The sequence below is a fragment of the Alteromonas sp. DYW1 genome, from assembly GCF_059752595.1.
In genome coordinates this window covers 1,816,887-1,932,229 of record NZ_CM186038.1, presented here as the reverse complement: position 1 = coordinate 1,932,229, position 115,343 = coordinate 1,816,887, and the positions used below count along the sequence as shown (strand labels likewise).

Sequence of the window (115,343 nt, the reverse complement as noted above, 5' to 3'; positions counted from 1 at the left end):
CAGATACCGTAGGTTTCATGACACTGCTCGTTATTGATATAGGGATTATTCGGGAACTTGCCATCACTGCAAGTATGGGTGTTGCAGTTATTATCTTTACCAATTTATTGTTATTGCCAGTTCTGATGTCATATTTGAAACTGGACGATAATTACAAGCGCAAATTTGCAGGTAAAGAAAATCGCTCGGATCGTTTCTGGAATGCGGTTGCCGCTTGTTCTAAGAAAGGTACCGCTATCGTAATCGTTTTGGTGACTGGCTTGTTGTTTGTACTCGGCTACTTACAATCGCAAAATATGAAAATAGGCGATCTACATGCCGGGGCTCCAGCACTGCATGAATACAGTCGTTACAACCAGGATACCTTTTTAATTACCGACCGCTATGAAATCACGGTTGATTACATTTCGGTGATCGTCGAAACGGTTCCAGAAGCATGTACATCTTACGAAGTGATGAACGCCATAGACGATTTCCAGTGGCGCATGGAAAATGTGCCCGGGGTGCAATCGACGGTATCTTTAGCTTCGGTGGCTAAGATTGTTAACGCTGGTTACAACGAAGGCAATATCAAATGGCAGATCCTGCCTCGTAATCAACAAACACTAGTACAAGCGATTTCTCGCGTACCCACGTCGTCAGGCCTTCTCAATGGTGACTGTTCAGTGATGCCTGTGATTTTATTTATGCAAGATCACAAAGCAGAAACTATCTCTAGAGTGGTTGATGCAGTTAAAGCGTACGGTGCCGAGTTCGAAACTGATACACTCAAGTTTAAATTGGCTTCAGGGCCCGTCGGGGTAATGGCAGCAACTAACGAAGCAGTCGACGCTGCGCAGGACCCAATGATGCTGTATGTTTTCGGCGCGGTCATTTTACTCTGTTTGCTAAGCTTTAAGTCGTTACGCTCGACCTTGTCAGTGGTTATCCCACTCTACGTTGTATCGGTGCTGGCTCAGGCGTTGATGACATTGCTAGAGATTGGATTAACCGTATCTACTTTGCCGGTGATTGCTTTGGGTGTGGGTATTGGTGTTGATTATGGTATTTACATTCTGTCAACGATGAGTGCTCGATTGAAGCAAGGCGCTTCGGTAGAGGATGCTTATTTAGACGCATTAAAGGAGCGGGGAAGTGCGGTACTATTCACCGGTATAACTTTGGCTGTCGGCGTGAGTACATGGGTGTTTTCAGCGCTGAAATTCCAGATGGATATGGGGATTCTATTAACCTTCATGTTTGTCGTTAATATGCTTGGAGCGATAGTCGTATTGCCGGCGATTGCGCGTTTACTTTGGTTTAACCGCAGCAAAAATTGTTAGCCCATTGGTTAGACCAGTAAATTACGCATAAATAAGTACGAAAAGGGCATAATATGCCCTTTTTTATTGCTTAATTTGAATACTTATCTAAAGTGTAAATTAATCGTTAAATTATCGCTTTTCAAAGCGTGGAGATTTAGTGAAAATAGGCGCCTAATGCGTTGTATTTAAACACGATCTCGCGAAAGCGATGACAATAATAAAGGTTAACGAATGACATTCGCCACAAAGCCTCACTCTGTACTCCTCGAAAACGTATACAAAATGATCGACAAAAATGTCGACGCGGCTTTCTCTCAACTAGTTAAACAGTTTGCTCAACGCCTTTACTCAAATATGGCGGCAGACGATTTAGACGATCGCAATGACAGTGACTTGTATGGTGCTGCTTTGAGTCTATGGCATCAATTTGAGCGCTTCGATTCAGCCGAACCTACTATCCGCGTGTTCAATCCCGAGATCGCCAAGCACGGTTGGCGCAGTAGTCACACCATTGTTGAAATCATCGTAAATGATATGCCATTTTTGGTCGACTCGGTGCGCATGGCGTTAAATCGCATGGAAATTTCTGCGCACTTGTTACTGCATAGTCCAATCACCATTAAACGCGATGCCAATAAAAGTGTGGTGGAGTTTCTAGACAATCCTCCAAAACGCAAAACTGCAGGCGTTATTAAACAAACCGTATTCTTAATTGAAATTGATCGGCAAAATTCACAAGCTGCCATTAAGCAGTTAACCAATGAATTGCACTCAGTGGTCGATGAAGTCTCGTTAGCAGTCAACGATTGGCAACCGATGCGCGATCGCTTAGATGCCGTGATCAAGTTAATTGATTCAGACAAAGCAGGTATTGCGAACGCAGATGCTAAGAAACAAGCCCTAACATTCTTAGAATGGCTAGCGGATCATAACTTCACTCTAATGGGTTATCGTTACTATGACGTAAAAGCAATTAAAGGTGACCATCGATGGGTACCCGATAACGCATCAAGTTTAGGTTTGATGAAAAACTCACAAACCGATCGAGATCGGTTAATTTCGAAAATGGCGGCGAGTGCACAAAGAGCTGCTTTGAGTCAAAACCCACTCATTCTTACTAAAACGAATACACGGTCGAGAGTGCATCGCCCTGCGCACATGGATTATGTGGGGATAAAAGAATTTAACGATAAAGGCGATGTTATTGGAGAACACCGCTTTATAGGGTTGTATTCAGCCTCCTTTTACAACAGCAGTGCAACACAAATCCCTGTCCTTAGAGAGAAAATCGAGCGGGTTTGCAGTTTGTCGGGTCTTGAGCCAGGCACTCACGCGTTTAAGGCGTTTGTCAATATCATTGAAACCTATCCGCGCGATGAGATTCTGCAAAGTACCGATGCGGAACTGACCAACATCATCCTCGGTATTTTCCAAATGCAAGAACGCGGTATCACGCGTTTGTTCATGCGTAAGGAAATTTTTGGGCGGTTTATTTCATGCATGGTATTCGTGCCGCGGGAAAAATATAACACTCAGTTACGTAAAGAAACTCAAGCCCTATTAAAACAAGCATTTGGCAGCGAGGAAGACGTAGAATTTACCACGTATTTCTCTGAATCTGTGTATGCCCGCACGCATTACATTGCGCGCGTTAAAGATAACAACGTGGAATACGATGTGAAGGAAATTGAAAATAATATAATCGAGCTAACCAAAACATGGAATGACCGTTTAGCTAACGCTATCGTTTCTGCGCATGGTGAAGCAGCCGGTAAGGCACTTCAGCAGCGCTATGCGAATGCTTTCTCACGCAGCTACACAGAGTCTAACCTACCTAGCGCAGCTCTAGTCGATATAGAGAGACTTGAGTTGTTATCCAATGATAAAAAGCTCGACATGCTGTTTTATCGCCCACAAGAAGAGCCGTCTAACAGTGATGTGGTCAAGTTGAAATTATTCCACAAAGACGAGCCAATCCACTTATCTGATGTCTTACCCATGTTGGAAAATTTTGGATTGCGGGTGATTGACGAAAGTCCATTTAGAGTAACCTGTGCTGAAGGTAACGTGAATTGGATCATGGATTTCAAAATGTTGCACAAGCGTGTGCAAGATTTTGATATGGAAACAGCACAGGCATTATTCCAACACGCATTTTCGCAAGTGTGGAACAATCAGCTTGAAGATGATGGTTTCAACCGCTTGATCCTAGGGGCTAATTTAACCGGTCGCAGCGTAACAATCCTGCGTGCATACGCCAAATACATGAAGCAAATTGGGTCTTCATTCAGCCATGACTATATTGCCAGTACATTAGCGGCATATCCTTTGATTGCTGAAAGTTTAGTTAAATACTTTGAGCAGCAATTTAACCCAGCGATTAAGCGAAATCCGAAGAAATCCGAAGCGATTTTAGAGGACATTGAAAAGCACCTAGACAATGTATCGAACCTGGATGACGACCGAATTATTCGTCGCTATTTAGATTTAATTAAGGCGACTTTACGTACCAACTTCTATCAAAAAGATGCGGCCGGCAAACCCAAGGCTTACGTATCTTTTAAAATGCTTCCAGAGAACATTCCGGATATGCCTTTGCCGTTACCGAAGTTTGAAATCTTCGTGTACTCGCCAGAAGTGGAAGGGGTACATTTGCGTGGTGGTAAAGTAGCGCGTGGCGGCCTGCGGTGGTCGGATCGTCAAGAAGACTTCCGCACTGAAATTTTAGGCTTGGTTAAAGCCCAACAAGTAAAGAATACGGTTATTGTTCCGGTTGGAGCTAAAGGCGGATTCGTATGCAAAAATTTACCTACTGATCAAGGTCGTCAGGCTATTTTTGAAGCAGGACAAGCGTGTTATCGCACCTTTATTCGTAGTCTCTTAGATATAACCGATAACATTGTGGATGGTGCGATTGTGCATCCCAAGGATGTTGTGCGGTTAGACGAAGATGACCCGTATTTGGTTGTTGCAGCAGACAAGGGAACAGCAACATTCTCAGATATTGCCAACGGTATTTCCGAAGAATACGGATTCTGGTTGGGTGATGCATTTGCCTCTGGTGGTAGCATCGGTTACGACCACAAGAAAATGGGAATTACCGCACGCGGGGCTTGGGAATCGGTTAAACGTCACTTCCGAGAAATTGGAATTGATTGTCAAACCACAGATTTCACGTGTATCGGTATTGGTGATATGGCGGGCGACGTGTTTGGTAACGGTATGTTGTTGTCAGAGCACACACGTATTATTGCTGCGTTTAATCACATGCATATTTTCTTCGACCCCGATCCTGATGCAGCAAAAACGTATCAAGAACGGAAGCGTTTATTCGAAAATCCCAGCCTGTCTTGGGATGATTATGACCGTAGCTTGATTTCTAAAGGCGGTGGTATTTTTGAACGTTCCGCCAAATCTATTAAGCTAAGTCCAGAGATGAAGAAGTGGTTAGGTACACGGCAGAATGCGATGCCACCTAATGAGCTTATTCACAACATTCTTAAGATGGAAGTTGATTTACTCTGGAACGGTGGGATCGGAACCTATGTTAAGGGTAGCAAGGAAAGCCACAGCGAAGTTGGCGATCGTGCGAACGACTCCTTGCGCGTCAACGGTAAAGATTTACGCGTTAAGATTGTAGGCGAGGGCGGGAATCTCGGTCTTACCCAACTCGGTCGGGTTGAATTCGCTGGCACTGGCGGTCGTGTTAATACTGACTTTATCGACAACGTTGGTGGTGTTGATTGTTCGGATAACGAAGTCAACATTAAGATCTTGCTCAATGCATTAGTTAATGATGGTGAGCTTACGGTTAAACAGCGCAATAAATTGCTGTATGACATGACCGATGACGTTGCTAACATTGTTATTCAAGACTGTTATCGTCAGACCTTATCAATTTCGATTACCGAGCGCGCTGGTGCAAGTTTGATCAAAGAACAGTTGCGCTTTATTCATGGCCTAGAGCGCGAAGGTTCGTTGAATCGGGAATTAGAGTTTATTCCTAATGATGATGAAGTATCGGATCGTTTAGCTTCTGATCGTGGCTTCACTCGTCCTGAGTTATCGGTGCTAATCGCTTACGGTAAAATGGTGTTAAAAGATGAGTTGAATACACCAGAGATCACCGAGAACCCTTATTATGACCGGTTGTTGCTGAATGCTTTCCCAGCAGTACTGCGCAAGAAATTTGCGAAACAAATGCAGAACCACCCTCTGCGTAGCGAGATCATTGCCACTAAATTGACCAATGAAATTGTTAATGACATGGGGCTGAACTACATGTTCAGGATCCAGGAAGAAACTGGCGCAACAGTGTCTGAGGTTGCGATTGCTTATTCAGTGGTAAAATCTATCTTTGGGATCGGCGATCTGTGGCGCGAAATTGAAGACTTAGACAATCAAGTACCGGCAGATGTGCAGCTAGGTATGTTAGACCAAGCACGGCGCACGATACGCCGCGCTTCACGCTGGTACCTGCGCCATGGTAATCAAGCGTTAGGTATTGAGGACGCAATTGCGCAATACAGTGATGTTTATAGAGACTTACGCGATAATCTTTCTGAATACCTTGTACCAGAGGAATATGCGCAAGTTGAACGCGCTGCTGATAAACTAATCAAGCATGGTGTGCCAGATACAGTAGCACGCTCAGTGGCTAGCTTTAGTAATATGTTCTGCGCGCTAGATCTGGCGCAGATCGCGCAGACAGATAAGCGCGGTAATGCAGTTGCGGCAAAACTGTATTATCAGTTAGGCTCGAAACTGGAGCTGCATTGGTTCCTTGATCAAATTAACAACCAATCAGTGAGTAATCATTGGCAGGCGCTGGCGCGGGCATCCTACCGTGAAGAACTCGATTGGCAACAACGTTCAATTGCGAATTCGTTGTTAATTAATTCGCCTGATGAGAAAAATGCAGAAGTCATTTTGCAGCAATGGATGGATGCCAATAAAGTACTGCTACAACGTTGGTATCACATGATGTCTGAGTTTAAAACCAGCACGACGCATGATTTTGCGAAGTTTTCTGTCGCTTTACGTGAATTGATGCTGTTAAGCGTTAAGGCAAACCATTAAAATAACCCCATTGTGATTAAAACGCCTCGCAATGCGAGGCGTTTTGCTATGAGGATATGAACCACTATGTACGGACTCGTACAAACCGCTTTACTTAATTGCGATCCGGAGAAAGCGCACGACCTAACGATTAACTGGTTAAAATACTCACAATCAAATGTGTTGCGCTGTACCTATGCCCAAGCCGTTAATCCTAAACCTGTATCAGTAATGGGCTTGCAGTTCAAAAACCCAGTGGGTTTGGCTGCAGGCTTAGACAAAAATGGAGAATGCGTGGATGCATTTGGCGCAATGGGATTTGGCTTTGTTGAGGTCGGAACTGTAACGCCCATAGCACAACCGGGTAACGACAAGCCACGATTGTTTAGACTTCCTGAAAAGCACGCGATCATTAATCGTATGGGCTTTAATAATAAAGGTATTGATTATCTTATCGAGCGCGTAAAACGCGCCAAGTACGATGGTATTGTGGGCATTAATATTGGCAAAAATAAGCAAACGCCAGAGGAACAGGCGTTAGATGATTATCTCATATGTCTAAATAAAGCTTATCCCATCGCAGACTATATCACCGTCAACATTTCATCACCGAACACTCCCGGTTTACGTAACCTGCAATATGGTGAGGCGTTGGATCACCTGTTAAGTGGATTAAAGTTGCGTCAGACTGAATTAGCTGAGCAACATGGTCAATACAAACCACTGGTAGTTAAGATTGCCCCGGATCTCACAGACAGTGAAATCCGCGAAATTGCACAAGCGTTATTACGTTCTGGGTTAGACGGCGTAATTGCTACCAATACCACGCTTGAGCGCAAGGCAGTTGAAGGCTTACCTCATGCAGATGAAGCTGGAGGGTTATCCGGTTCAGTGCTAACCGCAAAGAGTTTACACGTAACTCGAGTGTTAGCTGATGCTTTAGAAGGGCGCATGCCAATCATCGGTGTAGGCGGTATTGACAGTCCAGAAGCAGCAAAAGAACGGCTCGCTGCCGGTGCTTCGCTCGTACAGATATACTCAGCGATGATATATCAAGGTCCGAAATTAATTAAAGATGTTATCAATGCACTCTAAACCCAAGTATTCACCGATAGGGCAGTCAGAATTATGACGAATAAGACAAATACGGTGATCCTGACTACCAGCCGTGGTTTGGATGAATTATTAAAGCAAGAAGTCGAAAGTTTATGTCCAGAATTACATGCACGTATAAAACCGGGGCAAGTGATCGTTGAAGCGACCCTAGCGGACGCATATCGCTTATGCTTATGGTCCCGACTCGCCAATCGAGTTATTTGGGTCTTGGCTGAAGGCCCGGCCGATAATGCTGAACAGCTATATGCCACGGCTCAAGATGTGGTATGGAATGCAGAATTTTCAGCTCGAGCTGGATTTTTAATTAATTTCAGTGGCACAAATCGGGCACTCAAAAACAGTCAGTTTGCAGCTCAGCTGGTAAAAGATGCTGTCGTTGATAGTTTTACCGAAGCTGGTTTAGCACGTCCAAATGTCGATAAGATTGCACCAGACTTTATTATTCAAGCGCGGTTGTGGCGCGACAAAGTGGTTATTGGCGTCGATTTATCCGGCGGTAGTTTACATCAACGCGGTTATCGCACTGAGACTGGTGAGGCGCCCCTAAAAGAGCATGTGGCTGCAGCCATTTTGTATCGCTCAGGCTGGGTAAATGAACAGCAATCAACCTTAGTGGATCCCATGTGTGGTTCGGGCACTATCGCGATTGAAGCCGCCTTAATGGCCAGTAATCGAGCGCCTGGGCTAATCCGTCAACGCTGGGGCTTTGCGGCATGGTCGCAACACGACGAGCGCCTCTGGATCTCACTGTTAGAGCATGCTAAGCAGTCTGTGCGCGAACATACGGGCAGAATAATCGCCAATGACAGTCAGCAAGGTCTTATTGCAATTGCCAAAAAGAACGCTAGTCAAGCGGGAGTGTTTGATCTCATTGAGTTTTCGCGTCAAGACGCTACGCAGCTGAAAATTACGCCTCAACAAGCTGGCTATATTGTTGCTAATCCACCCTACGGTGAGCGCCTAAGTGACCTAGCGGAGCTTGTCCCATTATTCAATCGCTGGGGCGATCATTTAAAGGCTAATTATCAAAACTGGCATGTAAGCTTACTCACCTCTGAGCGTGATTTATTGCGCCAACTTAAGCTGCGGGCAAAGCAAGAATACTCGCTGATGAACGGTAAATTAGAATGTAAGCTGGTAAATTTTTACCTTGACGAAGAAAACCTCAAAACGCGCGCCAGCCAGGGTAGTGATGAGTTTGCCAATCGTCTACGTAAAAATATAAAACAGATGCAACGTTTTGCTAAACAAGCAAATACTAATGCTTATCGATTATATGACGCAGACTTGCCAGATTATAATGTGGCGATTGATGTTTATGCTGATTGGATGATCGTACAAGAGTATGCGCCTCCTAAAGATATACCGGCGGAAAAAGCCAAACGTCGGTTAAGTGACATTATCATTCAATTACCGGCATTGACCGGTGTCGATCCGAAGAAGATAGCCTTGAAAGTTCGCAGCCAACAAAAAGGCACGGCGCAATACACCAAGGTGGATTCGCAAGCGAATCGAATAACCGTGCTAGAGCAGGGGGCGCAATTTTATGTTAACCCAACGGATTATCTAGACTGTGGTTTATTCCTGGATCACCGTAAAACACGTTATTTAGTAGGGCAAATGGCTCGTGGCAAAGATGTGCTCAATTTATTTGCCTACACTGGCAGCGTGTCAGTTTATGCCGCGTTAAACGGAGCGCGTAGTGTAACGACAGTCGATATGTCAAAGACCTATCTGCAATGGGCTAAAGATAATTTTCGCTTGAACGGATTAACCGGTGCTTATGAATTTGTACAAGCTGATTGTGTTGAATGGATAGGCCTACACCAGCGTAAATACGATTTGATTTTTATCGATCCACCGTCGTTTTCGAATTCTAAACGTATGCAAACGACATGGGATGTCCAACGTGACCACGTCGCGCTCTTAACTCACGCAGTTAAATGTTTGAATACTAATGGACAGATTATGTTTTCAAATAACCTACGCAGCTTTAAGCTTGATGAAGATGCCCTTAGTAGTTTGGGATTGACGATTGAAAACATCTCTGTCAAGACCATTCCGGAGGATTTCAAACGCAACCCTAAAATTCATCAATGTTGGATTTTATCGCGATGAAACTAACGCTCATGACAGGCCCAGGCTGCCATTTGTGTGACGATGCCTATCGATTATTGAATGCTCTCGACCGCTCTGATTTAGATATTATTAAACAGAATATCCGTGATGATCACGACCTCTATCATCGGTATGCTTTGATGATCCCAGTACTCCGCAGAGAGGACAATCAAAGTGAATTACATTGGCCATTTGAACAGTCTGAATTAGAACAATTTTTAGCATGAGTTTATTACAATTAAAGCAGGCATCAGTGCTGTTTGGCACGCCGCCGTTACTGGATAACGTTGAATTCACTTTGCACGCAAAGGAACGGGTTTGTATCGTTGGACGGAATGGTAGTGGCAAATCTACGTTAATGAAGATTTTGTCTAATGATGTGCAATTAGACGATGGTGTGAGGGTAGTGGATGGGGGCGTGAAAATTGCCCGATTGCCACAAGATCCACCGGAAAGTGTTGAGGTGACTTTATTTGATTATGTTGCCGAAGGCTTAAGTGATGCAGGTGCGGTATTACGGGATTATTTTAAGCAATTACAAGTTGTTAGTGAGTCGCCAACCGAAGCCGCGTTAAATAAATTGCAGCGTTTGCAAGAATCTCTCGAAGCAAAAGATGCATGGCAATTAGAGCAGCAAATTGCCAATGTGTTAACTATGTTAGGGCTGGATGGGGCGCAATCCCTTGCCTCACTTTCAGGAGGATGGCGGCGCAAGGCCGCACTAGCACGCGCATTAGTGGGAGGGCCAGATGTTTTATTACTGGACGAACCAACTAACCACCTAGACATCGAGATGATCCGTTGGTTAGAACAACACCTTAAGGCGTTTAACGGGGCGATCGTGTTTATCAGCCACGATAGAGCGTTTATTCGGAATCTTGCTACCCGGATCGTCGATCTCGACCGTGGTAAGTTAACCAGTTATGACGGAAATTATGCTAATTATTTGGTGAAGAAAGCCGAAGATTTAGAAATTGAAGCCCGTCATCAGGCAGAGTTTGATAAAAAACTCGCCAAAGAGGAAGTGTGGATCAGGCAAGGGATCAAAGCGCGGCGTACCCGCAATGAAGGACGTGTTAGAGCGCTTAAGGCATTGCGTGAAGAATATAAAGCCCGGCGTAAAGTGGTAGGGCAAGCAACCCTGTCGCAAAATATTAGCAATCGTTCGGGTAAACGGGTATTTGAAGCGACCGATTTACATTACAGTATCGAAGGTAAAACCATCGTAAGTAATTTCAGCGTGAATATTCAACGCGGGGATAAAGTCGCGATTATTGGTCCGAATGGTTGTGGCAAGAGCACACTCATAAAGTTATTGATAGGCGAATTACAACCTCAGTCAGGCGCAGTACAACAAGGCGTGAATCTTGAAATCGCTTACTTTGATCAGCACCGAAGCGTGCTAGATCTGGACAAAACTGTTATTGATAGTGTCGGTGATGGTAAGCGGGATCTAATCGTTAACGGTCAACCGCGCCATGTTATGAGCTATTTACAAGACTATTTGTTTGCCCCGGAACGTGCGAATGTTCCTGTACGTGCATTGTCAGGGGGAGAAAAAAATCGACTTGTGCTCGCACGTTTGATGCTCAAGCCGAGTAATGTATTGATCTTAGACGAACCCACCAACGACCTTGATGTAGAGACCTTAGAGCTACTTGAATCATTATTGGTTGAGTATGCTGGTACCCTCCTACTAGTTAGCCACGATCGTGAGTTCGTGGACAATGTTGTTACTAGCAGCCTGTACTTTGCGGGTAACGGCGAAATTGCTGAGTTTGTCGGAGGATATACTGATGTACAAGAGTGGTATGCAAACAACGAAGCTACTGAGAAATCCGCCGGTTCTGCGCATCAGAAAAAAACTGAACTTGATGAAACTAATAAGCCTCAGTCCGGTCATAACGACGGAATTAAACGCGAGACTTCTCCCCAACGCTCGAAAAAGTTATCATACAAAGATCAACGTGAACTCGATGCGTTACCTGCGTTAATTCAGGATTTAGAAGAGCAGCAAGCGCAGTTACAACTACGCATAAATGAGCCCGATTTTTTTAATCAGCCCGCGGAGCAAACAACGCCTGCTCTAGAGCAATTAGCCGAGATTGAGCGGCAATTGGAAGCAGCGTTTGACCGCTGGGATGAACTAGAAAGTGCGCTAGAATAAATTAGAAACAGGACAATTAATGAAGTTATCCAAACTGGCCTTTGCATCCGCATTGGCACTGTCAGTTAGTCTCGCCGAAGCCGCTCAGTATCGTATTGAGCCCTTACCCCTAGATACAGTGGCGGTCAACCATTTCGCTCAGGCAATTACCAATGACGGCAACATGTACGTCACAGTGCGTGATGAGTTTAATCCTCCGGTAGACGTGAGTTTGTTAGATTTTGACAGTGAAACCTTAGTGGCAGCGTTAACCGACCTGGATGCAGCAAAGGCGGGTAATTTTAATACAGAAGATCTGACTACCGTTGTCAATATATTGATCCAAGCTCGCGCCGCAAATAGCGTAGTTTTGCAGCGCCTAGCACAGTACAGAAGTTATCGTACCGATGGTGTTGACAGCGTATTGATCCCGGGATTTGATATTATCACTGACACCTTTAACGATTACACCCAAAGTGCGAATACGATAGTGCGTGACGCTATCGAAGGTGGCATCAGTGTTGGGCGTGGCGTCGGCCCTTACAGTAAACTTGATTACGTTAACGACAGTGGTGATGAAGCAACATTTGTATTAAATGAGCACATCAATCGAGCATTCGCTGACTTTAATGGTGTGACAACGCCATTGTTGTCGCTTGAAACTCGCTTAGGTGGCTACAGTGAAGCCGTTGCCATTAATGATAATCTTCAGGTTGTTGGTTTTGGCGCAACAGCATTGTCAGAGAACTCGGTCTCTTTGATTGAAAGTTGTGCAGATGAAGATACGCGTGGCGATATTCCGGAAGAACTCTGTTTGCGTAACTTACGCGAAAATGGCGGTGGGTTAGCCGACGTATTGCGAAGAGCGGCACAAACCAGAGCCCATGTTTGGCAGTTAAATTCTGCTGGAGAGCTGGTTAATACGACGGCCTATGGGCTGATTTTTGAGCCAGAAGCAGATAACACATTTAACTATGTTAGCCGAGCGTACGACATCAACAATGCTGGCGTAGCGGTGGGTGATTCAATGACAGGGCAGGGTGTGTCAATTACTCGCCCTGGTGCATCGTTTGGACAAGTAGAGGCTGAAATTGTTGCAGTTTCATTCGCTGATGGCGTGATCACAGAGCTGTTGCCCCGAGAAGAAAACCAATTGAGCAGTGCAACTTTAATTAATGATGATTATATCGTTGGCACAGTGACACGTGAGTCTAATGGTGTGTCGCGTGCAACAATGTTTGTCTATGATCTCGCGACGCAAACTGCCGCTTATCCGCGCGGTTTCTTTGCCAGTGCTGGTACAACACCGCGAGCGATCAATAGTAACAATATCATTGTCGGTGAAAGCGAAATTGAAGCATCAGCAGAGCAAGTTCGCGAAAAGAACGCATTTATGTACGATATTGCTAATGACAGTCTGGTTAATTTAAACACATTACTCGAATGCGATAGTCCCTACACCTTAATAGACGCCGTGGACATTAATGATAATAACGAAATTATTGCCAACGCCAGAATTAGGCAGGAAGGTAAGAATATTCGTGGTGAGACCTTTCTCGATGAAAATGGCAATACTGTTATTGAAGACACTGTCTACGCGGTCAAGCTAGTGCCTATTCCGAATGGCCAGATCGATGAATGCCAGCTAATTGAGGAGCCGATAGAACGGCAGGGGGCCAGCAATCAACCAACGGCTTTATTGGCATTATTGGCAATGATATTCTGGCGTCGTAGAAAGATGGTGTAGTGTTTTCATCGCACATTTTAAGGCCGCACAAAGTGCGGCTTTTTACTATCTGCTTTACCACTTTAGCGGTTTATTTCTTATATATCTTGGAGCCTCAAATATAACCATTATTATAACGATTTATTGTAATGAAAAATTCATAAAAGTTTCATCAATTTAACGTTTGTCAAGTAGTAATGCGATGAAATAACCTTGAACCAAATGTCCTGTTCCACTATCTCTAATATGTGGGTGAAATTTAAAATAATGCGACAGTTTCCAACTCAAAGTTTCACCGCACAAATGATCAATTCAACAGAGGTAACTCAATGAAAAGACAAAAAAGAGATAAATTGACACGTGCACATGCTAAAGGGTACCAAGCCGGTATTACTGGCCGTTCGAAAGAGTTATGTCCATTCCAGACCTCAGATGCCAGGTCGCAATGGTTAGGAGGATGGAGAGAGGCCGTTGAGGATAGAAATTTAGGGTTTAGCCGCTAAATCTAATTATCAATTCAGAATTTACAACAAAACCCCGCATTGCGGGGTTTTCTTTTTATCAAAGAATGTTTAAAAGTTGCTGGTGTCCTGAAACAATCCCACTTTTAAGTCTTTAGCAGAGTAGATTTCTCGACCGTCTACTTTAACGATACCGTCTCCCAACCCCATAAAGAGTTTACGTTTAACCACACGCTTCATATCAATGTGATAAGTAACTTTGCTAGCGCTGGGTAATATCTGTCCAGTGAATTTCACTTCACCTACACCCAAAGCCCGACCTTTACCAGGGCCACCGCTCCAGCCGAGGAAAAATCCCACCAATTGCCACATTGCATCGAGACCGAGACAGCCAGGCATTACTGGGTCACCGGGAAAATGGCAGTCAAAGAACCACAGGTCTGGAGTAATATCCAGTTCAGCAATTATTTCACCTTTACCAGCGCTACCGCCATCTTCAGTGATGGACACAATACGGTCCATCATTAACATATTTGGAGCAGGTAACTGGCTATTTCCTGGACCAAATAACTTGCCTTGGCTACAGGCTAAAAGCTCTTCACGGGTAAAACTGTTTTGGTTGGTTAAGGACATAAGTTCTCATTACTTCTATTTAGTTGCGCGTAATTTAGCGAACACTTGTACGCTAAACAACTCTGAACAGTGAATTTTATTCTTTTGTGGTAACGCATAACCTTTTAATATGCAGATTATGCTACACTAATTCAGTGTTAAACAAAGGAGTTTCTCCTTGAGCAAAGCAATGAAAACCAACAAAAAAAAGTCACCTTCTGCAAATGCATTAAAGCAAAAACGGTTTCGCGAGCGACAGAAAGCGCAGGGTAAGAAGCTGGTGCGCGGCTATATTACGCCCCAAGCAATGCATAGCTATAAAGAGATAAGCCAGATTACCCATTGGAGTGACAGTGAAGTGTTATCAAATGCGTTGCGCCTCACTTACGCGGCCTACAAATGTGGGCAAATTGGTTTACTGACTAAATGGTTGAAAGACCACGAGCCAGCAGAAGAATTAAGCGCTAGCGATCAGCCTCCGCTACCACCTGGTCCTAATCAAAACCAAGAGCAACGAGAAGTACAGACGGGCAGTCCCGTGAAGAAAGTATCCTAAATGATGATTAATGGTGTTAAGACAAAGCAATACCTTTACGATATTTAACCTGTTGATTGCAAAAGTTCTACCTCATTGATGGTTTATTCGGAAGACTATGCTGAAGCAATACTCGATTTGCCTCATGTTTAACATCGTCGCGAGTTCTAAACTTCCATAGTCTATCCCGAGCATCACGACCACTGACTTCTGTATCAATAATTGGGTGAGGATAATCTACGCCAAGATTAACTTGATAGAGCCTTTGTTCCATTGGCGTTAACTGCCAAGGTGTGTGGATGAGTGGCGCTGGCACGAGCGTGAGCTCTGGTATCCAAGCGCGGATGAACTCGCCATTGGGATCATGTTCTAATGACTGTTTAACAGGATTATACAAACGAATAGTATTGGTACCAGTGACCCCCGCTTGCATTTGAAATTGTGGATAGTGGATCCCGGGATCAAAATCCAAAAACTGCTGGGCAAGGTGGTGGACGCCAGTTCGCCAGTCCATATTTAGATGGTGAGTCAAAAAACTAACCAACATTGCGCGCATACGAAAGTTTACATAACCCGTGCGGCATAATGCACGCATGCAAGCGTCTACGAGAGGTAATCCCGTATTGCCTGTACACCATGCACGTAAAAATTCATCGTTTGCTTCAGCATAGGGATAGTTTTCATAAGCGCGGTTAACTGGAGCAAACTCCATGCGGCATTCAGATTCAAATTTTTGGATAAAATGGCTGCGCCATTGGATGCGTGACAAAAAGGCACGTTTTACTCCTCTCCATTGGGTAATGGTTTGCGAACGTTGAATTGTTTGATAAACCTGCCGGCTACTAATATTACCCCACGCCAAGTAAGGTGAGAGACGAGAACAAGCGATCCGGGCAAGTGCCGGTTTTGAGATATGTTTTTGATACAATTCACCGCGTTCTTTTAAGAAATCTTTTAACACAGACCATGCACGCTTTTCGCCACCAGGTTGGCGGTTACTATTTGCTTTTATTATCGGGTTAAAAACATCCTCTGCTTTATGTGTTGTAGTGTTAAGAATCGGCGTATTGAGAAATGAGTCGTTACACAGCGGACGAAGATTTACCGGTGTGAGAGCACTGAGATCCGGGTCACAAACCGCTTCGTGCATGAATGCCCGCCAGGCTTTTAACCAATGCCGTCGGTGTGTAAGGCCGCGCACTATTCCGGCATCAGCAACTTCTTGCCAATCGATAAGTTTATCCTGACACCACTTCTTTATGATGCGGTCACGTTGAAAGGTTTTGTTGATTCCTACCTCTTCGTAACTTAATAATAATTGAAAGGCCGTGTTTGCATGTAACACTGAGAGCACATCTTGGGCTTCACCAAGCGCGACTAAAATCTGACTATTAAAGGAAGACAATTGCTCATTGAGATCCTGAATCGATTGCCAAACAAATTGCCAATGGCGACTATCGTAATGCGGATCCTCAAGTAGCAGTGGCTCAAAAATATACAGTAAAATGACAGGGTGATTGTTATTACACGCCATGGCTAGCGGCGCATGGTCACGTAAGCGCAGATCCCGCTTAAACCAAACAATTTGCAGTGGCGTGAGTTTGCTTATCGCCATTGTTGTCGGAACGCTCCATCAGGATCATATTGTTGAGTTTGTTTATCCAGATTAAACTGCCGATGACCACGTGGGTCGCTTCCCACACCTACGAGATATTGCCAGTTCCCCCAGTTACTCGCTACATCATAGTCAATTAGTTCTTGTTCAAAAAAAGCTGCGCCGTAGCGCCAATCCAATGCAAGTTCATGCACAAAGCAGCTTGCGACTAATTGACGACCTCGGTTAGACATGAAACCTGTTGACGTTAATTGACGCATACAGGCATCGACGATTTCGAAGCCTGTTTCTCCTCGTTGCCAGCGCCTAAATTTATCCGGTTCGTGCTGGGTAGACGGCATTCGTTTCTGGATACCAGAAAACTGAAACAAAGCCTGTTGATGTTTGTAGGCCTGCCAATGAAAGAAATCGCGCCAAAGCAGTTCAAAATAAAGCCAATAAGTAGACTGGTTTACGCAAACGTTAGCCTCATAGGATGTTAACTTAGCGTAGACCTGCCGTGGAGATACGCACCCATGTGCCAGCCAGGCAGATAATTTAGATGAAAACTCCCACCCATCTAAACCATTGCGCGTGTCCTTATACGTAGCGATGAGATCCGTCTCGAAAGTGTAATAGGCGAGCTGCTGTTGTGCAGCGCGCTCACCGCCGATGAACTTAGAGTAGTAGGGCGAGTTACCGAGACTCGTTAAAGTCGGCTTGAGTTCAATCTGTTTATAATTTGCTATATAGTGCTGGAACGCAGTTGAAACGGGTGGAAATTTACTCACTCGTGCAACTGCTTCCTTGGGTGTTAGATGCTTCTCTATTTTACGGCGAAATGGTGAGAATACGTCAGGCAGGTCAACTAGCTCAAACGGCAAATCCGTTTGATTAAATAAGCATTCGGCCGTATTCGCTATCAATTGGGCACCGCATTTTCGTGTCAAAGTAGCGAGGTTATTGGTTTGGCTTTGTTCAAACACCCCACAGTGACTAGCCATTCCAACCATGTGCGGTTGATATTCATGAAGCAGTCTTTCGAAAACGTCAACAAAGTTGCCTTGAATTACCCAAAGGTGTTGTGATTGTTCTTTCAATTGATCAGCGAGGTCACATAAACTTTGCAACAAAAAACGCTTACGATTTTGCCCCAAACCGATCAATCCAAATTGATTGGTGGCAAATAAACTGTCTTCTAACAGATAAACCAAAGCGAGCTCGTCAACTTGCTCACACAACACATTGAGAGCAGGATTGTCGCTTAAGCGCAAATCATTACGAAAGATATAAAGTCCTCGTGTTTTGCTCATTACAGCCCCTAACAAAACAAATACACAATCAATAGCAAAATTCACGTTTAATGGATCGAAAAACTTTGCATTAGAGTATGTAACAACAGCAAATAGAACGAATAAGGAAGAAGTATGACGGTTGCAACCACGATCGTATGGTTTCGCCAGGACCTGCGGGTAAAAGATAACCCTGCGCTCACATGGGCCGTTGCGCAAGGTAAGATAGTGCCGGTATATATTATGGACGATGCAACAGAAGATAAACGTTACTTAGGCGCAGCAAGCCAATGGTGGTTACATCATTCATTGGAAAAGCTTGATCAACGTTTAAACCAACACTTAGTGATCCGTCGCGGCGATCCGATTAAGATCTTGCAAGATTTGGTAGCCGAGAGCAACGCACAGGGCGTAGTTTGGAACCGTTGCTATCAGCCTTGGCAACGAACGCGCGATCAAACGCTAAAAAGTGAGCTTAAGGCGGCAGGTATACAAGCAAAAAGTTTTAATGGCGCTTTATTGTGGGAGCCCATGACGATCAGTAAACAGGATGGTGGCGCCTATAAAGTCTTTACCCCTTACTATCGCAAAGGGTGTTTAAACGCAGAATCACCGCGTTACCCACTACCTAGCCCCGAACGGATCACCTACCATGATACCGAATTGGACAGTCTAGCACTGGCTGAACTTAGTTTATTACCAACACTTTCTTGGGCCGATGACTTTTCCCGTCAATGGACACCCGGTGAAGAGGGCGCGGCAACTAAACTACAACGATTCATTAGCGATGCGGCAAAGCAGTATAAATCCGCTAGAGATATTCCGGCGGTTGTTGGGACGTCTCGTCTATCGCCGCACCTGCGGTTTGGTGAGATATCACCGAATCAAGTATGGTACGCCATCCTTGATGAATTTGACGGTCGCGATCAAGAGTCTATCGATACTTATTTATCTGAACTAGGATGGCGCGAGTTCAGTTACTACTTGCTTTACCATTGGCCATCCATAACGCGCAATAACTTCAACCAAAAATTTGATCAATTTCCTTGGCATGATGATACTGAAACTTTGCATGCTTGGCAGCATGGCCAAACGGGCATTCCTATCATAGATGCAGGTATGCGCGAACTATGGCAAACCGGTTACATGCATAATCGTGTGCGTATGGTGGTAGGTTCGTTTCTGGTGAAGAACTTATTGCAAGACTGGCGCAAAGGGGAGGCATGGTTTTGGGATTGCTTAGTTGATGCTGACCTCGCATCTAACACGGCGAGTTGGCAATGGGTGGCTGGATCAGGCGCCGACGCAGCGCCATATTTTAGGATCTTTAACCCAGTATTACAGGGCGAAAAGTTTGATAAGCACGGTGAATACGTTAAAAGGTACTGCCCAGAATTGCGTGACATGCCGAGTAAATATATCCATAAACCCTGGGAAGCGCCGGATAACGTGTTAGCAGAGGCAAAAGTAACACTGGGTAAGGATTACCCTAAACCCATTGTTGACTTGAAAGCGTCACGGCAACGGGCACTTGACGCTTACGAGCACATCAAGGGGTAATGCTATGAGTGTGTTAAGGGTCGTTTTAGGTGACCAGCTATCGATGTCTATGAGTAGTTTACGCGAACTCGATAAATCCGCAGATGCCGTTCTGATAGCCGAAGTTAAAGAAGAAGCAACTTACGTTAAACATCACAAACAGAAAATTGCGTTTTTATTTTCTGCTATGCGGCATTTTGCAGCGGCGTTAGAAAGCGATGGCGTAAATGTTCATTACATCGATTATTTGCATGAACACAATCAAGGCAGTATCAAAGCACAAGTGAAATGGCTGTTAACGCAAGTAAACTTTGACAAAGTCGTTATTGCGCAGCCTGGTGAATATAGACTGCTAGAAGACATTAATACATGGCAGAATGACTTAGGTGTTGAGGTTGAAGTTAGCGAGGATAATCGCTTTTTGATGCCGCAATCGTTCTTTGCCAAATGGGCAGAGGGAAGAAAAGAATTACGTATGGAGTACTTTTACCGCGAAGTTCGTAAGTACACCGGCTATTTAATGGAACAGGGGAAGCCCGCGGGCGGTAAATGGAACTACGACCAACAAAATCGTGAGCCGATGCCCAGCAAAGTAGTCATCCCTCAACGTACTACGTTCTCTCATGATGACATCACCGAAGAAGTCCTTACGCTAGTCAAAAACGAATTCAAGGATCACTTTGGAAGCTTAGATAATTTCGCCTTTGCGGTTACGCGTGACCAGGCTTTGAAAGTGCTTAATACCTTTATTTACGAGCGTTTGCCAAATTTTGGTAAGTACCAAGATGCAATGGTAAGCAATCAGCCATGGTTATTTCACTCACACATTAGTTTTTATCTAAATTGTGGATTATTGCAGGTAAAAGAAGTCATTGAAGCTGCATTGCAGGCCTATCATTCAGGGCAAGCACCGATTAATAGTGTTGAGGGCTTTGTCCGGCAAATTATTGGGTGGCGAGAATATATTCGAGGTTTTTATTGGTACTTCATGCCAGAGCTTTCGCATCGAAATCAGCTTCAAGCGCGTCGCAAACTGCCAGATTTTTATTGGTCTGGCGATACTGATATGCATTGCTTAAAACAATGCATCAATGAAACCAAAGCGAATGCGTATGCGCACCATATTCAACGCTTAATGGTGTTAGGTAACTTTGCTTTAATCGCAGGCATCGATCCTAAGGCGGTTAACGAATGGTATTTGCTGGTATATGCCGATGCCTATGAATGGGTAGAGTTGCCGAATGTTTCCAGTATGATCCTTTACGCGGACGGTGGAAACTTGGCGAGCAAACCCTATGCAGCCAGTGGAAGTTATATCCATAAGATGTCGGACTATTGCAAAGACTGTCACTACAACGTAAAAGAAAAAACCGGTCATCAAGCGTGTCCGTTTAATTATCTGTATTGGGATTTCATTGTGCGTAATAAAGAAAGGCTTGCAGACAATGGCCGCATGGGCATGATTTTTAGCACGCTTGCGAAGATGGATCCGACTGTTGTCGATGCGATGCGCGCAGAAGCAGAATCATTTTTAACTAAATTATCCAATGACGAAAAAGTCTGATTTACCCACAAAGTTGTGTCCGGTCTGTCTGCGCCCGTTTACTTGGCGCAAAAAATGGGAAAAAAATTGGCACGAAGTTAAATATTGCTCAAAACGTTGTGCCGGAAATAAAAATAAAATAACCAATAGATAAATATAAATTCTGGCTTAATTGGGTTGGCATAAAGTGGTATTATCGCCGTTTTATGCCAGAGGTCTAAGTATGTCTACGTTACCACCATGCCCACAATGTCAATCTGAATACACCTATGCGGACCAAGCATTGCTGGTATGCCCTGAGTGCGGCCATGAATGGCAACTCAATGATGCGCAAGACGATGTGCCAAGTCGCAAAGATGCCGTTGGTAATACGCTGTTTGAAGGGGATAACGTTACGTTAATTAAAGACCTGAAAGTTAAAGGTTCGTCCAGTGTCATAAAAATTGGAACTAAAGCTAAAATAAATCGCATCGTCGACGGCGATCATGACATTGACTGCAAAGTCGATGGCATGGGAGCTATGATGTTAAAATCACAATTTGTTAAAAAGGCCTGAGGTTAAACGTCTTCTCTGGCGCATTGGCTATTTCGTGCATACTAATCGCGAAATCAAACAAGCTGTGCTATACCAACGTTTGTATTCTTAGGTAAGTCAGCAAATGTCTACAAGTAAACGCGCAGCGCGAAATTTCCTTGGTCTATTGGTCATTTTTTCGGGAACAATAGTGGGAACGCTTAATGCAACAGAGGTACAGCCATTGCCCCCTGGCTCATACTCTGTTGCGTCGACGAATTTAGAAGTGTCTGAAGAGTTTAAAGAGCTCGATAGCGATATTATTGAGAGCTATCTTACCGGTAAGCACACTTGGTACGGTTCCTCACGCTATGTAACTGACATTTTAAAATATCCAGAAGCCTCGTGGTCGATTAACGTCACAATACCTAACCGTGCCGACTTGTATGGAGCAGATAGCAGCGAGGTAGTATCGATTGCCGCATTCATCACCTTTCCTACAGTAAGTACACTAGCTGCACGTCCGTATCAATTTCCTTATCACGACTCTGCGTATGGTTCATTTACGCATATGTTAGCACCGGGCGAGCAACCTATTTTTGCAGACCAAAACACACGTTATCCGTTAGTTGTATTAGCACACGGTGGAGGTGCGCACGGGATTTATGATATCCGACACGCGAATAGTATCGCCAGTCACGGATATGTTGTTGCGGTAATATTTTATGGTGACAATCGGTTTGCCAGGTTATTTGGAAACAACGATCACATAGAATTTTTGCGCCCCTTATTCACAAAAGCCGTTATAGATTCAATTGCGAATAATCCTGAGTTTAGTAACCATGTTGATACAAATAACGTTGCCGTAAGCGGGCACAGTTACGGTGGATTTACTGCGCTAGCGCTAGCTGGTGCTAATGTCGCGGGGAATTCTGCCTCAGTTAAAGACCCGCGGGTAAAGGCTATTGTAGCAGCGGCACCTTGGACTGGTGGTGAGAACAATGGTGAAAAAGTTTATGCGTTTGGTGAAAATAATAGCAGTTTGCTGAATGTTTCAGTCCCGACATTAGCGTTTTTCGGTAGCAAAGATACGGTAACAACCAAAGAGTCAATTCTACCAGCAATGCAGCTACTATCTGGGCCAAGATATGTCATTGAGCTCGTTGATCAGCCCCATGTATTTGAAGGAGGATCTTGGGAAGATCGGGATAATTGGGAACTTATCTTTTTGAACGCATATCTGCGTGCGGATCCAGAAGCCTTAAAAATGCTGGAAACAGGCACTGAAATGCAAGGTGGTAATATAGATAGACAACATTTCGATTATCAACGCAAGTAGCCTACCATTCATCTCTATAAATCGTACCCAATCCATTTCAAGACACTTATACTTTAGTCGTACTTTTATCAAAGAACTTCAATGTTTCTCAATCCTAATCAATTGTAAAAGATCCAAGTGTAGCGCAGCATTCAACCAATGTTTGGAACGTTTCGAGGAGTAATTCGCTCATTCTACATGCTTGCATTGTCGACAATGAGAGTTTTTTTTAGTGTATAAATCACAAAAATAAGCTAATATTGTCGACAATATTCATTAATTGGTCTTCTGTTCGTGCAACAAGAGCTTGCTGTAACATCGTCTGATAAATTGTTTTATCAATTGCGTAGCGACATTGTCGAAGGTGTGTTAGCTGCTAGTAGTAAACTCAGCGAGGCCGAACTTGCTGCGAACTATCAGGTTAGTCGAGCGGTTGTACGCGAAGCAATAAACCGTTTAGCCGCGTGTCATTTGGTTGAACGTAAAGCAAATGTTGGCGCTCGAATTGTTTCACTTTCAATAGAAGGCTTAATCGAGCTCTATCAAGTGCGCGAAGCTCTCGAAGGAATGGCCGCCCGATTAGCCGCACGCAATATGTCTGAGCTCGAGATACAAGAGCTCATGGGGCTATTAGATAAACACTCAAGCAGTGTCAAAGATGGTCAATCCTATTATCAAGAGGCTGGCGACGTAGACTTTCACTATCGGATAGTGCAGGGCAGCAAGAATCAGCAGTTAATTCAGCTTTTGATCAATGGGATTTATCATCTTGTACGCATGTATCGGGTGCAGTTAGGAATGGCTGGACCTAGGGTTTCTACCGCATTTACAGAGCATCAGCAGATTGTAAATGCGATTCACCATCGTGATGAAGAATTAGCCGAAATGCTAATGCGCAGACACATTCTTTATTCACGCAATAACATTGAATTTAAACTTAAACACAATTAAGGGGCGACTATGAGTCCAGGTAAACGTTTCCGCGAGGCGCTCGCAAATAACCATCCACTCCAGATTGTTGGGACCATAAATGCTTATGCTGCAATGATGGCAGAGCAGATTGGCCATCAAGCCATCTATTTGTCTGGTGGTGGTGTAGCGAATGCATCTTATGGACTGCCTGATTTGGGCATGACATCGTTAAATGATGTGTTGGTTGACGTACAACGTATTACCGCCGCGACAGAATTACCTCTGTTGGTTGATATCGATACGGGGTGGGGCGGTGCATTCAATATTGCGAAGACCATAAAAGATATGCAGAAAGCGGGTGCTGCCGCCGTGCACATGGAAGATCAAGTCGCTCAGAAACGTTGCGGCCATCGCCCTAACAAAGCCATTGTCTCGACAGCAGAAATGGTTGACCGTATCAAAGCCGCTGTGGATGCGCGCACCGATCCAGACTTTTTTATTATGGCGCGTACCGACGCATTTGCCCAAGAAGGCTTAGAAGCAGCAATTGAACGTGCGAAAGCGTATGTAGCGGCGGGGGCCGATGGTATCTTTGCCGAAGCAATTCAGACTGAAGAACACTACCGCGCGTTTGCTGAAGCGCTGGATGTGCCTATTTTGGCGAATATTACTGAGTTTGGCAAAACTGAGCTTTGGAATGCCAAAGAGCTAGGTGAATGGGGTGCTGATATGGTGCTTTATCCGTTAAGTGCATTCAGAGCAATGAATAAAGCTGCAGAAACCGTGTACGAAGCTATTCTAAGGGATGGCGATCAAAAAGCGGTAGTCGATATGATGCAAACACGAATGAAACTCTATGATTACTTAGGCTATCACGATTACGAGCAAAAGCTGGATGCGCTTTTTGCTGACTCAACAAATAATTAACCTTTAACTCGTACCTTATTCGGAGAATTTTAGTAATGGCAAAAGTATTAAGTGGCGCAGGTTTGCGTGGTCAGGTCGCTGGTAAAACTGCGTTATCGACTGTGGGTAAATCAGGCTCAGGACTGACGTATCGTGGGTATGACGTTAAGGATCTTGCAGATAAATGTCAGTTTGAAGAAGTGGCTTATTTAATATTAAAAGGGCACTTACCGACGCAAGCAGAGTTAAATGAATACAAAGCTAACCTAAAATCCATGCGTGGATTACCGCAAGAATTGAAAGATGTGCTTGAGCGGATCCCAGCAGACGCACACCCAATGGATGTATTAAGAACCGGGTGTTCCATGCTTGGAAATTTAGAAATGGAGCACAGTTTTGAGCAACAACAACAGGTAACTGATCGCATGTTAGCTTGTTTCCCAAGCATCATTTGTTACTGGTATCGCTTCTCTCACGATGGCGTGCGCATTGATGTCGAAACTGAAGATGATTCGATTGGCGCGCATTTCTTACATTTACTGCATGGTAAAGCCCCTAGCGCGCTACATGAAAAAGTGATGCATGTTTCATTGATCTTATATGCCGAACACGAATTTAATGCATCAACTTTTACCGCTCGTGTGTGTGCATCGACCTTGTCTGATATGCATAGTTGCGTCACCGGCGCCATCGGTTCATTGCGTGGTCCGCTGCACGGTGGTGCGAATGAAGCTGCAATGGAAATGATTGAGGGTTTCAAATCGCCAGAGCACGCAGAAGAAGAAATGATGGGCATGCTAGCGCGTAAAGAAAAAATCATGGGCTTTGGGCACGCGATTTACTCGGAAAGCGATCCTCGCAACGAAATTATTAAACAATGGTCAGAAAAGCTTGCGGAAGATGTAGGTGACACTGTGCTTTACCCGGTATCCGTGCGCTGTGAAGAAGTGATGTGGCGTGAAAAGAAACTGTTCTGTAATGCTGATTTCTTCCATGCCTCAGCCTATAACTTTATGGGGATCCCAACTAAACTATTCACGCCTATTTTTGTTATGTCGCGCCTAACTGGTTGGGCTGCTCATGTTATGGAACAGCGCGCTGATAACCGTATCATTCGTCCATCAGCCGAATACACAGGTGAAGACTTGCGTCCAGTCGTGCCGATTGAACAACGTGGGTAATACATATGAATCATGACTATAGAAAACCACTGCCTGGTGCTGGTGTAGATTTTTTTGACACCCGTGAGGCGGTCAATGCGATAAAGCCTGGCGCTTATGAAAAGTTGCCATACACATCACGGGTTTTAGCCGAAAATTTGGTCAGACGCTGCGCGCCTGAGCGTTTAACTGCCTCATTAGAGCAAATAATTGAGCGTAAACGTGACCTCGATTTTCCCTGGTTCCCAGCACGAGTTGTTTGCCACGATATTCTCGGTCAAACTGCGCTAGTCGATCTTGCTGGACTACGTGATGCCATCGCGGCGAAAGGTGGCGATCCAGCCAAGGTCAACCCCGTAGTACCCACCCAGTTGGTTGTTGACCATTCGTTAGCGGTCGAACACGCGGGCTATGAAAAAGATGCGTTCGAAAAAAATCGCGCTATCGAAGATCGTCGGAATGAAGATCGTTTCCACTTTATTAACTGGACTAAGACTGCGTTTAAAAACATTGATGTGATCCCACAAGGCAACGGGATCCTGCATCAGATTAACTTAGAGCGCATGTCACCCGTGATCCAGAATCGTGATGGTGTTGCATTTCCTGACACTTTAGTTGGTACCGATAGCCATACTCCGATGGTAGATGCGCTTGGAGTCATCGCATTGGGTGTTGGTGGACTTGAAGCGGAAAGTGTAATGTTGGGTCGAGCATCATACATGCGCTTACCTGATATTGTTGGTGTAGAACTGGTAGGTAAGCCAGCGCCAGGGATCACTGCCACAGATATCGTTTTGGCGTTAACTGAGTTTTTACGTAAAGCCAAAGTGGTTTCTACCTACCTCGAGTTTTTTGGCGAAGGGACTAAACACTTAACCCTTGGCGATCGTGCCACGATTTCTAACATGACGCCAGAATACGGCGCCAGTGCAGCCATGTTCTATATTGATCAGCATACGATTGACTATTTGCGTCTAACGGGGCGTGAAGATGATCAAGTCGCATTGGTAGAGCAATATGCTAAACACACTGGATTATGGGCAGATGATCTTGCAACTGCAGAATATGAACGTGTATTACACTTTGATTTGTCATCAGTGGTTCGTAATATTGCTGGCCCATCAAATCCGCATAGCCGCGTTTCCACAGCCGATCTAAAAGTAAAAGGTATTTCAGCTGCTACTGATGCGCCACAAAATGGTGAAATGCCAGATGGCGCTACGATTATCGCTGCGATCACCAGTTGTACAAATACCAGTAATCCGCGCAATATGATTGCTGCAGGTTTAATTGCACGTAATGCTAATGCCAAAGGATTAACGCGTAAACCATGGGTGAAAACTTCACTCGCGCCAGGCTCGAAGGCGGTGCAATTGTATCTTGAAGAAGCCAATCTGTTGCCCGAATTAGAACAGCTCGGTTTTGGTATAGTGGCTTTTGCCTGTACTTCTTGTAACGGCATGAGCGGCGCGTTGAAACCTGAGGTTGTCGAAGAAATTAAGCGCAGAGATTTATATGCCACCGCAGTACTTTCCGGTAACCGGAATTTTGATGGCCGAATTCATCCCTACGCGAAACAAGCCTTTCTCGCGTCTCCACCGTTAGTTGTGGCTTATGCAATTGCCGGAACGATTCGCTTCGATATTGAAAAAGATGTACTTGGACTTGACCAGAGTGGTAATGAGGTACGTTTAGCAGACATCTGGCCAAGTGATGAAGAAATTGATGCAGTAATCGCACAAAGTGTTAAGCCTGAACAGTTTAGAAAGGTTTATAACCCGATGTTCGACTTGCGAGTTGATTATGGTGAAGACAATGACCCACTCTACGATTGGCGCCCAAAGAGCACCTATATACGTCGTCCCCCCTATTGGGAGGGTGCACTAGCAGGTGAACGTGCATTGGCCAAATTACGCCCGTTGGCAGTCCTGGGTGATAACATCACTACCGACCATTTATCCCCATCAAACGCTATTATGCCTGACAGCGCAGCGGGTGAGTATCTGGCTAAAATGGGTTTACCCGAAGAAGATTTTAACAGTTACGCCACGCACCGTGGTGACCACTTAACTGCTCAACGCGCAACCTTCGCTAACCCGCGTTTGCGCAATGAAATGGTGCGCGATGAAGATGGGCAGGTGATAGAGGGATCGCTTGCACGCGTTGAGCCAGATGGCCAAGTAATGCGCATGTGGGAAGCCATTGAAACCTATATGGAACGTAAACAACCGCTGATTATTATTGCCGGTGCCGATTATGGGCAAGGTTCATCCCGTGATTGGGCGGCAAAGGGAGTGCGTTTAGCCGGGGTTGAAGTCATTGTGGCGGAAGGCTTTGAGCGTATTCACCGCACTAACTTAATCGGTATGGGTGTACTGCCTCTGGAGTTTATCGCAGGCACGGATCGCAACACGCTTGGCATCGACGGCAGTGAAACTTTTGACGTTACAGGTGATATTGCGCCTGGTGCAATGCTCAAATTAACCATTAACCGAGCGAATGGCGAGGTTGTTGTTACTGATGTTAAGTGTCGGTTAGATACCGCTGAAGAAGTCTCTATTTACGAAGCTGGCGGTGTGTTACAGCGTTTCGCCAAGGACTTTTTAGCGGCAGAAGAGGCATAGCAATGAGCAGGCAAATATACCTCCCTCAGCGAGCAATCCCTGCCACGTACATGCGTGGCGGGACTAGCAAAGGGGTGTTTTTTAGTATTGGCGACTTACCGGATTATGCGCAACAGCCGGGGCCAGAGCGTGACGCGTTGCTGTTACGCGTGATCGGAAGTCCAGATCCTTATGCTAAACACACCGACGGTATGGGCGGCGCAACGTCCAGCACCAGTAAAGCTGTACTACTGAGGAAAAGTGATTCTGCAGACCATGATGTTGACTATTTGTTTGGTCAGGTATCGATTGATAAGCCCTTTGTTGATTGGAGCGGTAATTGCGGGAACTTAACCGCTGCTGTGGGCGCATTCGCCATACACAAAGGCATGGTTGACGATCCGCTGATCAAAACTAAGGGTACGGGTATTGTTACTGTCCGTATTTGGCAGGTCAATATTGAGAAAACAATTATTGCACATGTACCAGTAACCAATGGAGAAGTGCAGGAAACGGGCGATTTCGAATTGGATGGCGTCACGTTTCCAGCTGCAGAAATTGTGGTTGAATTTCTCGATCCCGCTGCTGGTGAAGGTGCATTGTTTCCTACCGGAAATGTCATTGATGTGATCAAATCTTCGGTTTATGGCAATGTGCAAGCAACGCTGATTAATGCGGGAATTCCAACAGTGTTTGTTAATGCTGATGCACTTGGATTTACCGGTACTGAGTTACAGTCCGCGATCAACGAAAACCCTGAGTTGTTAGCAAAACTTGAGATCCTGCGTGCAGAAGGTGCACTCGCCATGGGACTGATCAGTGATCTGGTTGAAGCTCAAGCGCGTCAACATACCCCCAAATTAGCCTTTGTGGCGCCAGCAAAAGATTACACAGCATCCAGTGGTAATACTGTTCAATCGAGTGATATCGACGTGAATATTCGAGCGTTGTCCATGGGTAAATTGCATCACGCTATGATGGGGACTGCAGCGGTCGCCATAGGTGCTGCAGCAGCAGTTCCTGGCACCATAGTCAATCTGGCTGCCGGCGGAGTTGGACGCGAAAGCGTTACCTTCGGACATCCTTCTGGCATATTGAAAGTTGGGGCAGCTGCTGAGCAAGTTGCCGATCAATGGACAATAAAGAAAGCGATCATGAGCCGAAGTGCAAGACGTCTGATGGAAGGGGCCGTTTTTATTCCCCAATAAATCAACGTACATTGGGGGCTTTAGGCCCCCTAATCAACGTTTATATTCCCACCAGACGCTTTAAGAAATTCCGCCATGGTTAAGTTCACAATTACATTGATGTGAAACGAAGTTTAGTTATATTTTAATAGTGTTCCATCGTGCATAGTTATTTCACTTAAGATAAATTTCACGATTCTAAAGTCATGTTAGGTGACGAAAAGGGGAGTCAATTGGTCTCGTTAGATGCTCTGGATAAAAAAATACTGCAGTTACTACAATCAGATGCGAGTTTATCGACAGCGGAAATCGCGGACGAGGTAGGCTTAACGACAACACCTTGTTGGCGTCGGATCCAACGCTTACAAGATGCCAAAGTGATTGAACGCAAGGTAACCATTCTCAATCCGGATAAACTAAACTTGGGCCTTACGGTATTTGTGCATATTAAGACCTCGCATCACGATCCGCAATGGCTAAAACAATTCGCTAGTCACACCCAAGCATTTGATGAAGTTGTGGAAATTTACCGTTTAAGTGGGGAATATGATTATATGCTGAAAGTTTTGGTCGCTGATATGCAAGGCTACGACCACTTCTATAAGCGTTTTATTAGCGGTATTTCTCTTACCGATGTAACGTCTAGTTTTGCGATGGAAAAAATCAAAGACAGTACGCAAGTTCCATTACACCATATATGACATGTAACAATTATACCAATGTTCCGATAGGCAATAATGCCAAGGTATATATGCGGTTACCGTTTATGAAAAATTATCAAATCCGATATATCTTTGACCACACTAAGGGCTATCTGATATTTAGTTAGCGGTCGCTAATTTACGTAATCATTAACATTAATATTGCACCTCCTATCATAAACAGGTTCTCACTCAACGATACAAAACCCAAAGGAACATTACTGTTACCACCGACACATGCACAATTGAGTTCGCGTCTATCAATGTATACCGCTTTAACGACAGACAATGCGCCAACAGCGCCAATAAATAAACCGAGTGGCGCAACAATCCAAATTGTGATCCCAACAAACATTCCAAATCCTACGAACGCTTCAAGGAAAGGATACCATTTGGCGTAACGAACACTGCGCATGCCCAATAAATCATAAGTAATAAAAGAGTTAACAAAGCTGTCGACATCACGCAGCTTTTGCAGTGCGAGTAGCACCATTGCAAGCGCGATAAAATGGAGCAGTGTTGTGACTGACAGAATCTCTGTGCTAGTTAAGTACTGGGTACTTAGACTAAGTAGGAGAGCGATAATAAAGATCGCAATCACTGGCACATAGGTTTTACTCTCTTGCGCAGCTGAAGTATTACCAAAGAATTCTTGCAGGGCATCAAACCCTCCGATACGGACACCATCGATGAACGTTTGCGGAGTCGTTTCAACATTATGTAGTGCTTTAAACTGGTTTGCTGCTTCGCGTGTCTCAAGTAGCCTATCATCAACATTAAAACCGTTTCTTTTAAGCAGGTCTTTACTGCGAATACCGTAAGGACAAATGTGGTTAGCGGTATGCATGCGATATAAAATGGCGGTCTTTTCACTCATTGCAGCTCCTTTTTCTAGTGTCTGTAAACATTACTCACGACTGTAAAAAGTACGCAGTTGAGCGTTAACTTATCAGCGTTTCGTATAGGTTTATTTCGTCTGTGTATGATAGAGCAAGAATAATTCCAACCTAACTCACGTGCTTATTTCGGCTTGATGCATGTGCCTTAAGGCAGTTTAGTAGGCTTTGATCCAGAGGTTTTGGTGTTGTTTCTGTGAGAAGTATTCATGCGGGAGCCAGCATGGCGGGATTAAATTTTCCACGTGCTCATCGGTGACTTCGTGTTTTAATTGCTGCAATATTTCCTTGAGCTTTTCCTTGTCTAATTTGGCTAATTTTGTACGTGTTTTGGGGAAATACAAGTTAAGTGCACGTTTAACTGTGAGCGACGGGCCTGAGGATATAAAGGTAAGATTACGAGAGACGACTCTGCATTCAGGCTCATAGAGGTTATCTGGGTACAATCCCGTGACAATTGCGTATTCATAGCGGTCCAACTCTTCTCCATGAGCGGTGGTTGGAATATAGGTAACCCCATAGCCTTGGGGGAAATGCCCTACCATTTTGATAAACAACTCCGCTATAATTTTATTAATAGCACCTTTTTCTGCGAGTTGTTCTATTAACAAACAGGCTTTAGGTAACTCTACCGCTTTGTAATCACGTTTGGTTGATAACACCACAGAGGCGTATATTTGGGGGATTTTGATGATTTCGCCCAATCCATGCCGCGGTTTTAGAATATCTTTCATAACCAGCTTAATAAAGGCAATTGCTTGGCTCTGTATGTGATTAAAATTGTCGCGCTCTTCTCGGCTATTACCCACATATTTATGCATGCCTAAGCCGTGCTCTAAGTAATCTAGCGTATGCTGAAAATTAAGCTTCAGTAGTTCCTTACGCTCTTCAACGGATAACACCCGGTATGGGTCTAACTCGTTATTGACGCCTTTCAAAATTTTTTGTGCAGCAGGGTGCTGCATGCCGATATCTTGAAATAATGCAACGAGCATAATTGGAAAAATAACGGTAGCTAATTGGCCTTGACGGCCTTCATCTTTAAAACGTAAATCACTATCATAATTCGTATTAAGATACTTGTTCTTTACTTGTTTTTGCTGCATCAACGCATCCAGCAAACGAACACTTAAAACCGCTTTGTAACAAGGTTTCATACGCTGATGCAGACCTTGTAAACGTCGTCCCTCACCAGGGGATAGTAACAGTATGCTACCCAAAAATTTGGCGCTCTTTTCAAGCGTTTCATTCAGGTCCTTGCCTTCACTTAACGCCAATATTTTTTCACACACAATCGTTGCGCGCTCTAGACGGGCAAGACGATCTTCCTCTTGTGATGTGAGCTCCTCCTTTAGTGCGCTCTCAGCCTTGTCTAGTTCTTTTTTAACGTTTTCTTGGTCTTTTTTACTCGCCGTTTGCAATGAGTTTTGTTTTTCTGAAACCGTGTTATTTAACGTTGTGATAGTTTCTTTCAGATTGGCCGCTGTTTTAAAATAGACGGCGGCATCCTGCACAAGGCAATCGGCACTTTCAGTCGGACTTTCAACTAATGCGATTAGATCAGTAATTGCGCGGGTGTAACTCGACTCGTGTTGAATTGGCATACAGTTAAGATGTTCTCCAGCAGCGCCATTATTAACCATTCATTACTGAATACCATTGTTGGCGCTGTGCGGTTGTGCGAAAAGCTAAAAAAACAAATAAAACATACCGTTAGGACCGGTAGAAAACCAGTACTTTTGGTTATGGCTAACTATAGTCAATTATAAAATTTATACCGCATGATATTGGTAATTATTCCAGCGGAATGTACTGATTACTGCTTTCTTTCATCACAAAATCAATGATCTCACAACACTCGTCGACGGCGGTGATAGGGAGCATGTGCCCGCGCTTTGGTAAAACTTTGATTGTTGCGTTTGGCACAGTATCGCTGATCATTTTGGTATGTTCATGGCAGTTGAGCACGCGATCCTCTTGCCCGTATAAAACCACTACTGGGCATTGAATTTGCCGGTATTGTTTTATTTGCTTGCGAAGGCTGCGCTGGGCATTGGATAGGTCACCGCTAGCGGCTAAAAACGCATTGGATAACATCGCGAGTGCACCCCCATGCTCGCGGGCAAAGTTTGATGGCGGAGTTTCGGGTTTAAATATAACGTTGACTTGCCGCTGTCCAATCTTTTTGTGGATCAATGGCGAGACAGTTTTTGCCACTACATAACGAAGCAGGGGACTGCGAAAATAAATTTGAGCAGCACGTGAGGGTTTGATAGTCAGTGGTGCGGTGAGAGGACAAATCAGAGCTAAACCTTTGACTTTCTCAGGTGCGTTAATTGCAAGATTGAGTGAGATTGCCCCGCCCATTGAATGGCCCACAAAAATAGCTGGCTCAATGTTTTCCTTTGTCATCCATTCAGCGATCATTGCAGACTGAGTGGTAAACCCTGGATCAGTGCTGTATTTGCGGCCTGAGTGTCCACTTCCAGGGCGATCCAAACAATACACACGGTAGTTTCTCGCCAGCACCGTTTCTAAGCTACGAAAGTTGTGCAAATTTCCAGCTAGACCATGCACAAGGACAACTGCTGGGCCTTCTCCCTTAACCGTCCAATGAATACTGCCACCAGACACTGCGGTAATCTTTCCTGAGCGCGGAAAGTTCTCCAGCAACGTTTTATCGAAACGCCGCGTTGTCACCCAACCGATCAGGAGCGTTAGCGTTAGCAAAACTAAAATGAAGCTAATAATCCACACTAACATGACAAGTTCTCCAAAGTTGCAGAGGCAATTAGCGCCCTAAGATACCGCGTGCCACGACTTCTTTCATGATCTCAGAGCTGCCCGCATAGATGGTTTGCACGCGAGCATCACGATAAAACCGGGAAATCGGATATTCGTCAGTGTAACCATAACCACCAAACAACTGCAGACATTCATTTACCATGCGCAACTGCATTTCGGTAGCTGCCAATTTTAGCATCGCCGCATCAGTAACCGTCATTTCATGTCGTTTGTATTTTTCGGTGTGCTTCTCAAATAATGCGCGACACATTTCTAATTCGGTTTGGCATTCCGCTAACTTAAACCGAGTATTTTGAAATTGGCTGACAGGTTGATTAAATGCTTTACGTTGTGTGACATAGTCAATCGTGAGATCGAGTGCTCCTTGCGCATGACCAATAGCTTGAATGGCGCACCCCAAACGCTCACGTGGTAACTCTTGCATTAAATATACAAAGCCTTTGCCTTCTTCACCTAACAATGCGGTTGCTGGAACTCGCATATTCTCAAAAAACAGTTCTGCGGTATCGCTGCTGTGCTGGCCAATTTTCCTGATGGGATTGCCCGTAGAAAAACCGGGCAGGGAGGTATCAACTAAAAATAATGAAATTCCTTTGGCGCCGGCTTTGCTATCAGTTTTGGCACACACAATAATCATATCGGCCTGATTGCCATTGGTTATAAACGTTTTTGAACCATTCAGAATGTAACTATCACCGTCCTTTACTGCTGTAGTGCGCATATTCGCTACATCACTTCCTGCACCTGGTTCAGTCATTGCGAGTGCGGTTAAAACATCACCTGTTACCATTGATGGTAGCCATCGTTGCTGTTGTTCAACGTTGCCAATGTTTAGTATGTATGGCGCTACGATATTGGCGTGAATATTGTAGCCAGTGGCTAGAGCATGGAGTCCTAACCGACACATTTCTTCTTGGATCATTTGTGCCACATCAAAGCTTGCACCGGCAGCACCAAAATCTTCGGGCATATCAACTAATAAAAGGCCGGCATTGCCCATCGTTTTCCAGACTTCACGAGGGGTCTCATGGGCAGCTTCCCAAGCTTCATAATTAGGTAAAATTTCCTGTTCTAAAAAGCGTAACACCATGTCGCGGAATAAAGTTAATTCCTCATGTTCGCTCATTGCCGGCTCCTCAATAATAGACAACTAATTTTTGGTTATAATACGTTTAGAGCGCAAGGAATGGTTATTGATTGTATTAATAGATAGGAATTAGTAGCAAAAATTTAATCTGACTAACACGATACATTTTGCTTCGCGTGAGCAGAACCGGCAAAAGTGAAAGTGCCCAAAAGCACAAAAAAGTAGTTAATATTGACTTTCTTCGGTACTCTAATGAAGCATGAATGTGGATTCATGCGTCGGTCAGTGTCCAATTAATACTACTGCCCATATTGCTGCTGCGATAACCATGCTAATAGCTACTGCGGCGGAACCCAGATCTTTTGCCAGACCTGATAAAGGGTGAATTTCATCGCTTATCCGATCAACCACAGCCTCGATCGCTGTATTGATCGTTTCAATCAGTATAATGAACAGAATTGAAGCAATAAGCAGTACACGCTCGAGAAGACTAAAGTCCATCCAAAAAACGAATGGAAGAGCACAAATCAATAGCGCGCACTCTTGTCTAAATGCCGCTTCGTTGTTGAGCATCCAACGAATACCCACTGCTGAATTTTTGGCAGCAAGTAAAACGCGCTTTATGCCAGTGGCTTTATCGCTGCTCGTAAACGTTTGTGTGTTGTGATCCATGAGAGGGCAGTTACGTTAGTGCTGGTTGAGTAGAACAAGTCGCAAAAATATCTTGCTGCGCATCATACACCTTACTTTGCACGCCTAACATACCTAAAAGCGTATCAAACAGGTTATCGTGCGAAATATTTTTATGAGCCAGCTGCTTAACGCACGTGCGCTCGAACTCTTCAGCGTTGCTCCAGAACAACATCGGTATCGACGTTTGCTCTTTAGGTGCGAAGGCATAAGGAAACCCGTGCAAGTACATACCGTTTTCTCCTAAGGATTCACCATGGTCGGACACATATAGCAAGCTTGCTTCAATACCAGTTTGTGCGGTGAATGTATCAAGGCGTTTAATTACTTCACTGATGACATAGTCTGTATATGCGATTGTATTGTCGTAGGTGTTGATTAGTGATGCATGATCACAATTTTGAATATCGCTACGAGGGCAGTCGGGTGTATACCGTTTGTGATCTGCTGGGTAGCGTCTGTAATAAGTGGGGCCGTGTGATCCCATTAAATGCAGAGCTATTAGATGCTTGTCATCAATCGAAGCTAAACGGTTATCGAGTTCTTGCAATAATATTTCATCGAAACAGTATTCCCCATCGCACAGTGGATTGGGTGTATCTGGACGGATAAAGGTTGCATCTACTCTATCGCAAACGCCTTTACATCCTCCGTTATTATTATCAATCCACTCAATATCAATACCTGCTGCTTGTGCAATGTCGAGTACATTTTGCTGAGTGCGCGCCTGATGTTTATCGTAATGCTCTCTATCCAAACGAGAGAACATACAGGGTAGTGACAATGCTGTCGCTGTGCCACATGAGCTAGCGTGATTAAACGATACAACCTGTTGCGTTTGGGTAAAAAGGTTGGTGTCTCTTGCGTAACCATTTAAGGAAAAGTTTTGTGCGCGGGCGGTTTCACCGACAATCAGTATCGTCAGTTTCCTATCGTCGGAAGAACTCAATGAAGGCGAAGGATCTAACAGAGTGAAGTGTTCTGCATCTTCTGGCTCTTGTATCTGCTCTCTCACGTACTTAAATGACGCTTCATAGAGTTTAAATGGGATCAAATAGGCGGTAAGCTCACGATGATTTCGACCCACAGACGCGTAATTTACATAGAATATAGCGGCTAATACGAAGGTGACCGCTGAAGCTGTTGCAATCAGCCGAAACCGCGCAAACAGTTCGCTCACCAAAGGTTTGCAAATCAGCTTGGTGCGCGCAATCCACATACTCGGTAGCAGTCCAACCACAAGCATAAAAACGATTGCATGAAGATTCACATACGAAAAGGCCTCGGCAGTGTCTGTTTCTAATCCATTCTGTAACATGCCGCGGTCGAAAATGATGCCGTAATAATGCGTGGCGTAACACATTAGAGTGGATAGTAGGAGAGTAAAGATAATAACGGGTTTAAAAACCCAGCGCACCGAGAAAACCGCATAAAAAACCGTTGTCAAACCCATTAAAACCAAAGGCACTGACAATAGAAATAAGCCATTAAAATCACTGTTTTCACGTACCGCACTGAGTACATGTATGTAAAAGGGAATATTCAACACCAGCGCGATATATGTAGCTGATGCAAGGGTTAATTGGTTTGGTGTAAGTTTCGGCTGAAAAGAAAAGAATCTCGTTTTCATACAGCAATCACCTTCGTAACACTTCTCATAATATTTAACTTAATTATCTGATTACATTAGATAAAGTTGGCTGTGACCTTAACAGCTCTTATCCGCAGCACTTTCATAATAAAAATCCTACGCCTGAAACCTTAAGAGAAGCTTATCGGATCACGGATGGGACAACTATTTCTTCTGTGTTCTACTGAATTGGATTTATGTTAGTTTTGTGGTGCAGAGCATCCAATTAGCCTCTAAGATAAAAAGTAATGGGCTAGGGGGTCGTATCTAACAACTTGCAGTGTGAAGTTCTAAAGGGAGCGGTAAATGCAGAAAACGTGGCGGCTTGTCATAGTGATATCGCTGCAATTACTCATGGGTTGCGCGCCAAATGAAGCGCCTGTTGCCTATGGTACATTGGAGAGAGACCAAGTAAGGCTATTGGCAACGCGCTCGGAAATTATCATCGAAGTAATGGCGCAAAAAGGACAGCATGTTGAGCAAGGGCAGCCACTATTACAATTAGACAGTACTGAACTTGAGTTAAAAGTTGCTCAAGCTAAGCAAGAGCTGGTTCGCGCTGAGTCATGGCTGCAGGAATTAGAGAATGGTGCGAGAACTGAACAAGTGGCGGCGGCACGAGCGCGATTAGAGCAACTTACCGCCGAACGTGAATTAGCTAAAGCGCAACTCGTTCGACAGCAACAGTTGATGGAGCGACAACTCACCAGCAAAGCTGATCTGGATGTTGCGCAAGAACTCTATGCTGCAGCTTCAGCTGCAACTGAGAATGCTAGTCAACAGTTACTTGAACTGCAACACGGCAACAGGCCTGAAGCGATTGCGCAGGCCAAGGCTAGTGTCGAAGCGCAGACTTTGGTCGTTGCACAAGCTGAAAAAGCCCTCGCTGATTTAACTATTATTGCAACTCGCAGTGGTATTTTAGAGGACCTGCCGTACCATTTAGGGGAACGGATACCGCAAGGCAATGTGGCCGCATTAATTGCCGTAAACGATTCACCTTATGCTCGCGTCTATATACCACAGCCATATCTGGCATCGATTACAGTGGGGCAGCAAGTTCAGGTACAAGCCGATGGATTGAAAGGCATGCTGACTGGAACTATCCGGAAAATATCATCTGAGGCTAGCTTTACTCCCTACTATGCATTGCAGCAAAGCGAACGAGCACGATTAGTGTATGTGTCAGAAATTACCCTAATCGATGCTGAGAATTTACCGAGTGGTATGCCGGTTCAAATGGTATTGCCATGACCGATTGGGTGATTGAAACGCAGCAGTTAACACGAAAGTTTGGCGAATACACGGCTGTGGATCATCTCGATTTACGGGTAAAAAAAGGCCAGATATTTGGATTTTTAGGGCCGAATGGTTGTGGTAAGTCGACCTCGATCCGATTGCTTACAGGGCTATTAACGCCAACCAGTGGTGAGGTAAACGTGTTGGGATTAAGCATTCCACAACAGGCGGAAATGCTGCGCAGTAAAGTGGGTTACATGACGCAGAAATTTTCCTTATACGACACTTTATCGGTGCAAGAAAATTTAGATTTTGTTGGTCAAGTATATGGTCTGCCGGGGTCGCAACGGCGTGAGCGAGTGAAAAGCCTATTAACTCAATACCATCTTGCAGATAAACAAAAAGTAAGAGCAAGCGAACTCAGTGGCGGGCAAAAGCAGCGACTGGCGCTGGCGGCCGCTACCATTCATGAACCTTCGTTATTGTTTTTAGATGAGCCAACCTCGGCGGTGGATCCTGAGAATCGGCGGGAGTTTTGGGAAGGCTTATTTGACTTAAGCGATCAGGGCACAACCATTCTTGTCTCTACGCATTACATGGATGAAGCCGAGCGTTGTCATCAGCTTGCCATTCTGGAATTAGGTAAAAAGCGGATTGACGGAGCGCCTCAAATGCTAATGGCCAATCTCAATGGCCGCGTAATCGAATTAAGAGGAGATAAATTACGTAAAGTTAAATCTGAATTACTCAAACGCCACGAAGTATTATCGGTTGCTCAGATTGGACAAACGTTGCGCGTGTTGTTACGGCACTCGATAGAAAACCCAGATTTGTGGCTCGGTAATGATTATGCTTCATTGTCTGCTGAATGCGTTCGTCCTTCCCTCGAAGACGTATTCGTCGCGCATACTGGGAAAGCTTATGCTGAATCTCAGTAGGGTACTGGCGGTTATCGTCAAAGAGCTGCGCCAGTTGTCGCGAGATCGTGTCACCTTTGCCATGATAGTGATGATCCCGTTGATCCAATTGTTGCTTTTTGGTTATGCAATTAATACCGATGTTCGCCATGTACCCACCGGCATCGTGGATTTTAGTCAAACGACCAATGCGCGGATATTGGTTCAAGACTTACAGGCCAGTCAGGCGATACACGTGGTGAGGCAGTACGCGGCATTGCAGCTTGCTGAGCAAGCGGTTACCAGTGGGGAAGTGAATGTCATACTTTATATTCCGCCTGATTTTGAACGACGTTTGGCTAACTGGCGTAAAGGTGAACGTTCAAAGCCCATTGCGCAATGGCTAACGGATGCGTCGGATCCAATGCTGTCTAACACTATCCATGGACTCCAACAACTGCCACTTGATGATACGCAGATGTTGGGCGGTAGTACCACTATTTCACCAATGATTTCTGTAGTGCATTATTTTAACCCTGAGCGTCGCTCAGCCATTAATATTGTGCCGGGTTTGGTGGCGGTGATTTTAACCATGACCATGGTGTTGTTTACATCTGCGGCTATTGTGCGTGAACGCGAACAAGGGAATATGGAGTTTTTGATCAATACGCCAATTAAACCGATCGAATTGATGTTAGGAAAAATCGTGCCTTACCTAGTGATTGGACTGATCCAAACCGTGCTCATTTTGGGCTTAGGGCATGCCATATTTGATGTGCCTTTACCGGCACATTGGCTGTCTTTGTTTGTGGTGACTCTTATGTTTATACTTGCCAGTTTAACCTTGGGCCTACTGATATCAACTCGAGCAACCACACAATTGCAGGCAATGCAGATGACGGTATTCATTCTACTGCCGTCTATTCTGTTGTCCGGTTTTATGTTTCCTTATGTTGCCATGCCTGAACCCGCTCAGTGGTTAGCTGAAATTTTGCCTGCTACTCACTATGTAAGAATGATCCGCGCCGTGGTATTACGGCAAGCGCATTGGAGTGACGTACCAGAAGATCTTATCGCACTTGCAACTTTTACATTGGTAGGCATGCTAATCGCGACTTTGCGCTTTAAGAAGCGACTGGATTAGGATTAATGTCATTAAATAGGACTAGGAAACGTTGACAACGTGTTTGGTATATTTAAAGAAAGTGATTTTTCAATAAAGAGATGAACCTACCTAACACCTAATTGCGCATAATGTATATTATGTTAAATAAAGTATTCTTATAATATGCTTCAAGAACCTAGTAATAGCGGCGCTCTGTTCTCTTTCACTAAAAGTTACTAGTCGCAAAATAACGCTGATTGGTAACAACCCTATTTCTCACCCATTAATCTTTAGTCTACATTTATAGTGTTGATAACTGTTTAGTGTATTCATACGTGTTACGTTTAATAAGTGCGGTCACATTAATCTCATTACTTGCTGTGTTTTCGTCTGAAAACAATCGGTGGCAGATTAATGCGGGTGAAAGTCTTTCTCTTACGACACAAGATACTCATGCAGTTGGTAATGACCTTACGGGCGCAGATCCAGAGGATGTCGATGCGCTAGTATTTGATACCGACATCCTCGCTTTATTATGCGTTATTTACGCCTTTGAATACTGGGTTGATGTAACGCTTGCCCGTCACTTCGTAAAACAAACTATTCGCGGGCCTCCGCTCACTTCTTAAATCTCACGTACCGAGGTGCTAACAGCACTCAATTAGTTAAATTTAAGAGGAATGAAAAATGTCATTATTTACTTTATCAAAATGCGATACTGTGGATGGTTTTTGTTGGCCTGAAGACCACAGCTATTTAACGTTACGTTCACCTGCTCGCTTGTTGCTGACTGACTTTACAGTCCAGCGTCCACTAGTTATTGATGCCAACACGAAGGCGGTTGAAGCTGCGTATTTAATGAAAAAGGCGCATGTCAAAATGCGCTTTGTTGTAGATAATCAACTCAAGTTTGTTGGTGTGGTCACTAGCACAGACTTAAGCCAGCAAAATATTATGCAAAGAGTCGCTGATGGTTTTGATCGACACGATTTACGTGTATCAGACTTTATGAAAAAACGCTCTGAATTAGTCGGTATTGCATTAAGTGAGTTGAATCACTCGTCGGTCAATCGATTGCTTACTAGTTTCAAACGCTACGAAGAGCCCTATATACTCGTGACCAGCGATGAAAATACTAAGTTGAGTGGTATTATTACTTTGCACGATATCGCTAAGCACTTTAGATTGCCTGAGGGTTACGCTGAACCTAGCAGTTTTAATGATTGGTTAGGGTTGTTAAATAGTGATATCGCGCAACCAGAGCGAATAAAAAATTCTGCATGACCATAAGCGGGCGATTTCGCCCGCGTTTTTATAAGTCGATCGTTTCAACGTTATTGGGATAGGTTAAACCCCATTGTTGTCGCAACGTGTCCATCACATGCATAACACGCAATGTACTCTCCTTGGGGACAGAGGAACATTCTGTCAGCCCCTGCTCTATACAAGCTTTGAACTCGCTAATTTCGGCAGTGAAATTTTGCTGGTCAACATACGGCTGTGAAATTGTCTGCGCGTGCTTTCCAATATGAATGTGATAACTCTTCGCGGCTAAAAAGTCAGGAACTTCAATAATACCTTTGCTACCGGTAATAGTTGCATGTGTAGGCGTGTGATTAACGTAGCTCGATGACAAAACAGCATGTTGGTTTGGCGCATACTCCGCAACAATATAATTACTTGCATCAACGCCAGTATCGGAAAACCGTACCTGACTACTTATCTTATTGGGTTTTCTTGCATAAATTAAATCGGCGAAATGCAGAGTATAGATCCCGAGGTCAAGTAGCGCGCCACCGGCAGTATTCGGATCCTGCAATCGATGTGACGACGCCAATTGCCCATTAAATGAAAAGTTAGCATGGATGGCATTAACTTCCCCTATAACGCCCTCTTCTATATGTGCTTTTAACGCATGAATGGCGGGTAAAAAGCGCATCCAGACTGCTTCCACCAAGAGCACGTTGTATTGTTTTGCGATAGCGTAGAGGCTTTCCGCTTGCTTGGCATTTACCGTTAAAGGTTTTTCACAGAGCACCGATTTACCCGCTTTTAAACACTGTGCGACCACCGCATAATGCGTGTTATGAGTGGTCGCTACGTATATAGCTTGCACCATCGGATCTTGAATTAACGTTGCATAATTACCGTAGGCTTGGGATATTTCATACTGCTTGGCGAAGGATTCTGCCCGCTCTTTATCACGTGCAGCACAAGCGACAACGCGAGAATCTGACACTGCTGCATTGCTCGTCATAAACATCTTAGCGATGTGGCCACAACCAATGATCCCCCAGTTTAAACTGTTTCTTAGCATGACTTACTCTTGAAAAAGGGCACATACTGCACCCGCTGGATCTTTAATAATGGCGAACGAACTGTCCCCGTAACTGCGTACGGGGGACAATAATTCACCACCAAGTTCGGTAACACTTTCTAATGCAGTACCAATATCAGCGATGACAAAATAGGGTATCCAGTGTGATGGCATGTCTGCATTACTGCCTTTTTTATGGCAAATACCCGCGATACTTTCATTTGCGGCTTTCATCATATAATCATCATATTCGCCCATTGACAGCGCGTCTGCTTGCCAACCAACAACCCGCGAATAAAAATCTTTAATCGCCGTAGCATCATCAACGGTTAGGTCCAACCATCCCATACGGCCGAGTGTTTTTTTAGTCATACTGAATTGCTTCCTATATGTTCGATACTGGAATTAATCTTTCATCATCGATACTAGTCAGCTGCACCCGCGGCATAAAGGTACTGGCGCTGGCTTCTTCTATATCGATATGATAACGATCAGGGATTTGTCCCTGTAAGAACGCTCCCGGCGCAATAATCGGGTAGATTTGATCGTAGCGTTTAACCGTTTCTTGATTTACCCGTCGGTAAATATGGGTCCGATTTAATTCACTTGGATGCGTATGGCCTGTGGAAGACAACATGTCAGCAACAACGTGCATGGTCTTTTGATGAAACGAAAACACCCTTTCAGCTTTATCCTTAACTACTAAACCTTTCGCTAACTTCGGATCTTGCGTCGCTACCCCGGTTGGGCATTCATTAGTGTTACACGATAAAGACTGCACACAGCCAAGCGCTAGCATCATTCCTCGGGCACTGTTGCAAAGGTCCGCGCCTAACGCTAAATGCTTGATCAGATGAAACCCCGTAATGATCTTGCCTGAGGCAATTACTCGAATGTCTTCCCGCAACCCATAGCCAGTTAATATATCGTCGACAAAAGCTAACGCTTCTTTTAACGGTGTACCAATTGAATTGGAGTATTCTAAAGGCGCTGCTCCTGTGCCCCCTTCTCCGCCATCAACCGTTATAAAATCGGGCTTTATTCCGGTATCGAGCATGGCTTTACAGATTGCGACAAATTCACTGCGACGCCCTACAGCCAATTTAAAACCCACCGGTTTACCGCCAGACAATTCTCGTAACTTGGCGATAAATTCAAGCATCTCTACAGGGGTTTTAAACTCACTGTGGCGGGCTGGACTGTCAACTTGAGTATAAGGTTCTACACCACGAATGTTAGCTATTTCAGGGGTATTCTTGTGCGCAGGCAAGATCCCTCCGTGACCGGGTTTAGCGCCTTGTGATAACTTAATTTCAATCATTTTCACTTGTGGCTTATTCGCATTCTCAGCAAATTGTTCGGGATCGAAAGCACCATCGGCTGCACGACAACCAAAATAACCCGTACCAATTTGCCAAACGATATCACCACCATGTTCCAAGTGATAAGGGCTTAGGCCTCCCTCCCCCGTATTATGCGAAAAACCGCCAGTTGCGGCCCCTTTATTCAAGGCTCGGATAGCATTTTGGCTAAGTGAGCCGAAACTCATTGCCGAGATGTTTAATATACTGGCGGTGTAGGGTTGTTTGCAGTCCTTACCTCCAATCTTTACCCGTGGAGAACAGTCCAACTTTTCAACATCTCGAGCTGAAAGTGAATGCCCGATCCATTCATAACCATCTCGGTACGTGTCGATTTGCGTACCGAAGGGAATGGTCTCACGGCTGCGTTTGGCTCGTTGGTACACAATATTACGAAACATCCGCTCAATGGGTGCCCCGCCGGTATCTGGCTCGATTACATACTGCTGGATGAAAGGACGCATTTTTTCAATTAACCAGCGGAAACGACCAATTAACGGATAATTGCGTAAAATAGAGTGCTTGTGTTGGAAGCGATCATAAAGTGCGATAGCGAGTAATGTAGCCAGAATAACGGTAGCCCAATAAAAAGGGCCCAACCACACGCTAACTATCAAACTAAGCCCCAACAGGGTTAGCAAAATCAATATACTCTGTCGTTCCATCAATCTCTCAGTCTTTTTCGATTTTTTCTATATAGCTTAAAGGTATAGCATCTATTCTCTAGGCTGAGTAGAGTATTGCTGAATTCGTATTGGGATGTTGTAAACGTGAAGCGAAATGTTTTATCTGCCGTAGTGATTGGTAGTGGATTCGGTGGGCAAATAGCTGCTATTCATTTGCTCCGAAATAAGATTACAGACTTTATTATCCTTGAACGACGCAGTTTCACTGGTGGTACATGGAAACAAAACACCTATCCAGGTGCAGCTGTTGATGTGCAGTCAATGCTGTATAGTTTATCTTTCGAGCCCTATGACTGGTCCCGTATGTTTGCTGAGCAAGAAGAACTTGCTGCATATACAGATTATATCTACACCCGCTATCAATTGCAGGATAAAACCCGCTGTTCAAGCAATGTGTCGCAACTTCGCTGGCTCTCTGATCAGTGTGTTTGGGAAGTTACGATTAATGATAACGAGATCTTACATGCGCAATTTGTAATCAATGCATCAGGTCCATTAAGCATGCCTGTAATCCCTCAGCTTAAGGGGCAAGATACATTTTTGGGTCCGGCGTTCCATACCAATGAATGGCAGCACGCCGTTGATTTAAAAAGTAAAAAAGTGGCGATTATAGGTAGTGGTGCTAGTGCTGCTCAAGTCATTCCGGCCATCGTTGATGAAGTTGATTGCTTGTATGTATTTCAACGCACTCCCCATTGGGTTCTTCCGCGCTGGGATTTGATATTCTCGGCATGGCAAAGAAAACTGCTCAAAGTCCGATGGATTTATAAACTGTTACGAACCGTTATTTATTGGCTATTAGAAATCCGGATTTTAGGTTTTAAATACTCTCGAAAAATGCTCGACATTATTGGTAAGCGCCCAGCGTTGAAGCACCTTAGTAAACAAGTGACAGATCCGACATTGCGCGCAAAGTTAACCCCTGATTTCACTATTGGGTGTAAGCGTGTAATTGTATCAAGTACCTATTATCCAGCACTTACGCATCCAAACACACACGTTTTTGATAAGCATAATGGGATCAAAGAAATCACGGCCAATGCTATCAAGACGCTGCAAGGTGAAGAGCTTGAGACTGATGTGATCATTTATGCTACCGGCTTCGATGCGACTGATGGTTTGGTGCCCTATCCCGTTATTGGCGAAGGCGGTAAACTGTTGCAAGAGTTTTGGCACGAATATCCACGTGCTTACCTCGGCACAACCGTGCCCGATTGCCCCAATCTTTTTATAGTCACAGGCCCTAATACTGGTATTGGACACACATCTGCACTTTTCATTATTGAAGCACAAATGAATTATATTTTCAGTGCTATTGAATATGTAAAGCGCCGCGGAGGGCGGAGTATCGCGGTCATCCCTGAGGCCGAAGCGACTTATACTGAAATGATCCATAAAGAAATGGCAAATACGGTTTGGCAAACCGGTGGTTGTCACTCATGGTATAAGAGCATGAGTGGTAAAGTGACAGCGATGTTTCCGGGATTTAGTTTTACTTACCGAAAATTATGTAAACGATTTAGACCTGAGCATCATAAAGTGACCAATTAAGAGTAACGCGTAACCACTCTCACTGACGTTTAAGAATGGGAATGATCAATTAAATCATATGCTTATTTTATTTTTGCTATTTTTACTGCTGACTTTTGTTTATTGGTACACATATCCCCGTTTGGGACAGCTTTTATATCAATGGTCTAATCGTGTTGAAGCTAGACTCTACGGTTTTAAACGTCGTTTAATCGAAGTCGACAATATCACTCATCATGTTTGGGCGTCCGCAGATAGTGCAAAACCCATGTTACTATTAATTCATGGATTCAGTGCTGATCATGCTGTTTGGCTGCGGTTTGCAAAATATTTTACGCATGATTTTTTTGTTGTTATCCCTGATTTAGCCGGTCATGGTGAGACTGGATACTCAATTGAGCAGGATTACAGTATTGATGCACAAGCACAACGAGTGTGTGCGCTGATGAAGCTGCTAAACCATACACAAGCGCACTTGGTGGGAAATTCTATGGGTGGCATGATTGGTGCGCATATAGCGAGTTATTATCCGCAGCACGCGCTCTCGTTAACCGTTATAGATCCTGCCGGAATGGTAACAGCAAAACCAAGTCCCATGGCAGGTATGTTGGCATTGGGCCAGAACCCGTTTTTAATGGACAGTCGGGCGGATTTTCAGCGCTTTTACACAATGGTGATGGCTCGCCCACCCTATTTCCCTCGTGTAGTGCGAGACGCCATTGCCGACAATTACATTACCCGTAAACCTGAGCTGGCCAAGATTTACGCAGACTTTAACCGTGATAATTCACGACTTGCTGCCGCATTACCTAACATAAACTGTCCTAGTCTGATTATTTGGGGTGCTAAGGATGAGCTCATTGATGTCAGTGGCGTTGAACCATGGCAACAAGCACTGAGTTGTAACTGTCATGTGTGGTATGACTTAGGGCATATGCCTATGTTAGAAGCACCTCAGCGAACAGCTTATGCTGTACAGCATCATTTAAACAGGATATAAACTACTGCAATTTCAGTACTAATGGCCGATACCAAGACATCGGGTAAGATTTATTAACGAGTGATCCGGGTGAAGGACGACAAGGTCGATTTGGTTAAACGCTTAATCCGCGCGAATAACTATCGTCAATACGACAAAACACTAGAACAATGCCACGAACTCGGGATCAATATCAATCGAGTCGCGTTGGCACGATTTGCAGACAAGTTAGAACTCATCGATCGCGCAGAAAGAAATAAAGTGAAGCGTGAGCAGGAAGCGCGCACTACTCCCTCTGCTGAGCCCCAATCTGGATCGTCGACGCCACTCGCCACGCGCGATATGACTTATGAACAAGTTAAGCAACGAGAAGCTGAGATAACCTTTGAATTAGGCGCATTGCGTATCAAGGAAAACGCACTACTTATGGAACTGAATGCACTATCTGAAAGGTTAAAAGACAAGCATTAAACAAGCGTTGTCTATTGCAACGATTTCCTTTTTTTACCACAATCTATTTGCCATTTCTTTACTGCCAATTATCAACAAAGGAGCCTCCTGCCCATGGAGTACATCTTGCTACTGTTTGCGTTTATCTGCGGATTGGGCGTCAAACAATTAGGGATACCACCACTAGTGGGTTACTTGGCTGCCGGCTTTATCCTCCATGCTTTGGGATTTCAGAGTAACGCGACGATTGATCAAATTGCTGCGCTTGGCATCACCATAATGTTGTTTACGATTGGCCTTAAACTCAATATGCAGGATCTGGCTAAACGGGAGGTTTGGCTTGGCAGTGTCCTGCATACAGGTCTCTGGATGGCATTGGCTGGTGTAATCATTACTTTATTGTCATATACCAGTTTGCAATATATCGCTGAAATCAAACTCCAAACGACAGCGTTAATCGTTTTTGCATTGAGCTTTTCGAGTACTGTCTGCGTCATGAAGGTGCTCGAAGAAAACGGCGAGAGTAAGACTCGCCATGGCAAAGTGGCGATGGGTATCCTTGTTATGCAGGATATTTTTGCTGTCGTATTCCTTGTGGTTGCAACGGGTAAATTACCAGATATTTGGGCTCTCACACTCGTTATGTTAGTTCCCTTTCGCGGCATCTTTGGCCGTGTTGTTAATGCTTCAGGACACGGTGAATTGCTACCACTGACCGGTTTGATTTTTGCGCTAGGCGGCTATCAATTATTCGAATTGGTAGGCGTTAAGGGGGATTTAGGGGCGCTGGTTTTGGGCTTGTTATTAGCCAGTCATGCCAAATCAGCAGAGATGGCAAAAGCCTTACTTAGCTTCAAAGATCTATTTTTGATCGGTTTTTTCATCAGTATTGGTTTAACCGCCCTGCCATCATTGGATATGTTTCTACTGGCATTGGGCATTGCGCTATTATTACCGCTTAAATACTTATTGTTTTATGGCCTCCTTACCGCTTTACGCTTACGTGCTAGAACCAGTTTTCTGACGGGCTTGGTCATGTCAAATTTTAGTGAATTTGGTCTAATCGTAGCTGCATTGTCGGTTTCACTGGGCCTAATGACTACCGAGTGGTTAGTGATCATCGCGTTAGCGGTCTCGCTCTCTTTTGTGATCACCAGTATCGTCTATCGCTCGGCGCATAGCATTTATGGTCAGTATAATGCCGTGTTAAAGCGCTGGGAGAAGTCACGCCGTTTGCCAGAAGACTTATACCCGGTTATGGATAATGGTAGGTTTTTAATCGTCGGTATGGGGCGTGTAGGAATGGGTGCCTTCTCTTCTTTGTCAAAACTGGTGGGTGATGAGGTCTGGGGTATGGATGCTGACCGCAGCAAAATCCGTAAACTGCAAAAACAGGGACTACAAGTGATTAATGGCGATGGTGAAGATGCAGACCTTTGGGAATGCTTGGATATCAGTAACGTGCAATTGGTTATGTTGGCCCTTCCTTCTATCGAAGATGCCATTAATATTGCCCAACAACTCAAAAGCGTTAACTTTAGCGGAAAAATTGCCGCAATAGCACGTTACGAAGACGAGGTTCCATTGTTGCAACAGAGTGGCGTTGATAAAGTATTTAACTTTTTCAAAGAAGCTGGCCTTGGTTTTGCTGAGGAGAGTCTCGAGTTTGTTGATGCGAAACAGCCATAAAAAATAGCCGTTACAAATAAGAATAGAAGCCTAATTGATAATCGTTATCAATTTGTATCCTTATGTTTTTTAAAGAAAAATGTGAATTTATATCCATTTGAGTCTATACTGTTTGAAATATTCAACCGAGTGGAGACTCTATGCGCGGGGATAGCAAAGTTATTGCGGTTCTAAACGAAGTTTTAACCAGTGAATTAACGTCCATCAATCAATACTTTCTGCATGCACGCATGTACAAAAACTGGGGGCTAAAACGCCTCAACGACGCTGCTTATAAAAAATCCATTAAAGATATGAAACAGGCCGACGAGTTAATCGAACGCATTTTGTTTTTAGAAGGCCTGCCGAATTTACAAAAGCTTGGAAAATTATATATCGGCGAAGAAACGACAGAAATGATGCAATGCGATATGGATTTTGAACTGGAACAAATTCCCGTACTGAAACGTGCGATCGCTCTGTGTGAAGAGAAGCAAGATTATGTAAGTCGCGATATTCTAGAAGAGATACTCGAATATGAAGAAGAGTACGTTGATTGGTTAGAAACTCAGCAATATCAGATAGGTTCACTTGGACTTGAAAACTACCTACAAACTCAAGTGATGGAGGAAGAATAAAATGCAAGGTAAATCTAATGTTATTGCAGGTCTGAATGCCCTACTCGGTTATGAGTTAGCCGCGATGGATCAGTATTTTATTCACTCTCAAATGTATTTAGATTGGGGCCTGAATAAATTATATGAGCGGATCAATCACGAATTTGATGACGAACGCAGCCATGCAACTAAGCTAATAGAGCGGATCCTGTTTCTAGAAGGAACACCCGACATGCAAACGCGGGTTGGTTTTAAAGTTGGTAAAGATGTGCCTGAAATGCTCGAAAGTGATCTACGTGTTGAATATGAGGTGGCAGAAAAGCTTCGTGAGGTGATCGCTTTAGCAGAAAATGAAGAAGACTATGTCACCCGAGATGTTCTATTGACCTTGTTAGATGATACCGAAATGGATCATGCGTATTGGTTAGAACAACAGTTAGGCCTAATTAAACGATTGGGATTACCTAATTATTTGCAGTCGCAAATTTAAGTTTATTGCCTTGTGGAAAACTGGAGCTTAAAAGGCTCCAGACTTCCTTCCACTTCGAGAAACAGTATCCAGTGCATCTCTGCTTGGTTACAGCTGCCTAAAAAAAACACACCAGCAAAAGAGTCTGCTTCGCTTTCATTCGCGATTACTGGCGTTTTACCCATATACATATTGCTGCCTTCGATCCAGGCCCGAGTGACGCTAAATGGTTCATCGGACACTAGGCGAAAAATGATTTCCTCCTCCACTTCGGGCAAGGTAATAAAGGTAAATTCGAATTTTTGTTCGTTATGCGTCCACTGACAAACATTATTCTGAATGATGCAACTTGCAGTAGATGCTATATTTACTTCACTAATGTTCGAGGTTCCTTCACTTGGATCGATGACATTCTTTACAAATATAAATGTCAAAATCAAAAAAGTGATGAAAACCCAAATAGCTGTATGTTTTTGCAGCGACATATAACGATTTTTTAACCTGTTCTTAACGTTTAGCTTGCGTTTATTGACCGAGATCAACGGAAATGTGCTTATGGTATCTTTATGTATTTAAAAGCATTATTATCGCAAGGTCAAAAACCACTTGGTGGCTATAAATAAAGCAAAAACTGCCAAGGACACAGTGAAAACACTTTTTTAAATTGCAGTGGAAGATCCGTCAAATGAGTGAAATCAGCCAAGCACAGCCAGATTACAACTATAAAGTAGTCCGGCAATTTACCGTGATGACAATCATCTGGGGTATCATTGGGATGTCTGTTGGAGTTTTAATCGCGGCGCAATTATTTGCCCCCGCATTGAACTTTGACCTCCCGTGGTTAACCTACTCTCGATTGCGTCCGCTTCACACTAACGCCGTTATTTTCGCCTTCGGTGGGTGTGCTTTGTTCGCCACTTCTTACTATATCGTGCAACGCACGTGTCAGGTAAGACTATTTAGTGACAAGCTCGCAGCCTTCACTTTTTGGGGGTGGCAAGCGGTTATTCTAAGTGCTGTTGTTACCTTGCCGTTAGGTATCACAAGTAGTAAAGAATACGCAGAATTAGAATGGCCAATTGATATATTAATTGCTCTAGTATGGGTTGCCTACATTATCAATTTCTTTGGAACATTGGTGATCAGACGGACTTCACATATTTATGTTGCCAACTGGTTTTTAGGCGCATTTATGTTGACGGTAGCGGTTCTGCATATCGGAAATAGTATGGCGATCCCGCTATCCTTTACCAAGTCTTATTCTCTCTACGCTGGTGCCGTTGATGCCATGATGCAATGGTGGTATGGGCACAACGCGGTTGGGTTCTTCCTTACGGCTGGCTTCTTGGGCATGATGTATTACTTCGTACCGAAGCAAGCAGGCCGTCCAGTCTATAGTTACCGCCTATCAGTGGTTCACTTCTGGGCATTAATTTCGCTCTATATTTGGGCCGGTCCTCACCACTTGCATTACACCGCTTTACCTGATTGGACTCAATCATTGGGTATGGTGATGTCATTGATTCTTTTCGTTCCGTCTTGGGGCGGGATGATTAACGGTATCATGACGCTTTCTGGCGCGTGGCATAAATTGCGTACTGACCCAGTACTGCGCTTCTTGATTGTATCATTGTCATTCTACGGTATGTCGACCTTTGAAGGCCCAATGATGAGTATCAAAACGGTCAATGCATTGTCGCACTACACTGACTGGACAGTCGGTCACGTTCACTCTGGCGCGTTAGGCTGGGTTGCCATGGTGTCTATTGGTTCGATTTATCACTTGATCCCGGTTCTGTTTGGTCAGCGTGGCATGTACTCCACCAAGTTGGTTAACGTGCATTTCTGGTTAACCACTATTGGTGTTGTGTTGTACATCGTAGCAATGTGGATATCAGGGGTACTACAAGGCCTTATGTGGCGTGCAGTAAACGCAGACGGAACATTAACTTACAGTTTTGTTGAGTCACTCGAAGCTTCAAAACCGTTCTATGTTGTGCGTTTCTTGGGGGGGGTATTCATTGTCATAGGGATGCTCATTATGGCTTATAACGCTTACATGACTATTCGTGCCCCTAAAGAAAGCATTGGCCAAGAGCCTGCTAGTCAAGCAGCCTAAGGAGTAAGAAAATGGCTAATCCACATGAGATAATTGAAAAGAACGTAGGACTTTTGACCGTTCTTATATTAGTTGCAATCAGCTTTGGTGCGATGGTGCAAATTACTCCACTAATGTTTCAGCAACAGACCATGGAGCCAGTGACTGGTTTACGCCCGTACACTGCGCTCGAAATGGAAGGTCGCGACATCTACATCCGTGAAGGTTGTTATGGCTGCCATAGTCAGATGATCCGCCCTTTCCGTGCTGAGACAGAGCGCTACGGTCACTATTCCGTTGCAGGTGAATCGGTTTGGGAGCGCCCCTTCCTGTGGGGGTCAAAACGTACAGGGCCAGATCTTGCTCGGGTCGGTGGACGCTACAGCGACGAGTGGCACCGTGTGCACTTGATAAACCCGCGTGACGTTGTTCCTGAATCTAATATGCCTGGTTATCCTTGGTTGCAAGAAAATGTGTTGAGTGGTGACGAAACGGGTAAGAAATTGCAAATCTTCAAGAACTTAGGGGTTCCCTATACTGATGAAGATATTGCTGGCGCAAAAGCGGCTGTTCAGGGTAAGACTGAAATGGAAGCCCTTATTGCATACCTTCAATCGCTTGGCACACATTTGAAATAGTTATGGATCAAGGTGTAATCGGCAGCATATTTACTGTCATCGTATTCGTTTCCTTCATTGGCGTGGTCTTCTGGGCGTTTAGTAGTCGCAATAAGAAGAAATTCGACGAGGCCGCAAACCTAGTGTTTGCCGATGAAGAAAACCACAAGAACACAAAAAATAAGACACAGGAGTCTGAAAACTCATGAGCATGTTTTGGACAATTTGGATTTCGGTAATCACACTGGGTTTAATATTCGGTTGTTACCTGTTATTGCGTTGGTGCCTAGCTAACCACACTGGGGTGCCTGAAGGCGAGAGTATGGGGCACGAGTTTGATGGTATTGAAGAAATCAATAACCCACTACCCAAATGGTGGACCATTCTCTTTTATATCGTCATTGTATGGGGATTAGTTTACTTAGTGCTCTACCCTGGCCTTGGCAGTTATAAAGGTTTACTAGGCTGGACTAGCTCAAATCAAGGCGTATTAACCCTTGAGGAATCAAAGGCAAAGCAACAAGCAGCCATTGAAAATAATGCGCTTGTTCAATATGACCGCGAAATCAAATTTGCTAGCGAGCGTTTCGATCCAATCTTTGCGGAATACGCTAAGGTACCCGTTGAAGAGTTAGTGAAAAATGAAGAAGCGGTGAAAGTAGGCCAACGCCTATTCTTGCAAAACTGTGCACAATGCCATGGTTCAGATGCCCGTGGTCAAAATGGTGGCTTCCCTAACCTGACTGACAATGATTGGCTGTATGGTGGTAGCGGCGATAAAATCAAAGAAACTTTAATCAATGGTCGCCAAGGCGCGATGCCAGGCTGGTTGGCTCCATTTGGTGAGCAAGGTATTAAGGAAGTGGTTGCCTACACGCTAAGTTTAAGTGGCCGTGAAGTTGATCAGTCGCTGAAAGACGCAGGTAAGGTCCGGTTTGCTGCATGTGCTGCATGTCATGGCATGGACGGTAAAGGCAATCAGATGATTGGCGCACCTAATCTAACTGATAATATTTGGTTGTATGGTGGTAGCGAACGCGCAGTCACAGAAACTTTAAATTACGGTCGTAATGGTATGATGCCTTCGTTTGCTAAAACGTTGGGCGAAGATAAGATCCACGTTGTTGCAACGTACGTTTATAGCTTATCGAATTAGTCCGTAATTAGTGTCATCATAGCCCCGTTTACGCGGGGCTTTTTTATATAGGATCTTAATTAGTAATGAGCGAAGCAACAGTCACCCCATGGTACAAACAGTTTTGGCCATGGTTTTTGATAGCCGTACCACTTTCCTCTTTTATCGTCGGCTTTTTCGTCCTTCATTTAGCCACTAACACAACCGACAGTCTGGTAGTGGATGATTACTATAAAGAAGGTCGCGCTATCAACGCACGTTTGGATAAAATTCAAACCGCTAAAGACCTAAACATCGTAACAGAGTTAAGCTTTTCATCTGACGGTGCGATCGCGTTGCGCTTTATATCAGGCACACCACGTTCAAACGAGGCGCTCCAGTTATCGCTTTATCACGTAACCTTAAAAGATCGAGATATCAATATTTTGTTGGCCGCAGACGCCAAGGGGGTTTACCGTGGTCATACTGAGCAAGCATTGGATGGGAAATGGCGGGTAACGCTATTGCCATTAGATGAAGCATGGAAACTCCAACAAGTTCTTGCTTTACCTCAATCTAAACCAATACGGTTCGCCCCTTGAGTATAACATCTCCCCCCTGCTTTCATTGTGGGCTTCCCAATCTCGATGGAGCGAAATATACCGTTATTATCGCAGGCGAATCGCAGGCAATGTGTTGCCCTGGCTGTCAGGCCGTGGCGCAATCGATTGTTGATAATGGACTAGAAGATTATTACGCGATACGCACTGAACCAGCGGCTAAAGGTGATGAGTTCTATGCAGAAACACTCGACAAACTATCACTTTTTGACGCACCAGAAGTACAAGAAGAGTTTGTTCACGACAAGCGTGACGCAAAGCAAATACAGTTAACCGTTGAAGGTATTAATTGTGCTGCTTGTGGATGGTTAATCGAAAAACAAATGGCCAAAACGAAGGGCATTACCCAAATCTCGGTTAACGTTTCGACACGACGAGCACTAGTAGATTGGGACCCAAGTGCAATTTCACTGAGTACTATAATTGCCAATTTTCATAAAATTGGATACCGCGCATCACCGTTTCAACCCGATAAGCACGAGGCTTTGTTTCGCGCTGAACAGAAATCACTGTTAAAAAAAGTTGGACTGGCTGGGATCATGACTATGCAGGTGATGATGCTCATGACTGGTCTTTACTTTGATCTATTTGGCAACATCGATCACGAAACCCGACAGTACTTTTATTGGGTCAGTTTAGTTTTAACCACGCCGGTTGTGCTGTATTCCGGCAGTATATTCTATATAAGTGCCGCCAAGGCAGTCGCTATGCGCAGCGTAAATATGGATGTTCCCGTTACACTAGCAATTTTCGGTACTTACATTGCTGGTATCAAAGCCACGATTTTAGAAGTCGGTGACGTGTACTTTGAGTCGATCTGCATGTTTGTTTTCTTTCTTCTACTCAGTCGCTTTCTTGAGCATCGAGCCCGACATAAGGCTGCACTTATCTCTGCCAACATGCTGCAGTATATGCCGGTTTCTGCAACGGTTCTTACCGACGGTGAACAGCAATCGGTGTTAGCTAAGTTACTTGTTCCTGGGCAAATTGTATTAGTAAAACCCGGCGAAGTTATTCCCGTTGACGGCACCGTTATAGACGGCGAAAGTCAAGTTAATGAATCGATGCTTAACGGTGAGTTTGAACCTGCTCACAAAGTAAAAGGGACACATGTTTATGGCGGAACAGTGAATCAAAGTGGCAGTCTTAGCATTCGCGTAACCAGCAAACTAAAAGATGCTTTAGTTAACCAAATTGTTCTTATGCAAGAAGCTGCATTGGCCACGAAACCGCGCATTGCGCATATTGCCGATCGTTTCTCGCGCTATTTTGTAAGCGCAGTACTGATCATATCAGCGCTTACGTTTGGCTTCTGGACATGGATGGGCAGCGACAATGCGTTCTGGATTACGATTGCTGTGTTGGTGGCGACCTGTCCCTGTGCTTTAGGATTGGCAACACCCTCCGCACTAACTTGCGCAATGGCGCGTTTAAACAAAGCCGGAGTAGTACTTAAACGCGCTGATGCACTAGAACAAATAAATACATTGGATACCATTATTTTAGATAAAACCGGCACCCTCACTGAAGGTAAGTTTTCTTTGCATAAGCATTGGATAGCACCCGCTTATGCTGGTCCTGATCCGCTAATAATTGCGGCTTCATTAGAAGCTCGTTCTGAACATCCAATTGCCCAAGCTTTTGCCGACGTAGCAACGCTGCCGGCTAGTGATATCTCAATTACGATTGGTCAAGGGATCATAGGTACGATCAACGGTTACAATTATCGGATAGGCAGCAAAGCCTTTGTCACTGATAATTTGCCAACTCAAAATGACGTTCATTCGATCACTGATAGCGAGAAAGCGAATGTCTGGTTAGCATCTGATGATGGTCTGATTGCAATTTTTTGGCTAAACGATACGTTAAAGGACAATGTTGACGCTACATTAAAACGTATTCCATTTGGCAAAGTATTACTCAGTGGTGATACGCAGGCGAATGTTAAATTAGTCGCAAACAAGCTTGATATCACCGATTTTTTTGCTCAACAGTCACCACAACAAAAGCTTACATTCGTTGAAAACTATCAAGCACAAGGACATTCAGTGATGATGGTTGGCGACGGAGTTAATGATGCACCAGTGCTAGCAAAAGCGGATATTTCCGTTGCGGTTGGGAATGCCTCTGATCTCGCGAAAAGTTCTGCTGACGTGGTACTGCTTAATGAAAGTATTACCGTTATTCCAGCGCTGATTGATGTCGCCAAACAAACGCAAGTAACCATTAAACAAAACATGGCGTGGTCATTGGGATATAATTTTTTGATTTTGCCGTTTGCGGTATCAGGAGTGTTAGCTCCCTGGATGGCGGCCTTGGGTATGTCCTTGAGTTCAATAATCGTAGTAGTAAACTCTACGCGCTTACTTCGGTATAAAGCAGGTTAAGATGAGTATCATTTATGTCCTAATCCCTATCGCAATTATCATTGTTGCGATTGCCATTGCGGTATTTTTTTGGGCGGTAAAAAGTAATCAGTTCGATGATCTCGATCGGCAAGGCTATAGCATTTTGTTTGATGATGATTTACCCCCTGAAGAAAAATCATTGGCTAAAGCCCGCCAACAGGAATTAGACAATCGTCGTGACTGAAATAAGTTTGCTTGCTGCATGGCTTATTGGCATTGCAGGCGGTGTGCATTGTGTAGGTATGTGCGGTGGTATAACGGTTGCCCTACAGTCAGCAGTTCCGGCTCAAGGTAAACCGTGGATTTACGCTAGTGCTTACCACCTCGGCCGCATTACAAGTTATGCCCTAGCAGGTTTTTGCGCCGGCCTGCTAGGGACCATCGTCAGCCATTCAAGTTTCTTCAATGGAGTCTCAGTACTGACAATATTAAGTGGCATTATGTTGTTATTACTGGGGGGCCATATAGCGAATTGGTTTAGCGTACTGCACTACTTCGAACGTCAAGGCGGTAAGCTTTGGCGGCGAATACAGCCCGTCGCTAAGTCATTAATTCCATTCAAGCACCCTCTACACGCATTCCTGTATGGTGGTGTTTGGGGTTGGTTACCGTGTGGGTTGGTGTATTCGACGCTAAGTTGGAGTATGGCTGCTGGTGATCCTGTGACAGGTTCGTTAGTTATGTTGTTCTTTGGATTAGGTACATTGCCTCTTATGCTGGCCGTGAGCCTTGGAGGGGCGCGGTTAACACAGTTAGCGCGAAGTCAACAAGCTCGAACATTCATTGCAATCACACTAATAGGCTATGGGTTGTACTTGATTTTTCAGGGTGTAACGCTTATAACGTGAGAGTAATTTCAGCAATGCAAAGGTGCATTCATGCACAATAAACTCGGTCGTGGAGACCTTTCTATACACTGCCAAACCTGCAGCTTTAGTCATTTGTGTTTACCAGTGTCGCTAAATGAAGAAGAAATGGGTTCGCTCGATGAAATTATCGAACGTAAAAAACCCCTTCACAAAAACGATAAGTTGATCCAAGCAGGCGATAAATTTCAATCCCTTTACGCGGTTCGTTCGGGTTCCTTTAAATCGTTTATTAGTGATGCAGACGGTGAAGAACAAGTCATTGGCTTCCACTTTCCGGGCGATATTATAGGTTTTGATGCATTGCGTGATAGTCGCCATTCGAGTTACTGCCAAGCATTAGAAACTGCCATGGTGTGCGAGCTTCCCTACGAAACATTAGACGAAATGTCTGCTAAGTTTCCTAAGCTCCGCAAGCAGATCATGAGTTTTATGAGTGCTGAGATTAAACACGATCATGATCAAATGATGTTATTGAATAAACGCACGGCGGAAGAACGCTTGATGCACTTCATTGCGCATTTATCGAAACGCTTTGAAGAGCGAGGGTTTTCACCTAAGCAATTTAATCTCACGATGACGCGCAACGAAATCGGAAATTATTTGGGCCTAACTGTAGAAACTATCAGTCGCTTGTTAACTCGATTTCAAAAAGATGGGATCATCGCTGTTGACGGTAAATTGATTACAATTTTGGATTTTGACAGGATGGCAGAAAAGCTCCATACAACCGAAATTCCGACCTGTACAATCGAAAATTAACGCCTGAATATGGTTCCTTTGATCTAACTCAACAGGGGACACTAGCGTATTCTCATTGACCCGTTACACTTGGACTAAAGTAACCATGGGAATACGCAATGCAACACTATCAACATTTATTCGTCGTTATCGATCCTGATCTCGAAAAGCAAATCGCACTCGCGAGAGCCGTTGAACTTGCTGCCAAAACTGGCGCTGAAATAACCGTATTTCTTTGCATTTATGACCTGTCTTACGAATTGACAACAATGTTGTCATTGGATGAGCGTGATGCCATGCGCAAGGCTGTCTTGGCAGATCGCAATGAATGGCTGCAGTCGCTAATTGCGGAGTATGTTCCGAGTGATGTATCGGCGCACGCTAAGGTGGTATGGGACAAATCGCTCTATGAGTCAGCTATCCGCACCGTTTTAGCGGTTGATGCGGATTTATTAATTAAAGCTGCTTCCAGCCATGATGACTTTGCCTCTTTGATATTCACGCCTACAGATTGGCACCTTTTGCGTAAGTGCCCTACGCCAGTGCTTATGGTAAAGCAGCACGCATGGCCCGCCAACGGTAATATTTTGGCCAGTATAAATGTCGGTACTGAAGATGAAGTGCATGCAGAACTAAATCAACATGTGGTTGAATGTGCAAAAGCCTGCGCCGACACATTAGATGCAACACTGCACCTTGTAAATGCGTTTCCAGGTACGATTGTGAATTTGGCCATTGAGATGCCTGAATTCGATCCTCACGGCTATAACGAAAACGTAAAGCGCCATCATCAAAACGAGATGCATAAGTTCGCCACAGCGAACGCCGTGCCTTTAGTTCAATGTCATGTTATTCAGGGCCTACCAGAAGTTGCAGTCCCAAAACAAGCTAACTCTCTGGATGCTGAATTAGTCGTTATCGGCACCGTTGGGCGCGCGGGGTTATCTGCAGCCCTGATAGGAAATACCGCTGAACAAGTCATTGATCGTCTCAATTGTGATGTTTTGGCGATTAAGCCTGCGGGATTTCATAGCCCTGTTCATGGTTAAGTCAGGCACCGAAAATAAAGTGCTAAAAACTAGGGTTCGTGGTTTTTTACTGTATCTATAACGATTACAATAACGCTTTGTCGTAACCAATATAAGCTAGCCATGAGTTCAAGTGTCATCAGTAAAGCTGATAGTAAGCATCAGTACAATCTTAATAAGCTGCAGAAGCGCCTGCGCCGGAATGTTGGTAAGGCAATTGCTGATTTCAATATGATTGAGGATGGTGATCACGTAATGGTCTGCCTTTCAGGCGGCAAAGATAGCTATACCTTATTGGATATATTGCTTTTTTTACGTGGTATTGCGCCTATCGACTTTTCTGTTACCGCGATTAATCTTGATCAAAAGCAACCCGGCTTCCCAGAGCATGTTCTGCCAAATTATCTCAGCGAACTGGGCGTTAACTTTCAGATCGTTGAAGAAGATACATACAGTATCGTAACCGATAAAATCCCTGCAGGAAAAACGACGTGTTCATTGTGCTCTCGGTTAAGACGCGGCATTTTATATCGGACGGCAAAAGAGATTGGCGCAACCAAAATAGCATTGGGGCATCACCGTGATGATATGCTCGAAACCCTATTTCTCAACATGTTTCACGGTGGCAAGTTAAAAGCAATGCCGCCTAAATTAGTCAGTGACAATGGTGAACATATTGTTATTCGCCCACTGGCCTATTGCGCTGAGAAAGATATTCAACGTTATAGTGACGCGGTCAAATTCCCGATCATTCCGTGCAACCTTTGCGGCTCGCAGGAAAACCTGCAACGCAAAAATATAAAGCTTATGCTACAAGATTGGAATCGCCGCTTTCCTGGACGCATTGAGTCAATGTTTAGAGCCATGCAAAATGTTGTACCGTCGCATTTAGCCGATGGTCAACTGTTTGATTTCAAGAGCGTATCGACAACAAACGAACCTGTCATCGATGGAGATACTGGTTTCGATCAACCCAACTACATTGATACGTCCACTGATGACAACGCGCAACCGCAAATAATTTCATTAAGTTAGAAAGGACGTTATCTATGAAAATTGGCCTAGCTCTTGGCGCTGGCGCGGCTCGCGGATGGACCCACATAGGGATTATCAAAGCGTTAGAAAAAATGGGTATCAATATTGATATCGTCGCCGGTTGCTCAATCGGCGCATACGTAGGCGCGGCCTATGCAAGTGGTAAATTACTGGAACTTGAAGAATGGGCCGACTCACTGACTGAATGGCAGGTCTTTGCGTTATTAGGCGTTGGCATCCGTCGCGGCGGAATTGCATCGGGCCAGAAAGTATTTGATAAACTCGCCGATGATTTATGCGCCGAATCTTTTGAGTTGATGAAGAAGCCTTTTGCTGCAGTTGCTACCGATCTATACAGTGGTCGAGAGGTGGTTTTTAACTCAGGAGAAATTGGTGATAGCATCCGCGCGTCGTGTGCCATCCCTGGATTATTTGCCCCCGTTGAACATGGCGAGCGATATTTAGTTGATGGCGCGGTAGTGAATCCGGTACCCGTTAATTTATGCCGCCAGTTGGGTGCCGATTTCGTAATTGCAGCTAATCTTAGTGCCGATTTCCGCCCTCAGGTTTTAGAGCAAAACAGTATTGAACATGAGAAGATTCAACGTAAAACTGATGAATTTCTAAATTCCAAACCGTCTTTACTGCGTCAATGGTTTTCTCCTGGCCCCAAAGAAGAGAAAAAATCCATGCCGGGGATCATGGGCGTCATGAGTAGCTCGTTAGAAATATTGCAGGCACGCGTGACACGTTCCCGCCTTGCCGGCGACCCACCCGATATACTTATTGAACCGCAATTGCGCGATGTGGGGTTGCTAGAGTTTCACCGAGCTTCTGAGTTGGCTAAACGCGGCGAAGAGAGCGTACAGCGCCTGGCACAGCAAATTCGTTATCAGTTGAACATGAATAACTGATTATTAGCGATGGGTACGGGCAGTAATTCTTACCGGTTTGATTGGTAACGCCAGGGCTTCACGTTCAGCTAACCAACTGCCTGGTATCTGCAACATACCATTGACGATCGCAGGGGCGTCCTTTAATTGACGATCCAGTTCTTGGTCGGCGAAATGAAAGGTTAGGCCATCCACTTGGGGCATCATAAACGAAAGAAAACTCCCCATTTCATTAAAAAAGGCAGCGTACTGGTCGTAGATAAATTGTAGATCCTCGTTGCTGTAGTAGTATTTCAAGTATTCGGGCTTTGTTTCTAATTGTACTGACATATCGCACTGATTAGCTTTGTCAGAAGTCTCAATTTCTAACTTAGCCCCGGCCATATTCAGTGCTCTTTCTGAGGGCACCGTAAAGCGGTTTTCCGACGTAATGGATAAGGGAATGGTTTGCTTTTGCGTGACAATCGCAGCCGAGGATAAGTTACACAACCTACCCTCGGTTACATGCTGAAACCCGAACGCAAATTGCAGTGCCTGGGTGTCTTCACCGCTAAGCTTTTTAACGTGGCTATAAAAGCCCTTATAATCGACTTCTATTGTCTCAGCAATTGCCGACTGACAAATCAGTGCAGTGCTAATTAGTAGGCTCAGTCCTGTATACTTCATAAGGATAAGTATTCCCTATTCACTCTAATCATTTGTTGTAACTCTTCAATGTAATCTTCGCCGCGCTCTGAGTACTGCATTAGCCCTTCACTTAATGCTTCGCCCGTTAGCGGGCGTTGATTTTGCCGCAGACGATAACGAATATCGCGCAGTGCCTTATAGGCATCATGCCGATTCAAATTACGCATGTAGGTATATGTCGCATGGGCAATGTTGCGAAACTTGGCTACTTCGTGAATTGCTCCGTCATTGCGTTGCCGGGGAACAAAGCCACAGTTTGGTCTAAAACACCACAAACCAAAGAAATTATATCCTTGGCGCGCAAACCTGGAAGTGCCCCATGCACTCTCATTCGCGGCTTGCACCAAAACAAGGTCAGCGGGTATCACATCAACCCGGCGCAGCAATAGGGACAGTTGCTCAGCTATGCTCAGTTTGCTGTCGATTTTATATTCTTTTGCTAACCAGTGCAGACGGGAAATATCGGCCGGCGATAGCTGCCCACTTTGCGCAAATTCGTCAGACATGGCTTTAATTTTTAAACGTAAACCGATGATATATTCGTTTTGACGTTCTACTTCGGGTAGTAAATACGCGAAAAATGCAGACTTTTTATCACTTATTTGATCATATTGAGAAAAATCGGGCATTGGCACAGCGCTTTCTCGCGGCGTAACTGGGGGCTCTGGTACTAACGGCTCCGGCTTTTTAATCAATGGATAAAGAAATGCAAACCCAACTACCCCAGCGACAAATAACCACCATAGCAATTGTTTTATATTCATAGGAGCCTCAGGAGCTATGCATTAAATGTTGTTGTAGAAGAAATTGACGCCTCTTCTTGTTCATCACCAAATAAGGCATCGTAAAGTATCCCCTTCGCGTTAAAATACAGCGGAAAAACCCAGACAAGTGCAATACCAAACGTAAACGCCGCAAATACAAATAACGCGATAGAAATAACAAAAAAAATCGTCATTTGAATAATATATTTACTGGCAACGCGTACTGACAGGATGATCGCACTGATCGCGGTTAAACTTTTATCGGCGATCAAAGGCAACGTAAAGGTCGTTACGATACCAAGATATATGCCGGGTAATACGAACAACACCATACCTATTTGTACCAAAATTGATGCTATTAGCGATCCTAACGCTAATACGATTGTTATGGATAGCCAATTAAAAAGATCACTGGTCTCTACTCGCTTGTGCCGGGCTGCACTGATACCCATCATCATCAAACCCGCCATCAAAGGCGAAATAATTAACACTAAAACAATATCGACAATGGCCGATTGGGTTTGGGACATTGCCATAAAGTTTTCCAATGGCACATCTAACAACCCAAGCAATAGAAAAACAGCCCCGAATATAATACTCACGACAATTAATCCAGCGAGTGCAAAGGTACTGAAATTAGTTTTTGTTAGCTCATTCGCTTGTTTAAAAATAGCCAAAGCGTCGATTGATAATTCGCCTGCGAGTGCTCTTTGAACACGAGGAGTAAGGTTACTTTTTTGCGGTTTTTCCGATTGCATCAATAAATCTATTAGCTATAGCTGTTATGCCCGATAGAATATCATATTGGTTGGAACAGCAATAAATTAGATGCCAAGATAATCAATAAAATTCCCATTGCGCGATCTAACCAATAGCCCTTATTGCCGATAAAAGCCAACACTCGGCTGGTTCCTAACAAGTAAGAGAGCAGTACAAACCAGGCTCCCGTTGCGATACTGAGATAAATTCCATAACCAAGTTTGACGCTCATTGGGGTTTGTGAACTGATAACGACAGTGAATAATGACATAAAAAATAAAGTCGCCTTGGGGTTAAGGCCGTTGGTCAAAAAACCTTGCCAAAACGCACCTAGCCAGCTAATCGTATTACTATGCGCATTACCGGATAGTCCATCGACAACTGGCTTAGCAGGTTGCGCCTTCGCGCGGATCGCTCCCCACGCTAACCAGAGCAAATACGCGGCTGCCGCATAACTAAAAACCTGATAAAGCCAGGGCGTTGTTTTGATCAACAGACTTAGCCCTAAAAGAGAATAAGCAACATGAATTAATATACCAAGGCCTATACCGACACTAGTCGCATAAGCCGCTGTACGGCCATAACGGACGCTATTTTTTACTACAATGGCAAAGTCTGGCCCAGGACTAGCTACTGCAATCAAATGCACAGAAGCAATAGTGATAAATTCTAGCCAATAAGATTGTAAGAGATTACTCAAGATGACTTACTCATGAATACTTCATCAAAAAATTGCGGAACTATGATTGAGGCTGGGCCATGAATTTGACTATCAAACCAATGATTATTTTGACCAGCTTCCAAGTTTAATTCAACCGTCTTTGCACCTGCGTATTTAGCCATTTCGACAAATCCTGCTGCTGGATAAACATGGCCGGAAGTGCCGATACTAATAAACCAATCAGCCTGACTGATAGCCTTTTCAATTTGTGGCATATGCATGGGGATCTCACCAAACCAGACAATATCAGGGCGTAAAGAAGCAGGTGGATTACAACAATTACATCGTGAGTCTGCAGTGATATCTTGATCAATAAAAAACTGCTTACCGCTGGCACAACATCGCGCAGACCTTAGTTCACCATGCATATGAAGCACACGTTGTGACCCCGCTCGTTCGTGCAAGTTATCCACGTTTTGGGTGATCAGTGTAAAGCTCTCTCCGAGTTTTTGTTCCAAGTGCGCAAGCGCCAGATGTGCTGCATTGGGTTTAATTGAAGGATCGGCTAACTGTTGTCTTCGTTGATTATAGAAGCGGTACACCAAGTCTGGGTCACGTATAAATGCCTCAGGTGTTGCTACATCTTCTAAGCGATGATATTCCCAAAGCCCATCATTGTCTCTGAAGGTACGCAGTCCAGACTCAGCGGAAATTCCTGCACCGGTCAGGACCACAACGTTTTCTGTCATATTGATCCCGTCTCATAAGGCAAATCGTTACGTCCTCCCCACTCTGTCCAGGAGCCATCATAAACTGATAATCGTTTAAAACCTACGGCTGTAGCTGCAAACGCTAGACAACACGCCGTGACACCAGAGCCACAACTGAAAATAATGGAGCGCTCGGATCGCAGGCCAGCTTGACTAAACCTCTCGTGCAATCGAGCATTATCCAGTAAGACTCCCTGTTGCTGAGTTTCTGTAAAAGGAATATTTATCGAACCTGGGATGTGCCCTTGCCGAAGGCCTTGGCGTGGCTCAGTTGCTTGACCAGTGAATCGTTCATGACTGCGCGCATCGACAATATCAGCGTTTTTCAAAAGCATGGCCTGTTGCACATCGTTACAGTTTGACCACATCGCACGCTGGACATCACCAGTAAAGCTACCTGAACATTCTGTACTGGCTGGGTAATCTAATGTTTTCAGACCTGCGTGTTGCCAAGCCGGCAGGCCACCGTTTAGTACACTGATCCTGTCGTGTCCCATGGATTTAAACATCCACCATACTCTTGGTGCCGCATATAACCCGTGAGAATCGTACACAACAATATGCGCATCAGAATTAATCCCCAATTGTCGCGCTTGTTGCACAAAGACCTCAGCCGGTGGCATTGTATGCGGCAAATCCGAGCTTAGGTCGTTAAACTCACTTTCAAAATCAAAAAGTTTTGCACCTGGGATGTATTTTCCACTACTTGGCTCGACTTCACCCGTTAGAATATTCGCAAGGCGAGTATATAAAATAACGACTTCAGGGTTGTTTAACTGCGAGTGTAACCAATCAACGGACACGAGTAATGGCGGAATATTTTGCAGCATCAGATTTAATTGTTTGCTTTCGTTCGGTCATTATTCATTAACCAATTATAAAAACCAATGTTTATCAAAAATGAATGTAAAAAAGGCGTCCATTGGACGCCTTGTTAGCTTAACCCCGATTAGGGTTGATATGAGACTGTTAAGTCAACACCCGAGTACGCACGATACGCTCGTACTCCAATGTGCCAAGTCCCCGCGGTTGGGTTACTGAAGTTACACGCTTCGTTGTTACCACTTTCATAAGGGCGGCAATCATAGCTACTGGTAGTCGGTTGTGCGCCATAGCGAATGTACAGATCGGCGTCACCACTACCATTGGCAATGCTCACATCAAAGCTCGACATACCTGCTGGAACATCAATTGTGTAGTACTTCCAGTTATTGCGGCTCGCAGAAATATTTTCTACTGTGGTAGAGAAGCCACTAGCACCACCGCCTCCGCCGGTGCTGGGCTCGGTAAAGCTGGCAACTAAATTAACGCCACTGAACGCAGAGTATCCAATCACTTTCACATAATAGGTACCCGCTTGAGCAGTTGTAACCGGGCATGACTCATTGTTACCACTTGCATAAGGCCGGCAATCATAATTGCTAGTTGTTGGCTCAGAACCAAACTTCACATATAAATCAGCATCACCCGTACCACCAGACATTTCAAACGTGAGATCCGTTGCGCCTGCTGGTACTTCGAAGGTGTACGACAATGCATCATTGGCAGCGCCTGTTAAGCCACTTTTAGCAACACCATTTTCTAGTACATCAGAACCACCGGTACCGCCACCGCCGCCGGTGCTACCGCCGCAGTTCGCTGCTAAATAGTCAGATGCAGCTTTCGCTTGGACCATACCAAACCCTGTCCGATCATCACGGCCTGCTACATCTAAATCGATAGCTGTCGCCTTCAGTGCCGTTCGAACTTCTGCTGCTGTACAGGATAAATTATTACTCCAGGCCAGAGCAGCTACCGCTGCTACATGTGGAGTCGCCATCGACGTACCATTGTAATAGGCGTAGTCCTGATTAGCGCTAACAGACAAGCTGGCATTTTGCCCTACTCGCGTTGCTAGTGCTTGCCCAACACTTCGATTAACCGATACGGTCGGAACATCAACAGCACCCGTAGCATCAACTAAGAACGGGTTTTGTAATCCAGGACGCGCACTGTTGCTGTACACAACAACACCTGCGGCGCCAGCATCTGCACAGGCTTTCGCAGCGTTAATCTCAGGGTAGCTCGCGCCCTGATTTGCGTCACGTTCAGCCACACAGATTTTGCCCGTCATGTTGCCGCAACTATAACTACTGCCTGATCGACTACACGTATCAATCACGCCTGATACAGAACCGTTCACATTGGATACAACATAGCTACTGCCGCTCTGTACATAACGTGACTGCGGTACCACGCCGCTACTCGTATAGTCAGTACTGCCTACCACCAAGCTACCCAAACGGCCATCACCTGCTACAGTTGATAGTATCGCTTCACCCGGCCCTGAGATTTCAACTTGAGGCGTGTATTGCGAAAATTCCGCGTGCTGACCATTTTCGTCTACCGCGGCTACGGCCATAACCGTATCGTAGGAAGCTGGGTAAGAAAGACTCGCATCACCATCATTTCCTGCAGCAGCAACCAATAAAACTCCAGCAGCAGTTGCTGCTTCTAGACCGTTGCGTTCAGCATTACTCGCGGATGGGCCACCTAAACTCATATTGACCACGTCTGCACCATTATTGACGCAGGTGTTGACCGCTGTTACCAAGTCAGAGCTATACCCCCAGCCTGACTCATTGAATACTTTAACAATGTGCAGGTTCACCTGAGTATTCGGTAAAACTCCCTTGATACCAATGTTATTGCCAACTGCAGCAATGGTACCCGCTACGTGAGTGCCGTGTGACCCGCCTGCTTGATACCAGTTGCCTGTACCATTGTCATTGGTCCCAGTCGCATTATTACCAGACAAGTCAGGATTGCTAGCGTCATAGCCTGAGTCAATAATACACACCGTTAATGCTCCAGATGCAGCATCACTTAGTTGACTCGCTTGTACCGCGCTATAGCCCCAAGGAGTGGTTTCTGCCATAAAATAGCGCTTTGGATCTTCTTCAGCTGAAGCGACCGAAGGATTGTTCCGGATTTGCTTTAATAGTGCCTTTAGCTGCTTCTTATCTGCTTTTTCGCCCATTTTGATAACGTGTTTGTTGTTACCGAGAGAGCGCTGATACTTAAGATTTTGCTTAAGCTCTTTTGCTATTTGCTGAGTTTTATTGGCTGCTGTCTCTGGCGAATCTAAGCTCATGCCAGCGAGATCAGTATTAAACTCAATGATCAATTGATCGGTGTCGCTGTTCAGTAAAGTCTCGCGTTGGTTGCGTTTCCACTGATTAAAGGATTGGTCGATTTTTGATTGGCCTTTGACCATCTCACCGACTTCTTGTAATTCACCGCTGAATGCGGGTGTTGTCAACATAAGAGCTGATAAAACGCCTATCGACGTTTTACTAAGCCCTAACGACTTGTTGTTATTTTTCATTATAGTTTCACTTGTTGTATAGAGTTTGTAATTATAATTATTTGCCTCCTTCCTTAGGGCTTATCCCTGTTTGCAAAGTGTTCCATCCTGCGAATTCAACCGTTCAGCTGAAAAAACTGAGCTACACTAACGGCATTTGGTCTGACCATCAACATGGTTTATACAGATCTATACAAGAGATTTTAACTAGCAGATGAGCGTAACGATGTTTCTATTCCCCTTGAAGGGCGTATTTGCTTGCTTGAACGTCAATGATCCTTAACGAAATAACCAAACAAAAGCGGCATATAACATAAAAGAATTACATATTGCTGGAGGTGATAAAGTTACGCTGTTTAGTTATTTAATTAAATGTAAACGCGACGAGTATTTCGGGTTAAAACAGACTTAGACGTATGAATCAAATCTGGATATGTGCTTAAACATTGGATGTCTATTGGTAGTGTTAGTGATGGTGTGAGAACGGGTAGCTTATGTTTAGGTAGAGACCATGCTTATAACTGAAGAGACAATCAGTAAATGGTGCCCGGGGCCGGACTTGAACCGGCACACGCTTTCGCGCGAGGGATTTTAAATCCCTTGTGTCTACCAATTTCACCACCCGGGCAGGATGGTAGCAGGTTACCCTGCTGTCTTTCTATGGAGGCGGAACCCGGAGTCGAACCGAGATCCACGGATTTGCAATCCGCTGCATAGCCATTCTGCCATTCCGCCATAAAAAGATGGTCTTACGTCGCAGAAAGTCAACACCAAAAAGTATTGGAGCGGGAAACGAGACTCGAACTCGCGACCCCAACCTTGGCAAGGTTGTGCTCTACCAACTGAGCTATTCCCGCTTGCAACGTGGGCACGAATTCTACCGACAAAGTACAACCTGTCAACCACTAAAATGTTCGTTTGCTGTGTTTTTAAGCGACTTTCGTTTAAACGCTGATTATTTAACCAATCAAGCCGCTTTTTTCAAGTGTACCCATGCAGCGGTTGTATAGGTAATCATCGACCAGAGCGATAAGGCAGCAGCAAAATACAATAATGCATAACCGAGCGACACCCAATATATGCGCACGCCCATGAAATATTCTAAACCTGATAACAATCCAATTAACGCTAGCATTTGTGCCATGGTTTTTGCCTTACCGGCAAAATTTACTTTTACCACGTCGCTTAAACCATGCTGCCCCATCCACTCGCGTAAAGCGGAGATGTAAATTTCACGCATCATGAGAATAATCGCAGGTGCGGTTATCCAAATAGAGTTATAGGTGTGCGTGATCATAAGCAGCGCTGCGCCTACAATTAGTTTGTCAGCCACTGGATCAAGGAAAGCCCCAAAAGGTGTCGTTTGTTGCAATTTACGCGCAAGGTAACCATCAAACCAATCGGTTATCGCGGCAAGCCAGAAGATAAAAGCCCCAGTATATTGCGCCCATTCCCAATCGAGAAAATAAACAATAACGAACACCGGGATCAGAATGACACGAAACATTGTAACGATGTTAGGAATTGTCCACACGAAAAACTACTCAACGGCCTCAAGACACGTGCAGTGTACACATATACTTAAGAAAAGTTAACTGTGCAGGTACTCATAGATAGTTTCAGCAAGTTCATAGCTGATCCCTGGCACATTGGCAATTTCGTCTTTACTGGCTTTTTTCAGGCCATGTAATCCGCCCATATATTTTAATAAGGCTTGTCGACGTTTATTCCCTACTCCCGGGATAGACTCTAACGACGACGTCGTTTTGACTTTTTGTCGACGATTACGGTGCCCAGCAATGGCAAATCGGTGAGATTCGTCGCGTACATGTTGGATCAAATGTAAGGCTGGGGAATCAGCATTCATAGGAATAGTCTCATGCGTTCCAGCTAATATAAGCGTTTCGAGTCCTGGTTTACGAGTGGTTCCTTTTGCAACACCGATTAAAAAGGGCTTTTTCTCCAAATCCCAATCTTCAAAACAGCGTTCGGCTTGAGACAATTGCCCTTTCCCACCGTCTATAAGCAGCACATCCGGAACCTTTTCAACCGCTTTTACTTTACTGTAGCGGCGCCGAATCGCTTGTTCCATTGCGGCGTAATCATCACCTGGTGTAATCCCATCAATATTAAACCGCCGATAATCGGATTTTAACGGACCATCCCGATTAAAAACGACACAGGACGCCACCGTTTGTTGACCTGACGTATGACTGATATCAAAACATTCAATTCGCTGAATGGGTGTGTCCCACGCCAATATTTCTTCTAATGCAGAATAGCGGGCTACGATCGACTGTTGTTGGCTCTGCTGCGCTTCAAGTTGATTTTTTGCATTATTCATAGCCAGTTGCAGATAGCGCCGTTTCTCAGTGCGGGCTCCGCTATACAACTGAACCTTATGTCCAGCTTGTTTAGCCAGCATGCTTTCAATGGCGTTCTTTTCTTCGATGCTGGTCGGTACGACAATTTGTTTGGGTATGGATTTTTTGCCCGTCAGATAAAACTGGGTTAAAAAGGCAGTAAAAATTTCCGCTTCATTGGCTAATGAAGGTACCTTTGGAAAAAACGACTTACTACCAAGCATCTGATTTTCACGGATAAAAAGCCCATGAACGCAAGCGCTGCCGCGGTGTACATAAATCCCAAAAATATCCAGTTCTTGTTGTGTACCGGCCACATACTGCTGTTCTTGGATCTTACGTAAAGCACTTATTTGATCGCGATAGCGTGCTGCTGCCTCAAAGTTGAGATCAGCACTGGCCTGCTCCATTTTATTAACTAAGCGCTCTATGACCTCTTTATTCTTGCCTTTTAAAAACAACCGAACCCAATCGACTTGCTCCTGATATTCCTCATCGCTCACATAGCCTTGAACACAAGGCGCAGAACAGCGCTGCATTTGGTACTGCAAGCACGGCCGCGAGCGCGCGCGATAATAACTGTCTTCACATTGCCGAACGGGAAATATCCGCTGCATCGAACGTAAACTTTCGCGCACCGACCAAGCACTTGGGTACGGTCCGAAGAATTCACCTTTATCCTGCTTGGGGACCCCTCGATGAAATGCTAAGCGTGGATGTTTATGCTTGGACAACATAATATAGGGGTACGACTTATCGTCCCGCAACACCACGTTATAACGCGGTTTATATTTCTTAATAAAGTTATTTTCTAGCAGAAAGGCTTCCGTTTCACTGCTAACTACGGTCACATCAATAAAGGCGATATTGGCGACTAATGCCGATGTTTTAGAATTGTCATGGTGTTGCTTAAAATAACTTGAAACCCGGTTTTTAAGATTTTTCGCTTTACCCACATAAATAACGTCATGTTTATCGTTATACATGCGATAAACGCCCGGTTGATGGGTAAGATTACTGAGAAACTTGGATAAATCGAAAGCGCCAGGCTCAAGCATTAAAACTGATCAGCGCTGATGAGCTTGTGGCGCAGGGCTAAGTGGGTAAGTTCAACGTCACTCTTAACGTTCAATTTTTCAAACATACGGTAACGATAAGTGTTTACGGTTTTAGCGCTAATATTCAAATAATTAGCGATATCTGGCACTTTTTGTCCTTTCGTGAGCATCATGGTGATTTCCAACTCGCGATCACTGAGCTGTTCGAAAGGATTCACATCGGTAATATCAAGTAAACCAAGCGCAACTTGCTGAGCAATTTCAGGTGCAAGATACTTCTGCCCTGCTGCCACTTTATATATAGCGGTAATTACTTCATCCGGCTCGGCATCCTTGGTTAAAAAACCAAACGCACCGTTGTGCATGACTTTAGCGGGTATAGGGCTCTCGCATTGCATTGAGAGGCCAATGACTCGAGTATTTTCTGCTAATCGCATAATTTGGCGAGTCGCTTCCAAGCCTCCAATACCAGGCATGTTGACGTCCATCAGTACCACATCGGGTGCATTTTTCCGGCAAATGGCAACAGCATCTTCACCGTTTTTAGCCTCAGCTACCACGGCAAAGTCTTTGACGTCTTCTAAAATCCTTTTTATTCCCGTCCGCACAAGATCATGGTCATCGACCAAAAGAATTTTTATCACTATGGCGTTCTTTTTTTGTGTAAAACCAATTATGTAGGCAATTTAATTGCGACACCTAGCCAATAATAAATGCAAAAACAAAATTTGCCAGTAGAAAAACCACCCATTTATCACAAACATAAAAAAAGCCCGCTTTAGCGGGCTTTCAGTGATTTGGCGGAGAGGGAGGGATTCGAACCCCCGGAAGGTTTGACCCTTCGCCTGATTTCAAGTCAGGTGCATTCAACCGGACTCTGCCACCTCTCCAAGTGCTGCGAATGTTAATGATCAACGCGGGCCTTGTAAAGTAGTAATTCAAAAAAAATGACTGTTTGCTTAGTAATTGCTCAGTTCGAGAGTTATTACCGCAAATGTTCGGTAAAACTGTTGCTTAAGCGACCGAAAGCACTTGAAAAAAGGAACCAAACACCCTACAAAGGGTCTTAGAAATTGGGGTATTTATAACAACCCTAATAACAATTAAGACGTTAACACCTGTTGGAGGGTAAAATGGAACAACGTTCGATGTACGCTAGCTCGGCTCAGGAGTCTGCATTACAGACCAATAAGGTTCTGCGCAGTACCTATATGCTGCTATCAATGACATTGGCATTTAGTGCACTGTGTGCGGGGCTCGCGATGGCAATGGGTATTGGTCGTCTCGCATCCCTAGGCATGATGATCGGTGCTTTCGTTACGTTATTTATTCTACATCGTAAAGCTAACTCCGCTGCAGGCGTTGGCTTAGTGTTCTTGTTCACGGGTTTGATGGGCGCCTCACTCGGCCCTATTTTGACCTATTATGCGGGCTTCGCGAATGGCCCGTCGTTGATTATGCAAGCCATGGGTGGCACCGCAATTGTATTTTTATCATTGTCAGCATATGCCCTTACAACTAAAAAAGATTTCTCTTTCTTGGGAGGATTCTTAGTTGTCGGCTTGGTGGTTGTGCTTATTGCTGCGATTGCTAATATTTTCTTCCAAGTACCCGCGGTTTTCTTGGCGTTGAATGCTGCCATCATTTTCATAATGTCCGGTTTTATCTTGTACGATACTAGCCGTATCGTGAATGGTGGTGAAACGAATTACATTCTTGCGACGGTCGCTCTTTACTTGAATATTTATAATATCTTCACTTCACTGTTACACTTGTTAGGTGCTTTCGGTGGTGATGACTGATCGATCAGTCATGTATGCTTTAATAAACACCCCGCTTGGGGTGTTTTTTTTGGATTAAAATGAATCAAATTGGTTGTCTAATTACAAGTTCGCCTGCAAATGCATTACGTATGCAAGAGGCCATTAATACACTTACTGCATTGATAGAGGCCGGCCAGGCGCTAGACGCCGTGTTCTTTTATGCGGCAGGTGTGCTTAATGCAAACAGTTTGGTTAATCCGCCCTCTAATGAGTTAAATGCCCCTGCCGTCTGGTCAGAGTTCGCAAAGCGCTTTCAGATCCCGTTATTGGTTTGTGTATCTGCTGCTGAGAAGCGAGGGGTGATAGATGCGGCTTTGGCGCGCCAAAATGGCGAGTCATCACATAATCTAAACCCTCCATTTGAGCAGGTTGGCCTGGGGGAATTCTTTTCCCGGCTACATGCGGTAGATACATTGGTGCAGTATTAATATGGCCAAACTTTTAGTCATTATTAGCCAATCGCCTTTCGGCTCGTCTGACAGTGCAGACGCCATGGATTTTGCTTTGGCCTCAACCGGTTATGGTCACGACTGTTCAGTATTATTGAGCGAGCAAGGTGTGCGCTTTCTGTTACACAGTGGTGCAAATGATGCTCTACACCTAAAGGATCCGCGTAAGCAACTTAATGTCTTACCGTTCTACGATATTGAGGAATTATACGTCTGTGCGGCAAGTCTAGAAGCAAACGACCTTGACCACGACCTTATTCCTGCTGAAGCAGCGCTTATCAAGCCTGACGATTTAGCCACGTTGGTTAAACAGCATGATTTTATCGTGAGTTTTTGACATGGATCTTTGGTTTATTCGTTCTCACACACAACACTCCTCTAGTCCTCGTTTGCGCCTTATTGCACATGACGATGTTGTTGTGGTGTGTGAAGATGCAACATTTGATTATCTGGAATTAAAGCAGCAAATCACGGCGCAAGTATTTGCGCACGCAGAGCACACACAACTGCGCGGCATTGCTCTGAGCCCAGAGCAGACTATTTCAACGACCATGATAGCTGAACTAATCCCACAAGCTGAACGGTGTATTAGTCTATGACCACCCGTTACCTGACTGTTAATGACCAGCAGATTCCGTTGGATAAAAACGGCTATCTTGAAAATAGCACCGATTGGAATGAAGCGGTAGCTACCCATATTGCCGAATTAGACAGTATTGAACTAACAGACGCTCATTGGGAAGTGATTTGGTTTGTGCGAAAGTTTTATCTTGAGTACGAAACCAGCCCGGCAATACGGGCGTTGGTTAAGGCAATGGCGGCATCCATGGGTCCAGAAAAAGGTAACAGTCGCTACCTGCACAGACTATTCCCAAATGGACCAGCTAAACAAGCGACCAAACTGGCGGGCTTACCAAAGCCCGCGAAGTGTCTGTGATCAAAGTGTGTTTGCACCGCCTAGGTAGGGTTTCAATGCATCAGGTACTGTAATACTACCGTCTTCATTCTGATAGTTTTCTAGCACAGCTACCAAGGTTCTGCCTACGGCTAAACCAGAACCATTGAGCGTATGAACCAGCTCCGGTTTTTGTCCGGCACTACTGCGGAAACGCGCTTGCATGCGGCGCGCCTGAAAATCGCGCATGTTAGAACAAGACGATATTTCACGATAGCAGTTCTGAGCAGGTAACCAAACTTCAAGATCATAAGTCTTAGCCGAACCAAAGCCCATATCACCAGTACATAATAAGACCTTACGATAAGGTAGCTCTAACGCTTGTAAAATTGCTTCAGCATGGCCCGTTAACGCTTCTAAAGCTGCGTCAGACTCTTCTGGTTTAACAATTTGTACCAATTCGACTTTGTCGAACTGATGTTGGCGGATCAACCCCCGCGTATCACGGCCATAGGCGCCAGCCTCACTGCGGAAACAAGGCGTATGCGCGGTCATTTTCAGAGGTAATGCTTCACCATCAAGAATAGTGTCACGCACTAGGTTGGTCAGTGGTACCTCAGCCGTTGGGATCAGTGACATACCCTGCCCCTCTTCGGTTGCAGGTTTAGTGTGAAACAAATCTTCACCAAATTTAGGCAATTGCCCGGTGCCAAACAAACTGTCTGAATTAACCAAGTAAGGTACATACATCTCGGTGTAACCATGCTGCTGTGTATGCATATCTAACATGAACTGCGCGAGCGCACGATTTAACTTGGCGATTTTGCCGCGCATCACCACAAAGCGAGCTCCACTTAATTTCGCTGCTGCTTCAAAATCTAGCCCGCGGTCCAGTTTCTCACCCAAATCAACATGGTCTTGCACTGTAAACGCAAATTTTTTCGGCGTCCCCCAGCGTAATACTTCCACATTTTCAGACTCGTCTTTGCCAACAGCAACATCAAGATCAGGTAAATTAGGCGTTTCTTGATAAAAGATATTTAGCGCAGTCTGCACTCTTTCCAACTCTTGTTTTGCTGCATCCAGTTCATCACCTAACGAGCTCACCTCAGCTAACAAGGGTTGAATATCTTCACCTTGTGCCTTTGCCTTACCGATACTTTTACTTTTTACATTGCGTGTATTTTGCAAATCCTGGGTTTTTACTTGTAAAGCTTTGCGCTGTTCTTCAAGCGCATTGTAGGCTTCTACATCAAGATTGAAGCCACGTGTTGCCAACCGTTTTGCGGTGGCTTCTATATCATTCCGAAAATACTTAGGATCTAGCATGAGACCTTATTATCCTTTCACCAAATACACCGCACTACCGGCGGCAAAAATACAAACAAATACGTTCAACCCAATATTAGCCAGCGCCTTTAACCAATCCCCCTGCTGTAGCAATAACAGCGAATCGTATGAAAACGTCGAGAACGTTGTAAATGCGCCTAACAGGCCAATGGCAAAAAATGCGCGATAGGGGTTATCAATAGGTGCATCCTGATGCATAAAAGCGTAAAAAACACCCAGAAGAAATGACCCTGCTACGTTGACGGCTAGTGTACCAAAGGGCATGGCTTTTCCAAACCAAAGATCGGCACGCAACATAATAAAATAACGTAGGCAAGCGCCGAGGGCTCCACCCAAAGCCACATATACATAGTTCATGGTTTGTTCTCTCGCTTTTGTTGACTATGCTGCTGATCTAAATCACGCAAAAACTGTTGTTTTACTTTGAGTTGCTTTTCTAAACCGCGCTCTGAAGGTTGATAGAATCCCCCCGTAATACCATCGGGTAAATAGCTCTCTCCCGCCGCATACGCATGTGGTTCATTGTGAGCGTATCGGTAACCATCTCCATGTCCTAGTGATTTTGCGGTTGTACTCGGTGCGTTGCGTAAATGAGGTGGCACGGGCGTATCAGGGTTTTCCTTAGCGGCGCGCTGGGCTGCTTTAAAAGCTGCATATACTCCGTTACTTTTAGCCGCCAACGCGCAGTATACAATCGCTTGCGCAATTGCTCGTTCACCTTCCGCAGCACCAACGCGATGATAAACATCCCAAGCAGTTAAGCACACATGCATCGCGCGCGGATCAGCATTACCAATATCTTCACTAGCGATTGCCAGTAAACGCCGCGCAATAACTGTTCCTTCACATCCGGCTTGTAGCAGTCGTGCATAGTAAAATAAGGCTCCGTCGACGGAGGAGCCGCGAACGGATTTATGAAAGGCCGACAGGTGATCATAAAAGTAATCCCCTTGTTTATCAAAAGCGGTGGTTGAATCCCCCTGTGCTAACTGCACATGGGATAGTGTTATTGTGCCACCATCGCTCAAAGCCGCGGCAAGCTCTAACTGGGTTAATAACCGCCGTGCATCCCCTGAAGATGCGCGGATCAAATGCGTAGCCGCAGCGTTTTCAACGGTTAGAGGTTTATTGCAATCTTGGGCTAACAAACCGACCGCACGTGCAATCAGTTTCGTGAGATCATCTTCTGTTAGTGGCTTTAACACAAACATCCGAGTCCGAGACAACAACGCGTTATTTAATGAAAACGACGGGTTTTCAGTCGTCGCCCCAATGAACTGAACAAGACCCGATTCAATATGCGGTAAAAAGGCGTCTTGTTGCGATTTGTTGAAGCGGTGAACTTCATCCACAAAGAGCAGTGTCCGAATGCCTGCACCGAGATTTTGCTGCGCACAATCAATCGCAGCGCGAATTTCTTTAATCCCGTCAGTCACCGCCGAAATGCGTTTAATTGCAGCATTGCTTTGTTGTGCAATGACCTCTGCAAGTGTCGTTTTACCCGTGCCTGGCGGCCCCCAAAGAATTAATGAAACCGGTGACGCTTGAGCAATTATTTGCGCTAACGGTTTGCCGTCGCCAAGTAAGTGCTGTTGCCCAACAATATCGGCTATAGTTTGCGGGCGCATCCGCGCTGCCAATGGCGCATGTTGTACAGCGCTAAACAAATTCAAATTATTGGTTTCGCTGATCATCCAAGACAAACCCGTCCGAATTAGATACTGTAAATTGCTCGGCCGCGACGGGCATATTGATTTTCATATCGGTAAACACCAGCAGACTACGTTGACCTTGACTATCCACTGAGACTAATTGCGTTAACGTGTCACCACTAAACATTAAGCTCAATTCTGTTATTGCACTCGTTTGCGTTGGTAAGATAATGAACCGGTCATCCGCTTGCGATACAGTGACCTTAGCCCAATCATTGTCATCGCCTGAGGCGAGCAACATCATAGGATTCTCACTTACCGCTACGGCTTGGTCGATTACCGTGATTTGTTCAACAAAATAATCGACTTGCCAAACCGCCTGACCATCTGCGACTAATAATACTTCATCGGGTAACGCAGTATGCCAATATAACTGCTGTGGCCGTTTGGTAATAAGCTCACCGCTGGCGCTGTGCACGCTATTGCCTTGTTGATCAGTGATAGTTTGAGAAAAATTGGCCTGAAACGTTTCAATGTTAGCTAATTTTTCACGGAGTAGTTGCTTGGCTTCAGTCGCGATAACTGGTTGGCTAAGCAGTGCCATGAATACTAAGGGGAAAATCACTCTTAACATACTAATCTCTTGGTGGTGGCGGTGGCGCAAGTACTTCGCGGTTACCATTATGTCCAGATGCACTTACGACGCCACTTAATTCCATTTGTTCAACAATTCGTGCTGCCCGATTGTAACCAATTCTAAATTTACGTTGCACACTACTGACTGACACCTTACGTGACTGAGTAACGAATGCCACGGCCTCATCATAAAACGCATCCATTTCTTGATCGTCTCCCTCAGCTTGCTCGCCGGGCAGCAAAATTTCAGCAGTTGCTTCGCCATTGAGGATCTCATCAATATATTCAGGTTCGCCGCGTAGCTTCCAATCTGCAACCACAGCATGTACCTCATGGTCATCCACAAAAGCCCCGTGAACGCGCGTCGGAACCGCTGTACCTGGCGGCAGATACAACATATCTCCAGCCCCTAAAAGCGCTTCAGCACCTTGTTGGTCAAGGATCGTACGCGAATCAATTTTGCTTGATACCTGAAATGCAATGCGTGTTGGTATGTTGGCTTTAATCAAACCCGTTATGACGTCTACTGAAGGTCGCTGCGTAGCCAGAACAAGGTGAATACCTGCTGCACGCGCTTTCTGAGCGATACGGGCAATGAGTTCTTCGACTTTCTTACCGACAATCATCATCATATCAGCGAACTCATCGACAACCACGACAATAGAGGGCAACTTCTCAAGATCAGGTGCTTCGGTGAGCATACTTTCTTCTGGACGCCAAAGTGGATCTTTAATTGGCTCGCCAGCTTCGATGGCTGCTAAAATTTTAGTGTTATAGCCCTTAAGATTACGTACACCAAGCTCAGACATTAAGCGGTAACGGCGTTCCATCTCCCCCACGCACCAACGCAGCGCGTTGGCGGCTTCTTTCATGTCGGTAACGACTTCAGCTAAGAGATGAGGAATACCCTCGTAAACCGATAATTCGAGCATTTTCGGATCAATCATGATCATGCGTACGTCTTCCGGTTTAGATTTATATAATAAGCTTAAGATCATCACATTCACGCCCACCGACTTACCCGAGCCAGTGGTACCTGCAACCAAAAGGTGCGGCATCTTTGCTAGGTCAACGATGACGGGCTTCCCTGAAATGTCAGCGCCTAAAACCATAGTTAATGGTGAGCTGGCCGATTGAAAAGCCTCACACGTTATGACTTCACTTAAACGCACCATTTCTCGGTTCTTATTAGGTAACTCAAGGCCGATTACAGATTTACCAGGGATCACTTCTACTACGCGCACAGAAATTGCAGACATCGCGCGCGCCAAATCTTTTGATAATGCGGTTATCTTACTAACCTTTACACCGGGAGCTAAATCCAATTCGAAACGAGTAATCACCGGCCCTGGGTAAACGCCAACCACACTTGCTTCGATATTAAAGTCAGCCAGTTTTTGTTCAACCAACCGCGATACTTGCTCTAATTCTTCAGCGGATATTGGGTTCTCGTGTTTATCGGGTCGTTCCAGTAAATCAAAGGATGGCATTGGCGTGGTAGGTTCAGCTTTAACTGTCACCGAATCCACCACAGCATTTACCGAATTTGGTGCCTGCACGGCTTCTTTTTGCACAATGTCGTTTTCAGTTTTTTCTGTCGTATGCTCGCGGTCGATACTACGACGCGAGGCAAATCGCTGTTTTAAACTATCTAAGCGACTGATCGCAGGTACCTCTGAATCCTCAATCTCTGAACTCGTACTTTTATCAGAACTAAAGACCTCATCCGGAATACCGAAATGGGGCTCCTGTTGCGCTGGTTGCGCCTCAGCAGGCGACGCTCGAAGACGCGTGATAGTAACGTCGGTAGGTGTATCCTCAGCAGGTTTAGCAAGGCGTAGCCGCTGCGGCAACTGAAGCTGTTTGGCATGAGCGGGTAATTTTAATGACGCCTGCGCTGACAGAATGGCATACTTACCAATACCATCAATCACTGCCAACCAAGAAATACCTGTCATTAAGGTAATACCTGTTAACACGAAGCACAGCAGTAGTAACGTCGTGCCAGCCAAATTGAAATAAGGTAGCAGTGCTGAGCTCATGACATCACCAACCATTCCGCCCGCGGGAAAGCTGAACAAGTTATCGACATTTAAGCTGAGGAGACTGGAAGCGCCAAGCATAAATAAGACAAAACCAATGATCCGCAAACCAATCGTCAGGTAGTCAAATTCTGCCAATGTTTTTACGTGTTGAAACAGGAACCAGCCGATGACAGCACAGCCAATTGGAGCTACATAAGCTAGATAGCCCAAAAAGAAGAGCAAAATATCAGCAAACCAAGCACCGGTTGCACCGCCCCAATTTTGCACATTGGCTTGCAAACCCACCTGACTCCAACCAGGATCGGCCGGATGAAAGGAGACGATTGCTAAGAGTAAGAAAAATGCGAATGTGCAAGCCAGCATCATGCCGACTTCAAACAGTCGCTGTACACCTGATAATCGCGCCATAACCCTAAATTAATCACCTTGAGTGCTAAAACTCGCGCACTGAGCACACTCTATTTATTTTTATTATTTAACTGTAAAGATTACCACAACACTGCCCGACGAAGGAAAAAAATCAACAAAAACTCACCATGAAATTTAGCTTTTAAGGCTAATATGTACCTGCGTTGTGGATTTAACCTCTTCCATCACTACATAGGTGCGCGATTCGCTTACGCCCGGCAGTCTTAACAGCGTATCGCCAAGTAATTTTCGATAACTTGACATATCAGCAACCCGCGCTTTGAGTAAAAAATCAAAATTACCCGACACCAAATGGCATTCCTGAATATCATCATGCAATTTAACTGCAGCAGAAAATTCTGCGAAGATATCCACTGACGTTTTGGTCAACGTGATTTCCACAAAAACCAACATGGCGGCTCCGAGCTTATCAGGATTAACCATGGCACGGTAACCAGTGATGTACCCCTGCCCTTCTAACCGCTTAACTCGCTCTAAACAGGGGCTAGGACTTAAGCCGACACGCTTGGCAAGCTCTACATTCGATAAGCGACCATCTTTCTGCAATTCAATTAAGATTCTGCGGTCGATTTTATCCAAACTTTTCGGTGTTTTGGCCAGCATACAATAATCTCAAAAATGCTTTAAACCGCATAATATCCTGTAACTGTTTAAACTTCAGCCATTTCTTTGCCTTTTTTCTGAGTATACTGCGCGGGTTTTCAATTTGTTAAAAGGTTGTTTCAATGCTTGTAGGTGTACCAAAAGAGATTAAAAATCATGAATACCGTGTTGGCTTAACGCCTGCAGCAGTCAAAGAGTTTGTCGCTCATGGCCACGAGGTTATCGTGCAAACTCATGCGGGCACTGCCATCGGTTTTGACGATGAAATGTATATTGAAGCTGGCGCTAGTATCATTGAAACCGCAGAAGAGATTTTTGCGCGTGCAGAGATGATCGTTAAAGTGAAAGAGCCGCAACCGAATGAATGTAAAATGTTGCGTGAAGGACAAACGCTTTACACTTACTTGCATTTAGCCCCTGATCCAACCCAAACTCAATTATTAGTTGAATCAGGTGCAACCTGTATTGCCTACGAAACAGTAACCGATCCACGTGGTGGTCTACCGTTACTGGCACCAATGAGTGAAGTCGCTGGCCGCATGTCAGTACAAGCAGGCGCGCATTACCTAGAAAAGGCACATGGTGGCAGTGGTACATTGCTGGGCGGCGTGCCAGGAGTAGCCCCCGGTAAAGTTTTGATCATTGGTGGCGGTGTGGTTGGCACTAACGCGGCTAAAATGGCCATTGGACTTGGTGCAGATGTCACCATTCTTGATCGATCATTACCTCGTCTTAGAGAGCTTGATGATATTTTCGGTAATCAAATTAAAACCGTATATTCAACTGTTGATGCGATTGAACATTATTCATCAAAGGCTGATTTGGTGGTCGGTGCTGTATTAATCCCTGGCGCTGCAGCGCCTAAATTGCTTAACACGGCGCACATTAACGCAATGAAGAAAGGCTCAGTGCTAGTTGATGTTGCTATTGATCAAGGTGGTTGCTTTGAAACTTCACGCGCGACAACCCATCAAGATCCGGTTTATATCGTCGATGGTGTCGTCCATTATTGCGTAGCCAACATGCCAGGTGGTGTAGCGAGGACTTCAACAATGGCGCTAAATAATGCCACTCTGCCATTTGGTCTGGCACTCGCAAACAAAGGTCCTAAACAGGCAATGCTTGATAATCCACATTTGTTGAATGGATTGAATGTCCACCAAGGTAAAATCACATATGCGGCGGTTATGGATGCGTTGGGTGAACAGTTATCCTTGCAATATCAAGACGCAGCTGAAGCTTTAAAAAGCTAGTATTGCAATAACAACTGATACAAAAGGCTACCTATTGAGTAGCCTTTTGTATTTCTGCATTAATTAAGCTGAGTGCTTCAAGTGGCGAGTCAGCCTGAGTGATCGGTCGACCAATGACCATGTAATCTACGCCATATTTAATTGCCGCACTTGGCGTCACTATGCGTACCTGATCATCCTGACTCGCGCCAGCTGGTCGAATCCCAGGAGTGACGAGTTCGAACTCTTTACCTAGCGCTTGCTTTAGGTTACTGGCCTCTTGTGCGGAACAAACCACGCCATCAAGACCACACGCTTGGCTTAAAGACGCTAGTTTTAAAACTTGTTCACCAACCGAAGTATTTGGCACTACCCCACTGAGTTGTGCCTGATCCATACTCGTTAATACTGTCACTGCTATAAGCTTGACATCTGCACCGGCCTGCGCAAGTTGCTGTTGTGTGTGGCTCATCATTTTTGCGCCACCTGAGGCATGAACGTTCACCATCCATACCCCTAGATCAGCAGCCGCTAGGCAGGCTTTCGCAACAGTATTGGGGATATCGTGAAATTTGAGGTCAAGAAACACATCAAAATTCCTACTGACTAAGCGGCGCACAATGTCAGGGCCTAAGCGTGTGAACAGCTCTTTTCCAACCTTCAATCGGCATTGATCAGGTGCTAACTGGTCTACTAAATCAAGGACCTGATGCTCAGTCTCAAAATCTAATGCGACAATTACTTTTGCTTCACTCACCCTACTACTCTCCGTCTAAGCCTTTGATAGGTTTTACTACGCCCCACTTCTTACACGACGGGCATAACCAATAAACTTTGCGCCCTGAGAATCCGCAGTTTCCACAGCGATACTTAGGACGTTGTAACATTTGTTGTTCTACCAAACCACGCAATAACGCAAGGCTACTGGTGTTAGGATCTTGCTTGTGCTGTGCTATATATAAGCGCATCAGAGTAGCAAAGCCTTTCATTGTGGGCTTCTTGCGCAACTGCTCATAAAGTAATTGCGTCGCTTCATCCGTTTGGCCTTGATTCGCCATTAAATTGACTTTAGCTAAATAGGCAGACGCACAAACATTGCCATATTCATTCAGCACTTGTTCAAATCGTGCCCAATCACCGAGCTGTTCAGCGCAGGTTTCCAACAACGGAATGGCTTCGCTAAGCCAGTTAATATCCCGTTTGGGAACCTCTAGTAAACAATCAAAAGCATCTGTGTACGCTTGCTTATCGATTGCTAAACGACCGAGCATCAACCATGGACGAATGGCTTTTTCGTCAGATTGAGTGGCCTTTTGTAAATAAATAACCGCGTTTTCTTGGTCGTTTTGCTGCAGTGATTTCTCAGCTTGTTCGCAGTAAAAGTGTGCTAACCGAACGAGGATATCATTATCATCGCCATGGCAATCCACCATGCGTTCAGCCAAATCGATGGCTCTGTCCCACTCCTTTGTCGTCTGGTAGATTTTAAACAGATTGGTTTGGGCGTCGATGTAATGTTTGTCGGAGTTAAGCAACTGCAAATAGGCATTTTCAGCCCGCTCAAGAAAACCCGCCTGTGTGTAGTCTCGGCCTAACTCACGTAACGCATTCTCGCGCTGTGCAGGCTCAATTTCATCTCGACTGACCAAGTTTTGATGCACTTTGATAGCGCGATCAAGCTCACCGCGATGGCGAAAGAAATTCCCCATCGCAATATGTGTCTCAACCGTATCATTATTCAGGTCTATCATTTTAATCAGAGTATCAACGGCTTTATCTGGTTGCTCTGATAATAAAAAGTTTAATCCCCGATAGTAGTGTTTAGAAAGAATACTGGATTGCTTACGTTGGGCCTGACGCAAACTGTTACGCCCCATCACCCAACCATAGCCAACTGCGACGGGCAGAAGTAGAAACAGAAGTTCTAACATGAATTACTCGTTTTGCAGCTTTTTGAGCTTTTGCTTAGCAATACCTAATTTAACTCTTAATGCCAACCAACTGGTCATTAATATACATAAACCCACGGTCACGCCAATCGTCATAACGATAGCCATCAAGGTACTGAGTTTTAGTGTAGCTTGGGCAATTAAAAAGTTGACTGTTACAACTTGGCTATTTTGCGCACCTATCAGCACGAAAATACATGCCAACACAATCACAATTAAAAATAACGCTAACCCTCTCAAGGACTATCTCTCCCGTAGCAACAAGCTGCAATTACATCGCTGCGTTCACGCGGTCCCGGAGTTCTTTACCCGGTTTGAAGTGGGGTACGTACTTCCCTTCTAACTGAACAGTTTCACCCGTTTTGGGATTGCGTCCTACGCGCGGTGCACGGTAATGCAAAGAAAAACTGCCAAACCCACGGATCTCAATACGCTCACCTTTTTGCAGCGTTTGCGCGAGTTGCTCGAGCAGCTCTTTTACTGCAATTTCAAGCTCTTTAGCAGGGATGTGCTCAGCCTTTAAGGCCAATCTTTCGATAAGTTCAGACTTTGTCATGGCAACCTCACGATAGTTAGATATCTCGATGTTACCAGCAGGAGGAGGAAGGCGCATCAGATTGATGCGCCTAAATTGGGAGAATTACTCGCCTTTTGCTGCTTTGAAAGCTTCAGCCATGGCATTAGCAAAACCAGCGTCTTCTTGCTGATTGACTTTATCCAATGCTTCTTTCTCGTCAGCTTGATCCTTCGCTTTAACAGAAAGGTTAACCATGCGGTTCTTGCGATCAACGCCCATAAACTTGGCTTCGATTGCATCACCTACATTAACCACTTCAGAAGCGTCTTCTACTCGGTCACGTGCTAAATCACCAACACGGATGTAGCCATCAACTTCCTCAGCTAGGTTCACGGTTACGCCTTTCGCGTCAACTGCGGTAACTGTTCCATTAACGATAGCACCTTTCTTGTTATCTGTCAGATACTTATTGAAAGGATCTTCTTCGATTTGCTTAACGCCAAGAGAAATACGCTCGCGCTCTGGATCGACTTGCAATACAACAGCAGAGATTTCGTCACCTTTCTTATAGTCACGAACCGCTTCTTCACCTGATTTATTCCAAGAGATATCAGATAAGTGAACCAAGCCATCGATGCCGCCATCTAGACCGATAAAGATACCAAAGTCAGTGATTGACTTGATCTTACCGCTAACTTTGTCACCTTTTTCATGTGACTTAGCAAACTCTTCCCAAGGATTAGCAATACATTGCTTAAGACCTAGAGAGATACGACGACGCTCTTCATCAATTTCAAGAACCATTACTTCAACAACGTCGCCTAGGTTTACAACCTTAGATGGGTGAACGTTCTTGTTAGTCCAATCCATTTCAGACACGTGAACAAGACCTTCTACGCCGTCTTCGATTTCTACGAAGCAACCGTAATCAGTCAGGTTAGTTACTGCACCACTAAGCTTAGCGCCTTCTGGGTAACGATCAGCAATTTCTTGCCATGGATCGCTGCCCATTTGCTTCATGCCTAGAGAAACACGTGACTTCTCTTTGTCGAACTTAAGTACTTTAACGTTGATTTCATCACCAACGTTCACGATTTCACTTGGGTGCTTAACACGTTTCCAAGCCATATCAGTGATGTGAAGTAGACCGTCAACACCGCCTAAATCAACGAACGCACCGTAATCAGTTAGGTTCTTGACGATACCTTTAACTTCATGACCTTCTTCCAAGTTAGCCAATAGTGAATCACGCTCTGCACTGTTCTCAGCTTCGATAACAGCACGACGAGAAACAACTACGTTGTTACGCTTAGCGTCTAACTTGATTACTTTAAATTCGAGTTCTTTACCTTCAAGGTGTGCCGTATCGCGTACTGGGCGAACGTCTACCAACGAACCAGGTAAGAAAGCACGTACTGCGTTCACTTCTACTGTGAAGCCGCCTTTCACTTTACCGTTGATAATACCTTTAATGGTTTCTTTTTCTTCGTATGCTTTCTCTAGCTCGACCCACGCTTCGTGGCGTTTTGCTTTTTCACGAGAAAGGATAGTTTCACCGAAGCCGTCTTCTACTGCATCTAGTGCAACATCAACGGAATCGCCGATCGCAATTTCAAGTTCGCCGTCAGCATTCTTAAATTGGTCAGCAGGGATTGCGCTTTCTGATTTGAGACCCGCGTCTACTAGAACGATGTCTTTGTCGATTGAAACAACGGTTCCTTTAACGATGGCACCAGGACGCGTTTCAAGTTGTTGTAAGCTCTCTTCAAAAAGCTGTGCAAAATTTTCAGTCATAAAGTTCAGTTAATTTTTCAAATTTACATCCACGTTACGTTCCGGCTAACATGGGGTTGTTATTCAAAATCATCAAATTCCGTGTCGACGATACGCTATCTTGTATTTAGAAAATCATTGGGAAATTAACTTCCCGTTAATAATTTCCTTAGCCTTTTCAAAGACCTGCTCAATGCTCATTGACGTAGAATCAATAACAACCGCATCGTCTGCTGGCACTAATGGCGCGACAGACCGTTGTGTATCTCTTTCGTCTCTGGCTTTGATGTCAGATAAAAGGCGCGAAAGTTTAACATCAAGCCCCTTATCTTTCAACTGTTCGAAGCGTCTTTGCGCACGGGCTTCCGCTGACGCGGTGAGGAATATCTTGGCTGGCGCATCAGGGAAAACGACCGTCCCCATATCGCGTCCGTCAGCGATCAGTCCAGGCTCTTGTTCAAAAGCACGTTGCCGGCGCAGTAGCGCCTCTCGAACGCGCGGCAATGCCGCAACTTGTGACGCAACGCTACCGACTTCTTCAGTGCGTATGATGTCTGTTACATCTTCGCCTTCGAGGACTATCTTTTTTGCATCCCCATCAATTTCGAAAGTAACATCAAGACTTGACGCTAATGGCATCAATGCTTCTTCATCGTTTGGAGATAAACCGTGATGCGAGGACGCAACGGCTAACACTCGGTAAATCGCGCCACTATCAAGCAGGTGCCAACCGAAGTGTTCCGCTAACATAGATGCTAAAGTACCCTTCCCTGCACCGCTGGGCCCGTCGACGGTTACGACTGGAATCGACTGCATATAAACCACCCTTGGTAAAAATCGGGCGGAATTATACGCGCGCTACCACGCAATTACCACTTGGATCCTGTAACCTTTTGTGACTATTCGTTATGCTGGATGGTGGCAAAGCGCGTAAAATAGTCCGGAAATGTCTTTTTGGTGCATTGCGGGTCGAGAATAGTCACCGGGGTATCACTCAGAGCAACCAATGAAAAACACATCGCTATGCGGTGGTCATCGTAGGTTTCGATCTCAGCGTGAGTTAACTTATGTGGCGGTGTTACGCTAATGTAATCATGGCCTTCGTCTACGGTAGCTCCCACTTTACGCAATTCAGTCGCCATTGCATGCAAGCGATCGGTTTCTTTAACGCGCCAGTTATAGATGTTGGAAATGCGCGTAGTTCCCGTCGCAAACAATGCCGTTGTTGCTATTGTCATCGCGGCATCGGGAATGTGATTCATATCCATATCTACAGCCTTGAGTGGCGCTCCGGTAACACTGATGGATTCGTCCTGCCAGTCAACGCGTGCGCCCATTTTCTCGAGTACATCAGCAAAACGAATATCACCTTGAATCGATTTTTTCCCCACACCGGTTACAGTTACTGTGCCGCCCTTGATTGCTCCGGCTGCAAGAAAATAGGAAGCTGATGAGGCATCCCCCTCAACTAAAAAACGGCCTGGAGACTGATACGTTTGATTACCCGCGACTTTAAAGGTCTGATAATTCTGATTCTCAACCAACACGCCAAACGCAGCCATGGTAGCAAGGGTTATATCGATATACGGTTTAGAGACCAAATCACCTTCAATGGTGATCACAGAATCATCTGCGAAAAGCGGCGCAGCCATTAACAAAGCCGTTAAGAACTGACTAGATACACTACCGTCAACAGTAATATTGCCGCCGGATAACTGTTTACCCAAAATGGTGAGCGGCGGATATCCTGAATTTTTCAAGAACGTAATGTCGGCTCCTGCAGACACTAAGGCATCGGTAAGATCACCGATTGGACGCTCTTCCATCCGCGGTTCACCCGTTAAGGTAACCTTAACATCAGAGGTCGCAAGCACTGCACACAGTGGGCGCATTGCTGTGCCTGCATTGCCAAGAAATAGTGAGAGTGGTTGTGGTTGCGAAAAGCGCCCACTCAAGCCCTGAACCACACATACATCGCCAGATTCGTTTAACGAGTAGGTTACGCCTAACTCTTTTAACGCATTCAACATATGCTTAATATCATCACTGTTGAGCAGATTGGTGAGTGTCGTAGTGCCATTAGCCAGTGCCGCTAATAGTAGCGCTCGATTAGACAAGCTTTTTGAACCTGGCACATTGACCGTGCCCGCAACATGAGCAATTGGGTTGAGTAATAACTTGTCCATTGTCTATCCTTGAGTACGTTCAAACTCACGCATGAACTCAATCAGCGTTTTTACCCCAGCTAATGGCATCGCATTATAAATACTCGCACGCATGCCTCCCACTGAGCGATGCCCTTTCAAGGCATGTAATCCAGCCTCCACTGAAAGCGTTAGAAAACGTTCGTTAAGAGATTCATCTGCAAGCTGAAATACCACATTCATTCGGGAACGATTAGCGTCCATGATGCGATTATTAAATAAACTGGATTGGTCTAAAAATTGATAAAGCAGCTCAGCTTTTTGTTTGTTTAATGCTTCAGCTGCACTGACACCGCCATTGGCCAGCAGCCATTTAAATACCAAGCCAGATAAATACCAGCTGTAAGTTGGCGGTGTGTTAAACATCGATTCGTTGTTGGCTGCGGCCGTATAATCTAGGATAACCGGCGTTTGTGCTTGCGGCTTGCCGAGTAAATCTTCCCGCACAATAACGACCGACAACCCACTTGGACCAATATTCTTTTGCGCCCCTGCGTAGACCAAAGCGTAATCTTCAACATTAACTTGGCGCGATAAAATATTCGATGACATATCAGCAACCAGCGGCGCTTTAGTCTCGGGCACATCGAAAATCTCTATGCCATCCACTGTCTCGTTTGGACAATAATGCACAAAGGCGTGTTCATCGCTGTCGTTATACAGCGCTAGGTCAGCACCTAACCGGCCATCTCTTTCAACCCGAATATCCGTTTTTGCTGCGTGAATAAACTTTTCCGCTTCCACCACGGAAGCCTTCGACCAAGAGCCTGAAACTAAATGCATTCCGCTCTGTGTTGGTTTCGCTAGATTCAAAGGCACGGCTGCAAATTGACCGCGACCGCCACCATGCATAAACAGCACTCGGTAATTAGCAGGGATCTGCATTAACGTTCGTAAATCTTGTTCAGATTCTTCTGCCACGCGCATAAACTCTTTACTGCGGTGACTTATTTCCATAACCGAGGTACCAAGACCCTGCCAGTTAATGAGTTCTGCTTGCGCTTGTTTTAGCACCGCAGCCGGCAGCATTGCCGGCCCCGCGGAAAAGTTATACACGGTGTGTGTCATAGAGCCCTATTCTTCTGATGCAGCGGAATCGCTTTCTTGAGTGGTTGATGCTGCTACGCCGTCTGCGTCGATTGACTCATCGTCGAGCTCATCGGTGGTTATTTCTTCAATCCGTTCTAGCCCCACTACGTTTTCATCGTCTGCAGTTCGGATCAGACGTACGCCTTGAGTATTCCGCCCTACAACGGAAACTTCATTCACGCGAGTACGAACCAGTGTGCCTTTATCACTGATCAACATGATTTCCATGTTGTCATCCACTTGCACTGCACCGACGACTTTACCATTACGCTCAGAAACTTTGATGGACACAACGCCCTGAGTTGCGCGGCTCTTCGCTGGATAGTCAGCTAATGGCGTACGCTTACCATAACCGTTTTCAGTTACCGTCAGGATTGCGCCTTCGCCAGTCGGTACGATCAGCGAAACTACACGTTGACCAGGCTGTAATTTAATTCCTCTCACCCCGGTAGCCGTGCGGCCCATTGGGCGGATCGCTAGAATTTCTTCACCTGTGTCTGGGTCAAGTTTAACCGCTCCGGTTTCAGAATCTCTCGCCTTCTCATTGAAGCGAACCACTTTGCCTTCATCTGAGAACAACATTATGTCATCTTCACCGTTGGTGATTGCTACACCAATTAATTCATCTCCATCATTAAGGTTAACCGCAATGATGCCGTTTGAACGCGGGCGTGAATACTGAGTAAGTGCTGTTTTCTTAACCGTACCGTTGGCAGTTGCCATGATGACAAACTTGTCATCGACAAATTCCTTAATCGGTAATATGGCAGTGATCCGCTCGTCTTCCTCAAGCGGTAGAATATTGATGATTGGACGACCACGCGCATTGCGGCTAGCAAGCGGAAGTTGGTAAACCTTCAACCAATACAAGCGCCCGCGGGTACTGAAACACAAGATATGGTCATGGGTATTGGCCACAAGAAGTCGTTCAATGAAATCTTCATCCTTCATTTTGGTCGCTGACTTACCCTTACCACCACGGCGTTGTGCTTCATAATCCGATAGCTTCTGGTATTTAACATAACCTTCGTGCGACAGCGTCACTACCACATCTTCTTGTTCGATCAGATCTTCAATATCGATATCATGGCTAGCTGCGGTGATTTCGGTGCGACGCTCATCACCAAATTCATCGCGAATGGCTTCTAATTCTTCGCGGATCACTTCCATCAACCGCTCTGAACTGGCCAAGATGTGTAACAGTTCAGCAATCAACTCTAATAGACCGCGGTATTCGTCAAGGATTTTATCGTGCTCAAGACCGGTTAATTTATGCAAGCGCAAATCAAGGATTGCTTGTGCTTGTTGCTCGGTCAGGTAGTACTGGCCGTCACGGATCCCATATTCTGGCGCTAACCACTCTGGACGCGACGGATCTTCATCCCCTGCGCGCTCCAACATCTGGGCAACATCACCTAAATCCCAACCACGTGCGATCAAGGCCTGCTTAGCTTCAGAGGGGCTTGGTGAAGCTTTGATCAACTCGATAATTTCATCAATATTGGCGAGGGCTATCGCTAGACCTTCTAAGATATGAGCTCGGTCCCGCGCCTTACGCAATTCAAATACCGTACGACGAGTAACCACTTCTCGACGGTGCAGAATAAACGCTTCAAGCATTTCCTTGAGGGTAAATACTTTCGGTTGGCCATTATCCAGCGCAACCATGTTGATCCCAAATACAGTTTGCAACTGAGTATTGGCATATAAGTGATTAAGCACGACTTCGGCAGATTCATTGCGTTTAACTTCAATGACAATGCGCATTCCGTCTTTATCTGATTCGTCCCGCAATGCAGAGATACCCTCTACACGCTTTTCTTTAACGAGTTCGGCGATCTTTTCGATTAAGCGCGCTTTATTTACCTGATACGGGATCTCATGCACGATAATGGTTTCTTTACCATTATCTTCAGTCTCGATTTCGGCTCTCGCACGCAGGTAGATTTTGCCACGACCTGTGCGGTAGGCATCCTCAATCCCCTTACGACCGCTGATCATCGCCGCTGTTGGGAAGTCTGGCCCTGGAATGAAGGTCATTAACTCTTCAATCGGCATGTCAGGATTATTGATCAACTCAATACAACCATTAATGACTTCAGTTAGGTTGTGCGGTGGGATATTCGTTGCCATACCAACGGCAATACCAGAAGAACCGTTCACTAATAGGTTAGGTACTTTGGTTGGTAAAACTTCTGGGATTTGTTCGGTGCCGTCATAGTTTGGTACAAAGTTGACCGTCTCTTTATCGAGGTCAGCCAAAAGCTCATGCGAAATTTTTGCCATGCGCACTTCGGTGTAACGCATTGCAGCGGCCGAATCACCGTCCACAGAACCGAAGTTACCTTGTCCGTCCACCAGCATATAGCGCAAAGAAAACGGCTGCGCCATACGTACGATTGTGTCGTACACCGCTGAGTCACCATGAGGGTGATATTTACCTATAACGTCGCCCACCACACGTGCTGACTTTTTATACGGTTTATTGAAATCATTTTTGAGTTCGTTCATCGCAAATAAAACGCGGCGATGCACCGGCTTAAGCCCGTCGCGCACATCAGGCAACGCACGCCCTACGATTACGCTCATGGCATAGTCTAGATAGGAATTCTTCAGTTCTTCTTCGATATTAATCGGAAGGATTTCTTTCGCATTGTCAGTCATAAACTGGCTGTTCCCTTATAGGTTTTATTGGGTCATACCTGCGATACGTTAGCATCAGCGATCGGCAAGCGATCCGGCGCTATGGATTGGAAGAATACAGCAGGCTATGACACGCTTTTGGGTCATACTCCAAGCAGTTGAGTGTACCACTAGATATTCTCAAACTGTAGCCTTAGATGCGCTTCTGATAAAACTTTTAGTGAAGCCTTTACCTGGCTGATTGCAATCGTTAATAATATTGCGGATCAAAGCTAACCAAAGAGCAAAAAATGAGCACCAATGTAGATGCCAAGGAAATTCAAAAATTCTCAGATATCGCTTCTCGTTGGTGGGATCTAGAAGGCGAATTCAAGCCTTTACATCAAATTAACCCATTACGCGTTGAGTGGATAGTTGCGGCTTGTGACGGTCTGTTCGCTAAAACGATCTGTGATGTTGGCTGTGGCGGTGGCATTTTATCTGAATCCATGGCGAAGCAAGGCGCAAATGTTAGTGGCATTGATATGTCACAAGACGCTTTGGAGGTAGCTAAACTACACGGGTTGGAGTCTGGTGTTTCGGTCAATTATACGCTGAGCACAGCAGAAGCCTTTGCTGAGCAACACGCGCAATCCTTCGATGTTGTGACCTGTTTAGAAATGCTCGAACACGTGCCAGAACCGGCTTCAGTCATTCAGGCGTGTGCGCGCTTGGTTAAACCCGGCGGCCATGTCTTTTTTTCTACACTCAATCGCAACATGAAGTCGTACTTAATGGCGATCGTAGGTGCTGAATACGTGCTTAACATGGTTCCTAAGGGAACCCACGAACATGCCAAGTTCATCAAGCCCAGCGAATTGATGAGTATGATTGATGACACCCAATTAACAGTTAAAGCCGCGATAGGTTTGCACTTTAATCCGATATTGCAGAACTATTATTTATCCGATAAAAATTTAGATGTGAATTATCTTTTACATTGTCGCGTTTAATGGCAAAACCACTACATCTAGTTATGGTGTACGCAATTTTAACCTATATATCGATTTCCTCTAGGATCAATGCAAGTTATAAAAATTTGGTTTTAACGCTAAAAAACCCATTGATCTTTAGTAAACATCGCCAAGAAAAGCGGCATAACGTTAGTCCCCACTAACTTAAAATTAATGCCAAGTTTTATTTAACGAAATCCCTATATATTGGGTTGCGTTAACACCGAAAGCGCACTATCTTGTGTTTCAGTTGCTCGCTAAAAACGTATAAAAAAGCAGCGACAAATTTAATTATAAAAATACTAACGATACTCAAACTGAGCTTTATCGCTCTCTGTGTCGTGCGCTAACTCAAATGAATGGCTAAACATCATGAATAATAATCTGTATGTCACTAAACGTAATGGTGAAAAAGAAGCAATCGATCTCGATAAAATCCATAAGGTTATTACTTGGGCTGCAAAAGGGCTGAGTAATGTCTCGGTATCTCAAGTTGAAATTAAAGCGCAAATCCAGTTTTACGAAGGGATCAGCACTGAAGTCATTCACGAAACCTTGATCAAGTCTGCTGCTGATCTGATCAGCACGGATGCACCAGATTACCAATATTTAGCCGCACGTCTCGCCATTTTCCATTTACGTAAAAAAGCCTATGGCCAGTTTGAGCCCCCCACCCTTGTTGACCATGTACAAAAAATGGTGAAGGCCGGTAAATACGACACACATATTCTTGAAGACTACAGCATTGCCGAGCTTGAAGAACTCGATGCCTACATCGACCACTGGCGTGATATGGATTTCAGCTATGCCGCAGTCAAACAACTAGAAGGCAAGTACCTCGTTCAGAACCGCGTGACTGGGGAAATCTATGAATCTGCCCAGTTCCTGTATATCTTAGTGGCAGCATGTCTGTTCGCGGATTATCCCAAAGATACGCGTATGGATTACATCAAGCGTTTCTATGACGCGACATCTAAATTTAAAATCTCGTTACCCACACCCATCATGTCAGGTGTGCGAACCCCTACTCGCCAGTTCAGTAGCTGTGTATTAATTGAAACGGGTGATAGCTTAGATTCAATTAACGCAACGGCCAGCGCGATTGTTAAATACGTGAGTCAGCGAGCCGGTATTGGTATTAATGCTGGCCGGATCCGAGCGCTGGGCAGCCCTATTCGAGGTGGTGAAGCTTTCCACACCGGTTGCTTGCCGTTCTATAAGTACTTCCAAACAGCCGTTAAAAGCTGTTCACAAGGTGGTGTTCGAGGCGGGGCAGCCACCCTATTCTACCCACTCTGGCATCTAGAGGTTGAATCGTTACTAGTACTTAAAAATAACCGTGGTGTTGAAGAAAACCGTGTGCGCCATCTTGATTACGGTGTGCAGTTTAATAAGCTGATGTATCAGCGGATGATCAAGGATCAGTACATTACCTTGTTTAGCCCATCGGATGTACCTGGGTTGTACGATGCGTTTTTTGCGGATCAGGATGAATTTGAGCGCTTATACGTGCAGTATGAAAATGATCCCAGTATCCGTAAGAAACAAATTAAAGCTGTAGAGTTGTTCAGTTTATTTATGCAAGAGCGAGCAAGTACTGGGCGCATTTACTTACAGAATGTGGATCATTGTAATACTCATAGTCCGTTTAATCCGCAATTAGCACCGGTACGCCAAAGTAATTTATGCCTTGAAATTGCTCTGCCGACTAAACCGTTGCAGCACGTTAATGATGAAGAAGGTGAAATTGCCTTATGTACCCTCTCAGCCTTTAACTTAGGTGCGATCCAAAGCCTAGATGAGTTTGATGAATTAGCGGATTTGGCTGTACGAGCACTGGATTGTTTGCTCGACTATCAAGACTACCCAGTACCAGCGGCGCGTAACGCCACTGAAGGTCGTCGTACGCTGGGTATCGGTGTGATTAACTTTGCATACTACCTAGCGAAGAATGGGGTCAAGTATTCTGATCACAGTGCTAATGGTTTGGTCCATCGTACCTTTGAAGCAATGCAATATTACTTACTCAAAGCATCGAATAACCTAGCGAAAGAAAAAGGCGCTTGTCCTAAGTTTAACGAAACCACCTACTCACAAGGCCTAATGCCAGTTGATACCTATCGTAAAGAGCTTGATGCTATTTGCGACGAACCTTTGCATTATGACTGGGATGCATTGCGAGAGGACATCGTAAAACACGGTCTGCGCAACAGTACCTTATCCGCGCTAATGCCTTCGGAGACCTCCTCCCAGATCTCTAATGCAACCAATGGTATTGAACCACCACGTGGTCACATCAGTATCAAATCAAGTAAAGACGGCGTATTGAAGCAAGTCGTGCCTGAATATGAGCGGTTGAAAGATCAATATGAATTGCTGTGGGATATTCCGTCAAATGATGGCTATTTGCAGCTGGTCGGCATTATGCAGAAGTTCATTGACCAAACCATTTCAGCCAACACCAATTACGACCCGAGTAAGTATGATGGCGGCAAGGTGCCTATGAAGCTATTGCTTAAGGACTTGTTGACTACTTATAAACTAGGCGTGAAAACGTTGTACTACCACAACACCCGAGATGGTGCCTCTGACAGCAGCAGTGTTGCAATTACATCAGCGGGCGTTAAACAACCTCAAGCCACTGAAGTAGTCATGGCTGAAGATGACGATTGTGCGGGTGGTGCTTGCAAGATCTAATGCAAGTGCCAAAGCAACAGCAAAGCGCGAACACGTACGAAGAATCGATATAAGAATAGGTTTCCATGAAATATACAACGTTTAATCAAACTGTTACGGACACTATGTCAGAACCCATGTTTATGGGGAATCCGGTGAATGTTGCGCGTTACGACCAACAAAAGCACGAAATCTTTGAAAAGTTAATCGAAAAGCAGATCAGCTTCTTTTGGCGTCCAGAAGAAGTTGATGTGAGTAAAGATCGGGTAGATTTCCAGAAACTGAGCGACGCCGAGCAGCATATTTTTATTTCTAATTTAAAATATCAAACACTGCTCGACTCTGTACAAGGCAGAAGCCCAAATATTGCGCTGTTGCCGATTGTATCTCTTCCTGAATTAGAAACATGGATTGAGACGTGGTCGTTTTTCGAAACGATTCACTCGCGCTCTTATACCCATATTCTGCGTAACTTATTTACCGATCCCAGTAATGTGTTCGATGACATCGTGGTGAATGAGGAAATTAAAAAACGCGCCAGTGATATTAGTCGCTATTATGATGATCTCATTTTCTACACCCAACTTTGGCAAACCTTGGGCGAGGGCTTACACACCATTAATGGTGAAGCGCACAACGTAACTATCCGTGAAATTAAAAAGAAACTCTTCTTGTGCATTAACTCAGTGAATGCCCTCGAAGCGATCCGTTTTTATGTCTCCTTTGCGTGTACGTTTGCATTCGCTGAACGGAAGTTAATGGAAGGTAACTCTAAGATCATTCGGTTAATCGCGCGTGACGAGAACGTGCATCTAACGTCAACTCAGCACATATTGAATCTATGGGCGCGTGGCAAAGATGACCCAGAAATGGCAGAAATTGCCGAAGAGTTGAAAGACGAAGCTCGCGAAATTTTCCTTAAAGCAGTAGAACAGGAAAAACAATGGGCTGACTACTTGTTCCAGAACGGCTCAATGATTGGTTTGAATAAAGACATTTTATGCCAATACGTTGAGTACATTGCGAATCACCGTATGTCGGCGATTGGAATGGACCAACCCTTCGATGTGAAGGACAACCCACTGCCATGGATGAACAACTATCTGAGTTCAGACAACGTACAAGTTGCTCCACAAGAATCTGAGATCAGCTCCTACCTTGTCGGCCAAATAGATTCTGAAGTCAGCGTAAATGACTTCGAAGATTTTGAACTGTAAGTAAGCGATACATGTGACGAGCCCTGCTGCCGACACACTGATTGTCACCGTTATCGATGGTAAGTCAGATAACGGTGACACACTCGATATAACGCCACTCCCCAAAGAGACCTTGTTAGAAACGCTTGAGCGGCACAATATCGACATCCAATTCCATTGCCGTGACGGTTTTTGCGGGGCCTGCCGTTGTAAAATGACCAGCGGCAGCGTGGATTATACCACTGACCCCCTCGCCTTTATTGACGATGATGAAATATTGCCTTGCTGTACCCGGGCCACGTCAGCGGTAACTTTGATTGTTAATTGAAAGGGTTAATCCAGTTAATAGCAGACAATCAAAGTTTTTCAGTTCAATCGCAACTTTGAGCGGAAACCTGACCGTCACTTCCGCGAAGGCGGTAGTCTGCTGAAGACAAGGAGCCGACGTTAGCATTTCGGCGTTTTTAATATCGGATTATTTTGCGGATTTGAGGCGTTATTTACTGATGGTATGAACGATCACTTTGCCTTGATTGCTGACGCTCATTTTTCATTCGCAAAAATTTGGTTGAACGAAGTTTTCACCATAGTCGTTTGTATGGATAATTCTTCCCTAAATTCATCTTCAATCCTTTTACAAGAAGGGTAAAGTGAGACCCAGACTTTGGCTGCAACCAAAGTAGGCACAGTAGCAGTTCGATTGATTGGGGGTTCCTCTGTTGAGAGACCGGTAACAAACGTGAACGCTACTGAGCACTCCAAGCACTAATCTCGAATAGTCGACTGGGCCTCTTGAGCTCGCATTTAGCAAACCAGAGTAAAGCTTATTATGAAAACACAGCACGCGCAAAAAATAACGGTAGGCGTTGATACCGGTAAGATCCTTTTGGACGTCCACGTTCGTCCATTGGGGGTAGAATTCAGGGTTACGAATGACTCTAAAGGTATTGAGTCTGCGATTAAACAGCTGAAGTCCTATTGTCCTGAACGAATAGTGATTGAGGCTACCGGTCGTTATGAATTCGCTTTTATCCTTGCATGCTCAAAAGCCAAATTACCCTTTGTAATATCCAATCCAATTCACATCAAACGTTTTGCTGGTGCGATTGGCCGTCGGGCGAAAACCGATAAGTTAGATGCGCAATTGATAGCGCATTATGGTGAAGCCATTCAACCCAAGTTTTCTCATCTCAAACCAGAGACGATGAGGATGATGGCTGATCTAGTGGCTCGCAGAAATCAGCTACTGGTGATGCGCACCATGGAAAAGAATCGGCTGAAAATAATGCCTAAAGGCCTGTCTTCCATGATAAAGCCCATTCTAACCGCACTAGAGAAGCAGATAGAAAAAAGCGATACGAAGCTGCTCAAACTAATTGAAAGTTGTCCTGACTATCAAACAAAAAGTGAGCTTGTACAAAGCATGCCAGGTATCGGCAAAACAGCGGCAGCGACCTTAATAAGCTATCTGCCAGAGTTGGGGTATATGAACAATAAACAAGCGGCAGCACTCGTGGGTGTAGCACCCATCAATAACGAGAGTGGTCGATTTAAGGGTAAGCGCAAAGTCCAAGGTGGCCGAGCACAAGTGCGAACCGTGTTATTCATGGCCATGATGTCAGCGATACAATGCAATCCGGTTTTCAAGCAAAAGTATCAGCACTTATTGGCGCAAGGTAAGCCTAAAAAAGTGGCTCTAATCGCCTGTGTCAGAAAGATGGTTGTTATCTTAAATTCGATGGTCAGAGACGGTAAGAAGTGGACTGTAACAACAGCGTAACTTGGGTGATTTGACACCATAGTCGTTTGTTATGCGTCATTTGCTGCCGACACTATCTACGTATACCCCTAGCCAATATTCTCTAACATTGATTTTTTGTTCTCCGAGTTCGATATCTTTTAATTCTATTCTCGGTAGATAGTATTTTTCGCCGCCGATAGTAATGTAACAGTTAACTGAGCCTTTGACCGAAGCACAACCTTTGTTGGTGACATCTACTACAATTTGTGATGTCTCGTATGGCACAAGTCTTAGATGAATTAGACTGATGCATATTGCGTTAACAAGTAGCCAACTGCAGCATACGAATGCTGGCAGAATAATCCCAACTGTTACCGGAATATCCTTACTTTTCAACTTAACCGACTGTCTTGATTGCCACCAATAGAAAAGACCTATTGAAAGTGCGCAGGACAATCCGGAAATTAACCATAACGCTTTTGTGCTATAGGAGATTGAGTTGAAAAAGCAACTAATCACATAAATGCAAAGAAGCATTAAAAATAGGTTAGCTAAAAATTTACTTAACTTCTTCACGATGACGCATAACATCTTATTATGAAGACTTCACAGTAACACGCAGCGGGTTTCATGCAACAAATCTCCATATTCGTATTTAATATCAGTAACTTACAAGACTCACCACACTAAAAAACACCGTTTTTTATGCGTATTACTGAGACTTCTCAGTAATAACGGGCTTAACTCGCAAGCTAATATAGGTAAATCAATGAGTTAGCATTTTTAGATGCGCAAATTTGCGTGTTACTAAGACTTCTCATTAATTACAGTTACAAATCATACCCCATTTTCAGCAATGATGGGGCCTACAGCATGATTTTAACGTAAATTTATTGCGTGTTACTGAGACTTCTCAGTAATTACAAACCCCAATTTGCACCGAAACTCATACACCACGAGGGCTACAAGCCAATTATGACTACTTTTTGATGCGTGTTACTGTGAAGTCTTAGTAATTACGGATGGTCAAATTAGTCTGCTATTGGTTCAAAAGCTGACATAGACGATGCGATTTAGTTTGGCTAATTCATCGCTTGAAATTTCTGCCTAATGGGTAGTTTTTTGAATGTCGGCAATACGTACAAAGTGATCGTTTAACCATCGATTTCTGTTGGTCTGGAAATGGCACATCGCACCCCTAAAATATCATCGTAACCTATGACCACTATGTCCTATGAGTTCAACTGGTCAATGCAAGGCTTTACTCATTTTGAAAGGGCGTTGCTATGAAGCAGAGAAAACCTATTTATTAAAATGCCCAGCAAACGTTGATTCAAACAGCTAATTAACCTTTGTTACAGCCTTTATTTGCGAACCCATCTAACTATCGCTAAGCTATGACGCTTTAACTGTTTGAGTAGAGCTAGTGCAGAGTTGGAATAAACCAGAGCCAGAAAAAGCAAACGCGGAATCTCAATACACCTTGCTGTTTGGCGACTTGTATCAGTTTATCCGCGCATCCACTGGCCTGTCGATTACCATAGCTTATCTGGTAATGATCCTAACTAGCACCGCATACTTGTACACCCTATACGACGCATTTGGTATCGACATTGTTAAGTTTATTACGCTAGAAGATATTCTCGTCGCACCAATTAAGAATCCCGATATTATTGTGGTATTTACAGCGATTACGTTATTTTTCTATTTCGCTGATATCGCCAACCTGTTTAGTGCTCGACAACGGGTAAAATATGCTCATAAGCCGATGCCTATCTACATTAGGATCCTGCTACTTATTTTCTGGGCACCTAAAAAGCGCAAGAACAATCTCCGACTCACTTTTGTTATGGGGCTTTTTTCACTTGGTGCCTATATATGGTTTTTCGCCAATAATGAAGCCGAAGATATTAAATCTGGTGGTGGCGCAAAGGTGAGCATTGTTGTTAGCGATAGAGATGCTAAGAGCACAACATTATTAGGCGTGAGTAGTTATTTCCTGTTTACCTATGACAATTCCACTCAAGAGACCACTATCTACACTATCGAGGCAGTAGAGTCTTTGCAGTACCTTGCCGAGCATTCTAAGGAATGAACGCAGATAAGTATGAGAACAGTCGAAAACGTTACTCCTGAAGCAGTTTTCTGATCGTTCTTAGCACCAGTTCCTTATCCGCAATACGCAAATGATGCTTGTTAGATTCTGAGTAAATCACCTGTGCTTTGGTTGAAAGCTGTCGGAATTGCTCATCCGCATTGGCAAAAAGGGCGTCCATAGATGTAGCGATTAGATCTGGCACGAATGGCGGGTCATATCTTTCTGTTGAGAGGTTAGCGTAGCCCCATACATCCTATCGATTTCTAAAATGAACCTTGCATTAACGATATACTGATGAATTGCACGAGGTCTCATTAAAAGACCTCGAAATCAAAACAGCTCAGGTATAGATTCGAAGAGAATGATTATAGAACTAGGTCGTTATCGCTTTCTTCTTCGCGACTTTCATCGTGCATCGACAACATAATACCGAACGTCAAAATACCCACTCGGCCCATAAACATCAAAATCACGACAATCAGTTTTCCGATAGACGTTAAGTCACCGGTTAGCCCCATACTGAGTCCAACGGTCCCAAGTGCCGAAAACACCTCGAACAGAATAACGTCCATACTTGCCGATTCCGTCATCAATAGTAACAACATAGAGCAGAACATTACGGCCATACAGAAAATAAAGCTACTCGCAGCCATTTGGAGTTTTTCCAATGGCAATACGCGCTTATTAAATCGGATTTTGTCGCGCTTTTTCAAAGTGCTTTTGACCAAGCCAACGAGCGCTGCAAAGGTAGTGGACTTTAATCCTCCCCCCGTACCTGAAGGCGATGCTCCAAACAACATAAAGAAATACATTAGAAATATGGCAACAGGCGCAAGGTCGCCGATTGGATATGTATTAAAACCAACGGTAGTCGTTGCCGTCATAACTTGAAAGAACGCCACAAGCCATCGTTCAGTTAATGGTAGCTCTGCAATCTTTGGTTCAGTCACGGCTAAAAAGACTGTACCCACCACCAGGAAGCCCAAGGTAATCTTCAAAATCACTTTGCTAGTAAAGTGGATATTTTTACATCTGCCGCGTATTAAGTCCCAAACATCAACCAGAACAATAAAACCAATGGCGCCAATTAGACTTAACGCGGCGATGGTTAAGTTAATCCCAATGTGTCCTTGATAGCCCTCAAAGCTTGTCGACATTAAACTAAAGCCTGCCGTACAAAACGCACTGACACTGTGAAAAATGGCAAACCATAATGGGGACTCCACACCGTCCGCCCAAAAGAATGCATACAATATCGCCGCTCCGATGGCTTCGACAGCAAAGGTAAATACAATCACTTTTTTGACGAACCGACTGATCCTGAAGTCTTTGGGCAGTGCAAAAGCACGCTTGCTGATTTTTAGAGAAGTGTTCATCGCTTTGTGTTTAATAGACAGCAGAATAAAAGACCCAAAGGTCATGTATCCGATACCACCGGCTTGAATCAGCAGTAAAATCACAATTTCACCAAAGAGATTAAAGTTTGTACCAGGGTCTATAGATACTAATCCAGTGGTCGACACCGCTGATGCTGATATAAAAAGACTGTCAATAAACGCAACTTCTTGCTGCTGGGCTATAGGTAATGAAAGCAGTGCCCAACCGGTGATGAGATAAAACAAATAGCCTTGCACGAGAAGTGCTGTGGGTGAAATACCCTTAAGGTACTGAGTAAGTCTACGCATAATTCCCTCGCGATTGTTGCGTGAGATTTCTACGTAACAATCTTAAAAAACGATTATAAAATATCGGAGCTAGTATTAGACTAAAGTGAATGTTTTGCCAATAGTTCTCGATTCCTTTCGATTGCAACTTATAATCATTCATCAAACGATATTATGCATGCAGAAACCTACCCTCAGCCTCACTCTAACTTAGTTATCGTCGTTAATCCTCTGGAATAGGTAAATCTTTCTTCAGCGGCTAAGGTCTAGAGCCTTTGCCTGACTTAAATGCTTTCAGCTGGTAAACATAAGCGAGTACTTCGACTACCGCCAGAAACCGCGCTTGAGGCAATTCGTGATTGACTTCAGTTGAATAGTAAACAGCACGAGCAAGCGCTGGTGACTCATCAATTGGCACATCATGCGCTGTTGCAATCTTTCGAATATGCATCGCTAATTCATCCAAGCCTTTTGCTACAACGAACGGCGCGCAATTGACGCTACGTGCCAACAGCTGACCATCTAAAAACCATGACCTTACGATCACGTTGCACGAAAAGCGGAAGTTGGCCTGACCTAAAGTGGACGACTGACATTTGCTTTATGCTTCCCGCAATGTCTTCATGCCTGATCGAGAGCGAAACGACTGAAGAGCCTTTTAATTGGTATGTTTTTTCCATTTTTATATTTAGCTATATTCCCTCTGCAATTACGCCACTTTATCAGGTTAAAAAGGCAAAAATGACGAATCTACTCAGTTAAAAGGGAAGATACTAAGACTACCCCAACAGCTGATGATAAATTGACAACACCAATGAAAGCCAAAACAAACACAGTAAAAAGACCCACAAATAACATGGCTCTAGAAATTATTTCCAGCTTTGTATTTTAGTTTTACCTGAGATTTCCAAGGTACTCACGCTGGCACATAACACCCCTATAAGGGGCAATTAGCTGTGGGCTAAAATACCTAGCGAAGCGTTGGGAGCCCACAGGTATTTGTCCCAGCGCAGCGCATTGATGGGCTTGTTATACATCACGGGCCCGTTTTACCGGCTTCTAAAATGGGCAGTCCACCTTCTGTTGGTATATATCCTCTCACCATTTCCATCCTGCAAGCCTTTGAACCATACATATCTTAAATATTCTTCATTTCCTTTGAGAGACTCGCCAATAAACACTCCCTGCATCTTGTCTGTTGCGACCACTATCAACGAAGCGCTATTCAATAATAGCGCTCTGGCGCAGACAGCCTTAACCTTATTAAAGTAAATGTCGGAACAGAAAGGCGCTATACATCAGACATAAAAAAGCCCCCGTCGGGCTAGGAGGCTATTTAATTTATTTAGACTGTTAGCGTAGTTCGCGGTCAGTTACAACGGAACCCCTAACCGCTCAGCAACTTCGATATACGTTTCTACTACGCTGCCTAATCCCTGACGGAAACGGTCTTTATCCATTTTCTTGCGCGTTTCTTTATCCCATAACCGACAACCGTCTGGTGAAAACTCATCGCCCAGTACGATGCGATTTTCAAAAACCCCAAACTCTAACTTAAAGTCGACCAATAACATACCTGCATTAGAGAACAACTCGCGCAAAACTTCGTTTACTTTAAGGGTAAGCATTTTCATTGCGTCTATTTGTGACTGCGTTGCCCAATCAAACGAGATAATGTGCGACTCATTCACCATTGGGTCATGTAATGCATCATTCTTTAAGAAAAACTCAAAGGTAGGTGGAGTTAGTTCAATCCCCTCCTCTACGCCCAGGCGACGACACATGGAACCCGCAGCAAAGTTTCGAACCACACATTCTACCGGGATCATATCGAGCTTCTTAACCAATGATTCCGTGTCGCTTAAACGCTCAATTAACTGAGTTTCAACGCCAGCGGCTTCAAGCTTTTGCATAATAAAGTGATTAAACTTATTGTTGATCTCACCTTTGCGATCCAGTTTTTCAACCTTTTCACCATCGAATGCCGAAGTATCGTTACGGAATTCCAAAATTAACTTGTCAGCGTCATCGGTGGTATAAACCGTTTTCGCTTTACCGCGATATAGTTCGTCGCGTTTTTGCATTAGAGCATCTCTCTGTTATTAGATATCAAGATCATCTTCTGACATCACTTCGGCAAAGCGCGGAAATAAGTCAGACACTTTATTCGCCGTAAACGGCTGACTTTGGTTATCCATCAATGTAATTGACGTTTTCGCCCCTAACTCACGCATTTGTAGGCGATAATCATCTTCATCAAGTGGCATAGATTCATCGTCAGAGAACCATCCTTCGTACCATTTTTCTTCGGCACCAGAATAGGTCACAAAGAGCAAACCATTCGATTTATCCAAGTCTTTTACATCAAACCCGAGTTTGCGCAGTACCAGCTGCATACGCGGCCATGCTATGTCATACTCAGCATCGACAACAAATGCCGCATTGCCATTGTCATCAAATCCCATCTCCATATTGAAGCCCTGACGGATTTGTTGGATTTTACGCGATGTTGCCAAACGGATCTGATAATCGTAATGATTGATTACCTGATTAAGAATATTCACCTCTTCCTGACGTTCCCGGATGGCATCAATTTCAGCAACCACGTTATCGCCACTTTGCTCTAAGTAGTCAACTAATTCGGTGTTTAAGGCAGCGCTTCTGCCATGTGCTTTCATATCTAAACTAAATTCAAAACGACGCCCAATTTGACTTTCCGTGGATGTCCAGTCGTACCAGCTACCATCTTCTTCCTTGCTAACAATCATCCAATCGGTGATCAAGCGCTGGTTTTCCGGATCGAAACTGTCTACTCCAATGCCCTGCTCTTCTAAGAAGGCTAACAACGAATTCCAAATAGCCTGATCCAGTGGTTGTGAATCATCAACCTTATCGAACCAAATGGTAGCGGTTTTAGTCCCTTCAGTAATGTGCGAACCAGTAACCGAAGGTATGACTAGACTTGGCGAGGCTACCCTTAACTTCTGGCCCACTAATTCGCGCTGGGCATTCTCACCAATCTCAGGTAAAGCATAGCGATTAGAAAAATTCGGCGTATCAACATCGTCAGGTATTGCAATGGTTTGCCCTGGATTAACTTCTGTGTAGTTGAAACCACCAGAGGCTAGTTCGCGTTCATCTTTGCTCGCACATCCAGAGACTAAGACTCCAATGAGTGCAGCAACACTTATATTCGCGAAAGGATTTAACTTTTTCATGTACACCTTATTTTAGTAACTTTAATGACGCCAAAGTTGCTTCGATTTGTTTTTGGCTAACAAGTTCCGGCTCAACCATGGGTAAACGCAATGTTGGGTAAGACATTTTACCCATTTTGTAGAGTGCCCACTTTGGCATCACAGGGTTTGGCTCAATAAATAAGTCTAAATGCAACTGCGCTATTTCAGCATTCAGACGCTCCGCCTCAGTATGCTGACCATTCATTGCAAGTTTACATAATTCAGCCATCGCCGCTGGAACAATATTGGCGGTTACCGAAATAACGCCATGGCCACCCGCTTTTAAAAACTCAAGACTGGTATCATCATCACCACTGAGCATAACAAAATCGCCGGGAACCAGAGGTTGGGTCTCGCGTAGACGATTGACATCGCCAGTTGCGTCTTTCAAACCCACGATGGTGGGCAGTAGAGCAAGCTCTGCAACGGTCTCGGGTAACATATCAACCGCTGTTCGGCCGGGTACGTTATACAATAGATTCGGTAGTTCAGTGGCTCGTGCAATGGCAGAAAAGTGCGCCACCATACCGCGTTGCTGTGGCTTATTGTAATAAGGTACGACTGAAAGAAAGCCTTCTACCCCAGTTTTGGCCAATTGCTGTGATAAAAAGATAGCTTCTTCGGTCGCATTGGCGCCGGCTCCCGCAATGACTGGGATTCTTCCAGCAGCAAATTCCACCGTTTTCTTCACCACGTGAACATGCTCATCAAAAGGTAAGGTTGCAGACTCGCCAGTGGTACCAACCGCTACAATACCATCGGTTTTTGCCTCAATGTGGAACTCGACCAACTGTTGTAACGCAGCATAGTCAACTGTACCGTCACTATGCATTGGTGTAACTAACGCAACCCAACTACCCGTAAACATGATCACCTCTTTATTTGCGAGCGCACATGGTAATGATGGACGCGAGTAAAAACAAGCGATCAGTGCCTGCAAATCATTAATTTTCACGCGATATTGCAACCATCGTGAATAATCAGGAAAATACGCGCCCGTTATTCTTAAATTACGCGTTGTTTTGCATGAAAATACAGTTGATCGTTACCGTCCTTGGCCACAATCGCCCGGGTATTTTAAGTGCGCTGGCAGAGTGTGTCGCAGAAGTGGGCTGTAACATCTTGGATAGTCGTCAAGCCATTTTCGGTAAAGACTTCACCTTAACTATGATTATTGAAGGTGGTCAAGCCGCGATTACCAAGGCTGAAATCATGTTGCCCCGCTTGTGTATGGAGCATGATCTGCTTTCCATTCTCAAGCGTACCAGCGAGCACTGTAAACAAAACCTTGAACATTTATTTAGCTTAGAGTTTAGTGGTGTAGATTCTGTTGGGATCGTCAAAGCAGTAACGTCGTTATTCGCGCAGTTTGAAATTAGCGTCACGGCTTTGCGTCAGCAAACCTTCTTGGATAAGGCCACTGGCGCAAATATGATGCGGTGTAAAATGATGCTTAGCGCACCGCAAACCACGGATCTTGCAACTGTAGATGAGGCAATCAATAAGATGCTTGGCTCGCTGAATCTAAGCGGTAAATTGATCGACAAACAAACACAGGATTGACATGAAGACACTGGTAAAAGGTGATAAAGCACCCCAATTTTCACTCTTGGATCAAAACGAAGAAATGGTTAATCTGGCCGACTTCAAAGGTAAGAAAGTGTTGGTGTATTTTTATCCCAAAGCGATGACACCCGGCTGCACAGTTCAGGCTCAGGGTTTACGCGATACACATGACGCGTTACAAAAGCATAATGTTGTAGTTATGGGGATCAGTATTGATGCTCCAAAGCGGCTGGCTAAATTTGCCGAGAAAGAGTCTTTAAATTTCACTTTATTAAGCGACGAAGATCACGCAGTAGCCGAGCAATTTGGCGTCTGGGGCGAAAAGAAGTTTATGGGTAAGGTCTATGATGGTATTCATCGACTCAGCTTTTTGATTGACGAAAACGGTATAGTCGCCCACGTATTCGATAAGTTTAAAACCAAAGACCACCATCAGGTGGTGCTTGATTACGTAACCCAATAACATAAAAAAGGCCGAGAATAACTCGGCTTTTTTTAGCGCTACGATTAGGCTGCTGGCGGTATTTCTGGCTCAGGGCTTGATGACCACGCATTTACCACGGCTTTAACGAGGGTAGCCAAAGGAATCGCGAAAAACACCCCCCAGAATCCCCACAAGCCACCAAAAAATAACACTGCGATTATGATCAACAAAGGATGCAGAGCGACAGCCTCACTAAACAATAAAGGAACTAACAAGTTTCCATCCAAAGCCTGAATAATCGCGTATGCGATCATCAATGTCCAAAATGGGGTCGTCAGGCCAAATTGAAACAACGCGACGGCTGCTACTGGTATCGTTACCACTGCCGCCCCAATATAGGGGATCAACACCGACAGTCCAACCAAAACCCCCAGAAGCACGGCATACCGTAAATCCAAAACCAAAAATGTGATCACGGATACCGCGCCAACAATAATAATTTCTATAACTTTGCCACGAATGTAATTGGCGATCTGAGTATTCATCTCAGAGCCTACTTTATTGATCAATCGACGTTCCTTGGGCATAAATCGGGATACACCCTCTAATAACAGGGCTTTGTCCTTGAGCATAAAGAACACCATGAGTGGCACCAATATAGCGTAAATCAGTAATGCAGCTAAATTGCCAATCGACGTGAACGACAAGGAAATGATCTCTTGTCCAATCCCCACTGCGCGCTCGTTGATACTTACCATCATGCGCTCGATCGCATCATATTGAATGACCGTTGGATACTTTTCCGGTAGCGTCATTAACCAACTCTGTGCTTGTTCCCAAATGATTGGGATCTCGCGAATTAAATTTGCACTTTGCTTAGTAACTACCGGCAGTAACATAACCAAAGTAATAATCGTTACCGTGAAAAACACGATTAACACCAACGCCGTGGCAACCGTTCGCTTAATACAGACTCGCTCAGCTTGGGTCACTAACCAATCCAACAAGTACGCCACAATAACCGCGACAATAACGGGCATTAACATGCCCCCCCAAAAAACCAATACCAAACTACTGATAATAATGAGCACCAATAGCATGAGAGCATCGGGATCGGAGAATTTACGTTTGTACCAGCGGTCAATAACGCTTAGCATATTTGCAGTGACACCTTTTACTGAAGAAGTTAGTGCGATGATAGGTTAAGCATGGGGGCGAGCGCAATCCGCTTTGTCGCGGAATAAAAAGAATGTGGCGTTAAATGCAACTATTCTTTAGGTTTACAGCTCTTATGCTTTGATAAGGTATAGAATCTCTTAATTACTCCCACCCTATGTAGCGAGTGAATATGCCAAATCCTATGTAACGATTGGAGAAACATGATAAGTCGTAAATTGTTTAGCTGCATATTCGTGTTGGTATACTGCGCGCTAGCTTCGCACGCCGCCGCATTGCAAAGTGTCCGCAATGACCGTAATGAATTACCAGAAATAGGGGTCGTTGCCTCCGATACGGTTAGCATTGATAAGGAAATGCTGATCGGAGATGTAATCATGCGTCAAATGCGGGGGCAAGCGCCGATCATAAATGACCCAGTATTGACCCAATACATACAAGACTTAGGGAATCGCTTGGTCATCCATGCCGATAACGCGAAGTTTCCATTTACCTTTTTTCTGCTGAACAACAGCGATATTAATGCATTTGCCTTCTATGGCGGTCACATTGGTGTCCATACCGGTTTAATCTATAATGCTGACAATGAAAGCGAAGTCGCATCAGTACTGGCCCACGAGGTGGCTCACGTCACACAACGACACCTCGCGCGGCGGATCCAATCAGCTCAGCGCGCATCGCCGCTGCAAATTGCCTCATTGATTGGGGGGATCCTATTAGGGGCTATGGCGGGCGATCCACAAGCCGGCATGGCCGCCATAAGCGCTTCCCAAGCAGCAGCTGCGCAGATGCAGCTCAATTACACCCGCTCCAACGAACAAGAAGCCGATCGCATTGGCATTACCATGTTAGCGCGGGCTGGTTATGACCCATCAGCAGCGGCGACTTTCTTTGGCAAGTTAGCCGCACAGATGCGAGTTGTCTCTCGCCCCCCTGCCCGTTTATTATCGCATCCCTTGCCAGAATCTCGGATTGCGGATGCCCGAATTAGAGCAGCCAATCTTCCTAGTGTCCGATTGCCGCCTAGCTTGTCGTTTCACTTAGCGAAAGCCCGTATTCAAGCGCGTTACATTTATGACAAACAAGCGGCATTAGATTATTACACTAATGCCGTAACTGAACGGCAATTGGTCCCTGCTGCTGCAGAATATGGCCTAGCACTCGCCTTACTGCGCGCAGACAAAGCCACAGAAGCGAAAGACATTATTGATAAGCTGTTAGCTCAGGATCCGAGTAATCTTTTTTATCTGGATACTGCAACTGACATTTATATTGCCATGGGCGATGCCAAGCAGGCTGTGGCAATGCTCGCAGAGGAGCTGAAAAATTCACCACGTAATGCAGTGGTAACATTAAATCTTGCGAATGCGGCTATTGAAGATAAACAGTTAGACTACGCAACGGAATTACTTCGAGATTTTCTATTGTTAAACCCCGAACATATGTTGACCCATCAATTGTTGTCTGATGCATATGGCAAGGCTCGTAAGTATCAAGAAATGCATCAAATGAATGCTGAGGTTTTTGCGCTGTTGGCAGCTTTTCCACAAGCCATTGATGAGCTACAACACGCCTATAACTTTACTGGCGATAATCATTTAGAAAAGCAACGGATCAGAGCTCGCATTCAACAACTGCGCGATGAAGAAGCGCGTTTAGAGCGTTTACTGTAATTGTTGAAGTGCAGCTTGAATTGATTGATTGGTTTGTTCACCTAACAACGGCGGCGTGATACTGCCATCCGGTTTAATAATAAAGGTCGCTGGCAAATATTGCGGTTTTTCTATTGGTACATAGTGGGTTTTTTCCGGCACTAATAACTCAAATGTCATGTTGTATTGTGCTGCGATATCAGTCAATTTATCCTCACTGAGTGCATCATAGCTGATCGCGAATAAGTGCACGTCTGGCTGCTCCTCAGCCCAACTAGCAAAGGCGTTCAGTTCTGGCACTTCCTTTAAACAAGGCGCACACCATTCGGCGAAATAGTTGACCACCACCCAGTCCCCTTCAAGTTGTTGCCATTTGACCGACTCTCCTTGCAGAGTTTTAAAATCATATTGTTGCGACTGATACAACACAGCCCCCGCCACAAGGGCACAACCAGCGACTGCTGCAAATAACCACTTTTGCACTTGAACCTCCCCGTTCGTTACAGGGTATACTACTAGGTATTTAGCGTATTTTGGAAGTTAACAATGCAATATTTACACAACCCAAGATGTTCTAAGAGTCGCCAGGGTTTGGCGCTTCTGCAAGAACACAATATTGAAGTTGAAGTGATTGATTATCAAAAGTCGCCGCTTTCCGCTGAGCAACTTAAAGCCATTGCTACAAAATTAGGGATTAATGATTACCGGGGAATGATGCGAACTAAAGAGGCTGAATATAAAGAACATGCATTAAGCTCAGCGGACCAAGAAGCCCTACTTAACGCAATGACACAGATGCCAAAGCTGATTGAGCGACCAATCTTAGTCAGTACAACAGCCGCTCGTATTGGTCGGCCGCCAGAGCAGTTATTGGAGATCCTGTGAATCACATTTTAGTGCTTTACTACAGTCAATCAGGTACTACGCGTTTATTGGCAGAACAAATAGCTCTTGGGGTTGAATCAACTGGGGTAAACGCCCTCTTGCGCACGGTACCCAAAGTGTCTACCAATATTGATAATGCACAAGCTGCAGTGCCAGATTCTGGTGCGCCTTATGTTACCAAACAAGAGTTAGCTGAGTGTGCAGGGCTGGCGCTAGGTAGCCCAACACGGTTTGGTAACATGGCTAGCGCAATGAAGCATTTCTGGGATAGCACTAGCGACCTTTGGCTAAAGGGCGCACTGGTGGATAAACCGGCCTGTGTATTTACCTCAAGTGCGAGTATGCACGGCGGTCAGGAGTCGACCTTGTTGACTATGATGATACCGCTTTTACATCACGGGATGTTGCTTAGCGGACTACCCTACAGCGAGCCGGACCTGTCTTCCACTCGCACTGGAGGCACTCCCTATGGCGCTACCCACGTGTCTTTTAATGCTGAACACCCAGCATTGACTGATGAAGAAAAGAATCTCGCTTTTAGCCAGGGAAAGCGACTAGGTAACCTAGCCACCACATTAAGTAAAGGAATCTCATGACTTCAACAACTCGGTTCTACCGTCTCTTAGCGCTAATTTGTCATATCGCACTGTTGGCTTGGGTGGTGACATGGCATTTTGGACTGCGTACGGAACAAGCCTTCAGTACCCTATTTATTGTATTGGTTTATGTGGTGCCGTTGGTGTTGCCATTGCCGGGTATCATCAAAGGCAAACCTTACACCCATGCGTGGGCAAATTTTATTGTAATGTTTTACCTTATTCACGGTCTTACTATTATGTATGCAGAACCGCATGAGTGGTTGTATGCCCTAATTGAACTTGTACTTGCTACCGGTATGTTTATCGGTTGTGCAGTCTTTGCCAGAAAGCGCGGACGAGAGCTAGGTGAAGGGTTACAGAAACTTTCAACGGTAATGCAACAGGAACGGGAAAAGTTTGAGCGAGGTTGAACACATGCAAGACGGTAAAATTTTCGGGTACAGAGCACTATTATTCGCAACTGCTTTAACGCTTGCTGGTTGTGGTGGTTCTGACGGTGGCGGTCCGGCACCTACTACACCTGCGCCACCCCCACCGACGCCAGTGCCTGATGATACCCCCGCAACGCCAAGCCTTGAAGCAAATGGTTTGGCGCTGTTTGGTAGTTTAGCTGCGAACGTTGGAGAGTCCGTTGGCTTTGCGATTTTAACCGATGATGATACCAGCATTCGAACTGTGGAATGGCGTCAGGTGAGTGGACCAACAAATGTGAATTTACTGGCCTCACATACGCAAGCAATTGGCTTTGACCTGACTAGTGCGGGCGATTATGGATTTACCGTAGCAGCTACCACCAGTAGTGGCCAAACGCGAACTCTTGACTTTACTTTACAGGTGGGTACCACGGCTGAAGTCATGGCGAATATTCGGCTTGATCATGCCGCTACTGAGCGCGGACGGGTATCACTGCGAGTCGATGGCGTAAATGGCAAAACCATCACTGCTGTCGCCTGGGAACAACTAGCCGGACCCGCGGCACAAAATGTCGTCATCAACACCGATAATCTAAATTATGTGTTTTTCGATGCGCCCGCCGTTACAACCGATCGAGTGATTGTTTATGCAGCAACGGTAACCTACGATGATCAAACAACCGGCACCGATACGGCTTTGGTTGCGATTACCAATGATACTATCAATGAATCTGGATTTTTCCCTGCCAATAACCTAATCACCACCGCGGATATGTTCGCCTATCGTGCTGACAGTCCCTATGCAGGAGCACTAGACAGCTGTGTGTATAACAATCAAATTGCTAATAGTTGTGCCTTTTCTACCCTACCCTTAATTGGTCAAGTTACTGAAAACCCAAGCATTGAAGACATCTTAGATCGTACTTACGTGTCGCATCGTTGGATGGGTGAACGGTTTGAACAATATCTCCGCTCCTCCGCGGCAGGGCCAGATATGGTGCAGTTACTGAGAGCTACAACGGCGATCGTGATTTCTTATGAGGTGAGGCCTTCGTTTTATTGGACCGCAACGGGTGCAATTTATCTCGATGGGAATAACTTTTGGTTAACGCCGCAAGAACGCGACACCCTCAAT

106 protein-coding genes, 4 tRNA genes and 2 pseudogenes (2 of these 112 cut by a window edge) are annotated in these 115,343 nt (G+C 44.8%); 62 read left to right on the top strand and 50 right to left on the bottom strand.

Going from position 1 to position 115,343, the window contains the following annotated elements; translation table 11 throughout:
* The 8 genes from AC121Z_RS08575 to rmf all read left to right on the top strand — a co-directional run.
* On the top strand, nucleotides 1-1,322 hold the 3' portion of the coding sequence (locus tag AC121Z_RS08575; protein WP_498123618.1) for an efflux RND transporter permease subunit. It extends 1,003 nt beyond the left edge of the window; 1,322 of the gene's 2,325 nt are visible here — the last part of the coding sequence; the start codon falls outside the window, past its left edge; it ends in the stop codon at nucleotides 1,320-1,322.
* Nucleotides 1,323-1,535: 213 nt separating this feature from the next.
* Nucleotides 1,536-6,383, top strand: a complete 4,848-nt coding sequence (locus tag AC121Z_RS08570; protein ID WP_498123617.1) for an NAD-glutamate dehydrogenase — start codon at nucleotides 1,536-1,538, stop codon at nucleotides 6,381-6,383.
* Between the two features lie 66 nt (nucleotides 6,384-6,449).
* Nucleotides 6,450-7,457 (top strand): quinone-dependent dihydroorotate dehydrogenase, encoded by a 1,008-nt coding sequence (pyrD, locus tag AC121Z_RS08565; RefSeq protein WP_498123616.1) that lies wholly within the window; start codon nucleotides 6,450-6,452, stop codon nucleotides 7,455-7,457.
* A 33-nt stretch (nucleotides 7,458-7,490) separates the two neighbouring features.
* The gene (gene rlmKL / locus AC121Z_RS08560) at nucleotides 7,491-9,596 is read left to right on the top strand and encodes a bifunctional 23S rRNA (guanine(2069)-N(7))-methyltransferase RlmK/23S rRNA (guanine(2445)-N(2))-methyltransferase RlmL (RefSeq protein ID WP_498123615.1); all 2,106 of its coding nucleotides are present in this window, start codon (nucleotides 7,491-7,493) and stop codon (nucleotides 9,594-9,596) included.
* Complete coding sequence (locus AC121Z_RS08555) at nucleotides 9,593-9,823, top strand: glutaredoxin family protein (RefSeq protein ID WP_498123614.1); 231 nt, start codon at nucleotides 9,593-9,595, stop codon at nucleotides 9,821-9,823. The genes rlmKL and AC121Z_RS08555 overlap by 4 nt, the downstream gene beginning before the upstream one ends.
* Nucleotides 9,820-11,763: an ATP-binding cassette ATPase Uup gene (uup, locus tag AC121Z_RS08550; RefSeq protein ID WP_498123613.1), complete on the top strand. Its 1,944-nt coding sequence runs from the start codon at nucleotides 9,820-9,822 to the stop codon at nucleotides 11,761-11,763. Before AC121Z_RS08555 ends, uup begins: the two co-directional genes overlap by 4 nt.
* A gap of 19 nt (nucleotides 11,764-11,782) precedes the next feature.
* Nucleotides 11,783-13,489: a DUF3466 family protein gene (locus AC121Z_RS08545; RefSeq protein ID WP_498123612.1), complete on the top strand. Its 1,707-nt coding sequence runs from the start codon at nucleotides 11,783-11,785 to the stop codon at nucleotides 13,487-13,489.
* A gap of 308 nt (nucleotides 13,490-13,797) precedes the next feature.
* Entirely contained in the window at nucleotides 13,798-13,971 is a 174-nt protein-coding gene (gene rmf / locus AC121Z_RS08540) for a ribosome modulation factor (RefSeq protein ID WP_100641438.1), read from the top strand.
* 69 nt (nucleotides 13,972-14,040) lie between these two features.
* Here rmf and fabA read toward each other — a convergent pair whose 3' ends face one another.
* Nucleotides 14,041-14,562 (bottom strand): bifunctional 3-hydroxydecanoyl-ACP dehydratase/trans-2-decenoyl-ACP isomerase, encoded by a 522-nt coding sequence (fabA, locus tag AC121Z_RS08535; protein ID WP_498128100.1) that lies wholly within the window; start codon nucleotides 14,560-14,562, stop codon nucleotides 14,041-14,043.
* A 169-nt stretch (nucleotides 14,563-14,731) separates the two neighbouring features.
* On the opposite strand from fabA, the pseudogene AC121Z_RS08530 reads away from it, so the two are divergent.
* A pseudogene (locus tag AC121Z_RS08530) lies at nucleotides 14,732-14,986 on the top strand (hypothetical protein); the annotation flags it as partial.
* Between the two features lie 178 nt (nucleotides 14,987-15,164).
* Here AC121Z_RS08530 and AC121Z_RS08525 read toward each other — a convergent pair.
* Both AC121Z_RS08525 and AC121Z_RS08520 read right to left on the bottom strand, forming a co-directional pair.
* Entirely contained in the window at nucleotides 15,165-16,691 is a 1,527-nt protein-coding gene (locus AC121Z_RS08525) for a cryptochrome/deoxyribodipyrimidine photo-lyase family protein (RefSeq protein WP_498128099.1), read from the bottom strand.
* Complete coding sequence (locus AC121Z_RS08520) at nucleotides 16,682-17,983, bottom strand: DASH family cryptochrome (RefSeq protein WP_498128097.1); 1,302 nt, start codon at nucleotides 17,981-17,983, stop codon at nucleotides 16,682-16,684. Before AC121Z_RS08520 ends, AC121Z_RS08525 begins: the two co-directional genes overlap by 10 nt.
* Before the next feature lie 114 nt (nucleotides 17,984-18,097).
* Here AC121Z_RS08520 and AC121Z_RS08515 point away from each other — a divergent pair, with 114 nt between their 5' ends.
* From AC121Z_RS08515 to AC121Z_RS08465, 11 genes are all read left to right on the top strand, one after another.
* Nucleotides 18,098-19,522, top strand: coding sequence for a cryptochrome/photolyase family protein (locus AC121Z_RS08515; RefSeq protein WP_498128095.1), 1,425 nt, complete (start codon nucleotides 18,098-18,100; stop codon nucleotides 19,520-19,522).
* A gap of 4 nt (nucleotides 19,523-19,526) precedes the next feature.
* Nucleotides 19,527-21,065 carry a cryptochrome/photolyase family protein gene (locus tag AC121Z_RS08510; protein WP_498128093.1) on the top strand — a complete coding sequence of 513 codons (1,539 nt, stop codon included), beginning with the start codon at nucleotides 19,527-19,529 and terminating at the stop codon, nucleotides 21,063-21,065.
* Nucleotides 21,049-21,198: a DUF2256 domain-containing protein gene (locus tag AC121Z_RS08505; protein WP_498128091.1), complete on the top strand. Its 150-nt coding sequence runs from the start codon at nucleotides 21,049-21,051 to the stop codon at nucleotides 21,196-21,198. The genes AC121Z_RS08510 and AC121Z_RS08505 overlap by 17 nt, the downstream gene beginning before the upstream one ends.
* A gap of 69 nt (nucleotides 21,199-21,267) precedes the next feature.
* The gene (locus tag AC121Z_RS08500) at nucleotides 21,268-21,600 is read left to right on the top strand and encodes a zinc ribbon domain-containing protein YjdM (protein ID WP_498128090.1); all 333 of its coding nucleotides are present in this window, start codon (nucleotides 21,268-21,270) and stop codon (nucleotides 21,598-21,600) included.
* A 103-nt stretch (nucleotides 21,601-21,703) separates the two neighbouring features.
* Nucleotides 21,704-22,897: an alpha/beta hydrolase family protein gene (locus AC121Z_RS08495; RefSeq protein WP_498128089.1), complete on the top strand. Its 1,194-nt coding sequence runs from the start codon at nucleotides 21,704-21,706 to the stop codon at nucleotides 22,895-22,897.
* Between the two features lie 267 nt (nucleotides 22,898-23,164).
* Complete coding sequence (locus AC121Z_RS08490) at nucleotides 23,165-23,827, top strand: GntR family transcriptional regulator (RefSeq protein ID WP_498128194.1); 663 nt, start codon at nucleotides 23,165-23,167, stop codon at nucleotides 23,825-23,827.
* A gap of 9 nt (nucleotides 23,828-23,836) precedes the next feature.
* Nucleotides 23,837-24,715, top strand: a complete 879-nt coding sequence (prpB, locus tag AC121Z_RS08485; protein ID WP_498128087.1) for a methylisocitrate lyase — start codon at nucleotides 23,837-23,839, stop codon at nucleotides 24,713-24,715.
* A 35-nt stretch (nucleotides 24,716-24,750) separates the two neighbouring features.
* Nucleotides 24,751-25,875 carry a bifunctional 2-methylcitrate synthase/citrate synthase gene (prpC, locus tag AC121Z_RS08480; protein WP_498128085.1) on the top strand — a complete coding sequence of 375 codons (1,125 nt, stop codon included), beginning with the start codon at nucleotides 24,751-24,753 and terminating at the stop codon, nucleotides 25,873-25,875.
* A gap of 5 nt (nucleotides 25,876-25,880) precedes the next feature.
* Nucleotides 25,881-28,478 carry a Fe/S-dependent 2-methylisocitrate dehydratase AcnD gene (gene acnD / locus AC121Z_RS08475; RefSeq protein WP_498128083.1) on the top strand — a complete coding sequence of 866 codons (2,598 nt, stop codon included), beginning with the start codon at nucleotides 25,881-25,883 and terminating at the stop codon, nucleotides 28,476-28,478.
* A gap of 2 nt (nucleotides 28,479-28,480) precedes the next feature.
* The gene (prpF, locus tag AC121Z_RS08470) at nucleotides 28,481-29,665 is read left to right on the top strand and encodes a 2-methylaconitate cis-trans isomerase PrpF (RefSeq protein ID WP_498128081.1); all 1,185 of its coding nucleotides are present in this window, start codon (nucleotides 28,481-28,483) and stop codon (nucleotides 29,663-29,665) included.
* A gap of 185 nt (nucleotides 29,666-29,850) precedes the next feature.
* The gene (locus AC121Z_RS08465) at nucleotides 29,851-30,345 is read left to right on the top strand and encodes an Lrp/AsnC family transcriptional regulator (RefSeq protein WP_498128079.1); all 495 of its coding nucleotides are present in this window, start codon (nucleotides 29,851-29,853) and stop codon (nucleotides 30,343-30,345) included.
* Between the two features lie 139 nt (nucleotides 30,346-30,484).
* On the opposite strand, the gene AC121Z_RS08460 is transcribed toward AC121Z_RS08465, so the two are convergent.
* The 6 genes from AC121Z_RS08460 to AC121Z_RS08435 all read right to left on the bottom strand — a co-directional run bounded on the left by AC121Z_RS08460 (nucleotide 30,485) and on the right by AC121Z_RS08435 (nucleotide 37,453).
* A complete protein-coding gene (locus tag AC121Z_RS08460; RefSeq protein WP_498128077.1) occupies nucleotides 30,485-31,222 on the bottom strand; it encodes a MauE/DoxX family redox-associated membrane protein in 738 nt (245 codons plus the stop codon).
* Between the two features lie 177 nt (nucleotides 31,223-31,399).
* Entirely contained in the window at nucleotides 31,400-32,845 is a 1,446-nt protein-coding gene (locus tag AC121Z_RS08455; protein WP_498128075.1) for a hypothetical protein, read from the bottom strand.
* Nucleotides 32,846-33,035: 190 nt separating this feature from the next.
* The gene (locus AC121Z_RS08450) at nucleotides 33,036-34,004 is read right to left on the bottom strand and encodes an alpha/beta fold hydrolase (protein ID WP_498128073.1); all 969 of its coding nucleotides are present in this window, start codon (nucleotides 34,002-34,004) and stop codon (nucleotides 33,036-33,038) included.
* A 28-nt stretch (nucleotides 34,005-34,032) separates the two neighbouring features.
* Nucleotides 34,033-35,172 carry an acyl-CoA dehydrogenase family protein gene (locus tag AC121Z_RS08445; RefSeq protein WP_498128071.1) on the bottom strand — a complete coding sequence of 380 codons (1,140 nt, stop codon included), beginning with the start codon at nucleotides 35,170-35,172 and terminating at the stop codon, nucleotides 34,033-34,035.
* A 243-nt stretch (nucleotides 35,173-35,415) separates the two neighbouring features.
* Nucleotides 35,416-35,805, bottom strand: coding sequence for a diacylglycerol kinase (locus AC121Z_RS08440; protein WP_498128069.1), 390 nt, complete (start codon nucleotides 35,803-35,805; stop codon nucleotides 35,416-35,418).
* Nucleotides 35,806-35,815: 10 nt separating this feature from the next.
* Nucleotides 35,816-37,453, bottom strand: a complete 1,638-nt coding sequence (locus AC121Z_RS08435; protein ID WP_498128067.1) for a phosphoethanolamine transferase — start codon at nucleotides 37,451-37,453, stop codon at nucleotides 35,816-35,818.
* A 306-nt stretch (nucleotides 37,454-37,759) separates the two neighbouring features.
* Here AC121Z_RS08435 and AC121Z_RS08430 point away from each other — a divergent pair, with 306 nt between their 5' ends.
* The 5 genes from AC121Z_RS08430 to AC121Z_RS08410 all read left to right on the top strand — a co-directional run bounded on the left by AC121Z_RS08430 (nucleotide 37,760) and on the right by AC121Z_RS08410 (nucleotide 41,977).
* Nucleotides 37,760-38,707, top strand: coding sequence for an HlyD family secretion protein (locus AC121Z_RS08430; protein ID WP_498128065.1), 948 nt, complete (start codon nucleotides 37,760-37,762; stop codon nucleotides 38,705-38,707).
* Nucleotides 38,698-39,630: an ABC transporter ATP-binding protein gene (locus AC121Z_RS08425; protein ID WP_498128192.1), complete on the top strand. Its 933-nt coding sequence runs from the start codon at nucleotides 38,698-38,700 to the stop codon at nucleotides 39,628-39,630. Before AC121Z_RS08430 ends, AC121Z_RS08425 begins: the two co-directional genes overlap by 10 nt.
* A complete protein-coding gene (locus tag AC121Z_RS08420; RefSeq protein WP_498128063.1) occupies nucleotides 39,614-40,732 on the top strand; it encodes an ABC transporter permease in 1,119 nt (372 codons plus the stop codon). Before AC121Z_RS08425 ends, AC121Z_RS08420 begins: the two co-directional genes overlap by 17 nt.
* 296 nt (nucleotides 40,733-41,028) lie before the next feature.
* Nucleotides 41,029-41,322: a hypothetical protein gene (locus AC121Z_RS08415; RefSeq protein WP_498128061.1), complete on the top strand. Its 294-nt coding sequence runs from the start codon at nucleotides 41,029-41,031 to the stop codon at nucleotides 41,320-41,322.
* 58 nt (nucleotides 41,323-41,380) lie between these two features.
* On the top strand, nucleotides 41,381-41,977 hold the full coding sequence (locus tag AC121Z_RS08410; RefSeq protein ID WP_498128060.1) for a CBS domain-containing protein: 597 nt from the start codon (nucleotides 41,381-41,383) through the stop codon (nucleotides 41,975-41,977).
* Between the two features lie 28 nt (nucleotides 41,978-42,005).
* On the opposite strand, the gene AC121Z_RS08405 is transcribed toward AC121Z_RS08410, so the two are convergent.
* The 3 genes from AC121Z_RS08405 to AC121Z_RS08395 are packed head-to-tail and all read right to left on the bottom strand — an operon-like array spanning nucleotide 42,006 to nucleotide 45,036.
* Nucleotides 42,006-43,010, bottom strand: coding sequence for a Gfo/Idh/MocA family protein (locus AC121Z_RS08405; RefSeq protein WP_498128059.1), 1,005 nt, complete (start codon nucleotides 43,008-43,010; stop codon nucleotides 42,006-42,008).
* 3 nt (nucleotides 43,011-43,013) lie between these two features.
* Entirely contained in the window at nucleotides 43,014-43,382 is a 369-nt protein-coding gene (locus tag AC121Z_RS08400) for a VOC family protein (protein ID WP_498128058.1), read from the bottom strand.
* 13 nt (nucleotides 43,383-43,395) lie between these two features.
* Entirely contained in the window at nucleotides 43,396-45,036 is a 1,641-nt protein-coding gene (locus AC121Z_RS08395; protein WP_498128057.1) for an FMN-binding glutamate synthase family protein, read from the bottom strand.
* A gap of 105 nt (nucleotides 45,037-45,141) precedes the next feature.
* On the opposite strand from AC121Z_RS08395, the gene AC121Z_RS08390 reads away from it, so the two are divergent.
* From AC121Z_RS08390 to bfr (AC121Z_RS08365), 6 genes are all read left to right on the top strand, one after another.
* On the top strand, nucleotides 45,142-46,608 hold the full coding sequence (locus tag AC121Z_RS08390; protein ID WP_498128056.1) for a flavin-containing monooxygenase: 1,467 nt from the start codon (nucleotides 45,142-45,144) through the stop codon (nucleotides 46,606-46,608).
* A 58-nt stretch (nucleotides 46,609-46,666) separates the two neighbouring features.
* Nucleotides 46,667-47,587, top strand: coding sequence for an alpha/beta fold hydrolase (locus tag AC121Z_RS08385; RefSeq protein WP_498128055.1), 921 nt, complete (start codon nucleotides 46,667-46,669; stop codon nucleotides 47,585-47,587).
* A 69-nt stretch (nucleotides 47,588-47,656) separates the two neighbouring features.
* The gene (locus AC121Z_RS08380) at nucleotides 47,657-48,037 is read left to right on the top strand and encodes a hypothetical protein (protein WP_498128053.1); all 381 of its coding nucleotides are present in this window, start codon (nucleotides 47,657-47,659) and stop codon (nucleotides 48,035-48,037) included.
* A gap of 93 nt (nucleotides 48,038-48,130) precedes the next feature.
* Nucleotides 48,131-49,705, top strand: a complete 1,575-nt coding sequence (locus AC121Z_RS08375; protein ID WP_498128052.1) for a cation:proton antiporter domain-containing protein — start codon at nucleotides 48,131-48,133, stop codon at nucleotides 49,703-49,705.
* 140 nt (nucleotides 49,706-49,845) lie between these two features.
* The gene (gene bfr, locus AC121Z_RS08370) at nucleotides 49,846-50,322 is read left to right on the top strand and encodes a bacterioferritin (RefSeq protein ID WP_498128050.1); all 477 of its coding nucleotides are present in this window, start codon (nucleotides 49,846-49,848) and stop codon (nucleotides 50,320-50,322) included.
* Nucleotide 50,323: 1 nt separating this feature from the next.
* Nucleotides 50,324-50,791 (top strand): bacterioferritin, encoded by a 468-nt coding sequence (gene bfr, locus AC121Z_RS08365; RefSeq protein WP_498128049.1) that lies wholly within the window; start codon nucleotides 50,324-50,326, stop codon nucleotides 50,789-50,791.
* A 2-nt stretch (nucleotides 50,792-50,793) separates the two neighbouring features.
* On the opposite strand, the gene AC121Z_RS08360 is transcribed toward bfr (AC121Z_RS08365), so the two are convergent.
* Nucleotides 50,794-51,312 carry a hypothetical protein gene (locus AC121Z_RS08360; protein WP_498128047.1) on the bottom strand — a complete coding sequence of 173 codons (519 nt, stop codon included), beginning with the start codon at nucleotides 51,310-51,312 and terminating at the stop codon, nucleotides 50,794-50,796.
* Nucleotides 51,313-51,455: 143 nt separating this feature from the next.
* On the opposite strand from AC121Z_RS08360, the gene ccoN reads away from it, so the two are divergent.
* From ccoN to rssA, 12 genes are all read left to right on the top strand, one after another.
* Entirely contained in the window at nucleotides 51,456-52,889 is a 1,434-nt protein-coding gene (gene ccoN / locus AC121Z_RS08355; RefSeq protein ID WP_498128045.1) for a cytochrome-c oxidase, cbb3-type subunit I, read from the top strand.
* 11 nt (nucleotides 52,890-52,900) lie between these two features.
* Nucleotides 52,901-53,506: a cytochrome-c oxidase, cbb3-type subunit II gene (gene ccoO / locus AC121Z_RS08350; protein WP_498128043.1), complete on the top strand. Its 606-nt coding sequence runs from the start codon at nucleotides 52,901-52,903 to the stop codon at nucleotides 53,504-53,506.
* A 2-nt stretch (nucleotides 53,507-53,508) separates the two neighbouring features.
* The gene (locus AC121Z_RS08345; protein WP_498128042.1) at nucleotides 53,509-53,694 is read left to right on the top strand and encodes a cbb3-type cytochrome oxidase subunit 3; all 186 of its coding nucleotides are present in this window, start codon (nucleotides 53,509-53,511) and stop codon (nucleotides 53,692-53,694) included.
* Nucleotides 53,691-54,641 (top strand): cytochrome-c oxidase, cbb3-type subunit III, encoded by a 951-nt coding sequence (ccoP, locus tag AC121Z_RS08340; RefSeq protein ID WP_498128041.1) that lies wholly within the window; start codon nucleotides 53,691-53,693, stop codon nucleotides 54,639-54,641. Before AC121Z_RS08345 ends, ccoP begins: the two co-directional genes overlap by 4 nt.
* Nucleotides 54,642-54,706: 65 nt before the next feature.
* Nucleotides 54,707-55,201, top strand: a complete 495-nt coding sequence (locus AC121Z_RS08335; RefSeq protein ID WP_498128040.1) for a FixH family protein — start codon at nucleotides 54,707-54,709, stop codon at nucleotides 55,199-55,201.
* Between the two features lie 2 nt (nucleotides 55,202-55,203).
* A complete protein-coding gene (locus AC121Z_RS08330; RefSeq protein WP_498128190.1) occupies nucleotides 55,204-57,606 on the top strand; it encodes a heavy metal translocating P-type ATPase in 2,403 nt (800 codons plus the stop codon).
* Nucleotide 57,607: 1 nt separating this feature from the next.
* Nucleotides 57,608-57,811, top strand: a complete 204-nt coding sequence (ccoS, locus tag AC121Z_RS08325) for a cbb3-type cytochrome oxidase assembly protein CcoS (RefSeq protein ID WP_498128038.1) — start codon at nucleotides 57,608-57,610, stop codon at nucleotides 57,809-57,811.
* The gene (locus AC121Z_RS08320; protein WP_498128036.1) at nucleotides 57,804-58,475 is read left to right on the top strand and encodes a sulfite exporter TauE/SafE family protein; all 672 of its coding nucleotides are present in this window, start codon (nucleotides 57,804-57,806) and stop codon (nucleotides 58,473-58,475) included. Before ccoS ends, AC121Z_RS08320 begins: the two co-directional genes overlap by 8 nt.
* A gap of 30 nt (nucleotides 58,476-58,505) precedes the next feature.
* Nucleotides 58,506-59,255 (top strand): fumarate/nitrate reduction transcriptional regulator Fnr, encoded by a 750-nt coding sequence (gene fnr, locus AC121Z_RS08315; protein ID WP_498128034.1) that lies wholly within the window; start codon nucleotides 58,506-58,508, stop codon nucleotides 59,253-59,255.
* 98 nt (nucleotides 59,256-59,353) lie between these two features.
* Complete coding sequence (gene uspE, locus AC121Z_RS08310; RefSeq protein ID WP_498128032.1) at nucleotides 59,354-60,283, top strand: universal stress protein UspE; 930 nt, start codon at nucleotides 59,354-59,356, stop codon at nucleotides 60,281-60,283.
* Between the two features lie 102 nt (nucleotides 60,284-60,385).
* On the top strand, nucleotides 60,386-61,297 hold the full coding sequence (gene ttcA, locus AC121Z_RS08305; RefSeq protein ID WP_498128030.1) for a tRNA 2-thiocytidine(32) synthetase TtcA: 912 nt from the start codon (nucleotides 60,386-60,388) through the stop codon (nucleotides 61,295-61,297).
* A gap of 14 nt (nucleotides 61,298-61,311) precedes the next feature.
* A complete protein-coding gene (gene rssA, locus AC121Z_RS08300) occupies nucleotides 61,312-62,211 on the top strand; it encodes a patatin-like phospholipase RssA (RefSeq protein WP_498128029.1) in 900 nt (299 codons plus the stop codon).
* A 3-nt stretch (nucleotides 62,212-62,214) separates the two neighbouring features.
* Here rssA and AC121Z_RS08295 read toward each other — a convergent pair whose 3' ends face one another.
* From AC121Z_RS08295 to AC121Z_RS08230, 14 genes are all read right to left on the bottom strand, one after another.
* Nucleotides 62,215-62,856 (bottom strand): DUF2987 domain-containing protein, encoded by a 642-nt coding sequence (locus AC121Z_RS08295; RefSeq protein ID WP_498128027.1) that lies wholly within the window; start codon nucleotides 62,854-62,856, stop codon nucleotides 62,215-62,217.
* Nucleotides 62,853-63,641, bottom strand: a complete 789-nt coding sequence (locus AC121Z_RS08290) for a glucosaminidase domain-containing protein (RefSeq protein ID WP_498128025.1) — start codon at nucleotides 63,639-63,641, stop codon at nucleotides 62,853-62,855. Before AC121Z_RS08290 ends, AC121Z_RS08295 begins: the two co-directional genes overlap by 4 nt.
* 14 nt (nucleotides 63,642-63,655) lie before the next feature.
* Nucleotides 63,656-64,399 carry a DUF2189 domain-containing protein gene (locus AC121Z_RS08285; RefSeq protein ID WP_498128024.1) on the bottom strand — a complete coding sequence of 248 codons (744 nt, stop codon included), beginning with the start codon at nucleotides 64,397-64,399 and terminating at the stop codon, nucleotides 63,656-63,658.
* 41 nt (nucleotides 64,400-64,440) lie between these two features.
* A complete protein-coding gene (locus AC121Z_RS08280; RefSeq protein ID WP_498128022.1) occupies nucleotides 64,441-65,100 on the bottom strand; it encodes a LysE family translocator in 660 nt (219 codons plus the stop codon).
* Nucleotides 65,097-65,810 (bottom strand): Sir2 family NAD+-dependent deacetylase, encoded by a 714-nt coding sequence (gene cobB, locus AC121Z_RS08275; protein WP_498128021.1) that lies wholly within the window; start codon nucleotides 65,808-65,810, stop codon nucleotides 65,097-65,099. The genes AC121Z_RS08280 and cobB overlap by 4 nt, the downstream gene beginning before the upstream one ends.
* The gene (locus AC121Z_RS08270) at nucleotides 65,807-66,661 is read right to left on the bottom strand and encodes a sulfurtransferase (RefSeq protein WP_498128019.1); all 855 of its coding nucleotides are present in this window, start codon (nucleotides 66,659-66,661) and stop codon (nucleotides 65,807-65,809) included. The genes cobB and AC121Z_RS08270 overlap by 4 nt, the downstream gene beginning before the upstream one ends.
* Nucleotides 66,662-66,780: 119 nt before the next feature.
* The gene (locus AC121Z_RS08265) at nucleotides 66,781-69,198 is read right to left on the bottom strand and encodes a S8 family serine peptidase (RefSeq protein ID WP_498128018.1); all 2,418 of its coding nucleotides are present in this window, start codon (nucleotides 69,196-69,198) and stop codon (nucleotides 66,781-66,783) included.
* 520 nt (nucleotides 69,199-69,718) lie between these two features.
* A tRNA-Leu gene (locus tag AC121Z_RS08260) sits at nucleotides 69,719-69,805 on the bottom strand.
* A 33-nt stretch (nucleotides 69,806-69,838) separates the two neighbouring features.
* Nucleotides 69,839-69,912 (bottom strand) — tRNA-Cys (locus tag AC121Z_RS08255).
* A 46-nt stretch (nucleotides 69,913-69,958) separates the two neighbouring features.
* Nucleotides 69,959-70,034 (bottom strand) — tRNA-Gly (locus tag AC121Z_RS08250).
* A 110-nt stretch (nucleotides 70,035-70,144) separates the two neighbouring features.
* Complete coding sequence (pgsA, locus tag AC121Z_RS08245; protein ID WP_498128016.1) at nucleotides 70,145-70,711, bottom strand: CDP-diacylglycerol--glycerol-3-phosphate 3-phosphatidyltransferase; 567 nt, start codon at nucleotides 70,709-70,711, stop codon at nucleotides 70,145-70,147.
* A gap of 57 nt (nucleotides 70,712-70,768) precedes the next feature.
* On the bottom strand, nucleotides 70,769-72,598 hold the full coding sequence (gene uvrC / locus AC121Z_RS08240; protein ID WP_498128015.1) for an excinuclease ABC subunit UvrC: 1,830 nt from the start codon (nucleotides 72,596-72,598) through the stop codon (nucleotides 70,769-70,771).
* On the bottom strand, nucleotides 72,598-73,242 hold the full coding sequence (uvrY, locus tag AC121Z_RS08235; RefSeq protein WP_498128013.1) for a UvrY/SirA/GacA family response regulator transcription factor: 645 nt from the start codon (nucleotides 73,240-73,242) through the stop codon (nucleotides 72,598-72,600). Before uvrY ends, uvrC begins: the two co-directional genes overlap by 1 nt.
* 154 nt (nucleotides 73,243-73,396) lie before the next feature.
* Nucleotides 73,397-73,488, bottom strand: a tRNA-Ser gene (locus tag AC121Z_RS08230).
* Nucleotides 73,489-73,731: 243 nt separating this feature from the next.
* Between AC121Z_RS08230 and AC121Z_RS08225 the strand changes: the two genes are divergently transcribed.
* Genes AC121Z_RS08225 through AC121Z_RS08205 form a run of 5 tightly spaced genes read left to right on the top strand, consistent with a single transcriptional unit; the run spans nucleotide 73,732 to nucleotide 75,807 of the window.
* Nucleotides 73,732-74,400, top strand: coding sequence for a Bax inhibitor-1/YccA family protein (locus AC121Z_RS08225; protein WP_498128012.1), 669 nt, complete (start codon nucleotides 73,732-73,734; stop codon nucleotides 74,398-74,400).
* A gap of 59 nt (nucleotides 74,401-74,459) precedes the next feature.
* Nucleotides 74,460-74,849: a sulfurtransferase complex subunit TusD gene (tusD, locus tag AC121Z_RS08220; protein ID WP_498128011.1), complete on the top strand. Its 390-nt coding sequence runs from the start codon at nucleotides 74,460-74,462 to the stop codon at nucleotides 74,847-74,849.
* A 1-nt stretch (nucleotide 74,850) separates the two neighbouring features.
* A complete protein-coding gene (locus AC121Z_RS08215; RefSeq protein WP_498128009.1) occupies nucleotides 74,851-75,207 on the top strand; it encodes a DsrE family protein in 357 nt (118 codons plus the stop codon).
* 1 nt (nucleotide 75,208) lies between these two features.
* Nucleotides 75,209-75,469 carry a hypothetical protein gene (locus AC121Z_RS08210; RefSeq protein ID WP_498128007.1) on the top strand — a complete coding sequence of 87 codons (261 nt, stop codon included), beginning with the start codon at nucleotides 75,209-75,211 and terminating at the stop codon, nucleotides 75,467-75,469.
* Complete coding sequence (locus AC121Z_RS08205) at nucleotides 75,466-75,807, top strand: TusE/DsrC/DsvC family sulfur relay protein (RefSeq protein WP_498128005.1); 342 nt, start codon at nucleotides 75,466-75,468, stop codon at nucleotides 75,805-75,807. The genes AC121Z_RS08210 and AC121Z_RS08205 overlap by 4 nt, the downstream gene beginning before the upstream one ends.
* Here the strand turns inward: AC121Z_RS08205 and serS are convergent, their stop codons facing one another.
* The 6 genes from serS to lrp all read right to left on the bottom strand — a co-directional run bounded on the left by serS (nucleotide 75,808) and on the right by lrp (nucleotide 82,480).
* Nucleotides 75,808-77,094 carry a serine--tRNA ligase gene (gene serS, locus AC121Z_RS08200; protein WP_498128003.1) on the bottom strand — a complete coding sequence of 429 codons (1,287 nt, stop codon included), beginning with the start codon at nucleotides 77,092-77,094 and terminating at the stop codon, nucleotides 75,808-75,810.
* 9 nt (nucleotides 77,095-77,103) lie between these two features.
* Entirely contained in the window at nucleotides 77,104-77,472 is a 369-nt protein-coding gene (gene crcB / locus AC121Z_RS08195; RefSeq protein WP_498128002.1) for a fluoride efflux transporter CrcB, read from the bottom strand.
* Nucleotides 77,469-78,809 (bottom strand): replication-associated recombination protein A, encoded by a 1,341-nt coding sequence (locus AC121Z_RS08190; protein WP_498128000.1) that lies wholly within the window; start codon nucleotides 78,807-78,809, stop codon nucleotides 77,469-77,471. The genes crcB and AC121Z_RS08190 overlap by 4 nt, the downstream gene beginning before the upstream one ends.
* The gene (gene lolA / locus AC121Z_RS08185) at nucleotides 78,790-79,401 is read right to left on the bottom strand and encodes an outer membrane lipoprotein periplasmic chaperone LolA (protein WP_498127998.1); all 612 of its coding nucleotides are present in this window, start codon (nucleotides 79,399-79,401) and stop codon (nucleotides 78,790-78,792) included. The genes AC121Z_RS08190 and lolA overlap by 20 nt, the downstream gene beginning before the upstream one ends.
* A gap of 1 nt (nucleotide 79,402) precedes the next feature.
* Nucleotides 79,403-81,856: a DNA translocase FtsK gene (locus AC121Z_RS08180; RefSeq protein ID WP_498127996.1), complete on the bottom strand. Its 2,454-nt coding sequence runs from the start codon at nucleotides 81,854-81,856 to the stop codon at nucleotides 79,403-79,405.
* 135 nt (nucleotides 81,857-81,991) lie between these two features.
* Nucleotides 81,992-82,480 carry a leucine-responsive transcriptional regulator Lrp gene (gene lrp / locus AC121Z_RS08175; RefSeq protein WP_498127994.1) on the bottom strand — a complete coding sequence of 163 codons (489 nt, stop codon included), beginning with the start codon at nucleotides 82,478-82,480 and terminating at the stop codon, nucleotides 81,992-81,994.
* Nucleotides 82,481-82,602: 122 nt separating this feature from the next.
* Between lrp and ald the strand changes: the two genes are divergently transcribed.
* A complete protein-coding gene (gene ald / locus AC121Z_RS08170) occupies nucleotides 82,603-83,733 on the top strand; it encodes an alanine dehydrogenase (RefSeq protein ID WP_498127993.1) in 1,131 nt (376 codons plus the stop codon).
* A 31-nt stretch (nucleotides 83,734-83,764) separates the two neighbouring features.
* On the opposite strand, the gene pyrF is transcribed toward ald, so the two are convergent.
* The 9 genes from pyrF to gyrA all read right to left on the bottom strand — a co-directional run bounded on the left by pyrF (nucleotide 83,765) and on the right by gyrA (nucleotide 93,908).
* Entirely contained in the window at nucleotides 83,765-84,469 is a 705-nt protein-coding gene (gene pyrF, locus AC121Z_RS08165; RefSeq protein ID WP_498127991.1) for an orotidine-5'-phosphate decarboxylase, read from the bottom strand.
* Nucleotides 84,470-84,473: 4 nt separating this feature from the next.
* Nucleotides 84,474-85,643, bottom strand: coding sequence for a lipopolysaccharide assembly protein LapB (gene lapB, locus AC121Z_RS08160; protein WP_498127989.1), 1,170 nt, complete (start codon nucleotides 85,641-85,643; stop codon nucleotides 84,474-84,476).
* Between the two features lie 3 nt (nucleotides 85,644-85,646).
* Nucleotides 85,647-85,901: a LapA family protein gene (locus AC121Z_RS08155; protein ID WP_498127987.1), complete on the bottom strand. Its 255-nt coding sequence runs from the start codon at nucleotides 85,899-85,901 to the stop codon at nucleotides 85,647-85,649.
* Nucleotides 85,902-85,932: 31 nt separating this feature from the next.
* On the bottom strand, nucleotides 85,933-86,217 hold the full coding sequence (gene ihfB / locus AC121Z_RS08150) for an integration host factor subunit beta (RefSeq protein WP_498127985.1): 285 nt from the start codon (nucleotides 86,215-86,217) through the stop codon (nucleotides 85,933-85,935).
* An 84-nt stretch (nucleotides 86,218-86,301) separates the two neighbouring features.
* The gene (gene rpsA / locus AC121Z_RS08145; protein WP_498127984.1) at nucleotides 86,302-87,972 is read right to left on the bottom strand and encodes a 30S ribosomal protein S1; all 1,671 of its coding nucleotides are present in this window, start codon (nucleotides 87,970-87,972) and stop codon (nucleotides 86,302-86,304) included.
* A gap of 114 nt (nucleotides 87,973-88,086) precedes the next feature.
* Nucleotides 88,087-88,767: a (d)CMP kinase gene (gene cmk / locus AC121Z_RS08140; protein WP_498127982.1), complete on the bottom strand. Its 681-nt coding sequence runs from the start codon at nucleotides 88,765-88,767 to the stop codon at nucleotides 88,087-88,089.
* Between the two features lie 83 nt (nucleotides 88,768-88,850).
* On the bottom strand, nucleotides 88,851-90,137 hold the full coding sequence (gene aroA, locus AC121Z_RS08135) for a 3-phosphoshikimate 1-carboxyvinyltransferase (protein ID WP_498127980.1): 1,287 nt from the start codon (nucleotides 90,135-90,137) through the stop codon (nucleotides 88,851-88,853).
* A 3-nt stretch (nucleotides 90,138-90,140) separates the two neighbouring features.
* On the bottom strand, nucleotides 90,141-91,223 hold the full coding sequence (gene serC / locus AC121Z_RS08130; protein WP_498127978.1) for a 3-phosphoserine/phosphohydroxythreonine transaminase: 1,083 nt from the start codon (nucleotides 91,221-91,223) through the stop codon (nucleotides 90,141-90,143).
* A 6-nt stretch (nucleotides 91,224-91,229) separates the two neighbouring features.
* Nucleotides 91,230-93,908 (bottom strand): DNA topoisomerase (ATP-hydrolyzing) subunit A, encoded by a 2,679-nt coding sequence (gyrA, locus tag AC121Z_RS08125; protein ID WP_498127977.1) that lies wholly within the window; start codon nucleotides 93,906-93,908, stop codon nucleotides 91,230-91,232.
* Nucleotides 93,909-94,177: 269 nt separating this feature from the next.
* On the opposite strand from gyrA, the gene ubiG reads away from it, so the two are divergent.
* The 5 genes from ubiG to AC121Z_RS08100 all read left to right on the top strand — a co-directional run bounded on the left by ubiG (nucleotide 94,178) and on the right by AC121Z_RS08100 (nucleotide 100,531).
* Nucleotides 94,178-94,879, top strand: coding sequence for a bifunctional 2-polyprenyl-6-hydroxyphenol methylase/3-demethylubiquinol 3-O-methyltransferase UbiG (gene ubiG, locus AC121Z_RS08120; protein WP_498127976.1), 702 nt, complete (start codon nucleotides 94,178-94,180; stop codon nucleotides 94,877-94,879).
* A gap of 372 nt (nucleotides 94,880-95,251) precedes the next feature.
* A complete protein-coding gene (nrdA, locus tag AC121Z_RS08115; RefSeq protein WP_498127974.1) occupies nucleotides 95,252-97,576 on the top strand; it encodes a class 1a ribonucleoside-diphosphate reductase subunit alpha in 2,325 nt (774 codons plus the stop codon).
* 65 nt (nucleotides 97,577-97,641) lie between these two features.
* The gene (nrdB, locus tag AC121Z_RS08110) at nucleotides 97,642-98,772 is read left to right on the top strand and encodes a class Ia ribonucleoside-diphosphate reductase subunit beta (protein WP_498127973.1); all 1,131 of its coding nucleotides are present in this window, start codon (nucleotides 97,642-97,644) and stop codon (nucleotides 98,770-98,772) included.
* 52 nt (nucleotides 98,773-98,824) lie between these two features.
* A complete protein-coding gene (gene yfaE / locus AC121Z_RS08105; RefSeq protein WP_498128189.1) occupies nucleotides 98,825-99,079 on the top strand; it encodes a class I ribonucleotide reductase maintenance protein YfaE in 255 nt (84 codons plus the stop codon).
* 501 nt (nucleotides 99,080-99,580) lie between these two features.
* Complete coding sequence (locus AC121Z_RS08100) at nucleotides 99,581-100,531, top strand: IS110 family RNA-guided transposase (protein ID WP_498127972.1); 951 nt, start codon at nucleotides 99,581-99,583, stop codon at nucleotides 100,529-100,531.
* Between the two features lie 36 nt (nucleotides 100,532-100,567).
* Here the strand turns inward: AC121Z_RS08100 and AC121Z_RS08095 are convergent, their stop codons facing one another.
* Entirely contained in the window at nucleotides 100,568-101,068 is a 501-nt protein-coding gene (locus AC121Z_RS08095) for a hypothetical protein (protein WP_498127970.1), read from the bottom strand.
* Between the two features lie 850 nt (nucleotides 101,069-101,918).
* Between AC121Z_RS08095 and AC121Z_RS08090 the strand changes: the two genes are divergently transcribed.
* Entirely contained in the window at nucleotides 101,919-102,587 is a 669-nt protein-coding gene (locus tag AC121Z_RS08090) for a hypothetical protein (protein WP_498127968.1), read from the top strand.
* Nucleotides 102,588-102,955: 368 nt separating this feature from the next.
* Here the strand turns inward: AC121Z_RS08090 and AC121Z_RS08085 are convergent, their stop codons facing one another.
* The 5 genes and pseudogenes from AC121Z_RS08085 to dapA form a co-directional block, all read right to left on the bottom strand.
* Entirely contained in the window at nucleotides 102,956-104,275 is a 1,320-nt protein-coding gene (locus AC121Z_RS08085) for a TrkH family potassium uptake protein (RefSeq protein ID WP_498127967.1), read from the bottom strand.
* 238 nt (nucleotides 104,276-104,513) lie between these two features.
* Nucleotides 104,514-104,744, bottom strand: a pseudogene (locus AC121Z_RS08080) (EscU/YscU/HrcU family type III secretion system export apparatus switch protein); the annotation flags it as partial.
* Between the two features lie 883 nt (nucleotides 104,745-105,627).
* On the bottom strand, nucleotides 105,628-106,338 hold the full coding sequence (purC, locus tag AC121Z_RS08075; RefSeq protein WP_498127966.1) for a phosphoribosylaminoimidazolesuccinocarboxamide synthase: 711 nt from the start codon (nucleotides 106,336-106,338) through the stop codon (nucleotides 105,628-105,630).
* A gap of 18 nt (nucleotides 106,339-106,356) precedes the next feature.
* Nucleotides 106,357-107,472: an NlpB/DapX family lipoprotein gene (gene bamC / locus AC121Z_RS08070; protein WP_498127965.1), complete on the bottom strand. Its 1,116-nt coding sequence runs from the start codon at nucleotides 107,470-107,472 to the stop codon at nucleotides 106,357-106,359.
* Nucleotides 107,473-107,479: 7 nt separating this feature from the next.
* Complete coding sequence (gene dapA, locus AC121Z_RS08065; RefSeq protein WP_498128188.1) at nucleotides 107,480-108,361, bottom strand: 4-hydroxy-tetrahydrodipicolinate synthase; 882 nt, start codon at nucleotides 108,359-108,361, stop codon at nucleotides 107,480-107,482.
* A gap of 158 nt (nucleotides 108,362-108,519) precedes the next feature.
* On the opposite strand from dapA, the gene AC121Z_RS08060 reads away from it, so the two are divergent.
* Together AC121Z_RS08060 and bcp are read left to right on the top strand one after the other, a co-directional pair.
* The gene (locus AC121Z_RS08060; RefSeq protein WP_498127964.1) at nucleotides 108,520-109,056 is read left to right on the top strand and encodes a glycine cleavage system transcriptional repressor; all 537 of its coding nucleotides are present in this window, start codon (nucleotides 108,520-108,522) and stop codon (nucleotides 109,054-109,056) included.
* Nucleotide 109,057: 1 nt separating this feature from the next.
* Complete coding sequence (bcp, locus tag AC121Z_RS08055) at nucleotides 109,058-109,522, top strand: thioredoxin-dependent thiol peroxidase (RefSeq protein WP_498127962.1); 465 nt, start codon at nucleotides 109,058-109,060, stop codon at nucleotides 109,520-109,522.
* A gap of 44 nt (nucleotides 109,523-109,566) precedes the next feature.
* Here bcp and AC121Z_RS08050 read toward each other — a convergent pair whose 3' ends face one another.
* Nucleotides 109,567-110,640 carry an AI-2E family transporter gene (locus AC121Z_RS08050; RefSeq protein ID WP_498127961.1) on the bottom strand — a complete coding sequence of 358 codons (1,074 nt, stop codon included), beginning with the start codon at nucleotides 110,638-110,640 and terminating at the stop codon, nucleotides 109,567-109,569.
* Between the two features lie 222 nt (nucleotides 110,641-110,862).
* Here AC121Z_RS08050 and bepA point away from each other — a divergent pair, with 222 nt between their 5' ends.
* Nucleotides 110,863-112,332, top strand: coding sequence for a beta-barrel assembly-enhancing protease (gene bepA, locus AC121Z_RS08045; protein WP_498127959.1), 1,470 nt, complete (start codon nucleotides 110,863-110,865; stop codon nucleotides 112,330-112,332).
* On the opposite strand, the gene AC121Z_RS08040 is transcribed toward bepA, so the two are convergent.
* Complete coding sequence (locus tag AC121Z_RS08040; RefSeq protein ID WP_498127958.1) at nucleotides 112,324-112,794, bottom strand: TlpA family protein disulfide reductase; 471 nt, start codon at nucleotides 112,792-112,794, stop codon at nucleotides 112,324-112,326. The two genes, bepA and AC121Z_RS08040, sit on opposite strands and share 9 nt — an antisense overlap.
* 63 nt (nucleotides 112,795-112,857) lie before the next feature.
* On the opposite strand from AC121Z_RS08040, the gene arsC reads away from it, so the two are divergent.
* The 4 genes in view from arsC to AC121Z_RS08020 are tightly spaced (at most 4 nt apart) and all read left to right on the top strand, a layout consistent with a single transcriptional unit that may run on beyond the window.
* Nucleotides 112,858-113,196 (top strand): arsenate reductase (glutaredoxin), encoded by a 339-nt coding sequence (gene arsC, locus AC121Z_RS08035; protein ID WP_498127956.1) that lies wholly within the window; start codon nucleotides 112,858-112,860, stop codon nucleotides 113,194-113,196.
* A complete protein-coding gene (wrbA, locus tag AC121Z_RS08030) occupies nucleotides 113,193-113,792 on the top strand; it encodes an NAD(P)H:quinone oxidoreductase (protein ID WP_498127955.1) in 600 nt (199 codons plus the stop codon). The genes arsC and wrbA overlap by 4 nt, the downstream gene beginning before the upstream one ends.
* Complete coding sequence (locus AC121Z_RS08025) at nucleotides 113,789-114,205, top strand: DUF2069 domain-containing protein (protein WP_498127953.1); 417 nt, start codon at nucleotides 113,789-113,791, stop codon at nucleotides 114,203-114,205. Before wrbA ends, AC121Z_RS08025 begins: the two co-directional genes overlap by 4 nt.
* 4 nt (nucleotides 114,206-114,209) lie before the next feature.
* On the top strand, nucleotides 114,210-115,343 hold the 5' portion of the coding sequence (locus AC121Z_RS08020; RefSeq protein ID WP_498127952.1) for a PKD domain-containing protein. It continues 831 nt past the right edge of the window; only the first 1,134 of its 1,965 coding nucleotides appear in the window; it begins with the start codon at nucleotides 114,210-114,212; its stop codon lies off the right edge, out of view.

Excerpts from the sequence above, each read along its gene's own strand:
- AC121Z_RS08570 (WP_498123617.1), top strand. The coding sequence starts at position 1,536 with ATGACATTCGCCACAAAGCCTCACTCTGTACTCCTCGAAAACGTATAC.
- pyrD (WP_498123616.1), top strand. The coding sequence starts at position 6,450 with ATGTACGGACTCGTACAAACCGCTTTACTTAATTGCGATCCGGAGAAA.
- rlmKL (WP_498123615.1), top strand. The coding sequence starts at position 7,491 with ATGACGAATAAGACAAATACGGTGATCCTGACTACCAGCCGTGGTTTG.
- AC121Z_RS08555 (WP_498123614.1), top strand. The coding sequence starts at position 9,593 with ATGAAACTAACGCTCATGACAGGCCCAGGCTGCCATTTGTGTGACGAT.
- uup (WP_498123613.1), top strand. The coding sequence starts at position 9,820 with ATGAGTTTATTACAATTAAAGCAGGCATCAGTGCTGTTTGGCACGCCG.
- AC121Z_RS08545 (WP_498123612.1), top strand. The coding sequence starts at position 11,783 with ATGAAGTTATCCAAACTGGCCTTTGCATCCGCATTGGCACTGTCAGTT.
- rmf (WP_100641438.1), top strand. The coding sequence starts at position 13,798 with ATGAAAAGACAAAAAAGAGATAAATTGACACGTGCACATGCTAAAGGG.
- fabA (WP_498128100.1), bottom strand. The coding sequence starts at position 14,562 with ATGTCCTTAACCAACCAAAACAGTTTTACCCGTGAAGAGCTTTTAGCC.
- AC121Z_RS08525 (WP_498128099.1), bottom strand. The coding sequence starts at position 16,691 with ATGGCGATAAGCAAACTCACGCCACTGCAAATTGTTTGGTTTAAGCGG.
- AC121Z_RS08520 (WP_498128097.1), bottom strand. The coding sequence starts at position 17,983 with ATGAGCAAAACACGAGGACTTTATATCTTTCGTAATGATTTGCGCTTA.
- AC121Z_RS08515 (WP_498128095.1), top strand. The coding sequence starts at position 18,098 with ATGACGGTTGCAACCACGATCGTATGGTTTCGCCAGGACCTGCGGGTA.
- AC121Z_RS08510 (WP_498128093.1), top strand. The coding sequence starts at position 19,527 with ATGAGTGTGTTAAGGGTCGTTTTAGGTGACCAGCTATCGATGTCTATG.
- AC121Z_RS08505 (WP_498128091.1), top strand. The coding sequence starts at position 21,049 with ATGACGAAAAAGTCTGATTTACCCACAAAGTTGTGTCCGGTCTGTCTG.
- AC121Z_RS08500 (WP_498128090.1), top strand. The coding sequence starts at position 21,268 with ATGTCTACGTTACCACCATGCCCACAATGTCAATCTGAATACACCTAT.
- AC121Z_RS08495 (WP_498128089.1), top strand. The coding sequence starts at position 21,704 with ATGTCTACAAGTAAACGCGCAGCGCGAAATTTCCTTGGTCTATTGGTC.
- prpB (WP_498128087.1), top strand. The coding sequence starts at position 23,837 with ATGAGTCCAGGTAAACGTTTCCGCGAGGCGCTCGCAAATAACCATCCA.
- prpC (WP_498128085.1), top strand. The coding sequence starts at position 24,751 with ATGGCAAAAGTATTAAGTGGCGCAGGTTTGCGTGGTCAGGTCGCTGGT.
- acnD (WP_498128083.1), top strand. The coding sequence starts at position 25,881 with ATGAATCATGACTATAGAAAACCACTGCCTGGTGCTGGTGTAGATTTT.
- prpF (WP_498128081.1), top strand. The coding sequence starts at position 28,481 with ATGAGCAGGCAAATATACCTCCCTCAGCGAGCAATCCCTGCCACGTAC.
- AC121Z_RS08465 (WP_498128079.1), top strand. The coding sequence starts at position 29,851 with ATGTTAGGTGACGAAAAGGGGAGTCAATTGGTCTCGTTAGATGCTCTG.
- AC121Z_RS08460 (WP_498128077.1), bottom strand. The coding sequence starts at position 31,222 with ATGAGTGAAAAGACCGCCATTTTATATCGCATGCATACCGCTAACCAC.
- AC121Z_RS08455 (WP_498128075.1), bottom strand. The coding sequence starts at position 32,845 with ATGCCAATTCAACACGAGTCGAGTTACACCCGCGCAATTACTGATCTA.
- AC121Z_RS08450 (WP_498128073.1), bottom strand. The coding sequence starts at position 34,004 with ATGTTAGTGTGGATTATTAGCTTCATTTTAGTTTTGCTAACGCTAACG.
- AC121Z_RS08445 (WP_498128071.1), bottom strand. The coding sequence starts at position 35,172 with ATGAGCGAACATGAGGAATTAACTTTATTCCGCGACATGGTGTTACGC.
- AC121Z_RS08440 (WP_498128069.1), bottom strand. The coding sequence starts at position 35,805 with ATGGATCACAACACACAAACGTTTACGAGCAGCGATAAAGCCACTGGC.
- AC121Z_RS08435 (WP_498128067.1), bottom strand. The coding sequence starts at position 37,453 with ATGAAAACGAGATTCTTTTCTTTTCAGCCGAAACTTACACCAAACCAA.
- AC121Z_RS08430 (WP_498128065.1), top strand. The coding sequence starts at position 37,760 with ATGCAGAAAACGTGGCGGCTTGTCATAGTGATATCGCTGCAATTACTC.
- AC121Z_RS08420 (WP_498128063.1), top strand. The coding sequence starts at position 39,614 with ATGCTGAATCTCAGTAGGGTACTGGCGGTTATCGTCAAAGAGCTGCGC.
- AC121Z_RS08410 (WP_498128060.1), top strand. The coding sequence starts at position 41,381 with ATGTCATTATTTACTTTATCAAAATGCGATACTGTGGATGGTTTTTGT.
- AC121Z_RS08405 (WP_498128059.1), bottom strand. The coding sequence starts at position 43,010 with ATGCTAAGAAACAGTTTAAACTGGGGGATCATTGGTTGTGGCCACATC.
- AC121Z_RS08400 (WP_498128058.1), bottom strand. The coding sequence starts at position 43,382 with ATGACTAAAAAAACACTCGGCCGTATGGGATGGTTGGACCTAACCGTT.
- AC121Z_RS08395 (WP_498128057.1), bottom strand. The coding sequence starts at position 45,036 with ATGGAACGACAGAGTATATTGATTTTGCTAACCCTGTTGGGGCTTAGT.
- AC121Z_RS08385 (WP_498128055.1), top strand. The coding sequence starts at position 46,667 with ATGCTTATTTTATTTTTGCTATTTTTACTGCTGACTTTTGTTTATTGG.
- AC121Z_RS08375 (WP_498128052.1), top strand. The coding sequence starts at position 48,131 with ATGGAGTACATCTTGCTACTGTTTGCGTTTATCTGCGGATTGGGCGTC.
- bfr (WP_498128050.1), top strand. The coding sequence starts at position 49,846 with ATGCGCGGGGATAGCAAAGTTATTGCGGTTCTAAACGAAGTTTTAACC.
- bfr (WP_498128049.1), top strand. The coding sequence starts at position 50,324 with ATGCAAGGTAAATCTAATGTTATTGCAGGTCTGAATGCCCTACTCGGT.
- ccoN (WP_498128045.1), top strand. The coding sequence starts at position 51,456 with ATGAGTGAAATCAGCCAAGCACAGCCAGATTACAACTATAAAGTAGTC.
- ccoO (WP_498128043.1), top strand. The coding sequence starts at position 52,901 with ATGGCTAATCCACATGAGATAATTGAAAAGAACGTAGGACTTTTGACC.
- AC121Z_RS08345 (WP_498128042.1), top strand. The coding sequence starts at position 53,509 with ATGGATCAAGGTGTAATCGGCAGCATATTTACTGTCATCGTATTCGTT.
- ccoP (WP_498128041.1), top strand. The coding sequence starts at position 53,691 with ATGAGCATGTTTTGGACAATTTGGATTTCGGTAATCACACTGGGTTTA.
- AC121Z_RS08335 (WP_498128040.1), top strand. The coding sequence starts at position 54,707 with ATGAGCGAAGCAACAGTCACCCCATGGTACAAACAGTTTTGGCCATGG.
- ccoS (WP_498128038.1), top strand. The coding sequence starts at position 57,608 with ATGAGTATCATTTATGTCCTAATCCCTATCGCAATTATCATTGTTGCG.
- fnr (WP_498128034.1), top strand. The coding sequence starts at position 58,506 with ATGCACAATAAACTCGGTCGTGGAGACCTTTCTATACACTGCCAAACC.
- uspE (WP_498128032.1), top strand. The coding sequence starts at position 59,354 with ATGCAACACTATCAACATTTATTCGTCGTTATCGATCCTGATCTCGAA.
- ttcA (WP_498128030.1), top strand. The coding sequence starts at position 60,386 with ATGAGTTCAAGTGTCATCAGTAAAGCTGATAGTAAGCATCAGTACAAT.
- rssA (WP_498128029.1), top strand. The coding sequence starts at position 61,312 with ATGAAAATTGGCCTAGCTCTTGGCGCTGGCGCGGCTCGCGGATGGACC.
- AC121Z_RS08295 (WP_498128027.1), bottom strand. The coding sequence starts at position 62,856 with ATGAAGTATACAGGACTGAGCCTACTAATTAGCACTGCACTGATTTGT.
- AC121Z_RS08290 (WP_498128025.1), bottom strand. The coding sequence starts at position 63,641 with ATGAATATAAAACAATTGCTATGGTGGTTATTTGTCGCTGGGGTAGTT.
- AC121Z_RS08285 (WP_498128024.1), bottom strand. The coding sequence starts at position 64,399 with ATGCAATCGGAAAAACCGCAAAAAAGTAACCTTACTCCTCGTGTTCAA.
- cobB (WP_498128021.1), bottom strand. The coding sequence starts at position 65,810 with ATGACAGAAAACGTTGTGGTCCTGACCGGTGCAGGAATTTCCGCTGAG.
- AC121Z_RS08270 (WP_498128019.1), bottom strand. The coding sequence starts at position 66,661 with ATGCTGCAAAATATTCCGCCATTACTCGTGTCCGTTGATTGGTTACAC.
- AC121Z_RS08265 (WP_498128018.1), bottom strand. The coding sequence starts at position 69,198 with ATGAAAAATAACAACAAGTCGTTAGGGCTTAGTAAAACGTCGATAGGC.
- uvrC (WP_498128015.1), bottom strand. The coding sequence starts at position 72,598 with ATGCTTGAGCCTGGCGCTTTCGATTTATCCAAGTTTCTCAGTAATCTT.
- AC121Z_RS08225 (WP_498128012.1), top strand. The coding sequence starts at position 73,732 with ATGGAACAACGTTCGATGTACGCTAGCTCGGCTCAGGAGTCTGCATTA.
- tusD (WP_498128011.1), top strand. The coding sequence starts at position 74,460 with ATGAATCAAATTGGTTGTCTAATTACAAGTTCGCCTGCAAATGCATTA.
- AC121Z_RS08215 (WP_498128009.1), top strand. The coding sequence starts at position 74,851 with ATGGCCAAACTTTTAGTCATTATTAGCCAATCGCCTTTCGGCTCGTCT.
- AC121Z_RS08210 (WP_498128007.1), top strand. The coding sequence starts at position 75,209 with ATGGATCTTTGGTTTATTCGTTCTCACACACAACACTCCTCTAGTCCT.
- AC121Z_RS08205 (WP_498128005.1), top strand. The coding sequence starts at position 75,466 with ATGACCACCCGTTACCTGACTGTTAATGACCAGCAGATTCCGTTGGAT.
- serS (WP_498128003.1), bottom strand. The coding sequence starts at position 77,094 with ATGCTAGATCCTAAGTATTTTCGGAATGATATAGAAGCCACCGCAAAA.
- crcB (WP_498128002.1), bottom strand. The coding sequence starts at position 77,472 with ATGAACTATGTATATGTGGCTTTGGGTGGAGCCCTCGGCGCTTGCCTA.
- AC121Z_RS08190 (WP_498128000.1), bottom strand. The coding sequence starts at position 78,809 with ATGATCAGCGAAACCAATAATTTGAATTTGTTTAGCGCTGTACAACAT.
- lolA (WP_498127998.1), bottom strand. The coding sequence starts at position 79,401 with ATGTTAAGAGTGATTTTCCCCTTAGTATTCATGGCACTGCTTAGCCAA.
- AC121Z_RS08180 (WP_498127996.1), bottom strand. The coding sequence starts at position 81,856 with ATGGCGCGATTATCAGGTGTACAGCGACTGTTTGAAGTCGGCATGATG.
- lrp (WP_498127994.1), bottom strand. The coding sequence starts at position 82,480 with ATGCTGGCCAAAACACCGAAAAGTTTGGATAAAATCGACCGCAGAATC.
- ald (WP_498127993.1), top strand. The coding sequence starts at position 82,603 with ATGCTTGTAGGTGTACCAAAAGAGATTAAAAATCATGAATACCGTGTT.
- lapB (WP_498127989.1), bottom strand. The coding sequence starts at position 85,643 with ATGTTAGAACTTCTGTTTCTACTTCTGCCCGTCGCAGTTGGCTATGGT.
- ihfB (WP_498127985.1), bottom strand. The coding sequence starts at position 86,217 with ATGACAAAGTCTGAACTTATCGAAAGATTGGCCTTAAAGGCTGAGCAC.
- rpsA (WP_498127984.1), bottom strand. The coding sequence starts at position 87,972 with ATGACTGAAAATTTTGCACAGCTTTTTGAAGAGAGCTTACAACAACTT.
- cmk (WP_498127982.1), bottom strand. The coding sequence starts at position 88,767 with ATGCAGTCGATTCCAGTCGTAACCGTCGACGGGCCCAGCGGTGCAGGG.
- aroA (WP_498127980.1), bottom strand. The coding sequence starts at position 90,137 with ATGGACAAGTTATTACTCAACCCAATTGCTCATGTTGCGGGCACGGTC.
- serC (WP_498127978.1), bottom strand. The coding sequence starts at position 91,223 with ATGACACACACCGTGTATAACTTTTCCGCGGGGCCGGCAATGCTGCCG.
- gyrA (WP_498127977.1), bottom strand. The coding sequence starts at position 93,908 with ATGACTGACAATGCGAAAGAAATCCTTCCGATTAATATCGAAGAAGAA.
- ubiG (WP_498127976.1), top strand. The coding sequence starts at position 94,178 with ATGAGCACCAATGTAGATGCCAAGGAAATTCAAAAATTCTCAGATATC.
- nrdA (WP_498127974.1), top strand. The coding sequence starts at position 95,252 with ATGAATAATAATCTGTATGTCACTAAACGTAATGGTGAAAAAGAAGCA.
- nrdB (WP_498127973.1), top strand. The coding sequence starts at position 97,642 with ATGAAATATACAACGTTTAATCAAACTGTTACGGACACTATGTCAGAA.
- AC121Z_RS08100 (WP_498127972.1), top strand. The coding sequence starts at position 99,581 with ATGAAAACACAGCACGCGCAAAAAATAACGGTAGGCGTTGATACCGGT.
- AC121Z_RS08085 (WP_498127967.1), bottom strand. The coding sequence starts at position 104,275 with ATGCGTAGACTTACTCAGTACCTTAAGGGTATTTCACCCACAGCACTT.
- purC (WP_498127966.1), bottom strand. The coding sequence starts at position 106,338 with ATGCAAAAACGCGACGAACTATATCGCGGTAAAGCGAAAACGGTTTAT.
- bamC (WP_498127965.1), bottom strand. The coding sequence starts at position 107,472 with ATGAAAAAGTTAAATCCTTTCGCGAATATAAGTGTTGCTGCACTCATT.
- dapA (WP_498128188.1), bottom strand. The coding sequence starts at position 108,361 with ATGTTTACGGGTAGTTGGGTTGCGTTAGTTACACCAATGCATAGTGAC.
- AC121Z_RS08060 (WP_498127964.1), top strand. The coding sequence starts at position 108,520 with ATGAAAATACAGTTGATCGTTACCGTCCTTGGCCACAATCGCCCGGGT.
- bcp (WP_498127962.1), top strand. The coding sequence starts at position 109,058 with ATGAAGACACTGGTAAAAGGTGATAAAGCACCCCAATTTTCACTCTTG.
- AC121Z_RS08050 (WP_498127961.1), bottom strand. The coding sequence starts at position 110,640 with ATGCTAAGCGTTATTGACCGCTGGTACAAACGTAAATTCTCCGATCCC.
- bepA (WP_498127959.1), top strand. The coding sequence starts at position 110,863 with ATGATAAGTCGTAAATTGTTTAGCTGCATATTCGTGTTGGTATACTGC.
- arsC (WP_498127956.1), top strand. The coding sequence starts at position 112,858 with ATGCAATATTTACACAACCCAAGATGTTCTAAGAGTCGCCAGGGTTTG.
- AC121Z_RS08025 (WP_498127953.1), top strand. The coding sequence starts at position 113,789 with ATGACTTCAACAACTCGGTTCTACCGTCTCTTAGCGCTAATTTGTCAT.